Origin of the sequence: Pseudomonas putida (assembly GCA_041071465.1) — a bacterium.
GTDB lineage: Bacteria > Pseudomonadota > Gammaproteobacteria > Pseudomonadales > Pseudomonadaceae > Aquipseudomonas > Aquipseudomonas putida_P.
The window spans coordinates 4,310,147-4,425,489 of sequence record CP163498.1 but is presented as its reverse complement, the minus strand read 5'-3'; the positions used below and the strand labels follow the sequence as shown (position 1 = coordinate 4,425,489).

At 62.9% G+C, this 115,343-nt stretch carries 94 protein-coding genes, 14 pseudogenes and 2 riboswitches (2 of these 110 running past the window's edge); of the genes and pseudogenes, 67 read left to right on the top strand and 41 right to left on the bottom strand.

Annotation, left to right across the window (positions count from 1 at the left end):
• Positions 1–311: the start of an oxygen-insensitive NAD(P)H-dependent nitroreductase NfsB gene (locus AB5975_20430; protein XDR18924.1), read on the bottom strand. The gene continues 343 nt to the left of window position 1, outside the view; 311 of the gene's 654 nt are visible here — the first part of the coding sequence; the start codon lies at positions 309–311; the stop codon falls past the left edge of the window.
• A 103-nt stretch (positions 312–414) separates the two neighbouring features.
• Here AB5975_20430 and AB5975_20425 point away from each other — a divergent pair, with 103 nt between their 5' ends.
• From AB5975_20425 to AB5975_20415, 3 genes are read left to right on the top strand one after another with little or no spacing between them, the layout of a single operon-like run.
• On the top strand, positions 415–1,338 hold the full coding sequence (locus AB5975_20425) for a LysR family transcriptional regulator (GenBank protein XDR18923.1): 924 nt from the start codon (positions 415–417) through the stop codon (positions 1,336–1,338).
• Between the two features lie 48 nt (positions 1,339–1,386).
• Positions 1,387–2,217: an AraC family ligand binding domain-containing protein gene (locus AB5975_20420; GenBank protein ID XDR18922.1), complete on the top strand. Its 831-nt coding sequence runs from the start codon at positions 1,387–1,389 to the stop codon at positions 2,215–2,217.
• 50 nt (positions 2,218–2,267) lie between these two features.
• A complete protein-coding gene (locus AB5975_20415; GenBank protein XDR18921.1) occupies positions 2,268–2,852 on the top strand; it encodes a LysE family translocator in 585 nt (194 codons plus the stop codon).
• A gap of 50 nt (positions 2,853–2,902) precedes the next feature.
• On the opposite strand, the gene AB5975_20410 is transcribed toward AB5975_20415, so the two are convergent.
• A complete protein-coding gene (locus AB5975_20410; GenBank protein ID XDR18920.1) occupies positions 2,903–4,102 on the bottom strand; it encodes a sugar transporter in 1,200 nt (399 codons plus the stop codon).
• 203 nt (positions 4,103–4,305) lie between these two features.
• On the opposite strand from AB5975_20410, the pseudogene AB5975_20405 reads away from it, so the two are divergent.
• Positions 4,306–5,621, top strand: a pseudogene (locus AB5975_20405) (hypothetical protein).
• A 79-nt stretch (positions 5,622–5,700) separates the two neighbouring features.
• Here the strand turns inward: AB5975_20405 and calA are convergent.
• A complete protein-coding gene (calA, locus tag AB5975_20400; protein XDR18919.1) occupies positions 5,701–6,753 on the bottom strand; it encodes a vanillin reductase in 1,053 nt (350 codons plus the stop codon).
• Positions 6,754–6,934: 181 nt separating this feature from the next.
• Here calA and AB5975_20395 point away from each other — a divergent pair, with 181 nt between their 5' ends.
• Positions 6,935–7,840 carry an AraC family transcriptional regulator N-terminal domain-containing protein gene (locus AB5975_20395; GenBank protein XDR18918.1) on the top strand — a complete coding sequence of 302 codons (906 nt, stop codon included), beginning with the start codon at positions 6,935–6,937 and terminating at the stop codon, positions 7,838–7,840.
• Positions 7,841–7,889: 49 nt separating this feature from the next.
• On the opposite strand, the gene AB5975_20390 is transcribed toward AB5975_20395, so the two are convergent.
• Positions 7,890–8,486: a TetR/AcrR family transcriptional regulator gene (locus AB5975_20390; protein ID XDR18917.1), complete on the bottom strand. Its 597-nt coding sequence runs from the start codon at positions 8,484–8,486 to the stop codon at positions 7,890–7,892.
• 92 nt (positions 8,487–8,578) lie between these two features.
• Between AB5975_20390 and AB5975_20385 the strand changes: the two genes are divergently transcribed.
• The 4 genes from AB5975_20385 (at position 8,579) to AB5975_20370 (ending at position 13,264) form a co-directional block, all read left to right on the top strand.
• Positions 8,579–9,175 carry an NAD(P)H-dependent oxidoreductase gene (locus AB5975_20385; protein XDR18916.1) on the top strand — a complete coding sequence of 199 codons (597 nt, stop codon included), beginning with the start codon at positions 8,579–8,581 and terminating at the stop codon, positions 9,173–9,175.
• Between the two features lie 88 nt (positions 9,176–9,263).
• Positions 9,264–9,770 carry a sigma-70 family RNA polymerase sigma factor gene (locus tag AB5975_20380; GenBank protein XDR18915.1) on the top strand — a complete coding sequence of 169 codons (507 nt, stop codon included), beginning with the start codon at positions 9,264–9,266 and terminating at the stop codon, positions 9,768–9,770.
• Positions 9,767–10,741: a FecR domain-containing protein gene (locus tag AB5975_20375; GenBank protein XDR18914.1), complete on the top strand. Its 975-nt coding sequence runs from the start codon at positions 9,767–9,769 to the stop codon at positions 10,739–10,741. The genes AB5975_20380 and AB5975_20375 overlap by 4 nt, the downstream gene beginning before the upstream one ends.
• 93 nt (positions 10,742–10,834) lie before the next feature.
• On the top strand, positions 10,835–13,264 hold the full coding sequence (locus AB5975_20370; protein ID XDR18913.1) for a TonB-dependent siderophore receptor: 2,430 nt from the start codon (positions 10,835–10,837) through the stop codon (positions 13,262–13,264).
• A 7-nt stretch (positions 13,265–13,271) separates the two neighbouring features.
• Here the strand turns inward: AB5975_20370 and thpR are convergent, their stop codons facing one another.
• Positions 13,272–13,817 (bottom strand): RNA 2',3'-cyclic phosphodiesterase, encoded by a 546-nt coding sequence (thpR, locus tag AB5975_20365; protein XDR18912.1) that lies wholly within the window; start codon positions 13,815–13,817, stop codon positions 13,272–13,274.
• 158 nt (positions 13,818–13,975) lie between these two features.
• Here thpR and lpxO point away from each other — a divergent pair, with 158 nt between their 5' ends.
• From lpxO to AB5975_20315, 10 genes and pseudogenes are all read left to right on the top strand, one after another.
• Positions 13,976–14,875 carry a lipid A hydroxylase LpxO gene (lpxO, locus tag AB5975_20360; GenBank protein ID XDR18911.1) on the top strand — a complete coding sequence of 300 codons (900 nt, stop codon included), beginning with the start codon at positions 13,976–13,978 and terminating at the stop codon, positions 14,873–14,875.
• 133 nt (positions 14,876–15,008) lie between these two features.
• Positions 15,009–15,353 (top strand): carboxymuconolactone decarboxylase family protein, encoded by a 345-nt coding sequence (locus AB5975_20355; GenBank protein ID XDR18910.1) that lies wholly within the window; start codon positions 15,009–15,011, stop codon positions 15,351–15,353.
• Positions 15,354–15,431: 78 nt separating this feature from the next.
• Positions 15,432–16,000 (top strand): annotated as a pseudogene (locus AB5975_20350) (N-acetyltransferase family protein).
• Positions 16,001–16,064: 64 nt separating this feature from the next.
• Positions 16,065–16,273, top strand: a riboswitch (cobalamin riboswitch).
• A 108-nt stretch (positions 16,274–16,381) separates the two neighbouring features.
• Complete coding sequence (locus tag AB5975_20345) at positions 16,382–18,508, top strand: TonB-dependent receptor (GenBank protein XDR18909.1); 2,127 nt, start codon at positions 16,382–16,384, stop codon at positions 18,506–18,508.
• Between the two features lie 141 nt (positions 18,509–18,649).
• Positions 18,650–19,815 (top strand): annotated as a pseudogene (locus AB5975_20340) (DUF1624 domain-containing protein).
• Positions 19,816–19,843: 28 nt separating this feature from the next.
• Positions 19,844–20,044: riboswitch (cobalamin riboswitch) on the top strand.
• 110 nt (positions 20,045–20,154) lie between these two features.
• Positions 20,155–21,165 (top strand): ABC transporter substrate-binding protein, encoded by a 1,011-nt coding sequence (locus AB5975_20335; GenBank protein ID XDR18908.1) that lies wholly within the window; start codon positions 20,155–20,157, stop codon positions 21,163–21,165.
• Positions 21,165–22,181, top strand: coding sequence for a FecCD family ABC transporter permease (locus AB5975_20330; GenBank protein XDR18907.1), 1,017 nt, complete (start codon positions 21,165–21,167; stop codon positions 22,179–22,181). The genes AB5975_20335 and AB5975_20330 overlap by 1 nt, the downstream gene beginning before the upstream one ends.
• Positions 22,178–22,966 (top strand): ABC transporter ATP-binding protein, encoded by a 789-nt coding sequence (locus AB5975_20325; protein ID XDR18906.1) that lies wholly within the window; start codon positions 22,178–22,180, stop codon positions 22,964–22,966. Before AB5975_20330 ends, AB5975_20325 begins: the two co-directional genes overlap by 4 nt.
• A 17-nt stretch (positions 22,967–22,983) precedes the next feature.
• A complete protein-coding gene (locus AB5975_20320; GenBank protein XDR18905.1) occupies positions 22,984–23,418 on the top strand; it encodes a pseudoazurin in 435 nt (144 codons plus the stop codon).
• A pseudogene (locus tag AB5975_20315) lies at positions 23,415–24,750 on the top strand (OprD family porin). Before AB5975_20320 ends, AB5975_20315 begins: the two are co-directional and overlap by 4 nt.
• 46 nt (positions 24,751–24,796) lie before the next feature.
• Here the strand turns inward: AB5975_20315 and AB5975_20310 are convergent.
• The gene (locus AB5975_20310; GenBank protein ID XDR18904.1) at positions 24,797–25,120 is read right to left on the bottom strand and encodes a hypothetical protein; all 324 of its coding nucleotides are present in this window, start codon (positions 25,118–25,120) and stop codon (positions 24,797–24,799) included.
• 122 nt (positions 25,121–25,242) lie between these two features.
• A complete protein-coding gene (locus AB5975_20305; GenBank protein XDR18903.1) occupies positions 25,243–25,740 on the bottom strand; it encodes a GNAT family N-acetyltransferase in 498 nt (165 codons plus the stop codon).
• Between the two features lie 131 nt (positions 25,741–25,871).
• Here AB5975_20305 and AB5975_20300 point away from each other — a divergent pair, with 131 nt between their 5' ends.
• From AB5975_20300 to AB5975_20270, 7 genes and pseudogenes are all read left to right on the top strand, one after another.
• Positions 25,872–26,351, top strand: coding sequence for a hypothetical protein (locus AB5975_20300; protein ID XDR18902.1), 480 nt, complete (start codon positions 25,872–25,874; stop codon positions 26,349–26,351).
• A 58-nt stretch (positions 26,352–26,409) separates the two neighbouring features.
• Positions 26,410–27,980, top strand: a pseudogene (locus AB5975_20295) (diguanylate cyclase).
• A 104-nt stretch (positions 27,981–28,084) separates the two neighbouring features.
• Complete coding sequence (locus tag AB5975_20290) at positions 28,085–28,861, top strand: ParA family protein (GenBank protein ID XDR18901.1); 777 nt, start codon at positions 28,085–28,087, stop codon at positions 28,859–28,861.
• Positions 28,862–28,976: 115 nt separating this feature from the next.
• Positions 28,977–29,387 (top strand): DUF2946 family protein, encoded by a 411-nt coding sequence (locus AB5975_20285; protein ID XDR18900.1) that lies wholly within the window; start codon positions 28,977–28,979, stop codon positions 29,385–29,387.
• A gap of 66 nt (positions 29,388–29,453) precedes the next feature.
• Positions 29,454–31,604 carry a TonB-dependent receptor gene (locus AB5975_20280; GenBank protein ID XDR18899.1) on the top strand — a complete coding sequence of 717 codons (2,151 nt, stop codon included), beginning with the start codon at positions 29,454–29,456 and terminating at the stop codon, positions 31,602–31,604.
• Between the two features lie 153 nt (positions 31,605–31,757).
• Positions 31,758–32,516 (top strand): hypothetical protein, encoded by a 759-nt coding sequence (locus AB5975_20275; protein XDR18898.1) that lies wholly within the window; start codon positions 31,758–31,760, stop codon positions 32,514–32,516.
• A 151-nt stretch (positions 32,517–32,667) separates the two neighbouring features.
• Complete coding sequence (locus tag AB5975_20270; GenBank protein XDR18897.1) at positions 32,668–34,005, top strand: MFS transporter; 1,338 nt, start codon at positions 32,668–32,670, stop codon at positions 34,003–34,005.
• 116 nt (positions 34,006–34,121) lie between these two features.
• Here AB5975_20270 and AB5975_20265 read toward each other — a convergent pair whose 3' ends face one another.
• From AB5975_20265 to AB5975_20255, 3 genes are read right to left on the bottom strand one after another with little or no spacing between them, the layout of a single operon-like run.
• Complete coding sequence (locus AB5975_20265) at positions 34,122–37,268, bottom strand: efflux RND transporter permease subunit (GenBank protein ID XDR18896.1); 3,147 nt, start codon at positions 37,266–37,268, stop codon at positions 34,122–34,124.
• Positions 37,269–37,284: 16 nt separating this feature from the next.
• A complete protein-coding gene (locus tag AB5975_20260; protein ID XDR18895.1) occupies positions 37,285–38,499 on the bottom strand; it encodes an efflux RND transporter periplasmic adaptor subunit in 1,215 nt (404 codons plus the stop codon).
• Positions 38,492–39,745: a TolC family protein gene (locus AB5975_20255; GenBank protein ID XDR18894.1), complete on the bottom strand. Its 1,254-nt coding sequence runs from the start codon at positions 39,743–39,745 to the stop codon at positions 38,492–38,494. Before AB5975_20255 ends, AB5975_20260 begins: the two co-directional genes overlap by 8 nt.
• 206 nt (positions 39,746–39,951) lie before the next feature.
• On the opposite strand from AB5975_20255, the gene aroQ reads away from it, so the two are divergent.
• From aroQ to AB5975_20240, 3 genes are all read left to right on the top strand, one after another.
• Complete coding sequence (aroQ, locus tag AB5975_20250) at positions 39,952–40,401, top strand: type II 3-dehydroquinate dehydratase (GenBank protein ID XDR18893.1); 450 nt, start codon at positions 39,952–39,954, stop codon at positions 40,399–40,401.
• Positions 40,398–41,246 carry a shikimate dehydrogenase gene (locus AB5975_20245; GenBank protein ID XDR18892.1) on the top strand — a complete coding sequence of 283 codons (849 nt, stop codon included), beginning with the start codon at positions 40,398–40,400 and terminating at the stop codon, positions 41,244–41,246. The genes aroQ and AB5975_20245 overlap by 4 nt, the downstream gene beginning before the upstream one ends.
• Before the next feature lie 86 nt (positions 41,247–41,332).
• Positions 41,333–41,512, top strand: coding sequence for a hypothetical protein (locus AB5975_20240; GenBank protein ID XDR23004.1), 180 nt, complete (start codon positions 41,333–41,335; stop codon positions 41,510–41,512).
• 3 nt (positions 41,513–41,515) lie between these two features.
• Here the strand turns inward: AB5975_20240 and AB5975_20235 are convergent, their stop codons facing one another.
• Positions 41,516–42,928 (bottom strand): amino acid permease, encoded by a 1,413-nt coding sequence (locus AB5975_20235; GenBank protein XDR18891.1) that lies wholly within the window; start codon positions 42,926–42,928, stop codon positions 41,516–41,518.
• Positions 42,929–43,253: 325 nt separating this feature from the next.
• On the opposite strand from AB5975_20235, the gene AB5975_20230 reads away from it, so the two are divergent.
• The 4 genes and pseudogenes from AB5975_20230 to AB5975_20215 all read left to right on the top strand — a co-directional run bounded on the left by AB5975_20230 (position 43,254) and on the right by AB5975_20215 (position 46,812).
• Positions 43,254–44,678 (top strand): PLP-dependent aminotransferase family protein, encoded by a 1,425-nt coding sequence (locus tag AB5975_20230; protein XDR18890.1) that lies wholly within the window; start codon positions 43,254–43,256, stop codon positions 44,676–44,678.
• A gap of 521 nt (positions 44,679–45,199) precedes the next feature.
• Positions 45,200–45,898, top strand: a complete 699-nt coding sequence (locus AB5975_20225) for a hypothetical protein (GenBank protein ID XDR18889.1) — start codon at positions 45,200–45,202, stop codon at positions 45,896–45,898.
• Positions 45,853–46,329: pseudogene (locus AB5975_20220) on the top strand (S-type pyocin domain-containing protein). The gene AB5975_20225 and the pseudogene AB5975_20220 overlap by 46 nt, the downstream one beginning before the upstream one ends.
• A gap of 216 nt (positions 46,330–46,545) precedes the next feature.
• Positions 46,546–46,812, top strand: coding sequence for a hypothetical protein (locus AB5975_20215; protein ID XDR18888.1), 267 nt, complete (start codon positions 46,546–46,548; stop codon positions 46,810–46,812).
• Between the two features lie 86 nt (positions 46,813–46,898).
• Here the strand turns inward: AB5975_20215 and AB5975_20210 are convergent, their stop codons facing one another.
• From AB5975_20210 to AB5975_20200, 3 genes are read right to left on the bottom strand one after another with little or no spacing between them, the layout of a single operon-like run.
• Positions 46,899–47,921, bottom strand: coding sequence for a histone deacetylase family protein (locus AB5975_20210; protein ID XDR18887.1), 1,023 nt, complete (start codon positions 47,919–47,921; stop codon positions 46,899–46,901).
• Between the two features lie 11 nt (positions 47,922–47,932).
• A complete protein-coding gene (locus AB5975_20205) occupies positions 47,933–49,162 on the bottom strand; it encodes a Zn-dependent hydrolase (protein ID XDR18886.1) in 1,230 nt (409 codons plus the stop codon).
• Positions 49,163–49,192: 30 nt separating this feature from the next.
• A complete protein-coding gene (locus tag AB5975_20200) occupies positions 49,193–50,497 on the bottom strand; it encodes an MFS transporter (GenBank protein ID XDR18885.1) in 1,305 nt (434 codons plus the stop codon).
• Between the two features lie 154 nt (positions 50,498–50,651).
• Between AB5975_20200 and AB5975_20195 the strand changes: the two genes are divergently transcribed.
• On the top strand, positions 50,652–51,560 hold the full coding sequence (locus AB5975_20195) for a LysR family transcriptional regulator (protein XDR18884.1): 909 nt from the start codon (positions 50,652–50,654) through the stop codon (positions 51,558–51,560).
• A gap of 46 nt (positions 51,561–51,606) precedes the next feature.
• Here the strand turns inward: AB5975_20195 and AB5975_20190 are convergent, their stop codons facing one another.
• A complete protein-coding gene (locus AB5975_20190; protein XDR18883.1) occupies positions 51,607–52,617 on the bottom strand; it encodes an aldo/keto reductase in 1,011 nt (336 codons plus the stop codon).
• Between the two features lie 118 nt (positions 52,618–52,735).
• On the opposite strand from AB5975_20190, the gene AB5975_20185 reads away from it, so the two are divergent.
• From AB5975_20185 to AB5975_20160, 6 genes and pseudogenes are all read left to right on the top strand, one after another.
• The gene (locus tag AB5975_20185; GenBank protein XDR18882.1) at positions 52,736–53,647 is read left to right on the top strand and encodes a LysR family transcriptional regulator; all 912 of its coding nucleotides are present in this window, start codon (positions 52,736–52,738) and stop codon (positions 53,645–53,647) included.
• Positions 53,648–53,733: 86 nt separating this feature from the next.
• Positions 53,734–54,531, top strand: coding sequence for an SDR family NAD(P)-dependent oxidoreductase (locus AB5975_20180; protein ID XDR18881.1), 798 nt, complete (start codon positions 53,734–53,736; stop codon positions 54,529–54,531).
• 21 nt (positions 54,532–54,552) lie between these two features.
• A pseudogene (locus AB5975_20175) lies at positions 54,553–54,959 on the top strand (SRPBCC family protein).
• 157 nt (positions 54,960–55,116) lie between these two features.
• Complete coding sequence (locus AB5975_20170) at positions 55,117–56,103, top strand: zinc-binding dehydrogenase (GenBank protein XDR18880.1); 987 nt, start codon at positions 55,117–55,119, stop codon at positions 56,101–56,103.
• A 106-nt stretch (positions 56,104–56,209) separates the two neighbouring features.
• Entirely contained in the window at positions 56,210–56,752 is a 543-nt protein-coding gene (locus AB5975_20165; protein ID XDR18879.1) for a WYL domain-containing protein, read from the top strand.
• Between the two features lie 98 nt (positions 56,753–56,850).
• Positions 56,851–57,786, top strand: coding sequence for a cyclase family protein (locus AB5975_20160; GenBank protein XDR18878.1), 936 nt, complete (start codon positions 56,851–56,853; stop codon positions 57,784–57,786).
• A 51-nt stretch (positions 57,787–57,837) separates the two neighbouring features.
• Here AB5975_20160 and AB5975_20155 read toward each other — a convergent pair.
• The 3 genes and pseudogenes from AB5975_20155 to AB5975_20145 all read right to left on the bottom strand — a co-directional run bounded on the left by AB5975_20155 (position 57,838) and on the right by AB5975_20145 (position 60,556).
• A pseudogene (locus AB5975_20155) lies at positions 57,838–58,613 on the bottom strand (SDR family oxidoreductase).
• A gap of 173 nt (positions 58,614–58,786) precedes the next feature.
• On the bottom strand, positions 58,787–59,707 hold the full coding sequence (locus AB5975_20150) for a LysR family transcriptional regulator (protein XDR18877.1): 921 nt from the start codon (positions 59,705–59,707) through the stop codon (positions 58,787–58,789).
• 126 nt (positions 59,708–59,833) lie between these two features.
• The gene (locus tag AB5975_20145; GenBank protein XDR18876.1) at positions 59,834–60,556 is read right to left on the bottom strand and encodes a hypothetical protein; all 723 of its coding nucleotides are present in this window, start codon (positions 60,554–60,556) and stop codon (positions 59,834–59,836) included.
• Positions 60,557–60,831: 275 nt separating this feature from the next.
• Here AB5975_20145 and AB5975_20140 point away from each other — a divergent pair, with 275 nt between their 5' ends.
• Positions 60,832–61,455 carry a glutathione S-transferase family protein gene (locus AB5975_20140; protein XDR18875.1) on the top strand — a complete coding sequence of 208 codons (624 nt, stop codon included), beginning with the start codon at positions 60,832–60,834 and terminating at the stop codon, positions 61,453–61,455.
• A 171-nt stretch (positions 61,456–61,626) separates the two neighbouring features.
• On the opposite strand, the pseudogene AB5975_20135 reads toward AB5975_20140, so the two are convergent.
• Positions 61,627–62,801: pseudogene (locus AB5975_20135) on the bottom strand (MFS transporter).
• Between the two features lie 94 nt (positions 62,802–62,895).
• Between AB5975_20135 and AB5975_20130 the strand changes: the two are divergent.
• Positions 62,896–63,786, top strand: coding sequence for a LysR family transcriptional regulator (locus AB5975_20130; GenBank protein XDR18874.1), 891 nt, complete (start codon positions 62,896–62,898; stop codon positions 63,784–63,786).
• A gap of 37 nt (positions 63,787–63,823) precedes the next feature.
• On the top strand, positions 63,824–64,315 hold the full coding sequence (locus AB5975_20125) for a DUF1543 domain-containing protein (GenBank protein ID XDR18873.1): 492 nt from the start codon (positions 63,824–63,826) through the stop codon (positions 64,313–64,315).
• Between the two features lie 49 nt (positions 64,316–64,364).
• On the opposite strand, the gene AB5975_20120 is transcribed toward AB5975_20125, so the two are convergent.
• Complete coding sequence (locus AB5975_20120; protein XDR18872.1) at positions 64,365–64,850, bottom strand: hypothetical protein; 486 nt, start codon at positions 64,848–64,850, stop codon at positions 64,365–64,367.
• Positions 64,851–65,233: 383 nt separating this feature from the next.
• Here AB5975_20120 and AB5975_20115 point away from each other — a divergent pair, with 383 nt between their 5' ends.
• The 3 genes from AB5975_20115 (at position 65,234) to AB5975_20105 (ending at position 67,709) form a co-directional block, all read left to right on the top strand.
• Entirely contained in the window at positions 65,234–65,479 is a 246-nt protein-coding gene (locus AB5975_20115; GenBank protein ID XDR18871.1) for a hypothetical protein, read from the top strand.
• A gap of 58 nt (positions 65,480–65,537) precedes the next feature.
• Positions 65,538–66,545, top strand: coding sequence for a 5'-nucleotidase (locus tag AB5975_20110; protein XDR18870.1), 1,008 nt, complete (start codon positions 65,538–65,540; stop codon positions 66,543–66,545).
• A gap of 75 nt (positions 66,546–66,620) precedes the next feature.
• Positions 66,621–67,709, top strand: a complete 1,089-nt coding sequence (locus AB5975_20105; GenBank protein XDR18869.1) for a hypothetical protein — start codon at positions 66,621–66,623, stop codon at positions 67,707–67,709.
• Positions 67,710–67,731: 22 nt separating this feature from the next.
• Here the strand turns inward: AB5975_20105 and AB5975_20100 are convergent, their stop codons facing one another.
• Positions 67,732–67,893, bottom strand: a complete 162-nt coding sequence (locus AB5975_20100) for a hypothetical protein (protein ID XDR18868.1) — start codon at positions 67,891–67,893, stop codon at positions 67,732–67,734.
• 208 nt (positions 67,894–68,101) lie between these two features.
• Between AB5975_20100 and AB5975_20095 the strand changes: the two genes are divergently transcribed.
• Positions 68,102–69,379 (top strand): bifunctional O-acetylhomoserine aminocarboxypropyltransferase/cysteine synthase, encoded by a 1,278-nt coding sequence (locus AB5975_20095; protein XDR18867.1) that lies wholly within the window; start codon positions 68,102–68,104, stop codon positions 69,377–69,379.
• Positions 69,380–69,443: 64 nt separating this feature from the next.
• On the top strand, positions 69,444–70,208 hold the full coding sequence (locus tag AB5975_20090) for a hypothetical protein (GenBank protein ID XDR18866.1): 765 nt from the start codon (positions 69,444–69,446) through the stop codon (positions 70,206–70,208).
• 17 nt (positions 70,209–70,225) lie between these two features.
• Here the strand turns inward: AB5975_20090 and AB5975_20085 are convergent, their stop codons facing one another.
• Both AB5975_20085 and AB5975_20080 read right to left on the bottom strand, forming a co-directional pair.
• Positions 70,226–70,741 carry a thioredoxin family protein gene (locus tag AB5975_20085; protein ID XDR23003.1) on the bottom strand — a complete coding sequence of 172 codons (516 nt, stop codon included), beginning with the start codon at positions 70,739–70,741 and terminating at the stop codon, positions 70,226–70,228.
• A 10-nt stretch (positions 70,742–70,751) separates the two neighbouring features.
• Positions 70,752–71,027, bottom strand: coding sequence for a DUF2790 domain-containing protein (locus AB5975_20080; protein XDR18865.1), 276 nt, complete (start codon positions 71,025–71,027; stop codon positions 70,752–70,754).
• Between the two features lie 221 nt (positions 71,028–71,248).
• Here AB5975_20080 and AB5975_20075 point away from each other — a divergent pair, with 221 nt between their 5' ends.
• The 3 genes from AB5975_20075 (at position 71,249) to AB5975_20065 (ending at position 73,863) form a co-directional block, all read left to right on the top strand.
• Positions 71,249–71,989, top strand: a complete 741-nt coding sequence (locus AB5975_20075; protein ID XDR18864.1) for a response regulator — start codon at positions 71,249–71,251, stop codon at positions 71,987–71,989.
• Positions 71,986–73,272 (top strand): sensor histidine kinase, encoded by a 1,287-nt coding sequence (locus AB5975_20070; GenBank protein XDR18863.1) that lies wholly within the window; start codon positions 71,986–71,988, stop codon positions 73,270–73,272. Before AB5975_20075 ends, AB5975_20070 begins: the two co-directional genes overlap by 4 nt.
• Positions 73,273–73,380: 108 nt before the next feature.
• Positions 73,381–73,863: a DoxX family protein gene (locus tag AB5975_20065; GenBank protein ID XDR18862.1), complete on the top strand. Its 483-nt coding sequence runs from the start codon at positions 73,381–73,383 to the stop codon at positions 73,861–73,863.
• A gap of 33 nt (positions 73,864–73,896) precedes the next feature.
• Here the strand turns inward: AB5975_20065 and AB5975_20060 are convergent, their stop codons facing one another.
• The 7 genes and pseudogenes from AB5975_20060 to AB5975_20030 all read right to left on the bottom strand — a co-directional run bounded on the left by AB5975_20060 (position 73,897) and on the right by AB5975_20030 (position 85,079).
• Positions 73,897–74,592, bottom strand: coding sequence for a DUF2063 domain-containing protein (locus tag AB5975_20060; protein XDR18861.1), 696 nt, complete (start codon positions 74,590–74,592; stop codon positions 73,897–73,899).
• Positions 74,585–75,418, bottom strand: a complete 834-nt coding sequence (locus tag AB5975_20055) for a DUF692 domain-containing protein (protein XDR18860.1) — start codon at positions 75,416–75,418, stop codon at positions 74,585–74,587. Before AB5975_20055 ends, AB5975_20060 begins: the two co-directional genes overlap by 8 nt.
• Positions 75,419–75,491: 73 nt before the next feature.
• A complete protein-coding gene (locus tag AB5975_20050; GenBank protein XDR18859.1) occupies positions 75,492–75,932 on the bottom strand; it encodes an EF-hand domain-containing protein in 441 nt (146 codons plus the stop codon).
• Positions 75,933–76,106: 174 nt separating this feature from the next.
• Entirely contained in the window at positions 76,107–76,658 is a 552-nt protein-coding gene (locus AB5975_20045; protein ID XDR18858.1) for a DUF4174 domain-containing protein, read from the bottom strand.
• Positions 76,659–76,887: 229 nt separating this feature from the next.
• Positions 76,888–81,384 carry an NEL-type E3 ubiquitin ligase domain-containing protein gene (locus tag AB5975_20040; protein ID XDR18857.1) on the bottom strand — a complete coding sequence of 1,499 codons (4,497 nt, stop codon included), beginning with the start codon at positions 81,382–81,384 and terminating at the stop codon, positions 76,888–76,890.
• Positions 81,385–81,463: 79 nt separating this feature from the next.
• Positions 81,464–83,822: pseudogene (locus AB5975_20035) on the bottom strand (DNA polymerase II).
• 66 nt (positions 83,823–83,888) lie between these two features.
• Positions 83,889–85,079, bottom strand: a complete 1,191-nt coding sequence (locus tag AB5975_20030) for an MFS transporter (GenBank protein ID XDR18856.1) — start codon at positions 85,077–85,079, stop codon at positions 83,889–83,891.
• 119 nt (positions 85,080–85,198) lie between these two features.
• Here AB5975_20030 and AB5975_20025 point away from each other — a divergent pair, with 119 nt between their 5' ends.
• On the top strand, positions 85,199–86,095 hold the full coding sequence (locus tag AB5975_20025) for a LysR family transcriptional regulator (protein ID XDR18855.1): 897 nt from the start codon (positions 85,199–85,201) through the stop codon (positions 86,093–86,095).
• On the opposite strand, the gene AB5975_20020 is transcribed toward AB5975_20025, so the two are convergent.
• Complete coding sequence (locus AB5975_20020; GenBank protein ID XDR18854.1) at positions 86,076–86,996, bottom strand: LysR substrate-binding domain-containing protein; 921 nt, start codon at positions 86,994–86,996, stop codon at positions 86,076–86,078. The genes AB5975_20025 and AB5975_20020 overlap by 20 nt on opposite strands.
• A gap of 160 nt (positions 86,997–87,156) precedes the next feature.
• Between AB5975_20020 and AB5975_20015 the strand changes: the two genes are divergently transcribed.
• The 8 genes and pseudogenes from AB5975_20015 (at position 87,157) to AB5975_19980 (ending at position 92,775) form a co-directional block, all read left to right on the top strand.
• A complete protein-coding gene (locus AB5975_20015; protein ID XDR18853.1) occupies positions 87,157–87,945 on the top strand; it encodes a YqcI/YcgG family protein in 789 nt (262 codons plus the stop codon).
• Positions 87,946–87,947: 2 nt separating this feature from the next.
• Entirely contained in the window at positions 87,948–88,574 is a 627-nt protein-coding gene (locus tag AB5975_20010; GenBank protein XDR18852.1) for a LysE family translocator, read from the top strand.
• A gap of 38 nt (positions 88,575–88,612) precedes the next feature.
• Positions 88,613–89,695, top strand: coding sequence for a hypothetical protein (locus AB5975_20005; protein ID XDR18851.1), 1,083 nt, complete (start codon positions 88,613–88,615; stop codon positions 89,693–89,695).
• A gap of 138 nt (positions 89,696–89,833) precedes the next feature.
• Entirely contained in the window at positions 89,834–90,529 is a 696-nt protein-coding gene (locus AB5975_20000; GenBank protein XDR18850.1) for a sel1 repeat family protein, read from the top strand.
• A gap of 113 nt (positions 90,530–90,642) precedes the next feature.
• Positions 90,643–91,334, top strand: a pseudogene (locus tag AB5975_19995) (AzlC family ABC transporter permease).
• Positions 91,331–91,645 carry an AzlD domain-containing protein gene (locus AB5975_19990; GenBank protein ID XDR18849.1) on the top strand — a complete coding sequence of 105 codons (315 nt, stop codon included), beginning with the start codon at positions 91,331–91,333 and terminating at the stop codon, positions 91,643–91,645. The pseudogene AB5975_19995 and the gene AB5975_19990 overlap by 4 nt, the downstream one beginning before the upstream one ends.
• Positions 91,642–92,475, top strand: coding sequence for an AraC family ligand binding domain-containing protein (locus AB5975_19985; protein XDR18848.1), 834 nt, complete (start codon positions 91,642–91,644; stop codon positions 92,473–92,475). Before AB5975_19990 ends, AB5975_19985 begins: the two co-directional genes overlap by 4 nt.
• A gap of 72 nt (positions 92,476–92,547) precedes the next feature.
• Positions 92,548–92,775: a hypothetical protein gene (locus AB5975_19980; GenBank protein ID XDR18847.1), complete on the top strand. Its 228-nt coding sequence runs from the start codon at positions 92,548–92,550 to the stop codon at positions 92,773–92,775.
• Between the two features lie 46 nt (positions 92,776–92,821).
• Here the strand turns inward: AB5975_19980 and AB5975_19975 are convergent, their stop codons facing one another.
• The 5 genes from AB5975_19975 to AB5975_19955 all read right to left on the bottom strand — a co-directional run bounded on the left by AB5975_19975 (position 92,822) and on the right by AB5975_19955 (position 98,206).
• On the bottom strand, positions 92,822–93,304 hold the full coding sequence (locus tag AB5975_19975) for a copper chaperone PCu(A)C (protein ID XDR18846.1): 483 nt from the start codon (positions 93,302–93,304) through the stop codon (positions 92,822–92,824).
• The gene (locus tag AB5975_19970; GenBank protein ID XDR18845.1) at positions 93,305–93,913 is read right to left on the bottom strand and encodes an SCO family protein; all 609 of its coding nucleotides are present in this window, start codon (positions 93,911–93,913) and stop codon (positions 93,305–93,307) included.
• A 207-nt stretch (positions 93,914–94,120) separates the two neighbouring features.
• On the bottom strand, positions 94,121–94,705 hold the full coding sequence (gene nfuA / locus AB5975_19965; GenBank protein XDR18844.1) for a Fe-S biogenesis protein NfuA: 585 nt from the start codon (positions 94,703–94,705) through the stop codon (positions 94,121–94,123).
• Positions 94,706–94,763: 58 nt separating this feature from the next.
• Positions 94,764–95,798 (bottom strand): acyltransferase family protein, encoded by a 1,035-nt coding sequence (locus AB5975_19960; GenBank protein ID XDR18843.1) that lies wholly within the window; start codon positions 95,796–95,798, stop codon positions 94,764–94,766.
• Between the two features lie 107 nt (positions 95,799–95,905).
• Positions 95,906–98,206 carry a fatty acid cis/trans isomerase gene (locus AB5975_19955; protein ID XDR18842.1) on the bottom strand — a complete coding sequence of 767 codons (2,301 nt, stop codon included), beginning with the start codon at positions 98,204–98,206 and terminating at the stop codon, positions 95,906–95,908.
• 183 nt (positions 98,207–98,389) lie between these two features.
• Between AB5975_19955 and metH the strand changes: the two are divergent.
• A pseudogene (gene metH / locus AB5975_19950) lies at positions 98,390–102,096 on the top strand (methionine synthase).
• Between the two features lie 170 nt (positions 102,097–102,266).
• Entirely contained in the window at positions 102,267–102,485 is a 219-nt protein-coding gene (locus AB5975_19945) for a DUF2970 domain-containing protein (GenBank protein XDR18841.1), read from the top strand.
• 268 nt (positions 102,486–102,753) lie between these two features.
• Here the strand turns inward: AB5975_19945 and AB5975_19940 are convergent.
• Positions 102,754–103,829: pseudogene (locus AB5975_19940) on the bottom strand (ABC transporter substrate-binding protein).
• A 213-nt stretch (positions 103,830–104,042) separates the two neighbouring features.
• Here AB5975_19940 and AB5975_19935 point away from each other — a divergent pair.
• Entirely contained in the window at positions 104,043–105,695 is a 1,653-nt protein-coding gene (locus tag AB5975_19935) for a nitrite/sulfite reductase (GenBank protein ID XDR18840.1), read from the top strand.
• Complete coding sequence (locus tag AB5975_19930) at positions 105,679–106,173, top strand: DUF934 domain-containing protein (GenBank protein ID XDR18839.1); 495 nt, start codon at positions 105,679–105,681, stop codon at positions 106,171–106,173. Before AB5975_19935 ends, AB5975_19930 begins: the two co-directional genes overlap by 17 nt.
• A gap of 46 nt (positions 106,174–106,219) precedes the next feature.
• On the opposite strand, the gene AB5975_19925 is transcribed toward AB5975_19930, so the two are convergent.
• Entirely contained in the window at positions 106,220–110,401 is a 4,182-nt protein-coding gene (locus AB5975_19925; GenBank protein ID XDR23002.1) for an NEL-type E3 ubiquitin ligase domain-containing protein, read from the bottom strand.
• 204 nt (positions 110,402–110,605) lie between these two features.
• Here AB5975_19925 and dkgB point away from each other — a divergent pair, with 204 nt between their 5' ends.
• A complete protein-coding gene (gene dkgB, locus AB5975_19920) occupies positions 110,606–111,409 on the top strand; it encodes a 2,5-didehydrogluconate reductase DkgB (protein XDR18838.1) in 804 nt (267 codons plus the stop codon).
• Positions 111,410–111,489: 80 nt separating this feature from the next.
• Here dkgB and AB5975_19915 read toward each other — a convergent pair whose 3' ends face one another.
• Complete coding sequence (locus AB5975_19915; protein ID XDR18837.1) at positions 111,490–111,963, bottom strand: sn-glycerol-3-phosphate transporter; 474 nt, start codon at positions 111,961–111,963, stop codon at positions 111,490–111,492.
• A gap of 241 nt (positions 111,964–112,204) precedes the next feature.
• Here AB5975_19915 and AB5975_19910 point away from each other — a divergent pair.
• Positions 112,205–112,625: pseudogene (locus AB5975_19910) on the top strand (DUF1348 family protein).
• On the opposite strand, the gene AB5975_19905 reads toward AB5975_19910, so the two are convergent.
• Together AB5975_19905 and AB5975_19900 are read right to left on the bottom strand one after the other, a co-directional pair.
• Entirely contained in the window at positions 112,626–113,981 is a 1,356-nt protein-coding gene (locus AB5975_19905) for an ATP-binding protein (GenBank protein ID XDR18836.1), read from the bottom strand.
• The gene (locus tag AB5975_19900; GenBank protein ID XDR18835.1) at positions 113,978–114,685 is read right to left on the bottom strand and encodes a response regulator; all 708 of its coding nucleotides are present in this window, start codon (positions 114,683–114,685) and stop codon (positions 113,978–113,980) included. The genes AB5975_19905 and AB5975_19900 overlap by 4 nt, the downstream gene beginning before the upstream one ends.
• Positions 114,686–114,852: 167 nt before the next feature.
• Between AB5975_19900 and AB5975_19895 the strand changes: the two genes are divergently transcribed.
• Positions 114,853–115,343: the 5' portion of a VacJ family lipoprotein gene (locus AB5975_19895; GenBank protein XDR18834.1), read on the top strand. Its footprint extends 292 nt past the window's final position; 491 of the gene's 783 nt are visible here — the first part of the coding sequence; it begins with the start codon at positions 114,853–114,855; its stop codon lies beyond the right edge, outside the window.

The window sequence follows — 115,343 nt, the reverse complement described above, 5'->3', positions numbered from 1 at the left end:
GCAGCCTCTTGGTCGAGCACCGTGTTCAGGTGCGCTTCGGTCATTTCGGTGCGGGTGCAGAACACGATCACATGCGACGCATCAAGGAGCTTCGGCGAGTTGTAGGCATAACCGTCCGTGGTGCTCTTTGCCAGGCGAGCCTTGCCTTCGGCAGTGTCGGCGACGATGAAATGCCAGGGCTGGGAATTGACCGACGACGGGCTGTGGCGCAGTTGCTCGAGCAGGGCATCGACAGTGGCCTGGGGAATACGGCGCGAGGCATCGTAAGCTTTGGTGGTGTAGCGGCGCTTGGCCAGCGAGACGGTATCCATGCAAGAACTCCGGTATGAACAGTGGATGTGCCGTGCATCTTATCTTTCCGGTAGAAAAGAAAAACCGGCACAATGCAGCAACACTTTCATCCCTGGAATGAAAATGCTGCGCATCACTGATCTCGAATTGTTCGCCCGCAGCAGTGTGCTGGGTAGCTTCACTGCAGCGGCCCATGAAGCAGGCCTGCTACCGGGCCAGGTGGCTGCCGCGATCAAGCGCCTGGAGCGCGACCTGGATGTACGCCTGTTCGCCCGCACCACCCGCAGCCTGCGCCTGACCGCCGAGGGCGAGCGCTACCTGCCAACCGCGCTGAATGTGCTGGAGAGCCTGCGCCAGGGCCATGAGGACCTGCATGGCAACCCCAATACCCTGCGCGGCACCCTGCAGGTATCGGCGCCTTCCGACCTGGGCCGCAACATGCTGCTGCCTTGGCTCAGTGCCTTCCGCCGCGAGCACCCGGCATTGCAGCTTCGCTTCTTCCTGTCAGACCAGATTGCCGACCTTAACCGCGACCCGGTGGATGTGGCCATCCGCTATGGCCTCAACCAGGATGCCAACTACATCGCCCTGCCATTGGCCGACTGGAATCGCAGAGTGCTGGTCGCCTCGCCCGACTACCTGGCCCGCCACGGCCGCCCGCTCACCCCCGACGCGCTGCAGCAGCACGCCTGCCTGTTGTACATGCAACACAACCGGGTGTACGACAAATGGCGGTTGGGCAACCGCACCGTGCAGGTGCGTGGGCCGCTGGTCAGCGACGATGCCGATGTCATCCGACGCCTGGCCATTCAAGGCGAAGGCATCGTCTATAAGTCGTGGCTGGATGTCAGCGCCAACATCGCGGCCGGTGAACTGGAAATCGTGCTGCCCGAAATGCTCGGCGAGCCCACCCCGGTCACCTTGGTCTGCCCGCATCGCAAGCAGCTCACACCTGCGGTTTCGCAACTGCACCTGTGGCTGCGCGAGCGCTTCGAGGCCCTGCGCAACCGTGCCCTGACCAACGGCTGCACAATCGTTCCAGACTGAGCCGGGGCGTTGCGCTAAGGTAGCCATTTACCCCGACGGCACATGTTCATGAGCAACTGGATCGACCTCAAGCAAGACGCCGACACCGGCATCGAGTCGGTCCGTGCGCATTTCGTCGGCCATGCCTACGACCCGCACTGGCACGACAGCTTCCTGGTCGGCGTCACCGAACAGGGTGTGCAGCAGTTCAACTGCCGCCGGGTGCGCCACCGCAGCACGCCGGGGCAGGTATTTCTGCTCGAGCCTGGCGACATCCACGATGGGCTGGCGCCTACCGATGAAGGCTTCACCTATTCAACGCTGTACCTGGAGCCCGCTTGGCTCGACCAACAGCTGCGGGCGCTGTTCGAGCACGCACCGGACGACAGCCTGCCCAGTTTTGCCGATACCCTGTGCCATGACGAACGCCTGGCCCAGGCCACCGCCCTCGCCTTCCAGGCCGTGCACACGCAGGACTTGCGCATCGTCCGGCAAACGGCCATGGACGACCTGCTGGCCTGCCTGACCCGCCACCTGCACTGGCGCCGGCGCATCAACCCCGACCCGCGCCTGCCGCTGACGGCACAGCGCGCACGGGACTACCTGCACGCCAACCTGGAGCGTGACATCGGCCTGGAAGACTTGGCCCACGCCTGCGGCATCGACCGCTTTCGCCTGACCCGTGCGTTCAAGGCCGCATTCGGCATTGCACCGCATGCCTACCTGATCCAGCTGCGCCTGGCACGGGCGCGGCGCCTGCTCGCCCAAGGCCAGACCCCTGCCGAAGTGGCCGTGGCGTTGGGCTTTGCCGACCAGAGCCACTTGGGCCGCTGGTTCCGCCGCGCCTATCGGCTAACCCCCGCCGACTACCGCAGGCGCTGCTCAAACCTTCCAGACTGAATGCCGGCGGGCGGCGAGCATGGTGCTTCGATTTCACGGAGCCTTGAACCATGTCGCAGTCGTTGCTGCCCTTCTTCCTCTTTGCCCTGGTGTCCAGCATCAGCCCGGGGCCGACCAACTTGTTGATCCTGGCTCATGGCGCGCGCGTGGGCCTGCGCGCAAGCCTAGCGCCGATCGTGGCAGCCTGCGGTGCGGCGGCCGCGATCGTGCTGCTGGTTGGTCTGGGGCTGGGCGAGCTGTTGCTGCGTCACCCATTGGCCCAACAGCTGATGAGCTGGGCCGGAGTGCTGTGGCTGAGCTGGCTGGCGTGGAAGATGCTGCGCAGTGCCGCCGCCCCGCTGCAGACGGCCACAGCACAAGGCTTCAGTGCGCTCAGCGCTGCCTCGTTGCAGGTGGTGAACCCCAAGGTTTGGTTGATGGCCGTGGCGGTGGTCGGGGTCTTTGCCGCACCGTCGTTGCCGGTGTGGCTGCTGGCGCTGGTGTTTTTGCTGATCGCCCTGCCGTGCATGGCGGCGTGGGCGATGCTGGGGGTGGGTAGCGCCCGGTGGTTGCAGGCGCCACGGCGGCTACAGGTGTTCAACCAGGTGTTGGCGGGGGCGCTATTGATCTCTGCATGGGCTGCCGTCCTGGCTTGAGCGCTCTCCCACAGGCCTGGGCGGGACATGTGGGAGCGCTGGCCTGGGGGTCAGCGTGTCAGCGCCTCGCGGAAGCGCCGAGTGCTGGCAACGGCCAGCACCAGCCCGACCACCGCCACGCTACCGCCCACCAGGCCAATATTCGCCACGTCCATCTGGCTGCTGACAATACTGCCCAGCAGCGCACCACCACCAATGCCGATGTTGTAGATACCCGAGAACAGCGCCATGGCCACATCGGTGGCATCCGACGCCAGCTTCAGCGTCTTGGACTGCAGCGACAGGCTGAAGCTGAGGATCGCCACACCCCAGAACATGCTCAGCACCGCGAACGCGTAGAAGTTGCCCGAGAGCGGCAGCAACAGCAACAGGCACGCGGCGAGCAAGCCGATCGAGCCTACCAGGAAGCCATGGGGGAAACGGTCGCTGTAGCGGCTGAACAGCAACGAGCCGAATACCCCCGCACCGCCGAACAGCAACAACACCAGCGTGGTGCGCTCACCGCCAATCTGCGCCACGTGCAGTGCAAACGGTTCAATGTAGCTGTAGGCAGTGAACTGCGCGGTAATCACCAGCGTCACCAGCAGGTAGGTGATCACCAGCGCCGGGCGCTTGAACAGGATCGGCAGGCTGCGCAACGAGCCGGAGTTCTGGCTGGGCAGCAGCGGCAGCGATTTCATCAGGCACAGCATGGTGGCCAGCGCCACCCCGGCGATGCTCAGGAACGTGATGCGCCAGCCCAACGCCTCGCCTACCACGCGGCCCAGCGGAATACCCAGGACCATGGCCAGGGTAGTACCGGTGGCCAACAGGCCCAGCGCCTTGGCCTGCTGCCCTGGTGGCGCCACACGCACCGCCAGCGAAGCGGTGATGGCCCAGAACACCGCATGCGCCAGGGCAATGCCGATACGGCTGACCAGCAGCATGGCAAAGCTTTGCGACAACCAAGACAGCAAATGGCTGACGATGAACACCAGGAACACGAACAGCAGCAGACGCCGCCGTTCGATGTTGCGGGTCAGCAGCATCATCGGCAGCGAGGCCAGCGCCACCACCCAGGCGTAGATGGTCAGCATCAGGCCCACCTGGGCGGTGCTCATGTCGAAGCTGCGGCCAATGTCGCTGAGCAACGCCACTGGAACGAACTCGGTGGTGTTGAAGATGAAGGCCGCCAAGGCCAGGGCGATCACGCTAAGCCAGCTGCCGCTGCCCGTTGCGGGCGGTATGTGGGTAGGTGTGGGTCCGTTCATGGGTGGAAAGTGCTTCTCCGCAGACAGGCAACAGGTCGCACGCCAGCCACCCGCTTGCCGGGTGCCAACGTGCGCATTGTTATTGACAGGAATGCCCGGCATGGTACGCGTCAAGCCGGGGCCTCACAACCGCGAGGCAGGTAGAAGGAGTACCATGCGCGCTTTGTGTGAAACGCGTGTGCGACAAGGAGCCCGATCCGCTCATGGACAAGCAGCACCCCCAGCAGCAATGGCAGCAGGCGGTTACCGCCTACGCCCAGGCCGTCAACGACTACGTCGCGCAAGGCCGTGCGCAAGGCTGGGACAACCTCGAAGAACCGCAGGCGCCAGCCACCAGACACCTGCTCGACGCCTGGTTGGCAGCCCTGCAGGCAGCCAACTGCCCAGGTGTCGACGAACAGCAGCGCCGGGCCTTCCGTGAGGCCTGGCCCCCGCGCACCATCCCCTGGTACCGTTGCTCGAAGACCACGCCCAAGGCATCAGCAATGTTTTGCTGCTGGAGGATGGCAGCCTGCTGGCACGCATCGGCATGCCGTACGACAAAGGCCAGGTGGTGCGTATCGACCACCATGGGGTAACCCCGGTCATCGGTATCGAACACTTTGGCCGCTGCCCGGCCCGGCGCTACTTCGCCCTGGCCAATGCCGAGGGCATACGTGTGACCGATGGCTGGGGTGGCCCGCAGGTGCGCCGTCTGGCCTGGCCAACCGGGCTGGAGGGGTTGCCGCCGGGCTACCCGTTCGAGCCGTTCGACCTGCCGCCCACACCCACCGCGCTGATCCCCTTCCCGGATGGCCAACGCGTGCTGCTGGTGAGTGCCGAAGGTATCTTCGTGCTGGCCGGTCAGGGTGCAACGCGTCTGCTGCCGCAGCAGACGCGCGTGCTCGATGAGCTGGCCGAAGGCACCGAACCGGACGACATCAACCTGGGGCTGAGCATGGAGCATGGCGCGGTGTCGGCAGATGGCCGCTTGATCGTGGTGGGTGAGCAAGGCAGCCGGCACCGGGTCCTCGACGATCAGCTCAGGCCGCTGGCACACATCGGCCCAGGCAGCGAATACCCGCACTTTGCTTTGTTCAACCGCACCGGTGACCAGTTGATCGTCAATGCCTGCCATTTCTACAGCGGCGCCACACTGGCGGTCAGGGTGGCGGACTTGCCCGGCCTGGATACCGACTACTACAGCCAGGACCCACGCACCCCGCTGGTGCAGGATGGCGCACGGGTGTACGCCGGGGTGGCGCGCGATGGCGAGTACATCGTGGGTGATGCCTACGGGTACCTGCGGGCATTTGGCGAAGATGGCGAGGAGCATTGGCAGCACTACCTGGGGTCGACCATCAGTGCGATGGACATCAGTGCCGACGGGCGAACACTGGTGGCGGCAAGCCATGCGGGGGTTGTGTCGGTAATTGCGCTGGAGAGCGGGCGGCCCGAGTGGCAGATCGGTACCGGAGCACACGGCGAAGTGCGGCGGTGGTTGTTCTGGAAGGGTTGGGACAAGGCGATGGTCTGGTAAAAGACCGATCATTCATGTTGCCTGTACTGGCCTCCTCGCGGGTGCCCCCGCGAATAGGCCAGTACAGGCAACCGATCGATCAGCCCTGCAACGTGGCCATGTCGATCACGAACCGGTACTTCACGTCACCGGCGATCATCCGCTCATACGCCTGGTTGATATTGCGGATATCCAGCATCTCGATATCGCAACGGATACCGTGCTCAGCGCAAAAGTCCAGCACTTCCTGGGTCTCGGCGATGCCACCGATCAACGACCCCGCCAGTACTCGGCGCTTCATCACCAGGTTGGCTGCATGCACCGCCGGGTCGATCGGTTCGATCAGCCCGACCAGGATGTGCACGCCATCGAACTTCAGGGTTTCCAGGTACGGGTTGAGGTCGTGCTGCACCGGAATGGTATCGAGCAGGAAATCGAAGCGGCCAGCAGCGGCGCGCATCTGCTCGACATCGGTGGACACGATCACATGGTCGGCACCCTGGCGGCGGGCTTCCTCGGCCTTGGCCTGGGAGCGAGTGAACAAGGTCACTTGCGCACCCAGGGCCTTGGCAAGCTTGATACCCATGTGGCCCAGGCCGCCCATGCCGAGAATGCCGACCTTGTGGCCCGGGCCGACGCCGTGATGTTTGAGTGGCGAGTAAGTGGTAATGCCGGCGCACAGAATAGGTGCAGCGCTGGGCAGGTCCATGCCGGCCGGGATGCGTACCACGAAATGCTCGCTGACCACGATGCTGCTGGAGTAACCGCCCATGGTGTTGCTGCCATCGACCCGGTCCGGGGTGGCGTAGGTCATGGTCGGGCCTTCCAGGCAATATTGCTCCAGGTCCTTGGCGCAGGCTTCACAGGTGCGGCACGAATCGACCATGCAGCCGACGCCGACCAGGTCACCGACCTTGTGCGCAGTGACGTTGTCGCCCACCGCTGTAACCCGGCCGATGATCTCGTGGCCAGGCATCAGCGGGTACACGGCAATGCCCCATTCGTTGCGCGCCTGATGGATGTCGGAGTGGCACACACCGCAGTACAGGATCTCGATGGCGACGTCGTCCGGGCGCGGGCTGCGGCGCTCGAAGGTCATGGGGGCCAGGGGGCTGGTGGGGGTTTGGGCGGCGTAGCCGATGGCGGTGTACATGCAGGACCTCGCATTTAAGTGAAACGATTCAGGCGGCGCATTCTGCGCGTCGCCTGCCGCCTCGCCCACGGCTGATTCTCCGGCATGCATGCCTGATCCTCCGAAGATGCCACCCAGCATCTAGCGCCACGCCACCAGTCTGCGATGATTAAGCTGTCTGATTCTCTGCCCTTGGTTCACCATGCAACTGACCCGCCACGTCGACGCCAATGCGCCGCTCTGCGCGCTCATCCGCACCCTCGCCACACGCCCGGGCTTCGTACCTACACGCCTGCCCCAGGTGCAGGTGCTGAGCTGGGACCACTATGTCGCCAGCAGCCCACAGATCTACGAACCCAGCCTGATGATCCTGGCCCAGGGCAGCAAGCTGGCGCGGCTGGGGCCACGCACCCTGGAGTACGGCGCCGGGCATTACCTGGTGCAGGCGTTGTCGGTGCCGTTCATGTGCGAAACCTTCGCCACCCCTGACGCGCCATTGCTGGGCGTGGCGGTGGACATCGACCGTGGCGTGCTGGGTGAACTGGTGCAGAGCATGGACATGGTGCCGGACGCTGCAGTACAGGCCCAAACACCGCAATCGATGACCTCGGCAGCACTGGATGCGCCAATGCGCGACAGTGTGGAACGGCTGCTGCATTGCCTGCAGGACCCGCTGGACGCCAAGGTGCTGGGCCCGGGGCGCGTACGCGAGGTGCTGTATACCGCGCTGCGCGGCCCGCAGGCCGGTGTGTTGCGAGCACTGGTGGAGCAACAGGGGCACTTCGCCCGCATCGGCGCAGCCCTCACCCACCTGCGCGAGCACTACGCCGAGCCGCTGAGCGTGGAGGCACTGGCCACGCGGGCCAACATGAGTGTTTCTACCTTCCATGAACACTTCAAGCGCTGCACCGACATGGCGCCGATGCAGTACTTGAAGCGCTTACGCCTGCTGAAAGCGCAGCAGATGCTGATTGGCGAAGGCCTGGGGGTGGCGCAGGCCGCGCACCGGGTGGGCTATCAGAGCACGTCGCAGTTCAGCCGCGAGTACAAGCGCCAGTTCGAGCGCAGCCCAGGGGATGAACTGCCGTACCAGAGCTTGCCAGTTTGACGGGATGGGCCTCGTGGCCGCTTTGCGCCCCCCCCACGAACTCAGGCCTTCACTGCCGCTCTACCATAGCGATAATTGCGGCCTTGAGCTCGGCCTTGGCCTGCCCGGCCTCCAACTCCCCTGCTGCAGCCGCCTGGGACAGCGCATCCGCCGCCCCCACCAGCAGGCGCATGCCGGCAACCCCCACATTGCCGCTGGGCGAAAAACCGGCCAACGCTTCGCGGCACTTGTCCAGAAACGGCTGCTCATACGCCCGTTTCAGCGCTTCCATTTCCGGCGACCCGGCCAGCGCTGCCGACACACCCGGTATTTCCCGGCCCTGGCTCATCACGCAGTCCACGTAGGCCTCGGCAATCACCTGGGCTCGGCTGACCAGGCTGTCTTCGCAGTTGGCCAGGGCCTGCGCCAGCATCTGCGACTGACGCGCATCGTATTCCTGGTACAGCGCCACCAGCAGCCCGGTGCGGGTATCGAAATGGTCATAGACCACCGGCTTGGTTACCCCAGCCTGTTCGGCCAGGCGCCCCAGGCTCAGGGCATCCGTCCCCTCCACACCCACCAGTTGCCAGGCCACATCCAGCAACTGCCTGCGGCGTTCGTCGCGGTTCAGCCGTTTGCGCACCGGGGTGCGATCGTCGCTTGACATTGCTTACCTACCAAAAGTAACTTACAAAACGTAACTTACCTCGAGTATATAGCGCTCAGGGTCATTCCGCATCCCGTCTTGGAGAACCCACCATGCACGCCTTGATCGTCGTCGGTCATCACGACCCGCAATCCCTCACTCACGCCCTTGCCCGCCAAGTCGCCGAAGGCCTTGCCAGTGCTGGGCACACTGGCGAAATCGCCGACCTGGCCAGTGAAGGTTTCGACCCACGCTTTGGCCTGGCCGATCACGCGGTGCACCGCCGCCAGGCAGCGCCACCGGCTGACGTACTGAAGGAGCAGGCGCGCATCGACCGCGCCGATGCCCTGGTACTGGTTTTCCCCATCTATTGGTGGTCGTTGCCGGCTTTGCTCAAAGGCTGGGTAGAGCGGGTATTCAGCAATGGTTGGGCGTTCGACTATGAAGGGGGCGTTACCGTCAAGAAGCTGCGCGGCATGAAGGTGCACCTGGTCGGTGTTGCCGGCGCCGACAGCGGCACCTTCGATCGGCATGGCTATGCCGAGGCCATGCGCGTGCAGATCGAGCATGGCATCTTCGACTACTGCGGCGCCGAAGTACGGGGTTCGACCTTGCTGGACGACAGCGAAGGCCCCAGCCAGGTTCACCATCTGCAACACGCCAACGCACTGGGCCAAAAGCTATTTGTCGAATCCCAGGCCGCTGCCTGATCTCTACGTGCGTGCCTTGCCATTGCAGGAAATCAGACGACCCAGCTACTATTGAGAACGATTTTCACTCACGACCGGATACCAGGCGTTGGACAGCACATCGACCCGTAAACTGGGCTTTTTCTTCAGCGACCACCATCGCTGGTTGCTCCAGCATATCCACAAACGCCTGCGTAACCACGCCGACGCCGAAGATACCGCGGCCGAAACGTTCTGCCAGATGCTCGGCGCGCGTGTCGATCCAGACAGCATTCAGCAGCCTCGCGCCTACCTCACCATCATTGCTCGCCGGCTGATCTTCGACCGCCACCGTCGTCGCCAGCTCGAGCACGCCTATCTGGAACATCTGGCGCGGCTGCCGGAGGCCGTAGCGCCATCGGCCGAGGAGCAGCTGCTGCTGATCGAGGCCCTGGTGACCATCGATCAGGCACTGGACGGCTTGCCAGCGGTCGTCAAAGCCACCTTCCTCTATAGCCAGCTCGACGGCATGCACTACGCCGACATCGCCGCAAAGCTGCAGATCAGCGAGCGCTCGGTCAGCCGCTACATGAAACAGGCGCTTCGCCAATGTTACCTGTGCGAGGTGCAGGCATGAGCAGGCCAGCCCTCGACCGGGTCAGCGAGCAGGCCATCGACTGGATGGTCGAGCTCAGGGCCGCTACGCCTGATGCAGCGCTGCTGCAACGGGTCAGGCTCTGGCTGCAGCAGGACCCCGCTCATCAACAGGCCTGGAACCGACTGGAACAACGCCTTGGCCATCCGCTCGCCGCATTGCACGCCCTCGATCAACGGGCCCCTGGCCAAGCCGCAGAGGCGCGCCGATTGCTGATGCAGCCGACTCGCTCACGGCGTGACGTACTGGGCGCCATGGCAAGCCTGGGGCTGTTGGGCACGGCGCTGTGGGGTGGATGGCGCAGTGACACTGCCCAAGGCTGGCTGGCCGACTTGCACACAGGCCGTGGCGAGCGACGCAGCTTCACTTTGGCGGACGGCAGTCGCCTGAGCCTGAACAGCGCCAGTGCGGTCGACGTGCAGTTCGATGCCGGGCAGCGTCTTGTGGTGCTGCGTCACGGTGAGTTGCTGATCCAGGTCGCGCGCGACCCGCTGCGTCCCCTGCGCGTGCGCACCGCGCAAGGGCAAGTGCAGGCGTTGGGAACGCGCTTTCTGGTCAGCCAGGAGGAAGATGCCACCCGGGTGGTGGTACTGCAGCACAGTGTCCGCGCCAGTTTGGCCGATGGCCAATGGGCCGAGCTGCAGCAAGGGCAGGCCGCGCTGCTGCGCAGTAACACCCTCGAACGGCTGACGGGCGAACAACAGCAACGCGCTGCATGGCTGGAGGGCCGCCTGGAAGTCCTCGACCAGCCCCTGCATGAGGTGGTCGACGCGCTGCGCCCCTACCAGCGTGGCTACATTCGGCTCGCCCCCGCGGCACGCGGTCTGCGGGTACAAGGCGTATTTCCTCTGGACCAGCCACAACAGGCGTTGAAGGCGTTGGCCGAAGCGCTGCCAATCAGCGTGGAACGCTATGGCCCGTGGCTGATGCTGATCGACCTGAAAACCTCTTGATAAAAATATTTATCAAAATCATTCGCAATAGTGGCAAGTTTTTTTTGTTCGTCCCACATACCTCCTGACAGCCACTTCATTCGGGAGTAATCCGTGTACAACCCCTTGCCCCGCGCCCTGCCTCTGGTCGCCGCCTTGGCCAGCTTCAACGTGCTAGCCCAGGCGCAAACCCAGATGTTCGACCTGCCGCCCGCCAGCCTGGCTCAAACGCTCAACCGCATCGCCAGCCAAAGCGGCCACATCATCGCGCTGGAGCCTGCACTGGTGCGCGGCAAGCAAGCACCTGCCGTGGTCGGCCAGATGAGTGCCGAACAGGCCATGCAAGCTGCTCTGGCCGGCAGCGGCCTGCAGCTGCGGGTTTCCAGCGAGGGGCATTTCAGTGTCGCCCCCGCCAGCCTGGGCGGCGACGTCATGGAGCTGGGCAGCACCAGCATCACCGACAACTACGTGGATGCAACCAGCGAAGGCACAGGTTCCTATGCCGCCCGTGCGGTGACCCTCGGCAAAGGCACGCACACTCTCAAGGAGATCCCCCAGTCGGTCACCGTCATCACGCGCAAGCAACTGGATGACCAGGGCATCACCGATTTGCAGGACGCGCTCAACCACACCACGGGCATTGTCGGCGCGCAGGGCATTGGCCCTGGCGTGGTGGTGACCTCGCGTGGTTTCCAGATCGATGACTGGCAGTACGACGGTGTGCCGATTCCGCGAAACAACTATTCGCTGGGCAACTGGGCAACCCAGGACCTGGTGTTCTTCGACCGAGTGGAGATCCTGCGCGGTGCTTCAGGCCTGCTGCAGGGCACAGGTAGCCCCGGCGGCGCGATCAACCTGGTGCGCAAGCGCGGCCAGGCAACCCCGACCGTTACCCTCACCGGCAAAGCTGGCTCCTGGGACCATTACGGCCTGCAGCTTGACGCCGGCGGCCCGTTGACCGCCGATGGCCGTGTACGCGGAAGGCTCGTGGCCGACGAAGACCAAAGCGACAGCTTCATCGACTACCAGTGGAGCAAATCGCATTCGTTGTACGGCGCGCTGGACATCGACCTGAATGACGCCACTACCGTGGGTGCTGGCATCAGCTACAACCGCCAGCAGTCGCGACCGATGCTGCGGGGTATCCCCCGCTACGCCACGGGCAAGCCGGTCGACGTACCGCGCTCGACCTACACCGGCGCTCGCTGGAGCCGTGCCGAGACCGACGTCACCACCTATTACCTGGACCTGGAGCACCGTTTCAACGAGGACTGGGCTTTCAAGGCCGCTGCAGTGCGCATGGACGAGACCAACACGTCGACCCACCAGCGCACCCAGACCGTCGGTGAAGGCCTTGAGCCTGACGGCAGTGGCGTCGAGTATGCAGACTGGATCACCGACTTCCATTCCACCAAGCTGGGCCTGGACATGAACGTGGTCGGCCACTTCGACACAGGCCCCGTAGCACATGAAGTGACCTTTGGCGGCAACTACTCCAAGCTCACCAGCGATGATGGTTACTGGCGCACCTTTGGTGGCAATGACAGCATCTTCGACATCGACCATGACCGCCCCGAGCCTAGCCGTGACAGCCTGCTTGCCGCGCCCTTCGGGCGCCACGAAAGCAGTGGCTATGATATTCGCCAGAAAGGACTGTACGGTGCCTGGCGCGTCAAACCGACCGACAGGTTGACGCTGATTCTTGGGTCACGCGTCAGCTGGTTCGACTACAGCTACGCAAGCACCACGTACCGCGGGCTGAACCCGGGCCAGGTCAACCCCACCAGCCGCATGACCGAAACGGGTGAGGTCACCCCGTATGCAGGTTTTGTCTACGACCTGACCCGCGAATGGGCCTGGTACGCCAGCTACACAGACGTCTTCGTACCGCAAACCGAACGCGCCGTTGGCAATACACCGCTCAAACCGGTGATCGGCAGCAACTACGAAACGGGCTTCAAGGGTGAACTGCTTGACGGCCGGGTCAACGCTTCGATCGCGCTGTTCCGCTACGATCAGGAAAACCGCGCGGTCACCGATACAGCCTCGGGGTTCGCCTGCGATGACTGGTACTGCTCAACAGCGTCGGGCAAGGTACGCAGCCAGGGTGTCGAAGCCGAGATCAGCGGTGAAGTGCTGAGTGGCCTGCAATTGTTCGCAGGCTACACCTACAACACCACCAAATTCCTTGAAGACCCTGTCGACAAAGGCCGCACATTCAGCCAGTGGACACCCAAACACATGCTGCGCGCCTGGGCCGATTACACGCTGCCACTGGACGGCCAGCGCTGGAGTACAGGCCTTGGCTTCACCACCCAAAGCCATACCCTGGGTTACGAGCGCACCTACACCGTGCCGGGCTATACGGTGTGGAGCGCGCGCCTGGCCTATCAGCTGACCCCGGAAGTGAACGTTGCCGTCAACGCCAACAACCTGTTCGACAAGAAGTACTGGGTCGCAGGCTTCAACCAGCTCAATGGCAGCAACAACTATGGCGAGCCGCGTAACTTCCTGTTGACGGTCAAGTACACCCCAGAGCTCTAACCCCAGGTCATTGCGCCAGCGGCCACTGCGCCAATGGCCAGTAGGCGCCCTTGCGCGACTCGTAAAGCGTGAAGTGTCGCGCGGTGAGGTAGAACTCCGGCGCGCTGCTGGCCTCGGGTGGCTGGCCGTGGTAGTCCCTGGACAGCGTCAGGTGCGGCCGATACTCACGGTTGGCCGCCTCCACCCCCAGCGGCAGCAGCGCCTGCTGCAAGCCGTACACCAGGTGCAACAGGGCCGGCGGTGTCTGCTGTGCCTCCAGCACCAGCGCTCCGGCCCGCTGCCACACCTGCAAACGGTCGAGCAACAGCCGCGGCGCCGTGGCCGGCAGCGCCAGTTGATCGACCGCCGCGCAGATCGCTGGCAGCTGGGCGGCGTCCACATCACCGAGGAACAGCAGCGTGACGTGGAAATTGGCTGCCGGCACCGGTTTGCCGCTGCGCAGGCTCAGGCCCCGGCGCCATTGGGCCAGAGCACTGCGCTGGGCATCGTTGACCGGCAAGGCGAAGAACAGCCGTTTGAACGGGCTACCGCTGGGGCGTATATCCTGAACCATACAAACTCCCTGACATGAAACGTTTGCGCAAGACTGTAGGGCATTACACCAATGTCGCCCCACCGTTTCGTAACAATAAGTACAAACTGCCCCCATGATTGTTTATGCTGGCGAGCTTATGCCATGGCGCATGGCCATTTTTCGACAAGTAAACGTCCATGAAAATTGCACTCGTACTTATCTTCGTCTTCTCGATCGCCTATGTTCACCTGCGCGGTCGGGTTCGCCACAAGCTGACGCGTCAGCTGGGCGACCACTCCAGCTTCCTGGCCCCGGTCAACAGCTTTCTGTACCTGTTTTCCAAGCACCCGGCCAAGCCTTACCTGCCGGTCGAGGCTTTTCCCGAACTGAAACCGCTGCAGGACCACTGGCAGGAGATCCGCGAGGAAGGCCGCCAGCTGCTGCACGTAGGCGAAATCAAGAAGTCCGACAATTACGATGACGTCGGTTTCAACTCGTTCTTCAAAACCGGCTGGAAGCGCTTCTACTTGAAGTGGTACGGCGAGAGCCACCCGTCGGCGATGGCGCTGTGCCCACGCACCACCGAGCTGTTGCAAGGTATCGGCACGGTCAAGGCCGCCATGTTCGCCACCCTGCCGCCGGGTGCCAAGCTGGTGCGCCACCGTGACCCCTATGCGGGCTCGTACCGCTACCACCTTGGCCTGGACACGCCGAACGACGACGGCTGCTACATCGACGTGGACGGCGAGAAGTACTCGTGGCGCGATGGCGAGGGGGTGATCTTCGACGAAACCTACATCCACTACGCGGCCAACACCACCGAGCACAACCGCATCATCCTGTTCTGCGACGTCGAACGCCCGCTCAAGTACCGCTGGGCAACCGCGTTCAACCGCTGGTTCAGCCGAAATGTGATGGCCGCCGCCGCTGCGCCCAACGATGCCAGCGACAAGACCGGGGGCATCAACCGCCTGTTCACCCGTATCTACAAGATCCGCGAGCGTGGCAAGGCGCTGAAGAAGCGCAACCGCATGCGTTACTACCTGGAGAAATGGGCAGTGGTCGCAGCGTTGGTGCTGGTGTTCATCTACATCTGAACCGTGTAGGCGCGGGCTTGGGGCAAGCCCGCTGCCAAAGGCCCACTGCATGACCACCAAAGTACAAGCCTCGCACTTGCCACTCTTCGACTAGCCTGAAAGCTCCACTCGCAACCCCCCCAAGGTGAAGACGATGAGCATGATGGACTGGGACGCCTACCGTAAGCAGTTGATGGCCGGCATCGGCGATCTCAAGCAACTCTCACCCGACACCGTGGCCGGTTATGTGACCGCCAGCGGTGCTGGGGCCAAGACCAACCACCTGGACGCCAAGACCCGCGAGCTGATTTCTCTGGCCGTGGCCGTGACCACCCGCTGCGACGGCTGCATCGCCGTGCATTCGCAACAGGCGGTCAAGCATGGCGCCAGCCGCGAGGAAATTGCCGAAGCGCTTGGCGTAGCGGTGGCGATGAATGCTGGGGCCGCACTGGTCTACTCAGCGCGTGCCATGGACGCGGTGGGCAAGGCCAACGGTTGAGCACAAACGGCGTCGCCGCCCTTGCGCGACGGCGCCGCGCCACCCAGACTGGGCGGCTTAGCCCGCGCAGGAACCCGCATGATCCACATTCGCCCCATGACGCCCGAAGACTTCGACCGCTTCTGGCCTACCTTCCAAGCCATTGTCCAGGCCCGTGAAACCTACGCCTTCGAGCCAGCCCTGAGCGTCGAACAGGCTCGCCAGCTGTGGCTGGAGCTGCCCTTGCATACGTTGCTGGCTGAAGAAGATGGCGAGCTGCTGGGTTCCTACTACCTCAAGGCCAATGCTGCCGGGCCTGGCGCACATGTGGGCAATTGCGGCTACATGGTCTGCGAACAGGCGCGCGGCCGGGGCGTGGCGCGCCTGATGTGCGAACACTCGCAGAAGCTGGCGCGCCAGGAAGGTTTTCTGGCCCTGCAGTTCAACTCGGTGGTGGCCAGCAATGAAGTGGCCGTGGCGCTTTGGCACAAGCTGGGCTTCGAGACCGTTGGCCGCTTGCCCAAGGCCTATCGCCATGCCCGCCTGGGGCTGGTGGACTGCCTGGTGATGTACAAATGGCTGGCGGATGAGCCGGTGGTAGAAAGCCCCCGCTGTTGATCGGGCGCAAGAACATCGAGGCACGGGTTTCGCGGCGCCGCGGACGCTAGCCTTTGCAGGCCTAACCCACCTCCATTGCCCAAGCAAATTTGACGCCCCCGCGTTTCAATGGTCAGATGCGCGCCAGTTTCAGGTGTCCTGCGCCGCCGCGCGCAGGGTGAAACGGGAAGCCGGTGCGTCGTGTTGCCCACGACAAGTCCGGCGCTGCCCCCGCAACGGTAAGCGAGCGAACCCTTCGAGATACCACTGTGCTCCGGCATGGGAAGGTGAAGGTTTCATGCCCCTCGCAAGCCCGGAGACCGGCCTGGAGCTTCACTTGGCAACCCGCGGTGGGCGGGCGCAGGCCGGAATCCGTGCGCGCGCCTGCCTGCATGGTTCGCCTTTGCGTGTTTTCCACCGGGATGCATTCATTCCTGCAGCAGTGGAACGACATGTCCCGTATGTTCAAGCTTCACCCCCTGGCGGCCTGCCTGGCCGTCGCCCTGCCGGCCTTGGCCGATGACCGTGCCCCGCCGCCTCTGGCCTTGCCTTCCACGGCCATCACCGACACCCTCGACAGCCACGCCATCGACCTGGCCACGCCTACCCAGGCCGGCTCGCGCCTTGGCCTGAGTGCCCTGGAAACACCCGCCAGTACCAGCAGCATCAGTGCCGAGCAGATTCAGCAGCGCAACAACCTCACCGTGCAGGATGCGGTGACCCGCTCGCCGGGCATCACCTTCGTCGGCTCCCCAGGCGACGGCGGCACCGGCCTGTCCGCCCGCGGCTTTGCCGGGCACAGTTCGGTGATGACCCTGTTCGACGGCGCGCGCCTTTACACCGGCGCCGGCACGCAAACGTTCCCTGTCGACCCGTGGATGGTCGAACGTATCGATGTGATTCGCGGCCCGGCTTCGGTACTGCATGGCGAAGGCGCCACCGGCGCGGTCGTCAACGTGATCCCGAAAAAACCGTTTGCCGGCGAAGTGCGCAACCACCTGCGTCTGGGCTACGGCTCATGGGACCGTCAGCAGCTCGGCCTGGACAGCGGCGGCAGCCTCAGCGAGCGCCTGAGCTATCGCCTTACGCTGAACCAGCAAGATGGCAATGGTTGGGTCGACCGCACCCATTCGCGCAGCCTGGCCGTTAGCGCAGCGCTGCGTTTCGATGCCAGTGACGACCTCAGCTTCACCCTCGCCCACGACCGTGGCGAGGCGCAGCCCGCCAACTACTACGGCACGCCGCTGATCGACGGCCACTATCGCAGTAGCCTGCGCAACAAGAACTACAACGTACAGAATGACGTGCAGCGTTATGACGACGAGTGGACCCGGCTGACCACCGATTGGACGCTGAACGACCACCTCAGCGCCAGCAACCAGCTGTACTACATCAAGAGCCGCCGCCACTGGCGCAACGCCGAAGACTACAGCTGGGACGCCGAGCGTCAGCAGTTGCTGCGCGGCAGCTACCTGGAGATCAAGCACAACCAGGAACAGTTCGGCGACCGCCAGACCTTCACCTTCGACCACACCCTGTTCGGCCTGGCCAGCAAGACCGTGGTCGGGGCCGAGTACAACAAGGTGCGCTTCAACGTCGACAGCAATTCACCCTACAACGATGTCGGCGGCGACTACATCGACCCATGGCAACCGCAGCCCGGCGGGTTCCACAGTGCCTCGCCGCTGCGACCGCAAACCTTGTCCACCACCCATACCTTTGCCCTGTTCGCCGAGAACCGCCTGCAGCTCAGCGACCGGCTGTCGCTGGTAACCGGCGTGCGCCGCGACCAGAACCACATCGACCGCGACAACCTGACCAACGACAGCCGCAGTGACCGCAGCCTGCAAGGTGGCAACTGGCGCGCTGGGCTGGTGTTCGCGGTCACTGACGACCTGTCACTGTATGGCCAGTACTCCACCAGCGAGGAAGGGGTCAACAACCTCATCAGCCTCAGCCCCACCCAGATGCACTATGACTTGACCGAAGCGAAGCAGACTGAGGTAGGCCTGAAGCAGCGCTTCTGGGAAGGCCGTGGCGAATGGACACTGGCCGCCTACCACATCGTCAAGAAGAAGCTGCTGGTAGACGACCCGATCACCCACGAGAAGCAACAGGCTGGCCAGCAGACCTCCGATGGCCTCGAAGCGACCTTGGAACTGGCGCTGGCGCACCAATGGCAGGTGTCTGCCAACGCATCGCTGGTGCGCGCAAGGTATGACGACTTCGACGAGATGGTCGGCGGCGTGGCGCAGGACCGTGCCGGCAACCGGCCGGCAAACGTGCCACGGCGTACCGCCAACCTGTGGTTGAGCAAAGGTTTCGGCCAACAGGTGGAAGCCGGCATTGGCGCGCGCTATGTGGATGAGCGTTATGCCGACACCGCCAATACCCAAAGCGCCCCCGGCTACACCGTGGTCGATGCCAACATCGCCTGGCAGGTGTTGCCTGATGTACGGCTGGGGTTGCAGTTGAACAACCTGTTCGATCGCGAGTATGTGCAGTCGGCGTTCAGCGGGCAGCAGTGGTTGATGGGGATGCCGCGCTCGTATTTTGCGACGGTGGATTACACCTTCTGACCTGAGTTGCCTGAACCGGCCTCTTCGCGGGCGCGCCCGCGAAGAGGCCTGCACAGGCAACACAAAAACCTCTACCAGCCTCCAATAAATTAGTTATAAGATAACGTTTCACATGACATTCATTCCTATCAGCGACCCTCCATGACAAGCGCCAGCGCCACGCCCACCTTGATCACCCAGCGCCTGCAGAGCATCGATGCCCTGCGCGGCCTGGTGATCCTGTTCATGCTTTTGGACCATGTCCGCGAGACCTTTTCCTGCACCGCCAGGTCAGCGACCCCATGGCCATCGACAGCACCGAGCCTGCGCTGTTCGTCAGCCGCACACTGGCCCACCTCTGCGCACCGGTGTTCGTCCTGCTGACCGGCCTGTCGGCCTGGCTGTACGGCGAGAAGCATCAGGGCCGTAGCGATGTCTCGGCATTCCTGTTCAAGCGCGGGCTGTTCCTGGTGGTGCTGGAGTTCACCCTGGTCAACTTCGCCTGGACCTTCCAGTTGCCGCCCAGCGTGATCTATCTGCAGGTTATCTGGGCCATCGGCGTCAGCATGATCGCCTTGTCCCTGCTGGTGTGGCTGCCACGCGCCGCACTGCTCACCCTGGGCGCCATCATCGTCGCCGGCCACAACCTGCTCGACGGCCTGCACGTTGGCGTGGGGTCAGCCCTGCACGTGCCCTGGGCAATCCTGCACGACCGCGGCTGGCTTGAATGGTCGGAAAACCTGCGCCTGCGCACGTCGTATCCGGTGCTGCCGTGGATCGGCGTCATTGCCCTGGGTTATGGCCTGGGCCCCTGGTTCGCGCGCGGCAGCGAGGCCGGACAACGCCAGCAACGCCTGCTGACGGCCGGGTTGCTCGCACTCCTGGGCTTTGTCCTGCTGCGCATGTTCAACGGCTATGGTGAGGCGCCGTGGAGCGGTTACCCCACCTTCACGCAAACGTTGATGAGCTTCTTCAACATCACCAAATACCCACCGTCGCTACTGTTCCTGGCCCTGACCCTGGGCTGCGGCCTTGTGTTGCTGCGCGCCTTCGAGCGGGCCGGCCAGGCGCGCTGGATCAGTGCCCTGGCGGTGTTCGGTGCGGCCCCGATGTTCTTCTACCTGCTGCACCTGTATGTGCTGAAGCTGCTGTACCTGGCCAGCGTGGCGCTGTTGGGCCTCAACCAGGGCGACTACTTCGGCTTCGAGAGCATTGCAGCGGTGTGGCTGAGCGCGGTGCTGTTGGCGGCTTCGCTGTACCTGCCAGTACGCGGGTTCGCCCAACTGAAGCAGCGGCGCCGCGACATCGCCTGGCTGAAGTACTTCTGAAAAGCGTTTTCACCCGGCGGCGCGATGGTCTACCATGCGGGCCGCCGGTTTCCACCACGGAACTGAATAGGGAATCCCTGGCCCGCCAATACGGGCCAAACGGAACTGCCCCCGCAACTGTAGGTGCCGAGCCAGCTCCATCGATGCCACTGGGCCAGACCGCCCGGGAAGGCCGGAGCCGGGCCATGACGCACCAGTCAGGAGACCTGCCGGCCTACATTCACCAACCGGCGGGGTGTCCGGGATTGGCCATCAGTGTTGCCCCTGCCACCGGCAGGGGCTCGGCGATGCCTGTCCGCGCGTTCCTCACCCGAACTGTCCGATAGGAGATCGCCCAGCATGCTGCCCCGTTTCGTCACCCTGCTCGCCGGCCTAGGCCTTACCGGCCTGGCCCAGGCCGCGGCCACCCACTACCCGCTGACGCTCGACAACTGCGGCAAGCCGCAGACGTTCGCCCAGGCGCCACAGCGCGCCGTCACCATCGGCCAGGCCGGTACCGAGATGCTCTATGCACTGGGGCTGGGCGACAAGCTGGCGGGCACCTCGCTGTGGTTCAACAACGTGCTGCCCGAGTACCAGGCAGTGAACGCCAAGGTGCCGCGCCTGGCCGACAACGACCCCAGCTTCGAAGCCGTGGTCGGCAAGCGCCCGCAATTGGTGGCGGTGCAGTTCGAATGGATGGTCGGTGCCCAGGGCGTGGTCGGCACCCGCGAACAGTTCGATGAACTGAAGATCCCCACCTACCTGCTGCCGTCGGACTGCGAAGGCAAGGACAACCTGGTCGGCGCCGACGGCACCCGTCTGCAGGCGTTCCAGGTCAGCAGCATCTACAAGAGCATCAGCCAGCTGGCCGAGATCTTCGATGTGCAGGACCGCGGCAATGCTCTGAATGCCGAGCTCAAAGGCCGCCTGGACAGTGCCAAGGCGCAACTGGCCGGCAAGGACCTGTCGGCCACCTCGGCATTGTTCTGGTTCTCCAGCGCCGACCTCGACATCGACCCTTATGTGGCCGGCCGCCAGGGCGTCGCCGACTTCATGCTGCGCACCCTGGGTGTGCGCAACGTGGTCGAGTCCAGCGAAGAATGGCCGACCGTAGGCTGGGAAACCCTGGCCAAGGCCAACCCCACCTGGCTGATCATCGCCCGCATGGACCGCCGCCGCTTCCCCGCCGACGACTACCAGAAAAAGCTCGAATTCCTGCGCAGCGACCCGGTAACCCGCAACATGGATGCGGTGAAGCACGATCGCATCATCATTCTTGACGCCGACGCCATGCAAGCCGGCATCCGCCTGTTCCGCGGCGTGCAGACGCTAGCCACAGCCTTCGCCAGCGGTAAAGCAGCCCAGTGATGATGCGCCTGTTACCCTGCATCGTGGTTGCCCTGGCAGCCCTGTTGGCCGCCCTGCTGGCCGGTACCGCCATCGGCGAAACCAGCCTGTCGCCCAGCGTGGTCGGCCAGGTGCTGGCCAACCACCTGTGGCAGGCCGGCTACCCGGTCGACCCGATCGACGCCGGCATCGTCTGGAACTACCGCCTGACCCGCACCCTGGTCGCAGCCGCGTGCGGCGCCGGGCTGGCAACCTGCGGCGTGATTCTCCAGGCGCTGTTGCGCAACCCCCTGGCCGAGCCGTACCTGCTCGGGCTATCTGCCGGTGCCTCGACCGGCGCGGTGCTGGTCGGCCTGCTGGGCCTGGGTAGCCTGGCATTGAGCATGTCCGCCGGGGCCTTCATCGGCGCCGGGGCCGCATTCGCCCTGGTGCTGCTGCTGGCCCGCGCGGCCGGCCCCAGCAGCAACAACGCTCAGGTGATCCTTGCCGGTATCGCTGGCTCGCAACTGTTCAATGCCCTGACCGCCTTCCTGATCACCAAGTCGGCCACCGCCGAGCAGGCGCGCGGTATCCTGTTCTGGCTGCTGGGCAACCTCAGCGGCGTGCGCTGGCCTTCGGTGTGGCTGGCTGTGCCGGTGGCGCTGTTCGGCTTGCTGGTGTGCCTGTGGCATCGCCGTGCGCTGGACGCCTTCACGTTTGGTGCCGATTCGGCAGCCTCGCTGGGCATTCCGGTGCGGCGTACCCAGTTGTTGCTGATCAGTTGTGCAGCGCTGGTCACGGCGGTGATGGTGTCCATTGTCGGTGCCATCGGTTTTGTCGGGCTGGTAATACCCCACGCCCTGCGTCTGCTGCTAGGCCCCGGGCACAGCCGCCTGCTGCCTGCCAGCGCGCTGGGTGGCGCACTGTTCCTGATTGCTGCAGACATCCTCTCACGCACGCTGATCACCGGCCAGGTGATCCCGGTAGGTGTGGTTACCGCGCTGATCGGCGCGCCAGTTTTCGCGCTGATTCTGGTCAGCCGCCGGGGGCGCCCATGACCCTCCTGGCTGCTGTACAAGTGCACCCACTGAGTTGCCAGGGGCTGGGGCTGCAACTGGCCGGCAATGCCGTACTCAGCGGTATCGACCTTGGCGTTGTCGCTGGTGAAACCCTGGGTATCGTCGGCCCCAACGGCTCGGGCAAATCCTCGCTACTGAAGTTGCTGGCAGGGCTGCGCAAACCCACCTGCGGCAACGTACAGCTGATGGGCGAACCGCTGGCGCAGATGCCTCGCCGCCATGTAGCCCAGGCCTTGGCGTTGGTCGAACAACAGGCCGACACCCTCGATGCGATCAGCGTGTTCGACGCGGTTGCCTTGGGCCGCACGCCCTGGCTCTCGGCCCTGGCGCCGTTCTCCCGGCAGGACCGCGACATCGTCGAGCAAGCGTTGGCCGACCTTGATGCCTTGCACCTGCGTACGCGCCTGTGGGGCTCGCTGTCCGGTGGCGAGCGCCAGCGTGTGCACATCGCCCGCGCCTTGGCCCAACGCCCGCAGGTACTGCTGCTGGACGAACCGACCAACCACCTGGACATCCAGCATCAGCTAAGCCTGCTGCAGCAAGTGCAGGCCCTGCCGGTAACCACCCTGGTGGCTTTGCACGACCTCAACCAGGCGCTCACCTGTGACCGTGTGGCGGTACTCGACAAGGGCCGCCTGGTCGCCCTTGGCAAACCACTCGACGTACTCACCCCCGAGCGCCTGCTGAGTACCTTCGGCGTCCACGCCCACTACCTTACCGACCCTTACGACGGCGCGCGCATTCTGCGCTTTCGCGCCCCCTGAACCCGGAAGTTCTGCCCATGCTGTTTCGCCCTGTCGCCCTGCTGCTTGCCAGCGCCCTGCTTGCCCCGGCCGTGCTGGCCGAAGTGCATGAAGTAAAAATGCTCAACCGCGGCAGCGACGGCGCCATGGTCTACGAACCGGACCACTTGCACATTGCCCCCGGCGACAGCGTGCGCTTTCTGCCCACCCAAAGCGGGCACAATGCCGCCAGCGTGGCGGGCCTGCTGCCCGCCGGTGCCGAGCCGTTCAAGAGCAAACTGAACCAGGTGTTCGAGCAAACCTTCAGCGTGCCTGGTGTGTACGGTATTCAGTGCATTCCCCACCTGGCCATGGGCATGGTGATGGTGATCCAGGTAGGTGATGCGCCCGCAGCGGCGTTGCCGGCGAACTTGCCGGCACGGGCCAAAGCCCGCTTCGCCGCACAACTGCAAAAGCTCGAGGCCGGGCAATGAACCGGTTATTGCTGGCACTGCCGCTACTGGGCCTGGCCCCGCTCGCCCTGGCCGACACTGCCCAGTCGCAGAGTAATGGTTTTCTCGCGGACAGCAGCTGGAACCTGCTCAACCGCAGCGTTTTCGACCAGCGCGACTACAAGCACGGTGGGCGCAACAGCGCAGCGCGCAATGCCTACAAACCGCGCAACGAGCGTAATGGCAAGGCCGAGGAATGGGCCTATGGTTTGATGGGTACCTTCCAGTCCGGGTTCACCCAAGGCCTGATCGGTGTCGGGTCGATGCCCATGCCTACCTGGGCGTGCAACTCGACAGCGGTGGCGGGCGGGCGGGCAAGGCGCGCTTGCTCGGGGTCGATAACGACGGGCATCCTAAAAACGAGTACAGCCGCGCAGGTGCGGCACTGAAACTGCGCGTGTCCGATACGGTGCTATCTTACGGTGAGCAACGGGTCAAGACGCCGGTGTTCAGTTCCTCCGACAGTCGCCTGCTGCCCGAGACTGCCACGGGCTTCTTTCTCACCAGCAATGAAGTCGACAACCTCAAGCTGGTAGCCGGGCACTTCAACGAAAGCACCGACCGCAACGCTTCCAGCCACGATCAGGGCTTTGTGGTGAACTACTCCAACGGCCGCCAGGGCAACAGCTTCGACCTGGCCGGTGCCGTGTGGAACCCCGGCGCCGCCTTCAGCGGCAGCCTGTACACCTCACGTTACGAGGACAGCTGGAACCAGCACTACCTGGGCAGTACCCTCAGCCACGCCCTGGATGAACAGCGCAGCATCAGCCTGGACCTCAACCTGTATCGCACCACCGACACCGGCAAAGCGCTGTCCGGGCGCATCGACAACACCACCTGGAGCCTGCTCTCGCGCTACAACCAGGGCCCACACAGCTTCAGCCTGGGCTGGCAGCAAGTGGACGGCAACACGCCCTTCGACTACGTGACGCGCGGCGCGATATTCATCGCCAACGCTGTGCAGATGTCGGACTTCAACGCACCGAACGAGAAGTCATGGCAGGCGCGCTACGACCTGAACATGGGCGCCTACGGCGTGCCGGGGTTGAACCTGGTGGCGTTGTATGTGCGTGGCTTCGATATCGATGGCACACACGTCGACCCCAATGGCGGGTATGCGTACTTGGGGTATGGCAAGGGTGGCAAGCATTGGGAGCGCGACCTGGAAGCGCGTTACGTGGTGCAGAGTGGCAAGGCCAAAGGCACGACGTTCTCGGTCAGGCATAACGTGCACCGGGGAACACGGCGCAGGCGGAGCTGGATGGCGACCAGATACGGCTGGCGGTGGAATGGCCGTTGTCAGGCGGGTTCTGATGCAATGCGTCGCCTGAGTGGGGCTGCTGCGCAGCCCCTGGGTTTTTCAGGCAACTGAATTACCAGCAGGCAGCAACCCCCACTGGGCCCTCTCCTGTGCGCTCATCGCCGCCAGCACCTCGTCAAACGTGCGCTCCACCTCCGAACTGACATTGCCAAACGCCCGATAATTCGTCAGCAAATAGCGCTTCACCGCCCTGGGCCAACGCCGTTCCTTGTGTGCAGCATTGATGATGCCTTTGGCATCATGCCGCGTCGCTCCGCGCCACAGGTCCATCAACCTGCTCTCGAAATCACCGAAGGTCCACAGGTCTGTGCGGTCTTCGAACTCGTCCAGCAGTTTGAGTTTGTACAGGGCCATGTGCGCCATTGTGAATCTCCCTTGGGTGCTGTTAAAAAGCCATACACGAGGGAAGGTTAGCAAGCCAGGTAGATTTTGAAATGAACGCGTCGATCACACCCAAAGCACCGTCGTAGGGGCTTTCCTACAGGTCAGCGTAATCGCAATTGCATGTGTGTGGTTTGCCAGACCGGGTCCTTCTCCACATCAACCACCGCAAACCCTTGTCGCTCCCAGAATGCAATCGCACCCGGCAGAAACGGATGAGTATGCAGGTACAGGAGGTCGATACCCGCCAGCATCGCCCGCTCGCGCAATGCGCAGAACAGGGCCGCAGCCAGACCATGCCTGCGGTACCCCGGCAACACGAACAGGCGCACCACCTCGACGACCCGTACTGCGTGGTAATCAAACTGGGTAAAGCGATGATCATAGGGCAGGTAACCGATCACCGCGACCAGCCGCCCAGCATCACGGGCTTCCAGGAAACAGCCCGCGCCGTCCAGGTACGTTTCAGCAAAATGCGCCAGGTCACGCGGCAATGGCGCGTTGGCGAGCATCGGAAACAGCTCGCGGCGGGCGCTGTCGACAAACGCCAGCACTTCGGCAATGGCGTCTCGCGCCACGGGTTGCAGGGTCCAGTTCGGCATCGGGTTACTGCCCATGATCGGGAGGGCAAGGTTCTACCCCAGCGCGCCGCACAAGGCAAATCACAGGGCTCGTCGTGGCCAGGCGGACATCGGTATAATCAGCGGTCTTCACTGCCCAACCAGGCCATGCCATGTCGCGCTTCCAGAAGTTGCTGTTGCCCCTGTTGCTGACTGCCGCACTCACCGCCTGCGACCAGAAACCCTCCCGTGAAGAACAGATCCTTGCCCAGCTACCGCTGCAGGACGCCTACACACACAACATCGAGCGCATGGCCGCACTGCTGGGCCGCACTCACCCACAGCTGTCGCAGGCGAGCATTCAGGACGTACTGCGCAAGCACCTCACCGTCGAGGACCAGCGCCAGGACCTGTTCCGCCTGTACAGCGAAAAGAACTTCAGCGACGCCGAGTTCGCCACCATCGTCGCCGCCACCCAGGACCCGGCCAAGGCCCGTGCCCTGGAAGACACCGAAGCCGGCAAACGCCTAAGCGAAAAACTCACCACCCTGATGCGTGAAACCGCCCAAGATGCAAACGTTCAGGCCTTGGTCGAACAGCGCATGCAGCAGGTGGAGGACGAACTCGACGCACTGGACAAGGCAGGTTCTTGACCGCGGCGCACCAGGCCACTCCCGTTCAGTAGCCCTTTTCGATCACCCGAGGTCAGGATTGCCACACGCCAAGCATGGATTGCGCCTGGATTTACGTACACTCATTCTGGTGCTCTGCGCCCTTACCGCAGTGGTCATGCTGTGCGCCAGCTACTTCGCCAGCTACCGAGTGCAGCGCCAACTGCTGATCGACAACGCGCTGGAAGCCAACCGGGTGTATGCGACGAAGCTGGCCAGCATCACCGAAACCTTCATCGGCAACGCCCTGCAGCAACTGGCGTTCAGCGCCAGCCTGCAGGGCCGTCAGCTGAGCGATGGTGCTGCGCTGCAGGTGGAAACCGAGCGTGTGCTGGGCCAGAGCATGGCCTTCAACTCCACCTTCGTGATCGACGCCAACGGCGTGCTGTTGGCAGTATCCCCAGCCCCGCTGCGCCACCTGGTCGGCACCCACGTGCAGTCGCCCGGTGCCCAGGAAGCCTTGCACGAACGCCGTCCACTGGTTTCCACGCCCTACCTGTCGGCGGCCGACAACCTGGTGGTGGCGCTCTCGCAACCCATTTTCGACAGCAACGGCCGCTACCTGGGCTATGTGGGCGGCAGCCTGTACCTGCGTGAGCGCAATATCCTCAACAGCCTGCTGGGCGAGCACTTCTACAAGGACGGTTCTTACCTGTACGTAGTCGATCGCAACCGCCGCCTGCTGTACCACCCCAACAGCGAACGGGTAGGCACCGTGGTGGAGGGCAACGCGCTGGTAGACCAGCTGGCGACACTGGACAGCGGTACTCGGCAACTGACCAACAGCCTGGGCGTGGAAATGCTCGCCGGCTTCGCCACCGTACCCAGCGCCGGCTGGGCGTGGTCGCGCAGCAGCCCTTGGCGCAGACGGTGACGCCACTGAGCCACCTGGTGCTGAACGTCGTCGGCACTTCGGCACCCTTGGCGCTGGTTGGCAGCCTGCTGCTGTGGTGGTTGGCCATGACCATCGCCCGGCCGCTGTGGCAACTGGCCGCGGGTGCCCGCTCGATGGACCGCGCCGGCACCGCCGAACATTTGCATCAGGTGCGGGCCTGGTACTTCGAGGCAGCAGAACTCAAGCGCGCGTTGCTGTTCGGCTTGAACTTGCTGCAAGAGCGGATTGGCCGGCTCAATCGTGACGCCCAGACCGACCCGCTGACGGGCCTGGGCAACCGCCGCAGCCTGGAGTTCAGCCTGTCGCTGCTGGAAGCCGAAGGAAGAGCATTTGCGGCCATCGAGCTGGATATCGATCACTTCAAGCGGGTCAACGACAACCATGGGCATGAGGTGGGTGATCAGGTGCTGCGCCGGCTGGCGGAATTGATGCGCCGTTGTTGCCGCGAAGGTGACCTGCTTTGCCGCACCGGGGGCGAAGAATTCCTGATGCTGCTGCCAGGGGCCAGCCTGGAAGTGGCGGCGGCGGTGGCCGAACGGCTGCGGGTGACAGTGCAGGACACGCCTGTGGAGCCCGTGGGGGCAGTGACGATTTCGCTGGGGGTGGCGCGCTGGGATGGTGATGCGGGCAGCAAGCCTATGGAAGCTTTGGGCCTGGCTGACCGGGCGCTGTACCAGGCCAAGCAGCAAGGTCGCAACCGGGTGGCCATCGCCTGAGCCCCCTGATTGTGAGCTTGTAACAATCTTTGTCATAAAACTGCAGTGTTTCAGTCATAGGATTGACCCCAACCTGACATTTACACTTCATGGATGAGCGTCTCATGCGTCGTGTGGTTTTCAATCAGAAAGGTGGCGTGGGCAAATCCAGCATTGCCTGCAACCTCGCCGCAGCCAGTGCCGCCGAGGGCTATCGGACCCTGCTGGTCGACCTCGACCCGCAGGCCAATGCCACTTACTACCTGACCGGCTTGGTCAATGACGCCATACCTGCCGGCATCGCCGATTTCTTCCGCCAAACCTTGTCGCCGGTTACCGCCGCTGGCAAGAAGCACCGCGTGGCGATCACCGAAACCCGCTACAGCAACCTGCACCTGGTCACCGCCAGCCCTGACCTCAGCGATCTGCAGAGCAAGCTGGAGAGCAAGTTCAAGATCAACAAGCTGCGCAAACTGCTGGTGGAACTGGGCGAGGACTACGAGCGGATCTACATCGACACCCCGCCGGCGCTGAATTTCTACACCTTCAGCGCGCTGGTGGCGGCCGAGCGCTTGTTGATCCCGTTCGACTGCGACAGCTTTTCGCGCCAGGCCCTGCACTGCGTCATGGCCGAGGTCGAGGAGCTGCGCCAAGACCACAACCCGGCACTGCAGGTGGAAGGTGTAGTGGTGAACCAGTTCGCCGGGCGCACCGCGCTGCACCAGACCCTGGTCGAGCAGTTGCGCAACGAAGGCCTGCCGGTGCTGCCGGTGTACTTGAGCAGCTCGATCAAGATGCGGGAGTCGCACCAGGCGTCGGTGCCGTTGGTACATCTGGCGCCACGGCACAAGCTGGCGATGGAGTTTGTCGACTTACTGGATGCGCTGGAGCGAGCGGCCTGACAGGTCTTGGGGGGGCGCTTTGCGCCCCTGTCGCGACAAAAGGCCGCTCCTACAAGCGATCGTGCTGCAGCAAAAGCACTACCCGACCGTTCATCCGAATGGTAGATTCGCCGCCATGAAAACCACCCGGCACACTCGCACGCTGACTGCCTGGGCGCTCTATGCCAGCGTCCTGTTCAGCCTGTTGCTGTGCGGTTTGCACCATGGGCAGATGGGCGGCCTGCGCCTGGCCGGCCTGGAAGGTGGTTTCTGCTCCGTCAACAGCGAGCATGGCGTGGCCATCGACCTGGACGGCGCCGGCGGCGACCAGCACATGGCTCAGCTCGACTGCCCGGTGTGCTCATCGTTCGGCCTGGCGGTACCGCTCAGCAGTGGTGGCTGGTCATTCACCCCGGCGCAAGCCGTGGCCACCTCGCCCATCGTGGTGCGCAGCTGGGCACAACCGCCACCGCGCTATCAACGCCCCGCCCTCAACCCCCGCGCCTCCCCTGCCGTCTTCCCCGCAGCCTCACTTCATTTCGCCTGACTTCAGCCGGGCGCGCCTGTGCGCGCTCGCCGTCAGCCATGAACCTTGCGTGGAAGACACACAAACATGCTTCGCAATACCTCCCTGCTGCTCATCATGGGCACCTGCAGCGTTGCCTGGGCCGACAGCGCCCCTGTCGAACTTGGCGCCACCACCATCGACGGCGAACGCGACGCCGCCAGCGGCGTGCAACTGGACGAGCCGATCCGCACCGGCTCGCGCCTGGGCCTCACCGCGCGAGAAACGCCCGCCTCGGTCAGCGTCTCGGACCGCCGCCTGATCGAAGAACGCGGCGCCAAGGACAGCCAGGACGTGATCAACGCCATGACCGGTGTAAACGCTTCGGCCAACCCTGGCTTTGGCGGCTTCGTCGCCTACCGCGGCTTCACCCAGAACCAGGTCACCCAGTTGTACAACGGCATCAACCTGGGCTACAGCAGCGCCACTCGCCCGGTGGATGCCTGGGTGCTCGACCGCGTCGAGCTGATTGGCGGGCCGTCTTCGTTCCTGCATGGCGCGGGGGCGGTGGGCGGCTCGATCAACTACATCACCAAGCTCGCCAGCCGCGACCAGCAGATCATTGACGGGCGTATTCGCTACGGTAGCTTCGACGACAGCGAAGTGGCCTTCGGCATCAACCAGGCGCTGGCCAGCAACCCCGCCGATGCCCGGCATTTCATGCGCCTGGACTTCAGCCGCGGGCATGGCAACGGTTATGTCGACCGCAACGAACGGCACACCGACAGCCTGGCCTTTTCGCTGCTCAGCGACCTGACGCCCAACCTCACCCACACCTTGGCGCTGGAATACCAGGAAGACCGCGAAGACAGCCCGTACTGGGGCTCGCCGATTTTGCCGGGGCGCAGCACGATGAAAATCGACAACAGCCGCCGCTTCGAAAACTACAACGTTGGCGATGGCCGCTATGAGCAGCGGGTGCGCTGGCTGCGTTCGATCCTCGACTACCAGATCAGCGACAGCACCAGCGTGCAGAACACGCTGTACCACTACAACGCCCAGCGCGATTACCGCAACCTCGAACGTTACACCTACACCCGCGATGGCAAGGTGCAGCGCAGCAGCCCCTACTTGCAGCGCCACGACCAGAACCTGTTGGGCGACCGCATCGAGCTGCGCCATGACAACCAGCTGTTCGGCCTGGCCAGCCAGTGGTCGCTGGGGCTGGAGTACTCGCGCATGCGCCAGACCCTCTACCCCACCTCCAGCAGCTGGAGTGACGTGGTCGATGCCGAGCACTTCGACCCCGGCAGCTTCGATGACATCCCTGGTGTGAATGCCGGCCTGACCAAGCAACGCCGCCACGAGGTCATCAACCGCGCGGTTTTCGCCGAAAACCGCTTGCAGCTGACTGAGCGCCTGGCCCTGCTGACCGCCCTGCGTTACGACTACCTGGACATGGACGTCACCAACTACGGCGCAGTGACGCCAACTTCGCCGGCCTACTTCGAGCGGCGCTGGGAGCCGCTGTCCGGGCGCATCGGCCTGACCTATGCGCTGACGCCTTCGGCCAGCGTGTACGTACAGTACAGCTCTTCCGCCGACTTGCCGGCCGGCTCGCTGGCAGCGGCGACCTACTCCAATGTCGGCCTTTTCGACTTGTCCAAGGGCGAGCAATGGGAAGTGGGCAGCAAGTTCGACTTCCTCGATGGGCGCGGTGCCGCGACGCTGGCGCTGTACCAGATCGTGCGCAAGGACTTTGCCGTCCGCGACTCCAACGACGCCAACCTCACGGTCCAGGCCGGGCAGCAGACCTCACGCGGTATCGAGCTGTCCGGGCGGTTGCAGGTGACACCGAAACTGCTGGCCGAGGCCAACTATGCCTATGTCGATGCACAGTACGATGAGTTCAACGAGGCGGTGAACGGCGTATCGGTGTCGCGCAAAGGCAATGCACCGACCAACGTGCCGGCCAATGTCGCCAACCTGTGGCTGACCTACAGCCTGTCGTCGGCGTGGTCGGTGGGCGCGGACGGGCGCTATGTGGGCTCGGTGTATGCCGACAATGCCAACAGCCTCAAGGCGCCGGCCTACACCCTGTTTGGCGCGTTCGCCCGCTACCGGCTGGATGAGCACACTACGCTGACCGGGCGGGTGCGCAACCTGACCGACGAGGTGTATGCCAAGCAGGCCTACAACAGCCAGTACTACATGGGGCCGCCGCGCACCTTCGAACTGGCACTGGACATGCGCTTCTGATGCACAGGGCGGTATCGGCCATCGCGCCGATACCGCAAAACCATACATTTCCTACACACAAACCACACAAAGCCCTCAAGCATTTCGAGTGATAATATTGGTTCTCATTACCGCCGGCATGAACGCCGGCTCTATCACATCAAGGAAGTTTCTGTGCTCAGACCGTTGTCTCCGGCAATCGTGGCAGCTGCACTCATCGCCTTGGCGGGTTGCCAGAACCGCCCTGCCTCCGAGCAGGACAAGCAGGCGCGCAAGGCATTCGTCAGCGACATGCAACACGTACTGAAGCTGGGCATCGCCACAGCAGATACAGGCAAGCAGGTTGGCGTGGTGATGCTGAATGTCAAACTCGACCAGCACTCCGCCCCCATCAGTTGCAAAACCAGTAAAGCACCGATGAAGTACGAAAGAGCATTACCGGCCGACCTGGTCCGCTCAGACTTCAACGCATTGGCCAACATGGTCGAGGCGCAATGCTGGAAGACCATCTACCCCGTGGTGCCCAAGTCGATGCGCGACGAGGACGGCACGACGGAAATACGAGCGCCGCTGTTCGTGGATCTGCCCGCTGCCGCCCAGGCACTGGATACCCCACGGCGCCAGGCCAATGCACAACGTGAGTTCTTCTGGCAGCACCTGTTGCGCGACCAGCCGGTAAACAGCATCGGCCGGGCCTCGCTCTATTACGAGGCGAATGCGCAGGGCAAGGTCCAAGGCTGCCTGGTACAAATCTATCCCCACCCGAACCGGCCGGATGACTTTCGTCTCGATGGCAGGCTGCAAGCCGAACTCACCAGCCGCTGCATGGTGCTTGACCTGAGCAGCCTGCCGGGCTTCAAGGCCGACATGCACGGCAAAGCCGAAGGCTACAGCGAACTGGAGTACGCCCCCTGGAAGGTCGGCCGGCTGTAAACCGTTATACCGGTTGAATCAGGTATCCCGAGGTCGCCCTCGACAAAGCACCTTTTTGCACCCGGTTATCTACTGGCAAGCACAACAATGATGGCGCGGCCCGACCGCGCCACGTTCATCATGGCTGCCAATGGAACCGGAGAGCACCCGCATGTCCGCACCTCACGAGGTATCCCCCGCCACCCTGCGCAGGGTGATCGCCGCCTCGGCCATCGGCAATTTCGTCGAATGGTTCGACTTCGCCGTGTATGGCTTTCTTGCCACGCTGATCGCCAGCCAGTTCTTTGCCAGCGAAGACCCCAGCGTGGCGTTGCTCAAAACGTTCGCGGTGTTTGCCGTGGCCTTTGCCCTTCGCCCGCTGGGCGGGATCGTGTTCGGCGCGCTGGGCGACCGCCTGGGGCGCAAGCGCATCCTGTCGCTGACAATCCTCTTGATGGCCGGCTCCACCACCCTGATCGGCCTGCTGCCGACCTACGCCAGCATTGGCCTGGCAGCCCCCGTGCTGCTCACCCTGGCGCGCTGCCTGCAGGGCTTTTCTGCCGGTGGCGAGTACGCGGGGGCCTGTGCCTACTTGATGGAGCACGCACCTAACGACAGGCGTGCGTTTTACGGCAGTTTCGTGCCGGTCTCGACCTTTTCCGCCTTCGCCTGCGCCGCAGTGATCGCCTATGGGCTGGAAGCCAGCCTGTCGGCCGAGGCAATGAATGCCTGGGGCTGGCGCGTTCCATTCCTGATTGCCGCGCCGCTGGGGCTGGTCGGTCTGTACCTGCGCTGGCGCATGGAAGAAACCCCGGCATTCCGCGAAGCCGTCGCCCAAGGCAAGGAACATGAGCATTCGCCGCTCAAATACACCCTGCGTCACCATGGCCGGGTCATTCGCAACCTGGGGGCGTTCATCTCGCTGACCGCCCTGTCGTTCTACATGTTCACCACCTACTTCGCCACGTACCTGCAACTGGTAGGCAACCTGACCCGCGCACAGTCGCTACTGGTGACCACCGTGGCCCTGCTGTTCGCCGCCGTCGGCTGCCCGCTGGCCGGCGCGTTCTCGGACCGAGTGGGGCGGCGCAAGACCATCGGCTTTACTTGCCTGTGGGTGATGCTGTGCGTGTTCCCGGCATACTGGCTGGCCAGCTCTGGCTCGATGTCGGGTGCACTGCTGGGGGTGATTCTGTTGGCGGTGGGCGCGTTGTGCAGTGGCGTGGTCACTGCGGCGTTGCTGTCCGAAAGCTTCCCAACCCGCACCCGCTACACCGCTTCGGCGATTACCTACAACGTGGCCTATACGCTGTTTGGCGGCACCGCGCCGTTGGTGGCGACCTGGCTGATCGGGCAGACCGGCAGCAGCCTGGCACCGGCGTTTTACCTGGTGGTGATTGCGCTGGTGGCGCTGGTGGGCGGGTTGGCGTTGCCGGAGACTTCGCGGATTTCGTTGCATGATGAGGGGGGGGTAGACGGCGTGCAGTCTGGAGTTCGTAGTACTGTCTGAGATCGTCGGGGCTGCTTTTGCAGCCCATCGCGACACAAGGCCGCTCCTACAGGGAAATACGCAATCCTGTAGGAGCGGCCTTGTGTCGCGATGGGCCGCAAAGCGGCCCCTGGCTCTCAGCCCTCTTGCGCCTCTTCCCGCCGATACGCCCACTGATACAACGCAGGCAGAACCAGCAACGTCAACGCAGTAGAAGACAGGATCCCACCAATCACTACCGTCGCCAGCGGCCGCTGCACCTCAGCCCCGGTCCCCGTGGCCAAGGCCATCGGAATGAACCCCAGCGAAGCCACCAGCGCGGTCATCAGCACCGGCCGCAAGCGCGTCAAGGCGCCCTCTTCTACCGCCACCCGCAACGGGCGCCCTTCTTCGCGCAGGCCACGGATAAAGGCGATCATCACCAGCCCGTTGAGCACTGCCACCCCCGACAGGGCAATGAAACCCACACCCGCCGAGATGGACAACGGGATGTCCCGCAACCACAGCGCCAGCACCCCACCGGTCAGGGCAAACGGAATACCGGTGAACACCAGCAAGCCATCCCTGAGGTTATTGAACATCATCAGCAACAGTGCCATGACCAGCAGCAAGGCTACCGGCACCACCACCTGCAGGCGCTCGGTTGCCGATTGCAACTGTTCGAACTGCCCACCCCAGCGTGTCCAGTAACCCGGTGGAATCTGCACCTGCTGGATCAGGGTCTGTTCGGCATCCTCCACGAACGAGCCCAGGTCACGCCCGCGAACGTTGGCGCTGACCACCACCACCCGCTTGCCATCCTCGCGGCTGACCTGGTTAGGCCCCAGTTGCAGGTTCAACGTGGCCACCTGAGACAGCGGGATAAAGCCGATTTGCGCAGCGCCCGCAGTGGCACTGGCCGGTACCGGAATCAGCAGGCTGGAAAGCCCGTCCACATCCGTGCGCAAGGTTTCGGGCAGGCGCACCACCATGTCGAAGCGCCGGTCGCCTTCATACAGTGTGCCTGCCGTGCGGCCACCCACGGCAATGGCGATGGCGTCCTGCACGTCGCCCACGTTCAGGCCATGGCGCGCCGCCTTGTCGCGGTCGATGTCGATGGTCAGCACCGGCAGGCCGGTGGTTTGCTCCACCTTCACCTCGGACGCACCCGCGACACCTTGCAGGCTGCTGGCGATTTGCGCGGCGGTGCGGTTGAGCACATCCATGTCATCACCGAACAACTTCACCGCCACATCGCTGCGCACCCCGGAAATCAGCTCGTTGAAACGCAACTGGATCGGCTGCGACAGCTCGTAGTTGCTGCCCGGTACGCTGGCGGCAGCACGTTGCACCTCGGCGATCAGTTCGTCACGCGGCTTGCCCGGATCTACCCACTGCTCGCGCGGGCGCAACATCACATAGGCGTCGGAGATGTTCGGTGGCATCGGGTCAGAGGCGATTTCGGCAGTACCGGTACGGGCGAACACCCGCTCCACCTCCGGCACCTGGGCGATGATCGCCTGCTCCAGGCGCTGCTGCATGTCCACCGACTGCGACAGGCTGGTACCCGGCACACGCAGGGCCTGCAAGGCAAAGTCGCCCTCGCTTAGGCTGGGGATGAACTCGCTGCCCATGCGGCTGGCCATGACCCCGGACAACAGCACCAGGGCGGCAGCGGCGGCAAACGCCACCTTGCGCCGGCCCAGCACCCAGGCCAGCACCGGCGCATAACGCTGGCGCGCCGTGCGCATCACCAGGCCTTCTTCTTCCTTGACCTTGCCGGTGACGAACAGGGCAATGGCCGCCGGCACGAACGTGACCGAAAGAATCATGGCGCCGAGCAAGGCCATGACCACGGTAAAGGCCATGGGGTGGAACATCTTGCCCTCGACACCGGTCAGGGCAAAGATCGGCAGGTACACCACCATGATGATCAACTGCCCGTAGATCAGCGGCCGGCGCGCCTCGCGGGCGGCGGCGAACACTTCATGGAAGCGCTCGCTGCGGGTCAGCATGCGGCCATGGCGTTGCTGGGCATGGGCCAGGCGGCGGATGGCGTTTTCCACGATCACCACCGCACCGTCGACGATGATGCCGAAGTCCAGCGCGCCTAGGCTCATCAAGTTGGCGCTGACCTTGTTGCTGAACATGCCAGTGAAAGTGAACAGCATCGACAGCGGGATGACCATTGCGGTGATCAGTGCGGCGCGGATGTTGCCCAGGAACAGGAACAGCACGGCAATGACCAGGATGGCCCCTTCGATCAGGTTCTTCTTCACCGTGGCGATGGCTTTTTCCACCAGGTTGGTGCGGTCGTACACGGTCACCGCCACCACCCCCTTGGGCAGGTTGCGGTTGATCTCGACCAATTTGGCGGCGACCGCCTGGGACACCGTGCGGCTGTTCTCGCCAATCAGCATGAACACCGTGCCCAGCACCACCTCCCGGCCATTTTCGGTGGCCGCACCCGAGCGAAGCTCTTCGCCCAGGCCAACCTCGGCAACATGGCTGACACGGATTGGCGTGCCATCGACGCTGGAGATGACAATGTTGGCGATGTCTTCGGCCGACGCCACCTGGCCCGGTGCGCGAATCAGCAACTGTTCGCCATTGCGCTCGATGTAACCGGCGCCGACGTTGGCGTTGTTGCGTTCCAACGCCGCGATCAGGTCATTGAGGGTGAGCTTGTAGGCCGCCAGGCGTTTGGGCTCCGGCGCAATCAGGTATTGCTTGGCATGGCCACCAATGCTGTTGACCTCGGCCACCCCCGGCACATTGCGCAGCTGTGGCTTGATGATCCAGTCCTGGATCACCCGCAGGTCGGTTGGGGTGTAGGGTGTGCCGTCTTCCTTGAGCGCCCCCTCCTCGGCTTCCACCGTCCACAGGAAGATTTCCCCCAGCCCGGTGGAGATCGGCCCCATGCCCGCTTCTATCCCCTCGGGCAATTGCTCGCGAGCCACTTGCAGGCGCTCGTTGACCAACTGGCGGGCGAAGAACACGTCGGTGCCATCATCGAAAATCACCGTAACCTGCGACAAGCCCGAACGCGACAGCGAGCGGGTCTGCTTCAGCCCAGGCAGGCCAGCCATGGCGGTTTCGATGGCAAAGGTGATGCGCTGCTCGGTCTCCAGCGGCGAATAACCGGGGGCGGCGGTGTTGATCTGCACCTGGACGTTGGTAATGTCCGGCACAGCGTCGATCGGCAGTTTCTGGTAGCTGTGGATACCCACCGCGGCCATCAGGACCACGGCCAGCATCACCACCAGGCGCTGCTCGATGGCGAATTGAATCAGGCGTTCGAACATGCAGGTGTCCCCGTGATCAATGGCTGTGCTCGGCCGAGCCTTTGCCCAGCTCCGACTTGAGGACAAAGCTGCCGGCGGCCGCTACCTGAGTACCGGCGGCCAGGCCGCTGAGAATCTCTACCTGGCCAGCATCGCGGCGGCCAGTCGTTACCGGGCGGGCCTCGAAGCCTTCCTCGGTGCGGGCAAACACCACGGTCTGTTCTTCCCAGGTTTGCAGGGCGTTTTCCGGCACCGTCACGGCGGCCTTGAAGCGCTCGACGCTGACAGCAATGTTGACGAACAGCCCTGGGCGCCAGGCCCCGTTGGGGTTGGCCAGGGTGGCGCGCACGGTAGCGGCGCGGTTCTGCTCACCGAGCAGGCTGCCGACGTAGTTGACCTTGCCCTCGACCTGGGCGCCCAGGTCCGGCGCACTGACCGTGACATCGCGGCCAGTCACGACCTTGCCAAGGTCACGCGGGGCCACGGCGAAGGTGGCCCACACACGGCTCAAGTCAGACAGGGTGAAAGCGTTGCTGGTCTCGTCAACCACTTCGCCTGCAGTCAGGTGCTTTTCCACGACCACCGCATCGAATGGCGCACGTAGCTCATAGCGGTTACCGGCACCGGCCGGGCCCACGGCGGCGACCTTCTGCCGGGCGTTGGCCAAGGCGATCTCGGCCTCCTGCAATGCCTGGCGCGCCTGCAGGTAATCCTGCTCGGCGCTGATGCGCTCCTGCCACAGTTGCTGTTCACGCTGGAAGGTCAGCCGCGCCAGCTCCAGACGACGCTGGGCGGCCTGCTGCTCGCTGCGCAGGTCGGAGATCTGCTGGCTGGCGATCACCGCCAGCACCTGGCCGCGCTTGACCGCCTGGCCCAGCTCGGCGTGCACCGCCTCGACGACGCCCGGCACACGGGGGACGACGTGGGCGGTACGGTCCTCGTCAAAGCGGATTTCACCTGGGAAGCTGATGGCGATGCCCAACTCACGGGGGCCTGCGGCAGCCAGTTGCACGCCGGCGGCTTCGATCTGGGCGATGGACAGGTGCAGCTGGCCTTCTTCTTCAGCGTGCCCCTCCTCGGCATGGCCCTCAGTGGCCTGCTCTGCGGCGTGGCCGTGGCTGTCTTGGCCATGATCGTCGTGCCGGGCTTCGGCTTTCGACGCCTGGCCGAGGTTGCCGGTCCAGGCCAGGCCGCCAAGGCCGAGTGCGGCGACGGCGGCGGCCAGAAGGGCTAGCTTGCGTGGGTTAGTCATTGTTGCTCCTGCTATTCGGTGTGTTGCTCAGGCCATCGAGGTCGCCGTAGATCCGCTCGACTTGCGCGCGCGCATCGGTCGCCGAGGCCAGCGCCTCGAGGTACAGCCCGCGGGCCTCGATCAGCGTGCGCTGGGCGTCGAGTACATCGAGAAAGGCGAACTTGCCCATTTCAAAACCGCGAGTGGCGGTATCCACGGCCTGCTGCGCAGCGGGCAGGATGGTGCGGTCATAGGCCTGCACGTCCTGCATCGCCGTGGCCCACTGGCTCACGGCACTGCGGGTTTCACTGCGCAGGCGCAGTTCCACGGCGTTGCGCAGGTCACGCGCCTGGTCGGCACGGCGCGCAGCGGCCAGTACATTGCCCTGGTTGCGGTCGAACAACGGCAACGGCATGGACAGGCCAACCACGTTCACCCGCTCACGGTCCTCACGGCTGTACTGGCTGCCAAGGCTGACGGTGAGGTTGGGAATACGCTGGGCCTTTTCCGAACCCAGGGAAGCATCGCCGCGCTCGACCTGCGCAGCGGCCAGGCGCCATTCGACGGTCTGTTCGACCTGCTCAAGCAAAGCGTCGGCGTTGGGCGCAACGCCCGGCGAAAGGTTGGCGGCCTGCAGCTGGTCGAAACCTGCCAGCGGGCTGCCGGTCAGGCGGGCCAGCGCCTGGTAGGCCACGCTGCGCTGGGTGCGTGCGCGGCGCACTTCGGCCTGGGCCTGGGCCAGCTGCACCTGGGCACGGGTGGCCTCTACCGGCGATGACTGGCCCGCAGTGACCCGCCCTTGCACAACCCGCAGCCCGCGTTCAGTCAGTGCCTGCGACTGCTGCGCCAGCTCCAGCGCGGTCTGCGCGCGCAAGGCTGCATGAAAGGCCTGCACCACATCGGCCCGCAGGCCGTTGCGCTGGCGCTCCAGGTCGAGCTGGGCAATGGCCTGGCCAGCACCGGCCACGGCGATACGTGCCCCGCGCTTGCCGCCCAGCTCCAGCGGTTGGCTGAGGGTGACGGTGGTGGTGCTGGTGTCACGGCGGGTGTCCTCGACTTCCCAGGCCAGCTCGGGGTTGGGGAGCAACCCGGCCTGGCGCCGTTCACCTTCGGCAATGCCGATTTCGCGGCCGGCCGCAGCCAGCTCCGGGTTCTGGGCAAAGGCGGCGGCAAGCGCCTGGGGCAGGCTCAGGCTCTGGCTGGCCTGGGCGCTGGTGGCACCGGCCAGCAACAGGCAGAGCAAGGCGATCTTGCGGGGGATGGGCACGAATCAAGTCCTCTCGGCGAAGCGTTGGCGAGGGACTGTAGAAAGGGTTGGTTATCGGGGCGGTGGCGGCAACATTACAATTTTGTAATCACCAACGCAGTTCGATAATCGCCCACTTTCCCGGTGCGAAGTGGCTGTCCAATTGACGGAACTAACCAGTCAGTACAAAACTAAGCGCATCCAACAACAACAAAGTGATGCCCGTCATGAAGCCCCTTATTCTCGTGCTCAACGGCCCCAACCTGAACATGCTGGGCACCCGCGAGCCTGCCCAATACGGCCATGAAACCCTTGCCGACCTGGCTCAAGGGTGTGCCGATACTGCCCATGCCCACGGCCTGGAAATCGAATTCCGCCAAACCAACCACGAAGGCGAACTGATCGACTGGGTCCACGCCGCCCGTGGCCGTTGCGCCGGTATCGTGATCAACCCTGGCGCCTGGACCCACACATCGGTCGCCATCCGCGATGCCCTGGTGGCCAGCGAGCTGCCGGTCATCGAAGTGCACTTGTCCAACGTGCACAAGCGCGAGCCGTTCCGTCACCTGTCGTTCGTCTCTTCCATCGCCGTCGGTGTCATCTGCGGCCTGGGCAGCCATGGCTACCGCATGGCCCTGAGCCACTTCGCCGAAATGTTCCAGGAGCGCACGGCATGAGCCAACAAGCCATCCTCGCCGGCCTGATCGGCCGCGGCATCCAGCTGTCGCGCACCCCCGCCCTGCACGAACACGAAGGCGACGCGCAGGCCTTGCGTTACCTGTACCGCCTGATCGATGCCGACCAGTTGCAACTGGACGACAGCGCCCTGCCCGGCCTGCTTGACGCCGCGCAGCACACCGGTTTTACCGGGCTCAACATCACCTACCCATTCAAGCAGGCGATTCTGCCGTTGCTCGACGAGCTGTCCGACGAAGCCCGTGGCATCGGTGCGGTGAACACCGTGGTGCTCAAGGACGGCAAGCGGGTCGGCCACAACACCGATTGCCTGGGTTTTGCCGAGGGCTTGCGCCGTGGCCTGCCCGACGTCGCGCGGCGCCAGGTGGTGCAGATGGGCGCTGGCGGTGCAGGCTCGGCCGTGGCCCATGCCCTGCTGGGTGAAGGGGTCGAGCGGCTGGTGCTGTTCGAAGTGGACGCTGCCCGTGCACAGGCATTGGTAGACAACCTGAACGCTCATTTCGGCGCCGGTCGTGCCGTGGTCGGCACGGACCTGGCCACAGCATTGGCCGAAGCGGACGGGCTGGTCAACACCACCCCGGTGGGCATGGCCAAGCTACCGGGCACCCCACTGCCGGTAGCGTTGCTGCATGCACGCCTGTGGGTGGCGGAAATCATCTACTTCCCCCTGGAGACCGAACTGCTGCGCGCGGCCCGGGCACTGGGTTGCCGCACCCTGGATGGCAGCAACATGGCCGTGTTCCAGGCGGTGAAGGCGTTCGAGCTGTTCAGCGGGCAACAGGCGGATGCGGCACGGATGCAGGCGCATTTCGCCAGCTTCACCTGACGGTTATCAGCGGCAAGCCCGCGAACGCTGAACTGTAGCGGCGATGAGGCCGGAACTGACCGCCTATGCTTGAAGTCAGTCCCTTTATGCGCACGTCCATGAAGACCTCCATCGCCCTCGCCATCCTGGCCCTGATCGCCGCCGCCGCCCTGCTCGGCTCACCGTGGATGAACCAGCGCTTCCACATGCCTGCAGAAAAAACCCAGGCTCAACAACGCGAAACGGCCGGGTCCCCAAGGGAGCCGGCCGTTTCCAAACGCGAGTGACGCTTAGTGCTGCTTGCTGCCAGAGCGGATCTGGTGCACCACACCCATTGCCACCACGATCGCCGCAGCGATACCGGTAGAGATCACCAGGATCTGGTAGTCAGGCATGAAGGCCATGGTTACCAGGGCGGCCACGATGAACGCGATCACCAGGTAGGTCAGCCACGGGAACAGCCACATCTTCAGGCGTACTTCCTTGCCCTCGGCAATCAGCTTGCGGCGCATGCGCAGTTGCGAGAAGGCGATGACCAGGTACACCAGCAGGGCAATCATGCCGGTGGTGTTCATCAGGGTGTCCAGTACGTCTTTCGGGCGCAGGGTCTCGCTGAAGTTGATCAGCGCACACACCACGGCCACGGCGCACGAGCCCATGATCGCGTACACCGGTACACCGGTGCCGGCGCGGGTGATCTTGAAGAACGAAGGCGCGTCGCCACGCTGGGCCAGGGAGAACAGCATGCGCGAGGCGGTGTAGTGGCCGGAGATCAGGCAGCTGCTCACCGAGGTCAGCACCACGAAGTTCATCAGCAGTTCGGCATACGGCACGCCCAGCAGTTCCAGGGTACGGCGGTAGGCACCGTAGCCGGAGACGCCCAGGTGCGGGTCGTTCCACGGTACCAGGCAGACGATCAGGAAGATCGAGCCGACGTAGAACAGGCACACACGCCAAACCACCGAGTTGGTCGCCTTGACGATCTGCGCCGCAGGGTCCTTGGCTTCGGAGGCCGCGATCGTGACGATTTCGGCGCCGAGGAAGGCGAACATCACCCCGAGCAGGGCACCGATCACGGTGGTGATGCCATTGGGCATGAAGCCTTCGGCGGTGAGATGGCTGATGCCACGCACCTCACCGAACTGCCAGACGCTCATCACGGCAGCGGTACACACGATCAGGAAGCAGACAATCGCAATCACCTTGATCAAGGCGAACCAGAACTCGAACTCACCGTAGTGCTTGACGTTGAAGAAGTTGACGGTGATCAGCAGCAGGGTCGTGGCCAGCACGAACACGTTGACGCTGACGTCAGGGAAGAAGCCATGCAGGATCTTGCCCGCCACATAGGCTTCCCAGGCCATGAGGATGACCCAGTACCACCAGTACAGCCAGCCGATGGTGAAACCGGCCCAACGGCCAATGGCGCGGTCGGCGTAGGTGGAGAACGAGCCGGTGTCTGGCGAGGAAGTCGCCATTTCACCCAGCATGCGCATGATCAGCACCACCAGGATGCCGCCTGCCAGATAGGCCAGGACAGCGGCTGGGCCGGCGCTGTGGATCACGCTGCCGGAACCGACGAACAAGGCGCCGCCAATAACCCCGGCGATCGACATCATCGTCAGGTGGCGCGACTTCAGCGAGGCACTGAGCTTGCTCTCGTGCCCGCTTTTCGCGGTGGTGGTTGTGGATGTTGCGTCCATCAGTTGTGTACCCCGTGCTTCTTTTTATCCAAGGAAAACTGTGAAACCCCGATGGCTGGCGATTTCACCTGTACATCAGTGCTAATGCGGGCAGGATGGTGTGAACAAACACACGCAGGCCCTCCATGGCGGCCTGCTGACGCGCCCCAGGGCGACTGCCTGGCGCGAACTGAACATGCTTTATGTGGCGATATCCGACACCTAATGTAAAAATGTCCGACGCAGAGAGCCATGCACAGTGGCATGAATCTCGCACTGCACTGTACAGGTCGCCCTTGCAGTACACCCTGCAAACGCCAGGCGATACGCACCCTGAAGGCCACGAATGTTCGAATTACATCCAGACTCCTCAACCCCGCTGGTCAACCAGATCATCGACGGGCTGCGCGAGCTGATCGACAACCAGACCCTCAAGCCAGGCGCCAAGGTCCCGTCGATCCGCGCCTTTGCCGCGAGCTATTCGGTGAGCACCTTCACCGTGGTCGAGGCCTACGACCGGCTGGTCGCCCAAGGGCTGTTGGTGAGCCGTGGCAATGCGGGGTTCTTCGTCAACCGTGCGGCGGGCGAACTGCTGGAACAGCACAACGCCGAGGCCGACACCAGTCGACCAACGTTCAACTCCGAGTGGTACCTGCAGCAGATCTTCGAAATCCGCCAATTGCCGTACAAGCCGGGGTGCGGCTGGCTGCCCAACGACTGGATGTACGAGGACGGCCTGCGCCGTGGCCTGCGCCAGGTAGCCGGCAGCCCACTGGAACTGTCGGGCTACGGCGACCCCATGGGCCTGATGGAGCTGCGGGCACTGACTGCGCAGAACCTGCAACAGGAGTTGTCGATCGTCGCCAACCCGGCGCAGCTGATGCTCACCCACGGCGCCAGCCAGGCCCTGGACCTGGCCGCACGCACGCTGGTGCGCCCTGGCGACGTGGTGCTGGTGGACGACCCCGGTTACCCCAACCTGATGAGCATCCTGCGCACCCAGGGCGCCACCCTGGTCGGCGTGCCGCGCACCCCCGCCGGCTACGACCTGAACCAGCTGGAGCAGCTGCTTACCCACCACCGCCCAACCGCGTTCTTCACCCAGCCGCACCTGCACAGCCCGACCTGCTCGCGCACCCCACTGCCGCAGTTGCACCGGCTGTTGCAACTGGCCAGCCAGCACGGTTTCCGCCTTGTGGAGAACAACCTGTACGCCGACATGGTCACCGAGCCGCAACCGTGCCTGGCCAGCCTCGACCACTTGCAACAGGTGGTGTACGTGGGTAGTTACTCCAAGAGCATTTCACCCAACGTGCGGGTCGGCTACATGCTGGCCAACCCCGAACTGATGCAGAAATTGCTGCACCTGAAAATGCGCTCGGGCCTGACCACCTCGCAGGTGATGGAGCGGGTGGTGTACGCGGCGATCATCGACGGGCGCTGGCGCAAGCACCTCAAACGCCTGCGCCAGCGCCTGGCCGAGGCGCATCAGGAAGTTGGCCGGCATCTACATCGATTGGGCTTTGAACTGTTCACCGAATCGGATGAAGGCATGTATATCTGGACCCGCCATCCAGCGATTCCGGACAGCGCGGCGTTGCTGGATGACGCGCTGGAGAAAGGCATCATGCTCGGGCCTGGGCAGTTGTTCATGGTCGATGCCAAGGCCACCGGGTGGATGCGGTTCAATGTAGCGTTCAGTACCGATCCGGCGATGTGGGAGTTGTTGGAGAAGGTCTTCGTCAAGCATGTGCGGCGGGGTGGGATGTAGGGGCGTCGGTGTTGCCGGGATGTTCGCCTTGAAATTTTCGGCGCCTGTCATATCGATTGCCTATAAGTGGGGGTATGGCTAAAACAAACTTTTGATGCTGCATGCCCCTACCCGAGGTCTCAATGTAACAATTCCATCTTAGCAAACACAGTTTTCCTCTAGAGTATTTCTCTCTCCCGAACCTAGTGATCAGGAGAGAGCAATGACCTCCCGCACGACCATGACAGCTTCAGAAATTAGTAAAATTTGTTCACCAGCTCCATTCCGGTATGACTTTTCAGTATCGGTGCTGGTAGCTGGGATGCCGAAGCTAAAGCACAAAACATCATAAACAGTATCGAAGCGACTCGTCCCCTGCCCCACCTGGACTGAAGCATTATCTGGACAGCCACTATTCAGCAATTGATGCTCGTTACTCTGACAATCTAAGCATACTGCAGGCCAAGCGGCAATTCCTGCTAAAACCTCAAGAAAAAATCATCCACAAGGGCCTACCCACTGACGACTTATCAGGCATACATGTGTATGCCCCCGGATTTTCACCAGCTTATCTCTTCTATACCTTAATTGACCCTCACACCTACTTTGAAGAAGAGCTCTATGTCATACAGGGCTTCCTCTTCGCCCTTATGCGAAGCATCACTGCCGCTCAGATTGAAATTCTGTTAGGTCAGAGTCTAAAAATAATCCATCGTGAAATAACCACTCTCAACTCAAAACTTGCACTCACCGAAAGCAAAACCTCGGAAAGCAATACCATAACCTTTAGCACAATACCATCAATACAAATATCAACAACCTTGGGCGCAATAGGCAGCACCTATTACCACAACCGCCAACTAGAATCAACTTTGCGATCAGGCCGAAAAATGCTGGAAAGGGCAGCCGGAGCTGTTGCAGCCCGGCTATTCAACGTTGGTATCGGTGCTCTGCTTTATTCTTCCGAACTCGGCAACAGTGATCTCTACCATGAAACAACACTGAGCCTCCCAGCCGATTTATTAATACCGGACCTACCCGATCAGCTGTACGAGAAAGCCCTTGGCCATGGAGTAGCGGCGTCAACCTATCGAATTTATTCGAAGAATGACATCTATACACTCATCAAAACCAGCAGACAGCAAGTCTCGAAAGCAGAGTACCTCTACGCCCACTCTACTTCGACAAGGCGACGAACAGCTACATTTCCGTACCTTCGCAAAAGTTTCCAATCAAGCTGACGTTACCCGCGCACATACCCGGCGACGCCTCGACCACTAAACCTAGCACGCAGATACCTTCCTACCCCTATCGTGGCGTGACACTCAATCCACTGCACATCGAAGCCTCCCCTCTACCCGCGCTGGAACCGGAGGACTTCAAAGACTGCATTTACTGCTTCCCGCCAGAATCTGGCCTACCGCCACTGTACGTTGTCTTCAACTCTCCCTACCCCGGCGCGACAACCAAAGGGACTTACAGTGGACGACCCTACAACCCGGATAAAGCTGGGGGACCTATCGAACGACTGGATTGGAGGAAGACTAAGATCACAGCTGATGGCATTGAGCTAGTCAAGCTACACACAAGTCGTTTCGAACCCTCCGATGCGAACAAGATCATGATCGATAGGCTGAAAAAAAATACCACAAGGTCAATTAGAAGCAACTGACACTGACAAGCGATTCTACACACATGAAATAAGAGAACTTGAGCGCTTCCGGGCGCTTGAAATCCCAGATAGAATTAGGCCTGAAGATCGTGGCGAAGCATGGAATAACACACATGCCGCAACACTGGAGGACTACCAACTCACTTCAGAACTTGAGCTATTATACACACCAGAAGCCATTGAGGCAGACGACCGGCAGCCTGCGCGAGAAAATCAATGAATACCGTCAGCGAAATAGTAATTAACGAAAGCCCTACAGACGTCATTTTATGGCTTGTGAGGCGAGATGGCATTTCTCATCCCCGGCTCGACAACTTGTACAATAGAAATAGCTGGGCAAATATTGGTGACTGCCTACAACTCATGAACTTAGTAAGCAAAATGCTTGAAGAAGGCTTAATACAATATGGCGGTAATGGCTACATCAAGGGCCAGAATTGGCGAGAGCCAGAATTCCTGGCTCAAAAAAAATATGAATTGTGAGGCGCTCTGAACTTAGGGCCTTGCAGGCTAAGATGAGTTTCATCAGAGGCGCCGGCAGTGACAATGGGTCTGCCGGCGCTCACCACCTAACGCCAGTCCGCCTTACCAGCAAAGAACGCCTGCGCATTCACCTCCAGGCTGTCCAGGTGATACCCGCCTTCCTGCACGATCAGACACGGCAACCGCAACGCACGAATCCGCTCCCCCAACGCAGCAAACCCTTCAGTCGTCACTGCCACCTTGCTCTGCGGGTCGAGTTCATAGATATCGAACCCGAGCGACAGCACCAGCGCCTCAGCACCAAAGTCCTTCACTGCAGCTAGCGCAACGTCCAACTGCCCCATGAAATCAGCCTCACTGGCCCCATGCGCCATCGGCAAGTTCAGGTTGTACCCCTCCCCTTCACCACTACCCCGCTCGTCCGCGAACCCAGCCACGCCAGGATAGAAGTTGGTCGGGTCGCCATGCACCGACACATACAGCACATCACGGCGATCGTAGAAAATCTCCTGAATCCCCTGCCCATGGTGCATGTCGGTATCGAGAACTGCCACGCGGCTATAACGGCTGCGCAGGGCCTGGGCAGCTACAGCCGCGTTGTTGATGTAGCAGAACCCACCCGCCGAATCGAAGCGCGCATGGTGCCCCGGTGGCCTGCACAGCGCATAGGCAGCCGGTTCGCCGTCGAGGATGGCCTTGGCCCCGGCCACCGCGCTTTGCGCAGACCAATAGGCCGAACGCCAGGTGTTTTCGCCAACAGGGCAGCTGCCATCCGCCAGGTAGCGCCCGGCCTGGGCGAGAATGCCACGCAAGGCGTTGGGCTCACGCACGAAGATGTTGGACATGACCTCGTCGCCCCAGTCCTCGGGCACTTCCTTCCAGCGTGCATGGGCCTCTTCGAGGAAGGCCAGATAGGCCTCACCGTGCACAGCCCTGAACGGTTCAAGGCCGGCATCGTCGGGCTGGCGGATGTCGAAGCCCAGGTCCTTGGCGGCCTGCAACAGCCGCTGGGCGCGCTCGGGGACTTCCTGCGGGGTGCGCATGGCGCCGCGCGAGTAGTAGCTGCGCGGGTGGTGCAGCAGTTGTTCGGGGTGGAAGTAGCAACGCATCAGGCTTCTCCTTATTCGACAAGGCCCGCACGGGCCAGCACGGCGTTCAGCAGTACATCGGCACCCTGACGGGCATCGTTGGGCAACACGTCTTCGGCTTCGTTGTGGCTCAGGCCGCCGACACAGGGGATGAACACCATGGCCGTCGGGCAGTAGCGGGCCAGCAGGATGGCATCGTGGCCGGCACCGCTGACGATCGATTGCTGGGCATAGCCCAGGCCATCCACGGCCTGCTGCACAGCAGCCACGCAGTCGGTGTCGAACGGGGTGGCCGGGCTGACCCAGTGCCGCTCGATACGCACCTGCAGACCACGCTGGCTGGCAATGGCTTGCAGCTTCAAGGTCAAGTCGCGCTCCATCGCCTCGATGGCTTCGTCGCGGTGGTGGCGCAAGTCGACCGTGAACTGCAGCAGGCCAGGAATGGTATTGCGTGAAGACTTGGCAATGGACAGTTCGCCAACAGTGGTCAAACCTTCGGGCGCGAAGTCCGCTGCCAGTTGCTCAACCGCCTGGATCATCCGCGCCGCGCCATACAAGGCATCCTTGCGCAGCGGCATCGGCGTGGTGCCGGCGTGTGCCGCCATACCTTCGACAGTGACGTCCAGCCAGCGGATAGCCTGACCACCGCTGACCACGCCGATGGCCTTGGCGTTGTCTTCAAGGATCGGGCCTTGCTCGATATGCGCCTCGAAATACGCATCCACCTGGCCACCCAGCGGGCGCTGGCCGGCGTAACCAGTGCGCTGCAGCTCGTCAGCCACGCTGATGCCATCAGCATCGCGGATAGCCAGCGCCTCGGTCAGCGCAAGGCTGCCGGTAAACACCGCCGAGCCGAACATGGCCGGGGTGAAGCGCGCGCCCTCTTCGTTGGTCCATACAGCGATTTCCAGCGGCTTGCGGGTCTGGATGTTCAGATCGTTGAGGCGACGCACCACTTCAAGCCCGGCCAGCACGCCATAGACGCCATCGAAACGACCGCCTTCGGGCTGGGTGTCGAGGTGGCTACCAATCATCACTGGCGCCGCATCCGGGTCACTGCCAGGGCGGCGGGCGAACAGGTTGCCGATGGCATCCACCGTCAGCGTCAGGCCGGCTTCACGGCACCAGTGGCTGAACAGTTCACGGCCAGCCTTGTCTTCGTCGCTGAGCGCCAGGCGGCAGCTGCCGCCACGGGCGGTGGCGCCGATTTCGGCCATGGCCATCAGGCTCGCCCACAGGCGTTCGCCATTGCTTTTCAACATGTGCGGGTACTCCAGAGTAAAACAGTTCGATCAGGCCAGTTCCAGGCGCTGGCTACGGGCATACTGGCGCGCCAGGGCAAGCACGCAGACCAGCGAGACGGTGGCGATCAGGGTGTAGAACACGGCCATCGGCCACCACTGGCCGCTGAAGGTGTGAGCCAACCAGGTGCCGATCAGCGGGGTAAGGCCGCCAGCGATGGCGCCGCAGACCTGGTAGGCCAAGGAAATGGCGGTATAGCGCACGCGGGTTTCGAACATACCGCTGACATAGCCAGCTATCACCGCGTAGAAAGAGGCCATGCAGGCTGCAGCCAGGGCGATGCCCAGTACGATCAACGGCCCCTGGCCCGAGCTGACCAGCACGAACATCGGGTACGGCGAGGCCATCGCCAGCAACGCGACCAGGGCCAGGAAGCGCGTGGCACCGATCTTCTCCGACAGCCAGGCAGCCAGCGGTTGCACGCAGAACTGGATGATCGCCACGAAGAACAGGCACTCAAGTATCAGCGAGCGCTCCAGGTGCAATTGTTGAGTGGTGTAGCTGATCATGAAGGTGTTGGTGAAATAGACCCCGGCAATGCCCAAGGTGTTGGCACCGATGCACAACAACAGCGGGCGCCAGGCGGTGCGCAGCACTTCGAAAACCGGCGCCTGCTCTTTGCGCCGGGCCTTCTCTGCCTGCTCGCGGCTGGCGATGAACTCGGGCGACTCGTTCACCCCCAGGCGAATCGCCAGGCCCACCAGCAGCAGCAACGCGCTGGCCAGGAACGGCACGCGCCAGCCCCAGCTCATCAGCTCGTCTTCAGGCAGGCGGGTCACCGCGCCGAAGGCCAGCAGCGACAGAATCAGGCCCGCCGGGCTGCCCAGTTGGGCGAACGAAGCGAAGAAGTTGCGCCGGCCTTTGGGCGCATGCTCGCCGGCCATCAGCACCGCCCCACCCCACTCGCCGCCCACGGCGATGCCCTGGACGATGCGCAGCAGGATCAACAGCACCGGTGCGGTGGCACCGATCTGCGCGTAAGTCGGCAGCAGGCCGATACACACGGTGACGATGCCCATCATCAGCAGGGTGATGACCAGCGACTTCTTGCGGCCGATACGGTCGCCCACGTGGCCGAAGACAATGCCACCCAGCGGCCGGGCGAAAAAGCCCACGGCGAAGGTGCCGAACGCGGCCATGGTGCTGAACAGGCTGTCGTCGGAGGGGAAGAACAAGGCACCGAACACCAGGGCGGCGGCGGTGGCGTAAATGTAGAAGTCGTACCATTCGATCATGGTGCCGATGAACGCGGCAGCAGCTGCACGACGTGGCTGGGCGGAAGCGGTGGGCTTCATGGGGGCTCCTTTGCTTGTTGTTCTGGCAGGAGTTGCTGGGTCATTGTCGCGCTCTCGTGGCGCTTGGCCTGCGATTTATCGGCTCAGGGCTATGATTAGTCAATTTTCTATTTATTATTCGTACTATTAGCCACGCTTATCATCGAGCCTCGCCATGTCCGACCGTCTGCTCAACGACCGCCTCGACTGGAACCTGCTGCGCACCTTCCGGGTCATCGGCCAGGAACTGTCCATCAGCCGCGCCGCCGCCCGCCTGCACCTCACCCAGCCGGCCGTGAGCCAGGCGCTCAAGCGCCTTGAAGAGCAGCTTGGCCGCCAGCTTATCGCCCGACGTGGGCCGCGTTTCGTGCTGACGGAAATGGGCGAGCAGCTGTTCCAGCTGGCTGGCGAGGTGTATGGGCAGATGTCGCAGATCGGCGGTTTGCTGGAGCAACCGGCGGACGAACTGGTAGGCAAGGTGCGTCTGTTGATGATCAGCCGCATCGTCAGCGAACGCTTCGACGACTTCCTCGCCGACTTCCATCGCCAGCACCCACGGGTGGAGCTGGAAATCGACGTGATGCGCAGTTCCGACATCGTCGCCGCCCTGCAGGAGAAAACCGCCACAGCGGGCCTTAGCCTCAACCGGCGTGCGCAGCCACGGCTGGAGCAACGGCTGTTTCTGCGCCAGCGCTATGCGTTTTTCTGCGGCAAGCACCATGCCTTGTTCGGCCAGGCCGAAGGCGACTTGCAACGGGAGAATTTCGTCAGTTTTACCAGCGACCAGATTGGCGGCATGTTGTCGCCGCTGACCATTTTCCGCGACCAGCAGGGCTTTGCCGGGCGCATCGTGGCGTCATCGCCAAGCCTGGAGGAAGTACGCCGGCTGGTGATCGCCGGCTTTGGCATCGGCTGCCTGCCCGAGCATGTGGTGGCGCCGGATGTAGAGGCGGGGTTGCTGTGGAAGTTGCCGCCGCAGGAAGGGATTGCCGATGTGGATATTCACCTGTTGTGGAACAGGGAGCAGCGCTTCAGTCGGGCAGAAGAGGTGTTTATCGAGGCCTTGCAGCAAAGTCTCGGTTAACAGGCTTCGCTGGCGATAGGAGGGCAAAGCCCTCCCCCTTTCGCGATTAGGCTTCAGGTACCGGTGCCTGCTGGGCGATCAGCCCCAGCTCACGCAGCTCGGCCCAGAACGCGGCCGGAATCACCGCATTGAACGCCGCCAGGTCTTGGTCGGCATGTTGTGGCCGGGTCGCCCCTGGGATCACCGCCGCTACCGCGGGGTGCGCCAGCGAGAACTGCAACGCCGCAGCCTTGATGTCCACCCCATGGCGCGCCGCCACTTCGTTCAGGCGCTGGACACGGGCACGGATTTGCGGGCTGGCCTTCTGGTACTCGTAGTGCTCTCCCCCGGCAATCACGCCGGAGTTGTACGGGCCGCCGACGACAATGCCGAGGCCTTGCGCCAATGCACCTGGCATTACCCGTTGCAACGCACGGTCGTGGTCCAGAAGGCTGTAGCGACCCGCCAGCAGGAAGCCGTCCGGGCGTGCTGCTTCGAGGTCCAATGTCAGCTCGATCGGCTCGACGCGGTTCACGCCCAAGCCCCATGCCTTGATCACGCCTTCTTCACGCAGGCGGGTCAGCACGCGGAAGGCACCGGTACGAGCGATTTCGAACTGGCTCAGCCATTCGTCACCGTAGAAGTCCTGGGCGATGTCGTGAATCCAGACGATATCCAGGTAGTCGGTACCCATACGCTTGAGGGTGTCTTCGATCGAGCGCAGGGTGGCATCGGCGCTGTAGTCATTGACGATGCGGTTACGGTTGCCGTGCTCGAACAGGCCGCTCTTCTCGCCCAGCTCACGAGCAGCCGGGTCTTCCAGTGCGTCGAGGATGACGCGGCCAACCTTGCTGCTCAGCACGTATTCATGGCGCGGGCGCTGGGCCAGGGCCTTGCCGAGGCGGATTTCCGACAGCCCGGCACCGTAGAAAGGCGCAGTGTCGAAGTAGCGCACACCGTTGTTCCAGGCCGCGTCCACCGAGGCTTGCACTTCGGTATCTGGCACGTTGCGGAACATGTTGCCCAGTGGCGCGGTACCAAAGCCCAGGGGGTTGGCGATCAGGTCTTTCAAGCTCATGGCATGTCTCCAGAAAGGGTGTGTAAGGTCATCAACCGACGACGTGAGCACATCCTAGGCTGGCCAAACCCAGACCGTCCAAGTCATAATTCGTCACAGTTAAGTCCCTGGAGGTCTCATGCAGGATTTGCGTCAGTTGCGCTACTTCGTGGCCGTCGCCGAATGCGAGAATGTCGGCCGAGCCGCCGAGCAGCTGCATATTTCCCAATCGCCCCTCAGCCGGCAGATCGCCCAGCTGGAGGACAACCTTGGCCTGGCCCTGTTCGAACGGCGCAACCAGCGGCTGTACCTGACTAACGACGGGCGCACCTTCCTGGCCGAGGCGCGCGGCCTGCTCAAGCATGCCGAGCGCTTGGAGTCGCTGGGCAAGCGCCTGGGCCGTGGCGAGGAAGGCGGCTTGTGCATCGGCTACGTCAACCACGCCATCCACGCTGGTGTGCTGCCTGGCGCAGTGCGGGCCATTCGTGGCGAACGCCCGAACATTCACATTGCGCTGTACAACATGATCCCCAGCGAGCAGTTCGAAGGCCTGCGCCAGCGCAGCCTGGACATTGCCCTGGTGTGCGAGCCGCCGCCGAAGCACGACCCCGACTTGCGTGCGCAGCCAGTACTGGATGACCCAATGCTGCTGGCCATCCCAGCCTCGCACCCTCTGGCCAGCAAGGCGGAACTGACCCCGGCCGACCTGCACGAGCAGGAATGGATCATCACCGGGGGCCAGCCCGACCAGGTGAACAAGCGCGACGACTTCATCGCCCGCTGCGGTGATGCCGGTTTTACCCCGCGCTTGTCCCTTGAAGCGACCGACCCATTGAGCGTGCTCGGCCTGGTGTCCGCGGGCCTGGGCCTGGCCATGGTGCAGGGCAGCCTGACGGCCAGTGCCGGGCCAACCGTGGTTTTGCGTCAGCTGGATTGGTTCCAACCCAGCGTGCAATTGTGGGCCGCCTGGCACCAGGTCGACCTGCGGCCGATCGTGGGCATTTTCCGTGAACGCGTGCTGGCGCAGGCGAATAAGTCCATAGAGGTCTGAACTCAGTCGAATTACGTCTTTTACAGTCTGAGTAGGCTTTACTAGGATGGCTCTCATCGATACAACTCACCCACAGGAGCCATTCCATGAACATCGACCTCGGCGGGCGCACCGCCATCATCAGCGGCTCTACCGGCGGTATTGGTCTGGCCATCGCCCGCGGCCTGGCCCGCGCCAACGCCGACGTGGTCATTGCCGGCCGCAGCCAGAAATCGCTGGATGCAGCCTTGGCCGAACTGCGCCAACAAGGCGGCCGTGGGCAGATTCACGGCGTGGTCGCCGACCTGGGCACCGCCACCGGTGCCGACACCCTGTTCGCCGCCCACCCACGGGCCGACATCCTGGTCAACAACCTGGGCATCTACGACGACGTCGACTTCTTCGACGTGGCCGACAGTGAGTGGGCGCGCTTCTACGATACCAACGTGTTGAGCGGCGTGCGCCTGGCCCGCCACTATGCACCGGGGATGGTCGAGAAAGGCTGGGGGCGGATCCTGTTCATTTCCTCGGAATCGGGCATCGCCATCCCTGCGGACATGATCAACTACGGTGTTACCAAGGCCGCCAACTTGGCCGTTTCCCATGGCCTGGCCAAGCGCCTGGCCGGCACCGGGGTTACCGTGAACGCGATACTGCCCGGCCCGACCCTGACCGATGGCGTGGCCGCGCTGGTAGCCGATGCGGCACAGGCGTCCGGGCGCAGCATTCGTGAAGAGGCCGACAACTTCGTACGTACCGCACGGCCAAGTTCGATCATTCAGCGCGCCGCCGATGTCGACGAAGTCGCCCACCTCGCGGTGTACCTCGCCTCGCCTTACTCCTCCGCCACCACCGGCGCGGCCCTGCGGGTCGACGGCGGTGTGGTCGACAGCCTTGCTATCTGAACTCAACTGGAGCATTACCCTATGGCAACTGCCTACGCTTCCCTGCAAGCCCAACACAGCCCTGAACACGTCTGGGCATTGATCGGCGGTTTCGACAGCCTGCCGGACTGGCTGCCGTTCATCCCCGAGAGCATCTCCAGCGAAGGCGGCCGTGTGCGCTCGCTGAAAGACCCGGACGGCAACAGCATCGTCGAGCGCCTTACAGCTTTTGACGACAACGCGCGCAGCTACAGCTACACGATCCTGAGCAGCCCGTTTCCGGTGACCGACTACCGATCGACCCTGCGAGTCAAGGCCGACGGCCAAGGCAGCCTGGTGGAGTGGTTCGGCGAATTCACCCGGCCGGTGTCAGTGAGGCCGAGGCTGAGGCACTGTTCAAAGGCATCTACGAAGGTGGCCTGCAAGCCTTGGCGAAAACCCTGGGCTAAGCGAGTCCCCCAGGTACCTCATCCCCTTGCAAGATTCGAGGGTGGGGGCAAAGCGCTTTTGCCCCCCCGTCAAAACACCTTGTCCCACCCCCGCCTGTATCCCCCGCCTCATCTGCGCTAGCCTGCCGCCCATACTCGTCTCACAAGGACCCGCACCATGCCAACTGATTATCAAGCCTGGGGCTGGACCCCGAACGCCGGCCTCGAAGGCCTGCAGCTGCTGCGCAAACCCCTGCCGCAACCCGGCCCCGGCGAAGTGCTGGTGGCCAACCGAGCTATAGCCCTCAACCCGGTGGACTGGAAAATCTGCGAATGGGGCCATCCGGCCTGGCAGCAAGGCACAGTACCGGGTGTGGATGGCGCCGGAGTGGTCGTCTCCGCTGGCGCAGGCGTCGAACTGCCCTTGGGCAGCCGCGTGGCTTACCATCAGTCGCTGGCTCGCGACGGCAGTTTCGCCGAGCATTGCCTGCTCGATGCCAGCCTGGTGATGCACATCCCCAGCGCACTCAGCGACAGCGCCGCCGCCGCCGTACCCTGCCCCGCGCTGACCGCCTGGCAGGCCCTGGCCAAGATACCGGCAGGCACCAGCCGCGATGTGCTGGTGATTGGTGCCGGTGGTGCGGTGGGCTTCTACCTGGCGCAGTTGGCCGCACAACGTGGCCTGCGCGTATGGGCGACAGCCAGCCAGCGCCACCACGCGGCGCTCAAGGCGCTGGGCACAAGCGGCGTGTTCGACTACCACGACGCCGACTGGCAACAGCAGTTGCAGGTCGCCCTGGGTGAGCGCCCGCTGCATGCCCTGTTCGACACCGTCAGTGGCGCCCACGCAGGCAGCCTCGCCCACCTGCTGGGCTACAACGGGCACCTGGTGTGCATCCAGGACCGCCAGGAAAGCGCGCCAACAGCCGCCTTCAGCACAGCCATTTCGCTGCATGAAGTGGCGCTGAACAGCGTGCATGCCCATGGCCGCCTGGCAGATCGCCAGGCCCTGCGCATGGCTGGTGAACAGCTGTTGCAGGCTGTCGCCAATGGCAGCCTGATCGCGCCTCAACGCCGTGAGTTCGACTTCGCCACGCTGCCCGATGCACTGCGGCAATTGAAAGAAGGCCAAGGCGCAGGCAAATGGGTGACGCGCCTCGGCTGAAGGGCATCCGCGCAACTTGGATCCCATTCTGTGACAAGGTATGCTGGGCAATAGCTAAACGCCATTACTCAGGCAGGCTTGGTGCCTGCCCTCAAGGACGAGCCCTTTGCCCAGCCACCCAACCCGCCACACTATTGCCCGCCAGTGGCAGTTGCTCAAGTTGCTGCCCGGCCGCCATCCGGGCATGAGCTCTACCCAGTTGCAGGCCGCCCTGACAACCGTGGGTCATACCACCAGCAAACGTACCGTCGAGCGCGACCTGGTCGAGCTCGCTGCGCTGTTCCCGCTGCAGTGCAACAGCAAAGGCATGCCCTACGGTTGGTACTGGCAACCGAGCATGAGCCTGGTCGATGCGCAGCCACTGCAACCGGACATACTGACACCCCCGGCACAGGTTGAACTGCACGCCTGGGTGGACGACACACTGGCGCGCCTGCTGAAAGAATCCCCGCTGTCCGCAGACATGCAGCTGACCCCGCAAGCGAGCGGCGGCGCGGCATTGGTGGCCACCGTCGACGACAACCGGGCACTGATGGGCTGGCTGCTGTCGCAAGCGGGTTCGATCCGCGTGCAGGCCCCGAAGACGCTGCGCGTGGCCATGCTGGAACAGCTGCGCCAGAGCCTGGCGCTGCACGATGGCGGTTGTTGACCGGCAGGCAAATATCATTGTCCTGCCGAGCGCTTTTTCCCGGTGCCGGCCCTGCGCAGAATTCGCTCCTGACAACGCATCACTTTCAGGAGTACACGATGAAACGCTTCAAGCCCCTGCTGCTGGCCGTCGCCTTGGCGACCACTGCCCAGGCTACCCTTGCCACCGACTGGCAGCACTCGCCGTACGGCAAGCAGGATGAAATCGGCGCTGCCAACCTGCTCACCCCAGACGTGGTCAAGCAGGCCGTCGGCCTGGTCAAGACCGGCAAGACCTACCCCTTGGCCGTACCCGTGAGCAAGGACTTGCCGGCGTTCCGCCACCGCAGCTTTCACCTGTACAACATCCAGCCCGGCGAGCAGGCCGGCCAGACCCTCGGCCGCAACAAGTTCAGCTTCAACGATGAACTGGTCAACGGCTGGACCGGCGTTGGCACCCAGCTCAACGGCATCGGTCATATCGGCATCGACAACGTCTACTACAACGGCAACAAGGCTGCGGATTTCGTCACCGTCGAAGGCGTGACCAAGCTCGGCGTGGAGAAAGTACCGCCCATGGTCACGCGTGGTGTGGTGCTGGACATGACGGCCTACTTCGGCAAGGCCATCGTACCGGGTGGCACCGCGTTTACCGTCGCAGACATCAAGGCGGTGCTGAAGAAAGAAGGCATTACCCTGCGCAAGGGTGATGTGGTGCTGTTCAACACCGGCTGGCTGGAGTTGGTCGGCAAGGATAACCAGCAGTTCCTCGCCACCGAGCCAGGCATCGACCTACCGGCTGCCGAATGGCTGGCGGATCAGGGCATCGTCGCCTTCGGTGGCGATACCTGGGCCTCCGAGGTATACCCCAACCCGACCGGTGAAGAGTTCCCGGTCAACCAATTCATGCTGGCCAAGCGTGGCATTTACAACCTGGAATTGATCGACACGCGCGCGCTGGTGAAAGACAAGGCGTTCGAGTTCCTGTTCGTGCTGGGCCAGCCGCTGTACAAGGGCTCGACTCAAGTCAATATCAACCCGGTGGCGATTCACTGATCACCGGGCTGATTCAATCTGAATATTGGGGCTGCTTTACAGCCCCAGCTTTCAGAACGTACCCGGATACGCCCCGCCATCAATCAGCAGGTTCTGCCCGGTGATGTATCCGGCCTGCGCGCTGCACAGAAACGCGCAATAAGCACCGAACTCCCCGGCATCACCAAAGCGTGCCGCCGGAATGGCCTTGCGCCGCGCCTGGGCAGTGGCTTGCACATCACCGCCTGCCGCCTTCAACGTCTTTTGCAGACGCGCCGTGTCGAACGCCCCGGGCAGCAGGTTGTTCAGCGTCACGTTGCTGCCCGCCAGGCGCTGCTGCCGGGCCAGTCCGGCGATGAAGCCGGTCAGGCCACTGCGGGCGCCATTGGACAGGCCCAGTATGTCGATCGGTGCCTTCACTGCGCCTGAAGTGATATTCACCACCCGGCCGAACCCCCGCTCGGCCATGCCATCGACCACCGCTTTGATCAGCTCGATGGGGGTGAGCATGTTGGCGTCCAACGCCTTCAGCCAGTCTTCACGCCCCCAGTCACGGAAGTCCCCGGTGGCGGGCCACCGGCGTTGTTGACCAGAATATCGACCTGCGGGCAGGCCGCCAGCAGCGCCTGACGTACCTCGGCATCGGCTACATCACCGGCTACGGTACGCACCTCGATGCCCGGATTAGCCGCGCGCAACTCATTGGCGGTCTGCTGCAAGGTGGCGTCGGTACGGGCATTGATGACCAGGTTGACGCCCTCTTTGCCAAGCGCCTCGGCGCAGCCTTTGCCCAGGCCCTGGCTGGCCGCGCAGACGATGGCCCAGCGGCCGGTAATACCTAGATCCATTGGGTTGCTCCTAGATGTAATGCAGTTACAGGGTTGCAGGCAGGCCGTGCCGGTACAATCTAGAACGCCGGTCACGGCCACCGATAATGAAAAGAGCTGATCTACCAATAACCATTGCTTATCCCCACCAGCGCTGCAACAACGGGTCGGGGGTGGATAGGCACTGTGGCGCGTCAACCAGCTACCAACTCCTCTACCAGCAACCGCGCCGCTGGCGACAATGGCGCCGCTACCCGGTGCACGATGCCGAACGGCTCGCTCAACGCCCGCAGCTGCACCGCCAGCGACACCAGCAACCCACGCTGTTCGGCGAAGGCCGCCACTGCACTCGGGATGACCGCCACCAGGCTCGGATCATCTTCCAGCAGCATGAAGGTGGCGAAGGTGGAGAAGGTTTCCAGCGGATAGCGTGGCACTTGCACTCCGGCCTCGCTCAACTCGCGCTCCAGCGCCTGGCGCATGGGCATGTTGGCCGGGTAGACAACCCAACGGTACTGGCTCAGCTCGCCGATCTCCAGAGCCATCGCCCCAGCCAGTGGGTGCTGTGGGTGCGCGACCACCGCCAGTGGCTCATGAGCCAGTTCGACAAAGGCATATTCCGCAGCGTTACGGCCCAGGCCCGGTCGACAGATGGCCAGGTCGAGCCGCCCCTCATCCAGCTGAGCGAGCAGATTGGCGCTGGTGTTCTCGGCGATCTCCACGGCCAACTGTGGCTGTTTGCGGCGCAAGCGCCCCAAGGCGCTGACCAGCGCCGGCATAGCGCCCATGATGCAGCCCACCGCCAGCCGCCCACCCTGGCCTTGTACGATGCCCAGCACTTCTTCGCGCAAATGCCCCAGGTCGCTGTGAATCAGCCGCGCATAGCGCACCACGCAACGGCCCACATCGTTGGCCACCAAACCACTAGGCAAGCGCTGGAACAACGGTACGCCCAGCACTTCTTCCACCTCGCGCAAGGCCTTTGTGGCACCGGGCTGGGAGATGGCCATGGCTTCGGCCGCCTTGTGCAGCGAACCGCAACGGTCCAGCTCGATCAACAGACGCAACTGGCGTAGGCGCAGGCGAGAAAAAATGGAGTCCAGGGAAGGGATCATCAGGCAGGCTCGGCATGGCTCTTGTAATGCCGAGCACTATAAAGGGTGGTCAATGGGGCAGCGTTGCGTTTGCAGCAAATAACCTTTGATTGCAGCACACGCATGCCCGCATTTTTCTGCAGGCGCTTACCGCGTAGTACGTCGTGCCAGGCAGGCGTAGCCCAACCCCAGCACGGTGGCCGCCAGCGCTCCCAGCAACACCATCAGCTCGCGGCTGTAGCGGGCCACCAAGGCCGGGAAGCCGATGACCTCGTGGTACACCTGCACATTGGCGGCACCGTTGGCGTGGCTGATGCTGACCCCGCCCTGGCGGATCTGTGAATAGTCTGCGTCGAAATACACCCACACCTTGCACGTACCGCCTGGCTCTATGGCCGGGATCTCCACCTGGGCGGTTGCGGTTTCCAGCAGCGTGTCGTTGCCGGCAGCATCGCGCACCTGCACCAGGCCCTTGGCTGGCAGGCGGATTTTCACCTGGCGTACCTGCGCGTCACCACTGTTGCGCAGCTCGATGAGCAAGCCGGTGCGGTGGTCGACCAGCCCGGCTTCGAACGGCTTGGCGAACAGTTGGGCATACGGTGCCTGAGCCATTTCGATCAGCCGCTCGACCTGGTCATGGCTCAGTTCGCCCTGTTCGATGTTGTTGATGCGCCCCTGCAATTGTTCGTACTTGAGCTGTTCGCTGGCCTTGCTGATACGCTCGCTGAACTGGCTGGGGTAAGTGAGGTAGGCATAGGTCAGTGACGCCTCCAAGCGCGGGTTGCCCCTGAGCAACGCGTAGGCGGCCAACAGGACCATCAGGCCAATCAGCACGGCGACGAGAAGCTTCCCCACCTTGTCCCAGCTCAATGCATACTTCCTTCTGTCGTGTTACAGACGTTCAAAACCGCCCAAGGGTGCCAACTTCACGCCCCCCAGGCAAGCCTGACCGGGCTTGGTGGGTTGCGGGCGTGCGGAGACTAGGGTGCTCCGGCTACCTCCACAATAGCCAAGGGGGTGAAAAGGGTTACTTTCGGAAATGGACTACAAGAACATTACGAAGGGCGGTTCCGTCGCTGTTCGGCCCCTTGACCACTGCACGGCAGTGGCGGACGATCAACCTCCCCTACACAAGGACGAACACCATGCTACGGATACTGGGCAGAGCCTCTTCCATCAACGTGCGGAAAGTTTTGTGGGCCTGTGCCGAGTTCGAGGTCGCGTTCGAGCGTGAGGATTGGGGGTCAGGCTTTCAGCCCACCGACAACGCCGAGTTCCTGGCACTGAACCCCAATGCCATGGTCCCGGTGATCCAGGATGGCGACTTTACGCTGTGGGAGTCCAACAGCATCATCCGCTACCTGGCCAACCGCTACGGCGCCACCGCGTTCTATCCAAGCGAAGCGCAGGCGCGGGCCCGGATCGACCAGTGGATCGACTGGCAGGCCTCGGACCTGAACCGTTCGTGGAGCTACGCGTTCATGTCGCTGGTCAGGCATTCACCCGCCCACCAAGACCCACAGGCGCTTGCGGCCGGTTGCGCGGAGTGGTCGCGTTACATGCACATCCTCGACCGTCAGCTGGCCGGCACCGGTGCCTATGTGGCCGGCAACCAGTTCACTCTGGCCGACATCCCTATCGGCCTGTCGGTCAATCGCTGGTTCGAAACGCCATTCGAGCACCCGCACTTGCCGGCAGTGCGCGACTACTACGAACGCCTGAGCGAGCGCCCGGCCTATCACCTGCATGGCCGCAATGGTACGCCGTAACGCCAACAACGACTTTTATCGGCGGGCGGGGTGGGTGTGTACAGGGGCGGTAGCTGCTTTGCAGCCCATCGCGACACAAGGCCGCTCCCACAGAGACCGCGCAGCACCTGGAGCTTGCGCTGCACTTGTGGAAGCGACCTTGTGTCGCGGTAGGGGCGCGAACTCAGCGTGCTACAGCGCCACCTGCCCCGCTGCAGCCACTACTCGCCCACGCCAGGCAAACAGCAGCACCATCACCAACCCCAACGCCGCCATCGCCGCGCCCGCCAGGGAAATCGCCGGGTAACCCAGCCCCGCATTGATCACCGCGCCACCCAGTGCCGCGCCAATCGCGTTACCCAGGTTGAACGCGCCAATGTTGACTGCCGATGCCAGGTTGGGCGCATCTTCGGCCGCTTCCATCACCCGCATCTGCAGGGGTGGAACCAAAGCAAAGCTCGCTGCTCCCCAGACCAGGATCGCCAGAGCCGTCGGCAGCGGCCAGTCCAGCACCAGCGGGAACACCAGCAACACGGCAATCAAAACGGCCAACGACAGGATCAACGTGCGATCGATCGAGCGATCCGCCGCCTTGCCGCCCCACACGTTGCCCAGGGTCAGGCCGACACCGAACAACACCAGCATGGCCGTCACGAAGGTGGTGGACGCCGCCGCTTCGCTTTGCAGGATCGGCGCAATGTAGGTGAACACCGTGAACATCGCACTGGAACCCACCACGGTCAGCAACAACGCCGCCAGCACCGGCCCACGGCCTAGCACGCGGATTTCGGCCAGGGCCCCATCCCCCTTGGGCGCGGCCACATTGGGCAGCGCGTACCAGAGCGTGGTCATCGCCACCAGGCCAAGCCCGGCTATACCCAGAACGCCGTGCGCCAGCCCAGCATTTCACCAAACCAGGTCGCCAACGGCACTCCGCCGATGGTGGCCAGGGTCAAGCCCATGAACATGGCTGCCACGGCCCCAGCGCGCTTCTCGGGCGGCACCACGCTGGCCGCGACGATCGAGCCGATGCCGAAGAAAGCACCGTGGTTGAGCGAGGTGACCACGCGGGCCACCAGCAAGCTGGCGTAGTCACTGGCCAGGGCCGACATCAAATTACCCAGGGTGAAAATGGCCATCAGCCCGATCAACAGGTAACGCCGTGGGATCTTCACCGTGGCCAGGGTCATCAAAGGCGCGCCGATCAGCACGCCAATGGCATAGGCACTGACCAGCAGCCCGGCAGCAGGAATGGAAACACCAAGGTCGGTGGCGATACTGGGCAACATGCCCATGGGGGCGAACTCCGTGACACCGATGCCAAAGGCACCGATGGCGAGTGCGACGAGAGGTGGATTGATACGCATGGCAAGCTCCTTATCTATGCCGCGAATGCTACGATCTGTTTCAAAGTCGCACTAGACTGCTTTTTTGCGAACCACCTTTGCTTGTGAGGCACAAATGGACTTCAGTGGCAGATCTGGAGAGATGGAGGTTTTTGCCAGGGTGGCGCACGAGGGCAGCCTATCGGCTGCCGCGCGGGCACTGAACCTGACGCCTTCCGCGGTCAGCCGCATCCTCGCCCGCACCGAACAGCGCCTGGGCACTCGCCTGCTGCTGCGCACCACCCGGGCGATCACCCTCACCCCCGAGGGTGAGGCGTACTTGCGCGGCGCGCGGCGGGTGCTGGCAGACATGCTCGAAGTCGAAGAGGCCATCACAGACCAGGGCGTGCCACGCGGGCGCTTGCGGGTCAGCGCTGCGCTGGGCCATGCCCGGCTGACCGTCGTGCCGCTACTGGCAGCCTTCAGCGCGCGCTACCCGCAGGTGCTGGTCGACCTGACCCTCAGCGACGAGGTAGCCGACATTCTCGGCGGCCAGGCCGACGTGGCGCTGCGTTTCGGGCACCTTCCGGACAGCTCGTTGAGCGCCCGTACCATTGGCGAAACCGGCCAGGTGGTAGTTGCCTCACCTGACTACCTGCAACGCTGCGGCACCCCGCTTGAGCCTGAAGACCTGGCCCGGCACAACTGCCTGCGCTTCAACTTCCGCCGCGCCGCCCCCGACTGGCCGTTTCGTCGCGACGGGCAAACGTTCTCGTTGAGGGTGGCGGGAAATATCGAATGCAGCAGCGGTGAAGCCTTGGCGCAACTGGCCAGGCTGGGTGCCGGCATCGCGCGAATCGGCACCTTCACCGTGGTCGATGACCTGGCCAGTGGGCGGCTGGTGCCGTTGCTCGAGGCATACAACCCTGACGACCGCGAGCCGATCCATGCAGTGTTCGTCGGTGGCCCGGCGATGCCCGCGCGAGTGCGGGTTTTTGTGGACTTTCTGATACAGCACCTGTCCTAATGCCGCACGCTTACATCAACCCTGCAAAGGATCGCCCATGCTTTACGTCGTCATGCTCGGAGGCCGCCACCCCGGCGCCAAGATTGAAGTCCACGACGTGGTATTCGCCCAGGCCGATACCTTCGAACAGGCCTACCCGCAGCTGCGCAAGGCGTGGTTCGGTAGCCCGCAAGGCTTGCACATCGATTCGTGGTTGGAAGTGCACGGCGTAGACGGCCAGCGCATTGAACTGCGCCCGGGCTCACCCGCACGCGGCGCTCTGCGCCTGTATTTCATCAACCTCGGCGGGTATGAACGCGATGTGTTCGGCGAGGCGCACCGCTTCCTGCTGGTTGCCGCCCACAACAAGGCTGCAGCCAAGGCCCTGGGCAAGCAGCGGATGCAAGCGCATTGGCTGAAGCCGCACACCGATGCCCTGCTCGATGTCGATGACTGCCTGGCGATCGATCAGGTGGACGGGCAGTTTGTGCACCTGGTCGAAGGGCCGCATGAGCCGCTGGTGGTACGCAGCGACTACATCCTGATCTGACGGCAATAGAACGCCAGGGCCAAGCCACCCTGCGCGATGCCGGTCCGCGTTAACCGAGCAGGTGCAGCCCCAGCGTAAAGACCGCCACGGCCAAGGCCAGCAACGACACGGCGTGCCGTTCCAGATACGCTGGCCAACCGGGTGCTGACTGCTGTTCGCATTCACATTGACGCTCAGCCAGGCTTGCTAGCCGTGACTCCACGCTGTCCACACGGTCTGCCTGAGCGCTGGTTGCCAGTGCGAGCTTCTTCAACGCCGTGGTCATTGTGGTGGACAGGCCTTCCCGGGCCAGGTTGCTGGCTGCCAGTTGCTGCTGATGCTGCTCAAGGCTCTTGCGAATCGCCCCTTCCTTCTGCACCCGGGCCAGGGTACTTGCCACCAGCTTCTTGTTCAGCACCTCGATACTGGCCAGCAACGCGCCTTGCTCGGTGGCCTGCCGGGTCAAAGCGTCTGCCTCAATAGTGTTCTCGATCACCCTGTCCACATCCGCCTCGCTGGAAGGCGTCAGAGTGCTGTGTTCGTGTGGCTGGTTCATCAATCTATCCGGATACTGCGATAAAGCGGGGGAAGCTATCAAAATGGCATCACCGGATCCACTGATGAGTTATGGAATTGAGAAATTGGCCAGGTATCTGACAAGGCTGACCAAGCCAGATATGTAAAGTAGCCAGTCACATCTTGGTGAAGGCGTGCACCGTCTGCTCACGGCACCCTCAATGCTGGCAAAGCCTTGTCCACCGTGGCATCGCTTGCACTGAGTGATATCAAATTGCCTGCCGCTGCGTCATGACGCGCCAGGGCGAGTCCCGCTGAACCTGCACCATTCTCTTACCTGTATAAGTCATCACTATCGACATGTAATTATTGGCGACATATCTTTTTGCTTACCAGCTGATGACCACTCCCGAGGAACGTTACATGGAAGCAATCGAAATCGCCCTGCTGGGTGTCTGCGGCATTACTCTGCTGCTGGTGTGTCTCCAACTTGTCCGCCAAGGCGAGATATGGAGCCTGCTGCAAAGCGACCGTGAACTGGAACACACCGCACGTATCCACAGGCAGGAGAACAGCACGCTGCACGCGGCTCTGCGCACGGAGCGCGAACATGTGAGCCAGCTGCAACACCAGATTCAAGTACTGCTCGGGCTGGCGCCGGAGGCCTGAGGGCTTTCGACGCAGCGTGCGCGTACACTCGCTTTCAGGCCACTTGCAGGAGCAACTCATGCCCTACCCTATTGAAGAAAAACTGGTCATCGGCGTTGCCTCGAGTGCGCTGTTCGACCTCACTGTCTCGGACGACATCTACAAGTCCGAAGGTGTCGAGGCCTATCGCCAACACCAGGAGCAAAACCTGGACGAGCCGTTTCCCCGAGGTGTGGCGTTCCCTTTCATTCGCCGCTTCCTGAGCATCAATCAAGCCTTCCCCGAGCAATTGCCAGTGGAGGTGGTACTGCTCTCGCGCAACTCGCCCGAAACCGGCCTGCGGGTGTTTCGCTCGATCAACCATTATCAGCTGGACATCACCCGCGCGGCGTTCATGTCGGGCCGCTCGCCTTACGAATACATCCCGGCATTCAATGCCTCGCTGTTCCTCAGTGCCAATGAGGAAGACGTGCAAAAAGCCATCGACGCCAACTACCCGGCCGGGCGCGTGCTGCCTACACGCATCTACGACGATGAAATCGACACAGAGCTGCGAGTGGCCTTCGACTTCGATGGCGTGATCGCCGACGACGAGGCCGAGAGCGTGTACAAGCGCAACGACAACCTGGACGACTTTCAGGAACATGAGCGCGTGCACAAGGGCACCCCGCATTCGCCTGGGCCGTTGGCGGACCTGTACCGCAAGCTTTCGCTGATACGCATGCTTGAAGATCGCAAGCTGGCCGAGGACCCGACGTACAAGCGAATTTTGCGCATTGCCATCGTCACGGCGCGCAATGCACCTTCCCATGAGCGGGTGGTGACCACCTTGAAGGATTGGGGCGTGTCGCCAGATGAGTGCTTCTTTCTGGGTGGGATGGAGAAACCCAGGGTGCTGTCGATCCTCAAACCGCATGTGTTCTTCGACGACCAGCGCACGCATTTGCAATCGCCAGCGGGGAATCTGCCGATGGTGCATGTGCCGTTCGGCGTGGCGAACAAGAACGCTACGCTGCAGCGTTCCCAGGCCGCCGTGCCACCCGCCGAAACGGTGCAAGCTGAACACCTACAGCACGATAGCCAGTAGCCATCAATTTACCGGCAACGTAAACTGCCCGTGCTGTGCTGCGCAGCCCTCTCTACCGCCACGGAGCCCCTAGGCATGGATCGCGACGCCCTCGTTCAACAGGTTCAGTTGAACATCCTGAAACGCTACGACGTCTTGCTTGATTGCAGCGAATTCGACGACAGCACACTGAACAAGTTAAGCAAACGCTTGCCCAAGGCGAATGGCGAGCACGCGACCTTCGCACGCTGGTGCGAACATGTGTTGGGGGACCACCGCCCTGCAGTGGCACGCTTCAAATACCCAGTCTCCGGACAGACGCGTATCGACACACTGCGCCTGGGCATGCGTGAAGGCCTGTCGACCCAGGAAAGGGCACTGACAGCACAGGTTGAAGAACTGAAGAAACAGATCAACGCGCTGCAGGCCAAACAATCGGCGCTACCCACTCACGTTCAACCTGCCGTGGACTTCGAACAGGTGCGTTGGGAGCACGCCTGGCAGTATTTCTATGCAGGCCGGCGTGACGTATTGCGCAACTTGCTGGCTGATGTGCGGGATGTCGAAGGGCACATTTTCAACGCTCAAGGTGAGCGCAACCGCAATTATCGCGAAGTGCTCGACGAAGGCATCCGTTACATGCTTGAGGGTCTGCAACGCCTGGGTTTCATCATCGACGTCACATTGACCACCGCCAGGGAACATGGCTTCATGCCTCAGTACTTCGATTACTACCGTACGCCTGAGCGCGACGATCGATTCGACCATTTGCTCAGCTTCGAAATACCGGAGATGCCGACCGATATCCTGGTTCCGCTACCCGAGGAGGTCAGCGACAAGTCGATCTGCCACGTCTCGCTGTACCGTGGCAGTGCAGCACGGGCTACACCTGAAGAAGTAGAGCACTTGGGGGCATTTCTGCACAGGATGTTCGCTGCGCTCGCCAAGTCGGCCGACCACGTACCACGCGCAGGGCTGCGAGAGCATCTGCTGCTCGCCCTGATGCTGTCCTGGAGCGCCCCCGGGGTAAGCCTGGACGATATGCACTACAGCTCGGTGTACTCACACTCTGACGAGGCGTGGGTAACGCCGAATGCGCAGCCGGCCGACCAGCCCATCGAAATGAGCCCACTGAAGGTTTTCAAGCTGCTGGCCAACGCGGTGGCAGCGCACAGCAATAATTGACCGCTCTGTGCAGGGGGGCAGCTTAGCGTGGGCCGCCGCCTTGGTGGCCGCCAAAGCCACCGCCACCGCCGTGGCCACCACCATGCCCCCCACCACCACCCGGCGGCATGAACATCCAGCAACCCGACAAGGCGGATACCAGCGCCGCCACCAGGGCTGCGCGGAAAAGGTGTTTCAACTTCATAGCAACGCTCCACTAGGCTAGATCCGCTGCCCGCCGTTGGCCGGCTTGGCAGCGGGCGGATTCTAGAGCTGCGGCATGATGGCCCGGGGAAACTTTGCCTATCTTTACAGTCGGCGCAGGCGCACGGGCACAACCACGACGTCCTTGACCCACGCCCGCCCGCCGACGCATGCTCGAACGCTTCCACCCACGCTCAAGGAACGATTGCATGAAGCTGGAAACGCTTGCCATCCATGCGGGCTTCAGCCCCGACCCGACCACCCGGGCGGTGGCCGTACCGATCTACCAGACCACCTCCTTCGCCTTCGACGACACCCAGCACGGCGCCGACCTGTTCGACCTGAAGGTGGCCGGCAATATCTACTCGCGCATCATGAACCCGACCAACGATGTGCTGGAGCAGCGCATGGCTGCCCTCGAAGGCGGGGTGGGCGCGCTGGCGGTGGCGTCGGGTATGGCGGCCATCACCTACGCCATCCAGACCGTCGCCGAAGCCGGTGACAATATCGTCTCGGTGGCCAAGCTGTACGGCGGTACCTACAACCTGCTGGCCCACACCCTGCCACGCATGGGCATCCACACCCGTTTCGCCGCCCATGACGACATCGCCGCCCTCGAAGCGTTGATCGACGCACGCACCAAGGCGGTGTTCTGCGAGTCCATTGGCAACCCCGCTGGCAACATTGTCGATATTGCCGCGCTGGCCGAGGCCGCCCACCGTCACGGTGTGCCGCTGATCGTCGACAACACCGTGGCCACCCCAGTCCTGTGCCGACCGTTCGAGCACGGCGCGGACATCGTCGTGCACTCGCTGACCAAGTACATTGGCGGCCACGGCACCAGTATCGGCGGCATCGTCATCGACGCTGGCAAGTTCCCCTGGGCCGACAACAAAGAACGGTTCGCCTTGCTCAACACCCCCGATCCGTCCTACCACGGCGTCACCTACACCGAAGCCTTCGGCCCTGCCGCTTTCATCGGCCGCTGCCGCGTGGTGCCGTTGCGCAACACGGGCGCCGCGCTGTCACCGTTCAACGCCTTCCTGATCCTGCAAGGCCTGGAAACCCTGGCCCTGCGCATGGAACGCCACACCGAAAATGCGCTGAAGGTCGCCCAGTACCTTCAGGCCCACGAACAGGTGGCCTGGGTGAAATACGCCGGGCTACCCGACCACCCCGAGCATGAACTGGCCCGGCGCTATACCGGCGGCAAACCGGCATCAATCCTGTCGTTCGGCATCAAGGGCGGGCAGGCGGCCGGCGCACGCTTCATCGATGCGCTGCAGTTGGTGGTGCGCCTGGTGAACATCGGCGACGCCAAGTCTCTGGCCTGCCACCCCGCCTCCACCACCCACCGCCAGCTCAACGACGAGGAGCTGGAGAAGGCCGGCGTGCCACGGGACATGGTGCGCCTGTCGATCGGCATCGAGCACAGCGACGACATCATCGCCGACCTGGCCCAGGCCCTGGAGGCCAGCCGCGCCTGACGCATCCGCGCCCCACCCAATGCCGACGGCGGGCGCGCCTTCAATTAGCCTGGATACACCCGCAATGACCCTGTTTTACCTGAAACTGACGGTCACTCCTTTGTTGATGTGGGCCATCTCGCTTGCTTCCCGGCGCTGGGGCGGCCTGCTGGGTGGGCTGCTGTCCGGCCTGCCGATCACCTCGGCGTTGGTGATCACCTTTCTCTGCCTGGAACAGGGCCCGGCCTTTGCCTTGGGGGCGATACCCGGTGCACTGGGTGGCCTGGCAGCGGTGCAGACCACCTACACCTTCTATTTGTTGGCCACCCGCCGCCTCGGCATCGCTGCGTCCGTCCTGCTGGCGTTGCTGTGCTATGGCCTGGCCGCCTATGCGTTTACCCACTGGGGCAGCCTGTACCTGTCGATTGCCGTGGCGCTGGCGCTGATCTGCGTGTTGATCGACGCCAGCGGCCGCGAGCCCACGCCGGATACCCTGGCCCGCCCCCGGCACCGCTACTGGGAGATCCCCCTGCGCATGGTGTCTGCCACTTGCCTGCTGATGGTCATCACCCGCCTGGCCAGTTGGCTGGGCCCGGCGACCAGCGGCATGCTGGCGCCGATCCCGGTGATTGCCTGGCCGCTGGTGGTGTTCGCCCATGTGCAGGGCGGGCGGGCCGCAATGGCGGCGATGGTGCGGGGCAATGCGATCGGCGCAGTGGGGGTCATTGCGTTTTATCTGGTGTTGGCGGGGCTGCTCGAAACCTTGGGCATGGCCATCACGATCAGCCTGGCCATGCTCTGCGCCGTGGTGCTGACTGTCGGGTTGGCCACTGTGCTGCGGCGGCGCTGACTGGCCATGCAGGCCGATCACCCTTTTTCATCCAGCAAAGCCTGTATCACCTGTTCCTGCCCGCCATAATCCCCTTCGCCAAAGTGCACATGGCGCACCTGCCCCTTGCGGTCGACAAAGTAATGGGCCGGCCAGAACTGGTTGCCCCAGGCATTCCACACGTTGTAGTCGTTATCCACCGCCACCGGGTAGGCAATCCCCAGGCTGGCCACCTTGCCCCGCAAGGTGGCGACATCATGCTCGTAGTCGTACTCTGGCGTGTGCACCCCAACCACCACCAGCCCCTGGTCGGCATAGCGCCGCGCCCATTCGTTGACATGCGGCAGGCTGCGCTGGCAGTTGATGCAGTCCCAGGTCCAGAAATCCACCAGCACTACCTTACCCTTGAGCGCCGGGCCATCCAGTGGCACCGAGTTGATCCACTGGCTGGCGCCCGACAGCGACGGCATGGCGCCGTAGCTGTCGCGTGCCATCAGGTGCCCGGCCAGGCCCAGCCCCGTCAACGCCAGGGCAACACCACCCACCTTCAACATCAGGCGGCGATCAATTGTCATGGCAACCGCCGGTGGCGTAGGTACGGTACTGCACGCTCTGTGGCTGACCATGGGAGTCAAGGTAGTCCATGCGGGTGTTCACCAGCCCACAGGCATTGCTCTGATCATCCTGCACCGACAGCACTTTCTTCACATCCAGGTGCTCGCCGTAGCGGTACTGCATGGCCCCGCCATCGTGCATCGGGGTAGCGGCGGCCTGGGCAGCGATGGCACCGAAGCTGAGCACGGCGAACAGGCTGGCGCTGGCGAAAGTCTTGACGTTCATGGCATCTCTCCTGAGTAACACTTGGGTGTGGGGAGTGTTGTTCCCCGGTCGAGAGCCATTTCACGCCTGCCAGGTATCCCGTATGTGTCGCCCAACACGGTGATGTGCTTTCTGCTGTATCTGTACCCATGGCAGATACACTGCAATACAAACCCCCGCAGGCAAGCGCGAACGCGCTCGGTACACTGCGCCCATCCCCTCTTTGCACAGGAACGCAGCGCATGGAACACGTCGATCACATCCTGATCGTCGACGACGACCGCGAAATCCGCGAACTGGTCGGCAACTACCTGAAGAAGAACGGCCTGCGTACCAGCATCGTCGCCGACGGCCGGCAGATGCGCGCCTTTCTCGAAGCCAACAGCGTCGACCTGATCGTGCTCGACATCATGATGCCCGGCGACGATGGCCTGCTGCTGTGCCGTGAACTGCGTGCCGGCAAGCACCGCAACACCCCGGTATTGATGCTGACCGCCCGCAACGACGAAACCGACCGGATCATCGGCCTGGAAATGGGCGCCGACGATTACCTGACCAAGCCGTTCTCGGCCCGCGAACTGCTCGCCCGTATCAACGCCGTGCTACGCCGCACGCGCATGCTGCCGCCCAACCTGACCATCAGCGAAAGCAGCCGCCTGCTTGCTTTCGGCCAGTGGCGCCTGGACACCACCGCCCGCCACCTGCTCGACAGCGAAGGTACCCTGGTGGCCCTGAGCGGCGCCGAATACCGCCTGTTGCGGGTGTTCCTCGACCACCCGCAGCGGGTGCTCAGCCGTGAACAACTGCTTAACCTGACCCAAGGCCGCGAGGCCGACATCTTTGACCGCTCCATCGACTTGCTGGTCAGCCGCCTGCGCCAACGACTGGGCGACGATGCCCGCGAGCCCAGCTGTATCAAGACCGTGCGCAGCGAGGGCTATGTGTTCTCGCTGCCGGTGCAATTGCTCGAGTCGCTGTCATGAAATGGCCTCGTACCCTGGCCTCGCGCCTGGCACTGATCTTCTTCACCGGCCTGGTGCTGGCCTACGGCCTGTCGTTCGGCCTGCAGGCCTACGAGCGCTATATCAGTAGCCGCTCGATGATGCTCAACAACCTGGAGCAGGACGTGGCCACTTCGGTCGCCATCCTCGACCGCCTTCCCGCAGCCGAACGTGCTGCCTGGCTGCCACGCCTGGAACGGCGCACCTATCGCTACCGCCTCGACCAGGGCCAGACAGGCGAAGCAATGACCAGCAGCGACCCGCCGATGGCCGCCGAGTCGATCGTCAAGGCCATTGGCAGCGACTATCGCCTGACCTTCCAGGAAATCCCCGGACCGAATGCGCACTTCCAGGCACACCTGAACCTGGCCGACGGTGCGCCACTGACCATCGACGTGACCCCGTCGCCGGTGCCGGTGGCACGCTGGCTACCCGTGGTACTGCTGATTCAGCTGGCTGTGCTGTTGCTGTGTACCTGGCTGGCAGTGCACCTGGCCATCGGCCCGCTCACCCGACTGGCCCGGGCGGTGGACAACCTCGACCCGGACCGCCCCGGTGTGCAACTGGATGAAAGCGGCCCCCGCGAGGTGCGCTACGCGGCGGTGGCCTTCAACGCCCTGCAGGCGCGCATCGCTGCCCACCTCAAGGAACGCATGCAGTTGCTGGCGGCCATTTCCCACGACCTGCAAACGCCGATCACCCGCATGAAGCTGCGCGTCGAGGTGATGGACGAGGGGGTGGAAAAGGACAAGTTGTGGAGCGACCTAGGCGAAATGGAGCACCTGGTGCGCGAAGGCGTGGCGTATGCCCGCAGCATGGATACCAGCACCGAAGCCCCTTGCAGGGTCAACCTTGATGCCTTCCTCGACAGCCTGGTATTCGACTATCAGGACAGCGGCGCCCAGGTGGCGCGCCACGGCAGCACCGGCAGCCTGCTGGAAACCCGCCCGCATGCCCTGCGCCGAGTGCTGGTGAACCTGGTGGATAACGCGCTCAAGTTTGCCGGTGCTGCCGAACTGGAAGTGTGCCGCGAGGGCGGCATGACCGTGATCCGTGTGCTCGACAACGGGCCTGGGATACCCAGTGGCGAACTGGATGAAGTGCTAAAGCCGTTCTACCGGGTGGAGGGTTCGCGTAATCGCAGCACGGGTGGCACCGGTTTGGGGCTGGCCATTGCCCACCAGCTGATCCAGGCCATGGGGGGGCGACTGACCCTAAGCAACCGCGAAAGTGGCGGGCTGTGCGCACGGATCGAGCTCAACTGAAAAGCGCGCACCTACAATCCGATACACAACCCCCGCACCGCCGACACACTGCAGACACCCCACAACCACACACTCCCGGTCACACAACTAGCCCCGGGAGCCACCTTGATGAAAGCCATTACCCTGACCACCTTCGACCACATCGGCAGCTGGAGCGCCGACCTGCCGTTACGGCTGTTCCTGGCTTGGGAGTTTTTTGAATCCGGCTGGGAGAAGTTCAATGGCAGCAACTGGTTCGCCGACCTGCAAACCCGCTTCCCATTCCCCTTCAACCTGCTACCAGTCGAGCTGAACTGGCAGCTGTCGATGTGGGCGGAGCTGGTGCTGCCGTTGCTGCTGTTGTTGGGCCTGGGTACCCGGCTGGCTTCCTTTGGCTTGATGGTCGTGACCGTAGTAGCGATTGCGGCGGTGCATTGGCCGGCGCACTGGTCAGGTTTGGCTGAGCTGGCGCAGGGGTATGCGATTACCGACCAGGGCTTTGGCAATTACAAATTGCCGCTGATCTACTTGGTTGCATTGCTGCCTCTGCTGCTCAAGGGCGCCGGGCGCTTGAGCCTGGATCATTGGCTCAGGATGCGGTTCAGCAAGTAGTATCGCGGGGGCGTTTTTGCGCCCCCAATGCTCTCAAACCGTGCCGACAATGATGCCCGCTTCGCGCATCCCCTGGAGCAACCCCAGCCCCTGCTCCAGATCCCCACCCAACGCCTGCAACCGCTCCCGTCCACGCCCCTGCTCCACCAGCAACCGATACGCCATCGGTGCCAACCGCGCAAAGCGCACCTGCAACCCCGCATCGCGATAAACCAGCAGCAAGGTCGGCGCCTCTGGCGCAACCGTTGGCTGGTAATCGGCGCTGATGCGCTCAACCGGCCACCGGTAGGCCAGCACCCGCGCCACGCAAGACAACAGCGGCTCGCCAGCCAGCAGGTCACCCGCAGGATCATGCAGCGGATCCTCGGCATCGCTCAGGTACAGCTGCGTCTCGATCCACTCGTAATGCGCCAGTTCCAACTGCCAGGGCGCATCCGGCTGCACGCCTTGCAAGTAATCGACGAACGTCTCTGCAATCTCGGTGAACAACGGTGTCTGGCTACGGTAGTTGGCATAGAAATCACGCACCCGCACATGCCAACGTTGCTCGCCCAGGGCCTGGCGCATGACAGGAAAGCTGCCGGCCAGCAAGCCTTCGATGGCGCCATAGAATAACTCCCGGTAAATCTTCAGGCGCCGTGCTTGCGCGCCAGGTGGCGGAGCATTGCGCAGCGGGTCGCGCAGGTGGCGAGCCAAGGCGTATTGCTGTTCGCGCAAGGTCTCATTCATGCCTCTGCCCTCCCCAGCTACGCTGCATGTCACGGATACGTGCTGTCTCCTCCAGCAGCTGTGCCAGTGGGGGGAGGTTGAAGTCACGTTCGAGCACGGTCGGCTGCACCCCAAAGCGTTCACAGGCGAACGCGTACAGTGCCCAGACATCTTCCTTGACCGGCGCCCCATGGGTGTCGACCTTGAGGTCCGGGGCCTCATCGTAATGACCGGCAATGTGCATGCAGGTCACCCGCGCCCGGGGCAAGCCTTCAAGGAATTCCCGGGCGTCATAGCCGTGATTGCAGGCATTGACGAATACATTGTTGACGTCCAGCAGCAGGTCACAGTCGGCTTCATCGAGTACTGCACGAATAAATTCAAGTTCACTCATCGCAGCGTAAGGGGCGGCGTAGTAGCTGATGTTCTCGACAGCGATACGCCGTTCCAGGTGCGTCTGCGCCCGGCGTATGCGCGCCGCCACATGGTGCACCGCTTCATCGGTGAACGGGATGGGCATCAAGTCGTACAGGTGCCCGTCATCACTGCAGTAGCTCAGGTGTTCGCTATACAAGCGCACTTGGTGGCGATCGAGAAACTGCCGGATCTGGTCGAGGAACTGCCAGTCCAGCGGCGCACTCCCCCCCAACGACAACGACAACCCATGGCAGGTGATGGGAAAACGCTCCGCCAACTCGGCCAACCCCTTACCGTAGGCACCGCCCACGGCAATCCAGTTTTCCGGCGCGCATTCGAGAAAGTCCACTGCACCCGGCGCCATGGCGAGCAGTTCCGGCAACAGGCCACGGCGCAAGCCCAACCCAGTATTCAACAGTGCGGGAAGCATAAACAGGTCTCCAACAGGCACAACGCCCCGCCTGACCAGCAGGAGGGGCGTTGCATCACATCAAGGGATAAGGTCAGGACTTATTGTTCAAGTGGCTGAACAGCCCTTCAGGCATGGCCTTGCCGTTGGCCTGGTAAATCGCCTTCAGGTGATCCGCTGCTTCCTGTTCGGAGATGAAGCCATCATGGTTACTGTCGATCTTGTCGAAGTCGCCCGCACGGTCCTTGGCCACCGCCACGAACTCTTCGCGCGAAACCTTGCCATCGTGGTCCCTGTCGGTCTTGGCGAACGAGGCGTCACCGCACTTGCCTTCGCCGCATTTGCCTTCGCTCTGGGTGACCTTGCCGCTGGCGCCGCATTTGCCTTCACCACACTTGCCCTCGCCGGCCACCTTGGCCGATGCCAGCTGGTAACCCTGGGCCAATGGTTCGACGGCAAACGCGCTGCTGCTCAGTGCCATGCTGCCGATCAGGGCGGCGCCGAGCAGGCCGAGGGTAGTTTTTGCTTGAGTCATGATGTAGCTCCACAGTGGTTGGAAAGTGGAGCCATTAGGCCGTTGCGGTTTGTCGTGGATGTATCGTGTGGGGCGCGCTTTTGTATGGCAGTAGGTCTGCCGTGCGCGCAGATACAGTGGGATACACAACACCTGGCAGCTGGCCCCAACGTGCCTTGGGGCCATGATGCGTGTTCAGTCTTCCAGCGGTTTGGGCGGGGCCGCCGGTTTGGCTGGCTTGGCCGGCTTGGTGTCCTTGGCCTTGGCTTCCGGTGCCGCTGCTACGGGCTCGGGCGCCGCCACCGCCTTTTCGCTGGCAGGCAGTTCATCGACTGCCTTGAAGATCACCTGCGGGTCGATGGCCTCGCCAGTGTCGTCGTCCTTGAGCATGTGCCGCTCGCCATCCTTGCCGACCAGGATCACCTTGGTGCCCTTGCTCGCCCCCAGCTTCAGTTCACGAATCAGGGCCATGGTGGTCTGCTGTTCGAGGTTCTTGTCCTCGCGCTTGCCCATCATGTTGGCGACGCTGTACAGCACAAGGTTGCGCTCCTTGAAGGCTGCCTGGGTGGCCGGATCCTCGAGCGCCTTGTTCAACCCGCGCAAGGTCGGGTCGGCACTGCTCGGGGCGATAACCACCAACGGCCTGGCCTTACCCAGTTCCTTGGCTAAAGGCGCATCACTGTCTGCGGCAAACAGGGGGCCGGCAACAGCAAGCAAGGTTGCGAGGGTCAGTGACCGGACGAGCATGCGTATCTCCTTATCGTCTCGATATACCAATGACTACAGATCACGGAGAAAAATCCGACAAGGAGCCTAAACCACTTCACACAAGAACGGGGGGTGCAAAAGTAACTGTCGATTTCCGAGCTACCTGAAGCCAGGGCAACGGCGTTGGCACAATCCACCGTCACCCAGACTGAGCATAGCCCAAAGCCGCCTTGGTCAGGGCCAGGTAAACCCTTACCCTGAGTTGTGGTCAACGCACCGGTATGCCTAGCTCCTCGGGCCCCGCTTCCATCGCACGAATCGTCATGTCCAGCATCAGCCCCCTGCGTGCAGCACGCTGCGCATCTCGAATGGCATCCGCCTGCTCGATCTTTGCGCCCTCCAGGAGCGCTTCATCGTCAAGTACCGTTTCAAGCTGTCGCCTGAAGGGCAAGTCGACCGCAGCGAATTGGTCAGGATGGGTACGCTCCAGGTGCGCCTGCCAAAATTCACGATCAACCATCGAACGTGCGATCTCATCCGGGGTTTCCGCGTTCCGCACAGCGGCTTCTGCCTCTGCCAGGTCCGCGTCCAAAACGCCTGAAACAGCCTGGAAGCTCATTTCCCCCACCTGCAGGGGCAAGTCAAGCCGCTCCCTTAGCCCGATCCTGAAGGCCAACCCCACTTCGCTGCCTTCCAGCGCCCTGGCGTGTTGGATTGCCCATCGGCTGGCGAACCTGTCGACTGCATCCTGGCGCCATAAGCGTCTTCCCAGGCCAAGCAAGGCGCCTTCGCTATGTTCTCCAGCGGCATGTTCTACCTGCCAGACAAGCATGTTCAGTTCGAGGTTGCTCAAGCACCAGGTTGCACCGTCCTGGCACCCCCACTCATCATTGGCCACGGACAGCAAGTTCTGGCGCAATTCCGGCGTCATGGCCATCGCCTGCACTAACGCCATTACCCGATTGCCCAATGCCCGCGCGTTGACACGAAAGTCCTCGGACAGCAAAAGCTGCCCAAGGACACGGAAAAAGCGCCCGGCATCTTGCCGTTCATCCAGCGAGTCCCAGGCCGCAAGCATCAAGCCGCGATGCTCCGGGGCCACCGCATCGCCCCAGACTTCACGCGCGTGCTGCAGGCGCAGAAACACTTGCTCCTCGTCGACCACAGGAACGTCGCTCCTCAGCGAGGCTCGCAAACGCCCCATCTGGGCCTCGCCCAACGGGTTCGCGCTCAGGCGGATCCGCCGCCGACGCCATACGGGCATCTGGAAAAACTGCTCCGGAATATGCCTGATGCGGTTCTCCCGCAAGTCAACGGATACCAGCTGAGCACGCTCGAACACGCCTGCGGGGAATTGCGTGATGTGTGTGTCGCGCAAGTTCAGCCATCGCAGTTCGGTCAAACCGGCCAGCGGAAACGGGCGCCCCAGTGGATTGTGGGACAGGTCGAGAGACTCCAGGCTCGTACAACTGGCCAACGTGGCGGTTTGCTCCATGTTCAGACGAATCCGGTTATGGGTCAGACTCAGATGCCGTAGTTGCGGTATTTGCAGCAGCGGTTGTGGTAGGCGCGTCAACAGGTTGCCGCCCAGGTCAAGGGTTTGCAGGTTGGGGAAAGCCAGCAGGAAACTGTTGGGTACTTCCAGGAGATTCAGGTGCAACATCGATAGGCTGGTAACGCCTCTGAAGCTGACTTGCGCAGGCATGCTGGGCAAGCCGTCCAATCTGAAATTGCAGAAGATGGCATGCAGGTTTTGTTGCGCATCGATTTGCAACGCCCCAACACCGACCGACCGTCTCCAGCAATTGAACAAGGTCTGGCGCAAGGCATCTCGATCCTCCCTGGCTTCGCCCTGTCCCTGTGCCACCCAGGTATCCAGCGTGTTGCGCAGTACCGTGAGCTCATTGCTCAGGTCGCTCAGTACCCGTTCAAGTTGATGCCCTGAACGCCTGGCCTCATCGACGAGGGTCTCGATCTGCACATCACTCAACCAAGGAAAGAGATCCCGCAGCGTTGCTCTCAGGGCTCTGCCTCTCGATGCGAAACCACTCACGCCAGCGCCACCCAGCGGGTAGCCCAAACGCCCATCTGCCAAGCGCAGGGGCATTCGAACAGCGCCCGGGCGTACCGCGCCGAGCAGACGAGCGATCTCATCACGGCGGCTGACTGCTTCGCGCCCCAGCAGCACCCTGAGGTTGTGCGAGAACGGCTCGCCGACCCTCATCGCCTCACGTTGCTCATCGGTATAGGCTAGCGCCATGACGTCGAACAACTCTCCCGGCGCCCCGAGCGCCGTGCCTTGGTCATCAAGCAACTGGAAACTGCCATTCAAGTGCACCAGATCGAACGCCCGCTGCCCCTGTTCGGTTTGCGCCAGCTTCGGCCCATCCAGGTAACCTTCGTACAAGCGCCAGCGCACACCTTGTTCGCTTCCAGGCAGGTACCGCAAGAGGCCCAGGGCCACCCGAGCCAGGTCTGCATTCTGTGGCGTATCCAGGTACAGCGCTTCAAGTACCCGGACCTGACGCATAGCCGACAGGCTGCCCCTGGCCGCTTCGGCCAGCCCCAGCGCAACCCTGCCGCTAGAGAGCAGACGCTTGCGCTCGACACCATTGGCGGCTTTTACCAACGCTTGTGCAGCGCGCACGTGCAACCCTGGAAAAACCCGGCGTAGGGCTGCGCTGCCAGGGCTGTCGGTAGGCTGCAGCGCTTCGTACAGGTGATGCAATAGTGTTCGGCGCTGCGTCCATGCCAACTCAGCCAGTGCCTGATCTGGCAGGCCATCCGCACCTGGCAACCGCCGCGCATGTTCAAGCACGGTTACATCCTCTACCGGCATGCCACTGCGCAGACAACCAATCATGCTGCGAATGCGCTGATCGAGCTTGACCCGCAGCACACTGTCAAGCATGCCTGGGCTTGGCGCCTGGGCATGTACATGCAAGCTACGCACATCGTCACCATCAAGGTCATGAAGCAGCAGGACCTGGTCGATCTCTTCGTCACCCAGCCTGCTGAATGCCCCGCCAAAGCGCCGGAACATGCGGTATCTATCGGCCCACTGACTCGGTTGCTCGCTCCACAATCGCCAAGCGCCAGCACCATTGTGACGTAGCATCGGCCCGTGGCCGTCGACGGGGCACAGTTGCCACTGACCGTCGCCAGCCGGCGCCGTCACGCGGTAGTCATACCCGTCCATTTCGATCCAGGCCTGCCCATCCAGGCGCCGAATGCCCAATGCGTCCTGGCCGGTGGCCGCAACGGGGGGCTGGCTTTGAAACGGCGTCAAATCGAGTTGCCAGAGTTTGACAGTGCCGTCCTCCAGCCGAGCCGGCAACATGGCATCAACGCACGCGGAGCGCGCCCAAATCCGTCGTGCCACGGCAACCCCCGCAACCGTGGTCGCAAGCACGACAAGGTCAGTGGCGACATGGGTCAAATGATCGAGTGCCGCTTGGCGATCCCCTTCCTGCCATGCCTCGAAGCCATGGTAGACCTCGCCCAGCAGCTCCCAAGCCGTCACGGCAAGCAGCGCCACGCCAAGGCCCGGCACAAAGAAGCTGGCCAGGTTGAGCAGTGCCCACCCCTCGGCCTCCAGGCGCTCGTCATGCTGGCGCTGAACCTCACGATCAAGCCGTGCCACAGGTACCGCGATCATCGCTGCATCTTCCTTGATCTGGCGTATACGTGCCTGTGCCAGGCTGTTGAACAACGGTTGCGGGTAAGGGTGCAAACGCGGCTCGAGATCACGGAATGCCCAAACCGCCAGATCATCGAATAGCGCCATGACCTGAGCGAAAAACGCCTGGCTGTCACGGCGCAGCACGAAGCGGCTGAAGAAACGCTGATAGGCCTTGTCTCGAAAGCGGCGACCCAGTTCCCGGTTCAATTTGTCGATGCTGTCGAATACGCTCCAAGGTGACACCGGATCCCCAGGCACATAGAGCAATACCCGGCGCGTGGTATTGAAAAGAACGCCCTGGTCAATTACCTCGAACACGATCACCTGCTCGATAAGGCAACCCAGCAGCTTCAGTTGCCTGGCTTCAACACGGTCCCCCGCCAGACGCAGCAGCTTGCCATCCGCGCACACAGTCACCATCAGTTTGAGCTCGCTGTCATCCAGCTTTCCCTCCTGCCTGGCTTTATAGGCGTCCACCAGCATGGCGTGGCGGCTGGTATCCCCAAGCTGAGACTCCACGCGCCTGGCATCACCCGCGGGCTTCAGAATGGAATCCAGGTGACGTTGATAACACGCCCCCAAATCCAGCTCACGGCACAGCGTGGCAAGTTCGATGCTGGTGGGCGGTGCACCCCTGCCCTGACGCGAAACCAGTAGGCGATTACCACGCGGCTGGCCACCCGCCTGGGCCTGCTCGGCAGTGAAGTTGCGCAGGACCACCTCGAGCAGCGGCTTTTCTTCGTAGACCACTTCGGTAAGGTGCGCGCCAACCGGCTGACTGTTGATCACAGGTTCCCGACGGCCCTCCAGAAACCTGAGCGCGCGCGCGTTACGAACAATCCCGTAACGCTCGCCAAGGGCCTTTTCCAGGCCCGCTGCAACGAAACTGTCGATGCTTTCGATGCCCCGCAGCAGCGCATTCACTTGCTCACGACAGCGCAGGCTATTTGCCAATGCCATGCTGATCTCTGGCAGTTGCTCGGCGGGTGCCTGACGCAACCAGAGTGGCAGGCGCTTGCCGATGATGCCGTCCTGGAAAGCATCGATGGCTGCCTGTGCGCTTGATAGCGGAGTAGTGTCCATTGCCTGAGGCCTCTTCATGAAAAGAGGCAAGGCTAAGCAGCATGCTTTACGTCGGGCGCTAGATAACTAACGCCTGCGGTCAGAACAGTTGTAACTGGCGACCGGTCAAGGTGGCGAAGTCATCGCCAACGAACGGCAGGATGGCATCGGCCACCGGCTGCAACTGCCGGCTGAGGTAGTGTTCGTAGTCGATCGGCGATTGCAGGTTCTCCATCGGCTCGGGGCCGGCGGTGGTAATGACGTAACTGATCCAGCCACCGCGCTGGTACTGACGGGGGCGGCCGAGGCGGCTGTTGTACTCATCGGCCTGGCGTGCGGCACGCACATGGGGTGGCACGTTGCGCTGGTAGTCAGCCAGCGGCCGGCGCAGGCGCTTGCGATACACCAGCAGGTCGTCCAGTTCGCCCGCCAGGGTCTGCTGCACGTAAAGGCGCACATAGTCGCGGTACGGCTGGCCGCGAAAGATTCGCCCATACAGCGCCTGCTGAAACTGCTGCGCCAGTGGCGACCAGTCGGTGCGCACCGACTCCAGGCCCTTGTAGACCACATCCTCGCTGCCGTCGGCACGCTGCACCAAGCCGGCATAACGCTTCTTGCTACCCTCATCGGCGCCACGAATGGTAGGCATCAGAAACCGCCGATAATGCACCTCGAACTGCAGCTCCAGCGCGCTTTGCAGGTTCATCTGCTGGCGCAGGTGCTCACGCCACCACTGGTTGACCTGAGCCACCAGTTCGCGGCCGATCTGCGCCGCGGCTGCTTCGTCATGGGCACCTTTGAGCCAGACGAAGGTGGAGTCGGTGTCACCATAGATGACCTCATAACCCCTGGCCTCGATCAGCGTGCGAGTCTGGCGCATGATCTGGTGACCGCGCATGGTGATCGACGAGGCCAGGCGCGGGTCGAAGAAACGGCAACCGCTCGACCCCAACACCCCATAAAAGGCATTCATGATGATCTTCAGTGCCTGCGACAGCGGCGCATTGCCCTCACGCTTGGCCGCTTCCCGGCCCTGCCAGACACGCTCGACAATGGCCGGCAGGCAATGCTGGCTGCGCGAGAAACGCCCACCGCGAAAGCCCTCCACCGAATGCTCATCGTCGGGCAAGCGCAGGCCCTCGACCAGCCCAACCGGGTCGATCAGAAAAGTACGGATGATCGACGGGTAGAGGCTCTTGTAGTCCAGCACCAGCACCGAGTCGTACAGGCCTGGACGCGAATCCATGACAAAGCCACCGGGGCTGGCTTCATCGGGGCGGCTGCCGAGGTTGGGGGCGACAAAGCCCAAACGGTGCATCTGCGGGATGTACAGGTGACAGAAAGCGGCCACCGAACCACCGCTGCGGTCTACCGCCAGCCCGGTGACCGAAGCACGCTCCAGCAGGAACTCGAGCAGGCGGGTATGGGCGAAGATGCGGGTGACCAGCTCGCAGTCCTTGAGGTTGTAGCGTGCCAGTGCCGGTTTGTCTTCGGCGAAACGGCGGTTGATTTCATCCATGCGCTGGTACGGCGTGTCGATGGCCTTGCCTTCTCCGAGCAGGGTCTGCGCAACACTTTCCAGGCTGAACGACGGAAAGCTCCAGGTCGCCGAGCGCAGTGCTTCGATGCCATCGATCAACAGCCGCCCCGGTGCGTCGGCGAATACATGGCCGCCCCCGGCGTGGCTGCGCAAGGTCATGGGGGCACCGTTGCGGCCTAATGCCAGCGGTACCTGCAACAGTTTGGCGTGTTCATGCAAAAGGCGCAGGTCGAACTGGATCAGGTTCCAGCCGATGATCGCATCCGGATCGTGCGTGGCCATCCATTGGTTGAGGCAGTCGAGCAACGCGGCACGGTCATCGCAATAGTGCAGAGCGAAGTCGACGCCATCAGCGTCGCCGTTGGCCGGGCCAAGCATGTACACCTGACGCTGGCCACACCCTTCCAGGGCAATGCTGTACAACTCTCCCCGTTCGCTGGTCTCGATATCCAGCGACACCAGACGCAGCGGTGGGCGATAGCCGGGCAAAGGCTTGAGCTGGGCGTCGCAATAAACACCCTGGGCATTCGGCTGACCGGTGAACTGCACAGGGGCGGTGATGAAGCGCTCCATCAGATAGCGCTCGGGCGGGCGGATATCGGCCTCGTACACCTCGATACCCGCGCTGCGCAGGCGTTGCTCCAGCTGCATCAGTTGCCGGTGTTGGCGGCAATACAGGCCAAGCACCGGGCGCTGGTCGAAGCCCTTCAGCCGCAGCGGCTTGAGCTGAACGCCAGGCTCCTTGGACAGCAGAACACGGGCATGCTCAGCCTGCGCCTGGGGATGAACGCCACCGACTCCTGGGCGCCAGGCGCAGCTGCCGCGGCCCCTGATCGGTGGCCAGCCAGAACTCCACGCAAGTGCCTTCGGGCGTGTCATGCCAATGCCGGGTCAGGACAAAGCCCTGCTGCAACTCCACTGCGTCGACCTCTGAATCATCTGTAGATGAGATGATTCTACCTTTGTCGTGCCTGGGGTGAGTGTTTTAGCGCCTTCCTGGCACAAACCCGCTGCGCCGCCCGGCCCAGCTCAACAGCCAGGCCAGCGCGATCAGGCCCAGTACCACCGCGCCAAACCCTTCCACTCCTGGGCCGCTCAACAGCAAGCCGCCAATGATCCCGCCCAGGGCAATGGCGCTGTTCCACACCGTCACCAGCATCGACTGCGCCACATCCCCGCCTTCGCCCGCCGCATCGGCGCAAGCGGTCTGCAACAGAGTCGGCGCACCGCCGTAGGTCACGCCCCACAAAGCGATGCTCAGGTACATCAGCCACGACGACGCCTGCCCCAAAGCCAACGTAGCCAGGGCAAAACCCGCCAGGCTCAATAGCACCAGCGTGCGCAGATGCCGGTCGACCAGCAACCCCACCAGGCCAATCCCGGCCAGGGCCGACAGGCCAAACACCATCAACACTGGGCCAATTTCCGTCACCATGCCAGCCGCCGCCAGTAGTGGCACGATATAGGTGTAGAGAATGTTATGGCCAAGGATCCAGCTGAGGATCACCAGCAGCACGAGCATCACCCCCGGTGTGCGCAGCACCTGCATGGCCGCTGGACGCTTGCCGGCGGTGTGCCCAGGGTAGTCCGGCACCGACCGCAATACCCACACCACCAACAGCAACGCCACCAGCGTGACCACCACGAACGTCGCGCGCCAGCCCAGCCCCGCACCTAGCCAGGTGGCAATCGGCAAGCCAAGCGACAGGGCAATCGGCTGGCCGAGCATGGCCAAAGCCATGGCTCGCCCCTGCTGTGCCACCGGCACCATGCGCCGCGCGTGACCGGCGATCAAACCCCAAGCCAGCCCGGCTGCAGCGCCGGTAAAAAAGCGCAGCACCAAGGTCAGGCTGTTGGAATTCGACACGGCCGTCAGCCCGTTGAACAGTACGAAACCGACGATCGCCAGCAACAACGCCCGGCGCCGATACCAGCCTTGGGTCAAGGTCACCAGTGGAATGGCGGTCAGCAACGAGCCCAGGGCATAGGCCGTCACCCATTGCCCGGCCATGGCCTGGCTGATGTGCATACCCTCGGCGATCTGGTCGAGCAGGCCAGCCGGCAGGGTTTCGCTGAGGATGGCGATGAAGCCGGTCATGGCCAGCGCCAGCAGCCCGCTGAGCGGCAAGCGTTCGTTACTGGTTGCCAGCAACGATGCGGAAGGTGTTTGGGACATGTGCTTTTGCCTTGCGTAGGAAAACGAGAGGAACAGTCTGCAAGACCCACGCATTACGGAAAAAGACGGTTACAATGCCACTCACCCAGGACACCAATGTCCGCAATCAGGTATGCAGCATGGACAGCCTCAGCGGCTTCGTGGTCTTCAATCGAGTGGCCGAAACCCGCAGCTTTGTCGCCGCGGGCCAGTCACTGGGGATCAGTGCCTCGGCAGTCGGCAAGCGCGTGGCGCGCCTGGAGAACCGCTTGGGCGTACGCCTGTTCCACCGCAGCACACGCAGCATCACCCTCACCGCCGAGGGCACGTTGTTCCTTGACCGCAGCCGGCGCATCCTCGCCGAAATCGAGGCGACCGAGCAGGAACTGTCGCAAGCCAGCGAAACCCCGCGCGGGCGCCTGCGGGTGAGCATGCCGCAGGTGACCGGGCTGGTGATGCCGGCACTGGCCGAGTTCATGGCGCTGTACCCGCAAGTGGAACTGGACCTGGACTTCTCCGACCGTATGGTGGATATCGTCGGCGAAGGCTTCGATGTGGTCATGCGCGGCGGGCAGCCGGTGGATTCACGGCTCAATGCCAAGTTCCTGGGGCACTTCCAGCACCGCCTGGTGGCCTCGCCCGACTACCTGCGCGAACGCGGCACACCCCTGCACCCACGCGAGCTGGCCACGCACACCTGCCTGCACTACCGCTTCCCCAGCAACGGCAAACTGGAAACCTGGCCGCTGCGCCAGGAGCACCCCGAGCACGCCTACGACATTCCCATTTCGATGGTTTGCAACCATGTCGAGACACGCGTCTGCTTTGCCGTGAACCACCGCGGCATCACCTGCCTGCCGGACTTCACCGTAGGCCGTGAACTGGGCAACGGTTCGCTGGTCAGCGTACTCGACGATTTCATGGAACAGCGCGGCAGCTTCTACCTGCTGTGGCCGTCCGGGCGGCATATGCCGCCGAAGCTGCGGGTGTTCATCGATTTCATGCTCGAGCGGGTGTTCAACCGTACAGGTAGTTGATGTCCTTGTAGGCCAGCGGCGCTACCTGGCCGAGCAGGAAGTCGCGCAGCTTGTGCATCTGCCGCGCTTTTGGGCTGGCCTTGAGCCAGGTCATGTAATAACCGTCGCCCGTGGCCACCGCATGCTTGAATGGTGTGACCAAGCGCCCGGCCGCCAGGTCGGCACTGGCCAGCACCAGGTCGACCACTGAAATGCCCAGGCCCTGCTGAGCGGCCGAAATGCCCTGGTCGAGGGTATCGAACACCTGCCCCTGGTCAATGCTGATGTCCAGCGCATCCATGCGCGCCAACCAACGCCGCCAGTCACGGCGGTCGGGGGATGGGTGCAGGAACTCGCATCGGGTCAGGTCGGACAGTTGCGGTTGTGCCTGCGCCATGTAATTGGGGTGGCATACCGGAATCAGCCATTCATCGAACAGCTTGAAGCTCTCGATATCGGCGGGAAAGCGCCCATTGGCCAGAAGAATGGCGCAGTCGTAGGGCTCGGAATAGAAGTCCACGCTGTCGATGTCCATCCACACGCTGGACAGCTGCACACTGCAGTTGTCCTCGATTTTCTTGAACGCATCCAGCGCCCGCAGCAGCCAGCGCACGGTGAGCGTGGACGGGGCCTTGAGGCGCAAGCCATAGCGGTCCTGGCGCAGCAACGCGCAGGCATTTTCGATGATCTTGAAACCCACTTTCAGCTCTTGTGCCAGCAGGCGGCCGTGCTCGGTCAGGCTCAGTTCAGGGCCGCGACGTTCGAACAGGTCACAGCCGAACATGGCTTCGAGCGTCTTGATGTGGTGGCTGACCGCACCCTGGGTCAGGGCCAGCTCTTCAGCTGCACGGGTGAAGGAGCCATAGCGAGAGGCCACCTCGAAGGCACGCAGCGCGTGCAAGGCCTGAATCCGTTCCGACATGGCGACGTCCCGAGCATGAGTGAGACTAATAGTAGGTCATAGTTCCACGCGTTTTACAACGTCAGAAGCGTCTCGGAAAATGCAGGTAAATAACAAACATAACCAAGATCCTGCCTGCATGTGACTGGAACGTTCACTTAAATCAACGCCTGGGGAAATCATGTTTACGGGATATGGAAATTGCTATCGCCTGGATGCGCTAGAGCTAGCCGCGGAACATGGTCCTAACATGCAACACTGGACGTACAAAACCATAGAACACTTTCGCAGTGTTCTCGCCAACCCCGAATTCCCCTGCTTGTTCGGCCGCAAGGCGGTAAACGGCGAAACCTGTCACATTCTGTTCGCCCGCGCCGAGCAACTCGCCGATGACATCGCGCAGGGCTTGGCCGACTATGTGCGCACCGTCGCACAAATCACCGCCAAGCAGCGCATCGGCAGCCCTTTGGTGGTGTTTCTCGAAACGCCAGCCGGCAGCAACCTCGCCGAGCAGCAAGCGTTGGCCTGGAAGGTGCTGCGCGGGGTGCATGCACGCGACCCACACCCTTGGCCACAGGGCATTCCGACCGACCCTGACGATTCGGGCTGGTCGTTCTGCTATGCCGGCATGCCGCTGTTCATCAACATGAACTTCCCCGGCCATCAGCAAATGAAAAGCCGCAACCTCGGCCAGCACGTCACGTTCGTCATCAACCCACGGGCGAACTTCGACGAAGTGGCCAACGCCAATACCGAGAGTGGCAAGCGAATCCGCGAGCGCATTCGTGAGCGCGTGCACCATTACAACGACGGCGTCGTCCCCGACACCCTTGGCGCTTTCGGCGACGCCGACAACTACGAGTGGAAGCAGTATCAACTGCAGGAGGCAGGCTCGCTCAATCCAGCGCGCTGCCCGTTCCACGCCCATGCCGCACACCTGGCGACACCCGACATACTGATCGAGAACTGACCGTGAATACCGCACTCACCGCCACTTATGCCCTCACCGTCCTGCTCCTTATCGCCACCCCCGGGCCGGTGGTGGCACTGATCGTCAACACGGCCGCTGCCTCCGGCTCACGCAAGGCCATGTTCACCGCTGTCGGCACCAACTGGGCGTCACTGGTGCTGATCGGCGCCGCCGCCTGGATCATCCTCACCAGCGCCGCCATCGACAAGGCATGGCTCAGTACCATGAGCCTGCTGGGCTGCCTGTTCATTGGCTACATCGCCGTGGGCACGCTGAGGGACGCCCTGCAGTCACCAACCCAGGAAGCGGCGAGCGAGGCCCCAAAGGCCGGGCGTGGCGGGCTGCTACAAGGTTTCATGGTGGGTATTTCCAACCCCAAGGACATCATTTTCTTCATCGCTTTCTTCCCCCAGTTCATCCAGATCACCGAGTCGTTCGGCAAGAGCATGGTGGTGCTGTCATTGCTGTGGGTGGCCATCGATTTCGCCGTGCTCAGCCTGTACATCTTCGCCATCGGCAAGATCGCCTCGCAGCGCAGCAACCGCGTCATCAGCCTGGCCTCGGGCGTCGCCCTGCTGCTGATCGCCGCCGGTGGCCTGCTGTACAACCTCAAGGAGCTGGCGGCCTGAACGTGAAACGCAGCACCCGAACAACCGGAGGAGAGAGCATGACCGCGACTGACACGAGCCCGTCTCCTTCGCCGTTGCAGCAGGACTACCAGCGTTTTCTGCTGCTGGGCAGTCGGCGTGCCCCACACACCGTGCATGTGCACGAAACCGGCTACCGCTCCGGCACCATCAACACCGACGCACTCGGCCTGCGCTACAGCCATTGCGCCGGCAAGCGCTTTTCGCCGGCCGAGCGCGGCGGTGCTTCGCGCATCAACCTGCTGGTCGGTGGCTCCACGGCGCTGGGCATTGGCGCCAGTTCCGACGAACACACGGTGGCTTCGCACCTGTCGATGCTCACCGGCGAAGTCTGGCTGAGCCTGGCCGGCTGCGGGCTCAATGCCAGCCAGGAGCTGCTGATGTTCCTGACCCACCAGCACCGCCTTGGCCAGCTCGGCCACGTGGTGGTGCTCAGCGGCCTCAACAGCCTGGCCCACGAAGCCCTGTGCGAAGTTCTCGCCAGCCCCAACGATCCACAACACGCCAAGGCCTACCAGGCCTTTCTCAACAGTTTCAGCGAAGGCATGCAGGCCACCGCACCGTTGCGTCGGCAGTCGCTGTGGCGGCGCATTGGCCAGGCCTTGGCCACGCCTGCGGTCGCAGCCCCGGTCAGCTGGCCGCTGTCGCCCCCGGAAAAGCGCCTGGCTCGTGCCGCCGACAACATTGGCCGTACCTTGCGCCAATGGGACCGGCTGCTGGCAGACAGCCACGCCACCCTCACTTTCATCCTGCAACCGTTACTACCCTGGTGCCGGGATACCCTGCCCGCTGGCGAGCAGGCCATGCTGGCCGCGCTGCAGCAACAACCGGCAAACTTCGACCGGCTGCTGGAAGGCGCCTTCGACAGCCAACTGCACTCGGCGTTTTTCCGCCGCATCAAGAGCCAGGCCGACCCGGTGCCCTGCTACGACATGAACTGCATGCTCAACAGCTCGCCCGTGTTCGGCGCAGACCTGTTCATCGATCGCCTGCACCTGAACGATCTGGGCAACAACGCACTGGCCAAGGTAATCACCGCCAAGCTTGGCTTGGCCCAGGAAAAACACGCCCAGCGCAAGGTTACGCCAATCAAGCTCGTCTGACAGATGCCGAGTGGTCTTCCGGCCAGCCCCCTTGGGTGGCTAGAATATGCCGTCGTTCCGATTTGCCTGAGGCGTACGCTTGACCGCCATGAACATCGAAGCCGTCCATCCTTGTCTGGCCGCCCCTGGGGTTCGCCTGTGAGCCGCATGCGTCGCTTGCCCCCGCTGTTGATCGCGCTGTTACCGCTGGCTGGGCACGCGCTGGAAGTGCACATCGACCCTCATGCCGACCTGCTCTACCGCCAGGCCTTACCCCTGCTGGAGCAAGCCGACAACCAGGATGACGGTGCCAGCACGCTGCGGACCGCCGTGGGCGACGACCCCGAGCTTAGCCGCCAGGGCCAGGCCATGGCCCACACCTTGCCGACAGCGGTCGCCCTGCTGAAAAAGTCGGTGGAGCTGGGCCACCCGGTCGCGCAGTACCGCCTGGCGCTGTACTACATGACCTACCTGCCCGCCGCGCAAATTGCAGATGCCGCCTGCCCGTTGCTCGAGGCCAGCCTCCAGCAGGGTTTTGCCGCACCCGCGCCAGCCATCGCCACCTGGTGCCGGCCCTACAACGCCAGTAACGAATACCGCGCAGCACTGGAGGCCATCCCCAACATGGCCACCGTGTACGCCCCCTACTACCCGCAACCGGCCACCCGCCTGGCTTGCAACCGCAGCCGGCCACAAGGCCTGGAAATGCTGTGGGGGCGCCAGCGCGACTACCAGGCCGAGGTGTACCGCCTGCTTGGCGACCTCGACCCACAGCACCGCCTGAGCCTGTTGCAGAAGGCCGTGGACATCAACGGCTGCGTGACGGCGCAACAGCACCTGACCAGCCACCCATAGCCCTCGGCCGGCCGCGATCCTTGTAGAAGCCGCGTCGACCAGCAAGATCGTTCAAGCCATCCCCGCTGCTCCGTCTGGCATGCTGGCCTGCCAAGTACAGCATTGCAGCCATCATGCCCCACATCGCTCGCCAAGCTTTTCTCCACGGCGCCATCGCCATTCTCCCGTTGTCCCTGGCCGTCGCCCCCGGGGCCTGCTGGCCGGTTCCATGGCCATCGAGGCCAACCTCAGCGCCTGGCAGGGGCAAGGGCTGTCGGCCATCGTCTTCGCTGGTGCCGCGCAACTGGTGGCTATCGGCATGCTCAAGGGCGGCGCAAACCTGGCGTCGATCCTGCTCACCACCCTGCTGTTGACCTCTCAGCACCTGCTGTATGGCCTGTCGATGCGCCCGGTACTGTCCAGCCAGCCGCTGCGCTGGCGCTTGGGCCTGGGCTTTCTGCTGACCGACGAGTTCTTCGCCCTGACCAGCCAGTACGACCAGCAGCAGTTCAACCGCTGGTATGCCCTTGGGGTGGGCCTGACCTTCTACATCGCCTGGAACCTGTTCACCCTGGCCGGCATCCTTCTGGGCCAGAGCATTCCCCACCTGGACCAGTTCGGCCTGGATTTCTCCATCGTCGCCACCTTCGTCGCCCTGATCGCACCGCTGGTGCGCAACCTGGCCACGGTGGTGTGCGTCGCCGTGTCGCTGTTCTGCTCGGTGCTGTTCAGCTACTGGCATTGGGAAACCGCCCTGGTCGCCGCAGGCCTGCTGGGCATGAGCGCCGGGTTCATCTGTCAGAAATTCACCGGAGCCCGCGCATGACCTGGATCCTGATTTTCGCCATGGGCGCCATCGTGTTCCTCAACCGCTATGCATTCCTGGAGCCGCGCCTGCCCTTGCGCCTGAGCTCCAATGCCCGGCAGTTCCTCGGTTTTGCCGTGCCGGGTATGCTCACCGCCATTTGCGGCCCGATCATTTTCATGCCCGAGCACCAGCTCAACCTGAGCCTGACCAACCCCTACCTGCTGGGCTCACTGGTGGCCATCGCCCTGGTGTTATTGACCCGCAGCGTATTGCTCAGCATGCTGGTGAGCATGTTGATCTTCTTCCTCCTGCGCAGCTGGCTGGCATGAACACGCCCCTGCGCGAGCAGACACACCTCTGGCAGGCGCCGGCCCTGGGCGACGTCGAGATGCTGCACGCGCGCTATTTCCAGCAGCGCTTTGCCCCGCATGTGCACGAAGGCTATGTGTTCACCGTGATCGAGTCCGGCGCCCAGCGTTTCTGGCACCGTGGCAGCGAGCACTTGGCGCCGGTCGGCAGCATGGTGCTGATCAACCCCGACGAGCTGCATACCGGCGCCACAGCCCACGAAGCGGGGTGGCGCTACCGCGGCTTCTACCCCGAGCACGCGCGGGTCACGGGCGTGCTCGACGAATTGGAGCTGGGCCGCCATGGCATGCCGAGCTTCAAGGACAGCGTGATCCATGACGCGGCCCTGGCGATCGCCTTCAGCCAGCTGCATCAGCTGTCCGAAACTGGCGCCAGTGCCCTGCAACAGCAGACCGCCTGGCGTCAGGCGGTGCTGGCCTTGGTGCAACGACACGGGCAATGCGCTGAACCCTCTGCCCCCGGCCACGAGCCACTGGCCGTGGCCCGCGCCCGCGAACTGCTGGAAAGCCAACTGGCCGACCCACCCTCGCTCGAAGCGCTGGCGGCGGCGGTCAACCTGTCGCCGTTCCATTTCGCCCGGGTGTTTCGCCAGGCCACCGGCCTGCCGCCGCACGCCTGGCTGAAGCAGCGGCGCCTGGCCCGCGCGCGGGAAATGTTGAAGTGCGGCTTTGCTGCTTCGCAGGTGGCGTTCGACCTGGGGTTTGCCGACCAGAGCCATTTGAGCCGGCAATTCAAGCAGGCATACGGGGTGACACCCGGGGCCTATCGCAGCGCTTGCCTGCCAGGCTGAGCTGCGACATCCAGCCTCAGGCAAGCCGGCCAGCCGCTGCTACACTGACAAGGCTGAATGGAGGATCCTGCCATGTCTGAAAGAGATCTCACCACCCTGCTGTCACTGATGAACCAGCGCCAAGCCTGCCTGAGCAGTGCCTGCAAGGAGATTGCCGACTGGATCGACCGGCAGGGCGATGTGCCCGCTGCCGGCAAGATCCGCGCCAGTCTCAAGGCCCTGGAGGCCGACGAAGCCCAGGTCCGCAAGACCTTGACCTCGCTGACCCTCGACAGGCCGCTGCCACGCTTTCGTAGCTGAAAGGCGCAGCTAAAAAAAGGGCCGCTGAACGCGGCCCTTTGATCTGTCAGTGCTTCATGTGCATGTGATCATGCCCACCGCCCGCCTCGGCGTTGAGCGCACGCACCTCAGCCTGTACGTCCAGGGTTTCCTTGCCACCCTTGGCATCTTCGATGGTCAGGGTCAGCGGTACTTTTTCGCCTTCCTTCACCTGATTGTTCAGGCCCATCAGCATCACATGCAGGCCATTCGGGTCCAGGGTCACTGCCTTGCCGGCCGGCAGTTCGACGGCCTTGACCTCACGCATGCCCATCACGTCGCCGTTCATGGTCATCTCGTGCACCTGCACGGTCTTGGCCACGGGCGATGCCACGCTCACCAGCTTGCTGTCGCTGCTGGCGGTCAGGGTCATGAAAGCACCGGTGGACTGCTGGTGCGGCACGCTGGCGCGGACCCAGGCATCGCTCACGGTGGTCTGGGCCAGTGCCGGCAAGGCCAGGCCCATCAGTGCCAGGGCAGCCAGGCCGCGTTTGATCGGTTGCATCGACATTCAGCAGATCTCCATCAGGGTGACCAGGTCTTCGGCGCATTCCTTGGCGTTCAGGGAATGGCCCAGGCTCAGGCGCAGGGTGCCACGTGTATCGTAGACGTAGCTGGTGGACGAATGAGAGATGGTGTAGGTGTCCCCGGCCGGGACCTTTTCGTAAAACACCTTGAATTCCTTGGCCACCGCGGCGATTTCTTCGGGGGTGCCGGTCAGCGCGGTGAACGTAGGGTCGAAGGCCTTGACATAGGCATCGAGCACCTCGGGGGTGTCGCGCTCAGGGTCCAGGGTGATGAACACCACCTGGAACAGGTCGCGATCACGGCCGCGCAGCAACTTGCGGATTTGTGCCGCACGCGCCAGCGTGGTCGGGCAGACAGCCGGGCACTGGGTGAAGCCGAAGAACACCATCGGCATGCTGCCGTAGAAGCTCGACAGGGTGCGCACGTTACCTTGCGGGTCTTTGAGGCTGAACTTGCGCCCAAGGATTTCGTTGCTCATGTTCTTGCCGTACTTGAACTCGAGCCCCCGGGCCGGGCTGCAGCCTGCGAGCAGACCAAGCCCGAGAACGCCCATGCCGGCGACAACCGCACGCCGGGTCAAAAGATCATTCATGAAACCATCCTTTACAGGGAAGGTGCCGGCCCTCGGGACGGGCCGGTCGAAAAACCGGGGCATTCTGGCATGACACCCAGAGGGGTTCTACCCGACCAAGGCGCTGATGGCCCGCAGCCCTTTGAATACGGGCTGCGGCCTGTTGTCGCAGGGGTTGAAACCGTAACACTTTGTTGCTAAGAGAGCCGCCCCGCAGGCGCGTAAGCCTTAGTAGTAGGCGTTCTCTTTCTGCGTGTGGTCAGTCACGTCACGTACGCCTTTGAGCTCCGGAATACGCTCGAGCAAGGTGCGTTCGATGCCTTCTTTCAGGGTGACGTCGGCCTGGCCACAGCCCTGGCAGCCACCACCGAATTGCAGCACGGCAATGCCGTCGTCAACCACGTCCACCAGGCTCACCTGGCCGCCATGGCTGGCCAGGCCGGGGTTGATCTCGGTCTGCAGGTAATAGTTGATGCGCTCGTTGATCGGGCTGTCTTCGTTGACCATCGGCACCTTGGCGTTCGGCGCCTTGATGGTCAGCTGACCACCCATGCGATCGGTGGCGTAGTCGACCAGCGCGTCTTCCAGGAATGGCACGCTGACTGCGTCCAGGTAAGCAGTGAAGCTCTTCAGACCCACGGCGGTGTCGTCAGGCTTCTCTTCGCCCGGCTTGCAGTAGGCAATGCACGTCTCTGCGTACTGGGTGCCCGGCTGGGTGATGAAAATGCGAATGCCGATGCCAGGCGTATTCTGCTTGGAAAGCAGATCGGCCAGGTAGTCATGGGCGGCGTCGGTAATGGTTATAGCGCTCATGTAGGTTCCTCACAGACTTGCCGCCAAGTGTACGCCAACCCAGCCTTCGAACAAAGTCCTAGTATTTGACTCGGGAAAGCGCATATTCAGGCGCCGGCTCCCGTGGCGCCGCCAGCCAGGCTTGCATGCGCCGGTACAGGCCGCGCTCCAGCCACTGGTAGCTGAACCACGACATTAGTCCAATGGACGGCACGCACAGGGCGAACACCAGGTACGGGTTCAAATGCAGGCGCTGGCTGGCGAACCAGCCGGCGTACAGCACCAGTACATGGACCAGGTACACCGAGTACGAACAGTCGCCCAGCGCCTTGAGCAACCGGTTGCCCTGGAACACGGGCTCCAAGGCAATGAAAGCCAGCACGATCATCGCGCTTGGCAGGCCCCAGTGCAGCAACCGCTGTGACGCATCCAAGTGATAGATGGCCAGGCCTGCCACCCCCAGCACCACCAGCGGCAGCCACCGCCCTTGGCGAATCAGGCCACGGCGATGAAGCACACCCAGGCCAATGCCGAGCAGGAACTCGTAGATGATGTCGTTGTTGTAGAAATGGCTGAGCACACCCACACGGCCCAGCACCTCGCTGACCAGCAACAGTGCAGCGCTCACCAGCAGCAGGTGGTGCCGTTGCCGCACCAGGAACGCCAGGCCGAACAGCAGGTAGAAGAACATCTCGAAGTTCAGCGTCCAGCCCACGTTCAGGGTCGGGTACAGGCCATAACCCCCGGGGTTTTCCGCCGGGATGAACAGCAGCGACAGGAACAGGTGACGCCAGGCGAATTCCTGATGTGGCATCCATTGGCTGAAGGCCAGCAGCAACATGGCCATCAGTGCTGTGTAGAACCAGTAGGCAGGGACGATACGCATAACCCGATTGAGCAGGAACTGGCGCGGCTCGATGGATTTGTCGCGGGTCGACAGGTAGATGACCAGCCCGCTGATGACGAAGAAGATGTCGACGCCTATGGCGCCACGGTCGGTGAGCAGTTGGCCGATGGGGCCTGTGGCATGGAAGTCGAAGAAGATCTGCATGAAATGGTGGCAGACCACCACCCAGGCGGCGAACGCCCGCAGTGCCTGAAGCGAATACAGCATGAAATACCCTGAGATTGCCGGTGCATTGAGGCCTTCGGGCTGCATAGCAGCCCCGGACCACCCACCGATTCCGACCGCAGGGTATTCGGAAAGATCAGCTGACCCGATCAGAGGTTCTCATAGCGGTTCATGTCCAGTACCCCGGCTTCGACCGGTTCGGTCTCCTTGATGAAGCTGTTCAAGTCATGGAAATAGCGCCAGAACTCGGGGTGACTGCGGCGCACGCCCCAGCGCATGACAATGCGCTCGAACTTCGCCGCATCATCTTTTGCATATTCCATATCCTCGACGAACTCCGGCACATCCTTGGTCGGGATATTGAAGATGAAGTTCGGGTAGCTGCTGAGCACCCCAGGGTACAGGGTCAGCGTGTCCAGCCCTGGCTGGTAGCGGTACGCCTCGCCCAACAGGAACGCCACATTGCTATGCGCGCGGTTGCGCAGCAGGCTGTAAACCTGGCGCTGCCCGCCCTGCCCTTCGATGCGCAACATGGTCGCCTCGGGCAACTGGTTGATCACCTTCAGCCCGGCAGCCGGGCGCGACACCAGGCGGCTGAGCGACTGCTCGGCATTGCGGAACTCCTCGCTCACCTGCGCCCGCGAGCAGAACGCACCCTGGCAGCGGTTGATCGGGTCCGGCGCGGCATTCAGGCTGCCGGTGCGCTGCAGCAGCTTCAGGCCAAAGTCACGCTTGGGGTTGTGCGCGTCAAGCTTGATACCGCTCGGGGTATCGGTGTCGATGTCCTCGTAATCCATCCACATCTTCACCTTGCCGCTGTTCTGGTACCAGTCGCCGAGGATCGCCTTGCGCTGGTCGGCAGGCATCAGGCGCAGGAAGTTGACCTCGGCGCCGTTGCGGATCAGGTCGAAGTACAGGCGTGTCTGCAACTGGTGAGAAACGTTGCCGTACACATCGAAGTTGACCGCCAACTGATAATAAGTGCGCTCGAACAACGGGTAGTCGAACAGCCACACGGTCAGCGGCACATCACCGATCAGGCCCTTGGTCACCGAGGCGCTGTCGAAGTGGCGGAAGATGCTCAGCAACGCGTTGTCGTTACCGGCCCACAAGGTCGACCAACCGGGTGCTGGCATGTCGGCATAGGCTTCACGGCGCAGTTTCTCGTACTCGTTGCGCTTGTCGCGGTAGGCGTGCCACAGGCTCAGCACACTGCCCACATCATCGATCTGCCCCGGCATGGCCAGCAATGGCGTAGCCTCGCCCCGGTACTTGGCATCGGTGATGTAGCGATCGAAGGCCGGCTCTTGGAACAACGCCCAGAAATTGTCGCGGATCACGTCGGTGGCAATCTGCCCGCGGCACACCGGGCCACGGATGAAGGTGCGCACGAAGTATTCGGCGTTATCCAGCATGAACTGGTAGCGCGCCACCGCCGGGATCGCCTCGAAGGTTTCGAACGGGTTGGCCCGGTGGCGCGGGCCGTAGCCTGGCAGCGCGGCGGCATGCCAGTCACCGGCGTAGAACAACTGCTTCACCCGCTTGAGCTTCTGCGGCCCCATCGGGTAGGTGATGTGCGTTTTGTGCACGATCACGCCCTGTACCGGGATCAGCCGGTAGTAGAAGTCGGTGCCCGGCGGGTCGTTGGGGCGACGGGTCGCAATGATGTCGACGGGCTTGCCACTTGGCGTGCGCGAGCGCACCCACTGGAAGAAGTGGCCCTGCTCGCCGCCAACGAAATAGATGTGCGCCAGGAACAGGTGCTCGTATAGCCAGCGGCCAACCAGCGCCTCGGTGGAACCGGGGCGGTTGAGCAGTTCTTCCCAATCGCTGATCTGCCTGGCTTCGGCAGCGCTCGGCTGGATCGGCTGGTACTCCACCGGCGCACCGGCCGCCAGCCATCGGCGCATGGTGTCGTATTCCTTGTCGGTCAGCCCGGTCACCGCCAGCGGCATGCCCTCATTGGGGTGGGCGCCGGCATAGGCGTCGAACTCATGGGGCAACGGGCACATGTTGTTGCGGCTCAGGCCCAGGACGATCTCCTCGGGCAGCTTGGCGTTGGGCGTGAGCGGGGTCTTGTGGCCCAGCTCCAGCATGCGCGCCATCAACGCGGCCTGGCTGCCCTGGTTGTCGAGCACCGAGTAGAAGCCCTTCTTGCGCCATTGCTCTTCGCTGTGGGCGTCATAGAACAGCCGGGTGGGGGGCACCGCCTTGCTGCGCTCGCCTTGGTACACCGGCACCTTGCTGGCCCCGCGCACCGCGCCTTCGGGGCTTTCCAGCTTCAGCTGGCAAGCGGCGTCGTTGCAGGCGTGGCAGGCCACGCACTTCTCGGTGAAGATCGGTTGAATGTCCCGGGTGTAGGAAATAGCCGGGCTCGACTGGGGGGCTTGCCCGAACACCGCGCCGCTGATGAGCAGGGCGAAGGCGCCGGCAAGGATACGATGCACCATGTGCGGAAAGTCCTGGTTCTTGAAAGCCATCACGATTTGTTGCCTGGTCGTCCTTGGGTGCTCTGCGTTACCGACACCCGCCCAACATGAGCACTTTTCATGCAAATGGGCGATGCGCCTAAAAACCGCGCAGGTTTGTTATGATTCCGCACCTTCTGATATTTGCCCGACCAGGTAGTTCCTATGTCCGACCGCAGCGCTCGTCTCCAAGCACTCCAGAACGCCCTCAAAGAGCGCATCCTGATCCTCGACGGCGGCATGGGTACTATGATCCAAAGCTACCGTCTCGAGGAACACGACTATCGTGGCACGCGTTTCGCCGATTGGCCAAGCGATGTCAAAGGTAACAACGACCTGCTGCTGCTCAGCCGCCCGGACGTGATCGCCGCCATCGAGAAAGCCTACCTGGATGCCGGCGCCGATATTCTCGAAACCAACACCTTCAACGCCACGCAGATTTCCCAGGCCGACTACGGCATGGAGTCGCTGGTTTACGAGCTGAACGTAGAAGGTGCGCGCATCGCGCGCCAGGTGGCCGATGCCAAGACCCTGGAGACGCCAAACAAGCCGCGCTTCGTCGCCGGCGTGCTTGGCCCCACCAGCCGCACCTGCTCGATTTCCCCGGACGTCAACGACCCCGGCTACCGCAACGTCACCTTCGACGAACTGGTAGAAAACTACATCGAGGCCACCCGTGGCCTGATCGAGGGCGGCGCCGACCTGATCCTGATCGAAACCATCTTCGACACCCTCAACGCCAAGGCGGCGATCTTCGCCGTGCAGCAAGTGTTCGAAGACGACAACGTCGAACTGCCGATCATGATCTCCGGCACCATCACCGACGCCTCCGGCCGTACCCTTTCGGGCCAGACCACCGAAGCGTTCTGGAACTCGGTGCGCCACGCCAAGCCGATTTCCGTGGGCCTGAACTGCGCCCTCGGCGCCAAGGACCTGCGCCCGTACCTGGAAGAACTGTCGACCAAAGCCGATACCCATGTATCCGCCCACCCCAACGCCGGCCTGCCCAACGCCTTTGGTGAATACGACGAAACCCCGGCCGAGATGGCCGAAGTCGTCGAAGAATTCGCCGCCAGCGGCTTCCTCAACATCATCGGCGGTTGCTGCGGCACCACCCCGGGCACATCCAGGCCATCGCCGAAGCCGTGGCCAAGTACAAGCCGCGCGAGATCCCGGAAATCGCCAAGGCCTGCCGCCTGTCGGGCCTGGAACCGTTCACCATCGACCGCCAGTCGTTGTTCGTCAACGTGGGCGAGCGCACCAACATCACTGGCTCCGCCAAGTTCGCCCGGCTGATCCGAGAAGAGAACTACACCGAAGCCCTGGAAGTCGCCCTGCAGCAGGTCGAAGCCGGCGCCCAGGTGATCGACATCAACATGGACGAAGGGATGCTCGATTCCCAGGCCGCCATGGTCCGCTTCCTCAACATGATCGCTGGCGAGCCGGATATCTCGCGCGTACCGATCATGATCGACTCCTCCAAGTGGGACGTGATCGAAGCGGGCCTCAAGTGCATCCAGGGCAAGGGCATCGTCAACTCCATTTCCATGAAGGAAGGTGTCGAGCAGTTCAAGCATCACGCCCGCTTGTGCAAGCGCTACGGCGCTGCCGTGGTGGTGATGGCATTCGACGAGGTCGGCCAGGCCGACACCGCTGCGCGCAAGAAGGAAATCTGCAAGCGCAGCTACGACATCCTGGTCAACGAAGTGGGCTTCCCGCCGGAAGACATCATCTTCGACCCGAACATCTTCGCCGTCGCCACCGGTATCGAAGAGCACAACAACTATGCCGTCGACTTCATCGAGGCCTGTGCCTACATCCGTGACCACCTGCCTCATGCGCTGAGCTCGGGCGGGGTGTCCAACGTGTCGTTCTCGTTCCGCGGCAACAACCCGGTGCGCGAGGCGATTCACTCGGTGTTCTTGTTCCACGCCATCCGCAACGGCCTGACCATGGGTATCGTCAACGCCGGCCAATTGGAGATCTACGACGAGATCCCGGCCGAGCTGCGCGAAAAAGTCGAGGACGTGGTGCTTAACCGCACGCCGGAAGGCACCGATGCACTGCTGGCCATCGCCGACGACTACAAAGGCGGCGGCGCCACCAAGGAAGTCGAGAACGAAGCCTGGCGTTCGCTGCCGGTCGACAAACGCCTGGAGCATGCCTTGGTCAAGGGCATCACCGCGCACATCGTCGAGGACACCGAGGAGTGCCGCCAGCAATGCGCACGCCCGATCGAGGTCATCGAAGGCCCGCTGATGAGCGGCATGAACGTGGTCGGCGACCTGTTCGGCGCAGGCAAGATGTTCCTGCCCCAAGTGGTCAAGTCAGCTCGCGTGATGAAGCAGGCGGTGGCGCACCTGATCCCGTTCATCGAGGCCGAAAAAGGCGACAAGCCCGAAGCCAAGGGCAAGATTCTGATGGCCACGGTCAAAGGCGACGTGCACGACATCGGCAAGAACATCGTCGGCGTGGTGCTGGGCTGCAACGGCTACGACATCGTCGACCTTGGCGTGATGGTGCCGGCCGAGAAGATTCTGCAAACCGCTCGCGACGAGAAGTGCGACATCATCGGTTTGTCTGGCCTGATCACCCCGTCGCTGGACGAAATGGTCCATGTCGCCCGCGAAATGCAGCGCCAGGGCTTCGAGCTACCGCTGATGATTGGCGGCGCCACCACCTCCAAGGCGCACACTGCGGTGAAGATCGAGCCCAAGTACAGCAACGACGCGGTCATCTACGTCACCGACGCCTCGCGCGCGGTCGGCGTGGCGACCCAACTGCTGTCCAAAGAGCTCAAGCCGGGCTTCGTCGAAAAAACCCGCCTGGAATACGTGGACGTGCGCGAGCGCACCGCCAACCGCAGCGCCCGCACCGAACGCCTCAGCTACACCCAGGCCATCGCCGCCAAACCGCAGTACGACTGGGCCGGCTACCAGCCGGTAGAGCCCACCTTCACCGGCGTCAAGGTGCTGGAAAACATCGACTTGCGCACCCTGGCTGAATACATCGACTGGACCCCGTTCTTCATTTCCTGGGACCTGGCCGGCAAGTTCCCGCGTATCCTCACCGACGAAGTGGTCGGCGAGGCGGCCACCGCGCTTTACCAGGATGCCCGCGAGATGCTCGACAAGCTGATCGACGAGAAGCTGATCAGCGCCCGCGCGGTGTTCGGCTTCTGGCCGGCCAACCAGGTGGCCGATGACGACATCGAAGTGTACGGCGAGGACGGCCAGACGCTGGCCACCCTGCACCACCTGCGCCAGCAGACCATCAAGCCGGACGGCAAGCCCAACTGGTCGCTGGCCGACTTCGTCGCGCCAAAAGCCAGCGGCGTCACCGACTATGTGGGTGGCTTCATCACCACCGCCGGCATCGGTGCCGAGGAAGTGGCCAAGGCCTACCAGGACAAGGGCGACGACTACAGCTCGATCATGGTCAAGGCCCTGGCCGACCGCCTGGCCGAAGCCTGTGCCGAGTGGCTGCACGAGCAGGTACGTAAAGAGCACTGGGGTTATGCCCGCGACGAGCACCTGGACAACGAGGCGCTGATCAAGGAACAGTACAGCGGTATCCGGCCTGCCCCGGGCTACCCGGCCTGCCCGGACCACACCGAGAAGGAGACCTTGTTCCGTTTGCTCGATGGCACTGCCATTGGTGAAACCGGGCCAAGCGGCGTGTTCCTCACCGAACACTTCGCGATGTTCCCCGCGGCGGCGGTCAGCGGCTGGTACTTCGCCCACCCACAGGCGCAGTACTTTGCCGTGGGCAAGGTCGACAAGGACCAGATCGAGCGCTACAGCGCGCGCAAAGGCCAGGATGTGAGCGTCAGCGAGCGCTGGTTGGCGCCAAACCTCGGGTACGACAGCTAAGGCCGCGCTGGCCTCTTCGCGGGCAAGCCCGCTCCCACAGGGGCCGCACCGTTTTTGAAACGTGTGCAGTACTTGTAGGAGCGGGCTTGCCCGCGAAGAGGCCAGTCCAGGCAGTTCCTTTTTCATTGCCTACACTGTCCCTGATTGCCTCTGATTTCCCAGGAGCCAACATGGACGATTCCAGCCAGGGCAAACCCCCGACCTTCTGGCAGATGCTGCACAGCATCCTCGCCGCTGCCTTTGGCGTGCAAAGCGGCAAGAACCGCGCCCGCGACTTCACCCACGGCAAGGCCAGCCATTTCATTGCGCTGGGGACGTTGTTCACCCTGGTGTTCATCGCGGTATTGATCGGCCTGGTGCAACTGGCCCTGCACCTTACCGCCCGTTAGAAGTGAAAACGCCTGCGGGGATTCCGTCCCCGCAGGCGCGCTTGCTGCATCACGGTCTAGAAGACAAGTCTACTGGTGGCTGACCCAATACACGGCAGTGACCACCACCAAAACGATCAGGCAGAGGATCGCCCAGGCATCGACGCTGCTGTCAGCTTTGCGGACCTTGGTTGAGTTTCCCATTGCATTGCCTCTTGTAGTGGTTATGGGAATGCACTTCACCACCAGCAGTTAAGACGAGCAATGCCCTTCACTCAAGCAGGGTCTTTCAATATTCGACCGGTGACGTAAGAAATGGGTAGCGGTAGCCCGGCGGCCGCCCTTCAGCGCTGTACCGCTGGAAATCGACGCCGTAATCGTCCCGTTCCAGCAGTTTCAGCCAGCGCTTGGCTTTGGCCTGATCGATCGCCTGCAATACCGGGGCACTGTGCTCGCGCAGCCCGTCGCGGTTCAACGCCAGCCCTTGAGCGTCATCGTGCAGCATAACCATCGCCCAACCGCCCAGGGTGAAATGCCCACCCATCAGCACGCTCAGGCGCCCATCGATACGCGCCCGCAAGGCCTCGGGCGAACTGTTGACGGCGCCGAACAGCACGTCGCGCCCCGGTGTGTGCCCAGCTTCCTCGAACGCCTGCATGGCACCAAAGGCCATCTCGTCATTGGCCGACCACACCAGCCGGGTGGCCGGGTAGCGCTCCAGCAACTGCTGGGCCTGTTCATAGGCGCGCTGGCGGTTCCAACCGCCGTACACCACCTGACGCAGGCGCACCTGGGGGAAGTCGGCCAGCGCACGGCGCATGCCCTCCTCACGCAACTGCGAGGCCGGGGTGGTCTTGACCCGGCAAAGGCCACCAGGTCCACCGGAAAGCTGTCGCGAGGCAACTGTGCGACCATCTGGTGCAGCATTTGGAAGCCCGCCTGCTCGTCGTTACTCATCAAGGTCCCCAGAGGCTCGGCGTACTTGTCGGGCTGGGCCTCGATGCTGCGGACCTGGCTGGCGGTCAGGCCATTGTTGACCAGCAGCAGCTTCACACCCGTGCCACGTGACAGGCGCAGGATTTCCGGTGCCACGTACTGCTCGTTGACCAGCACCAGGTAGTCCGGCCGCTGCGCCCCACCCAGAATTGCCCGGGCCTGGCTCAGCGCCAGGTCGGCGCGGCGCTCGCTGTACTCCACCCGCAGGGTCATGCCCAGCTCATCCGCGGCGGCCTGCATGAAGCGGGTATAGCTGGTCCAGAACGTCTCGGTGGACAGCCCAGGGTTGAGGAACACCACCGAAGCCGGCTGCGCACTTGCCGTCAGTGGCAGGGCAAGACACAAGCTTTGGCACAGGGCCTTGAGCATGGGGTCACATCTCTGCGAAGCAAACGCCGGATTATAAACGCCTGGCTACGCTCAGCGCACAAATGGCAGTCAGTCTCACATAGTCCATTTGGTTCTTTTCATATGCAAAAACATCACTTTAGCGCATAACTGCAACCTGATATCGTTCCCCGGCTCCGTACCGGAGTGCGCGGCCGTGCGCGCGAATAGCTGCATGCCTGAGACAGGACTTTTATGTACGTATACGACGAGTACGATCAGCGGATCATCGAGGACCGCGTCAAGCAGTTCCGTGATCAGACCCGCCGCTACCTGGCCGGTGAGCTGAGCGAAGAAGAATTCCGCCCTCTGCGCCTGCAGAACGGCCTTTATATCCAACGTTTCGCGCCGATGCTGCGTGTCGCCGTGCCGTACGGCCAGCTGAACGCCACCCAGGTCCGCACCCTGGCCAAGATCGCTCGCGACTACGACAAGGGCTATGCCCACATTTCCACCCGCCAGAACGTGCAGTACAACTGGCCGGCGCTGGAAGACATCCCGGACATCCTCGCCGAGCTGGCCACCGTGCAGATGCACGCGATCCAGACCAGCGGCAACTGCCTGCGTAACACCACCACCGACCAGTTCGCCGGTGTGGCCGCAGACGAAATCATCGACCCGCGCCCATGGTGCGAAATCGTCCGCCAGTGGACCACCTTCCACCCGGAATTCGCCTACCTGCCGCGCAAGTTCAAGATCGCCATCAACGGCTCGCAGGAAGACCGCGCCGCCATCGAAGTGCACGACATCGGCCTGGAGCCTGTGCGCAACGCTGCCGGCGAGCTGGGCTTCCGTGTGCTGGTCGGCGGTGGCCTGGGCCGTACCCCAGTGGTGGGCTCGTTCATCAACGAGTTCCTGCCGTGGCAGGACCTGATCAGCTACCTGGACGCCATCCTGCGCGTGTACAACCGTTACGGGCGCCGTGACAACAAGTACAAGGCGCGGATCAAGATCCTGGTCAAGGCCCTTACGCCGGAAGTGTTCGCCGAAAAGGTCGAGGCCGAAATGGTCCACCTGCGTGGCGGCAGCACCACCTTGACCGAAGATGAAGTGCAGCGTGTGTCGCGCCATTTCGTCGACCCGCAGTACCTGGCCCTCGACAATGTCGACTACGCCGCCCAGGACGCCGAGTACCCAGGTTTCGCCCGCTGGCGCTCGCGCAACACCCGCGCCCACAAGCGCCCTGGCTATGTGGCCGTGACCCTGTCGCTCAAGCCCACCGGCGTTGCCCCTGGCGACCTGACCGACAAGCAGCTGGACGCCGTGGCCGACCTGGCCGAGCGCTACAGCTTCGGCTTCCTGCGTACCTCGCACGAGCAGAACATCATCCTCGCCGACGTCGAGCAGCGCCAGTTGCACGCGCTGTGGCTGGAGCTGCGCGAGGGCGGCTTCGCTACCCCGAACATCGGCCTGCTGACCGACATCATCTGCTGCCCAGGCGGTGACTACTGCTCGCTGGCCAACGCCAAGTCGATCCCGATCGCCGAATCCATCCAGCGCCGCTTCGACGACCTGGACTACTTGTTCGACATCGGCGAAATCGACCTGAACATCTCCGGCTGCATGAACGCCTGCGGCCACCACCACGTGGGCCACATCGGCATCCTCGGTGTGGACAAGAAGGGTGAGGAGTTCTACCAGGTGTCGCTGGGCGGCAATGCCGCGCGTGGCGCGAGCCTGGGCAAGATCCTCGGCCCGTCCTTCGCCCAGGATGCCATGGCCGATGTGATCGAGAAGCTGATCGCCGTGTACGTCGAACAACGTACCGAGGAAGAGCGTTTCATCGACACCTACCAGCGTATTGGCATCGACCCCTTCAAGGAACGCGTCTATGCAGCGAATCATTAAGAACAACCAGATCGTCGACGAAACCTGGCACCTGCTGCCCAAGGAAACGTCCTTTGACGAGCTGACCAACTGCGACGACTACATCGTCCCGCTGCAGATGTGGCGCGACCATGCCCACGTGCTCAAGGCCCGCGATGGCGGGCTGGGTGTGTGGCTGGACAGCGACCAGGAAGCGGAAGAGATCGGCGAAGACGTGCAGCACTTCCAGGTCATCGCCCTGAACTTCCCGGCATTCACCGACGGGCGCAGCTACTCCAATGCGCGCCTGCTGCGCGACCGCTACAAGTTCAAGGGCGAGCTGCGCGCCATCGGCGATGTGCTGCGTGACCAGCTGTTCTTCATGGCCCGTTGCGGCTTCGATGCGTTCGCCATCCGTGCCGACAAGGACCCGGAAGACGCGCTGCAAAGCCTGAAAGACTTCTCGGTGACCTACCAGGCCGCCACTGACGAGCCGCTGCCGCTGTTCCGCCGCCGCTGATCGTCCAGCCCCAGCGAACAGCCCGCCTTTCAGCGGGCTGTTTCGTTCATAGGCCCTGGCGCTCAATGGCCTCGCGGCTCAACTCAAGAAAAAGCTGGCGTTGCGCGGCCTCACGCTCTGCACTGATCTGCTCGATTTGCATGAGGTAGTCATGATCGCTTAGCGCTTCCGATTGCTCGAGCAATGTATCCAGGCGCTGCTGGAACGGCTCGTTCATGCGGCTGAAACGCGCCGATTGGTGACTGCTTAAGTAATCTTGCCAAAAGGATCGATCGGCAAGCGCTTGAGCCAAGGATTGTGGCGTCTCCTCCCGCAGTACCTCGCTGCGGGCCGACTCCAGGTCTTTATGGCTAACCCCGCTTACACTCTCGTACGCCATATGTTCAGGCTGCGCCGGGAGGTCGAGGCTTTCAGCCAGTTTGACACGATAGGCCAGGTAAACTTCGACGGGATCGTCCGAGTAATAGTGGGCGATATGCCGTGCCGCTATCGCGTTTACCTTGTCCAGACGAGACAACGAACGCCCCAGCATCACCAGCGCCCGCTCCCTTTGCAAACCACTACTGGCCGATGCAGCCCTGGAGGCCATCGCGCCAACCTCCAGCTCGCTCAGCGTCAGCAGCAACTCGTCACTGCAACTGCGCGGCCGGCTAGCTTGCTCGAAAAGGCTGGCACGCACTTCGGCGTGCTGCTCGCACGCTTCGAGGATATGCCACACGCGCGCTTGAAGGTCACGGGGGCGTGCGTGGTATTCACGCAAATCCTGCAAATCAGCGATAAATTGGAACAGATCACTCGCCCCGTCCTCTTGGCGCAACAGGTTCCAACGCGCCAATCGAACTTCGCGTTGTGCCGCAGTAAACCCTGACAACCATGGGGTTGCGTCGCTGGCGTCAATCGATAGGTGAGTCGCTTGCGTACGCTCAGATGCCCCCGCTGCGGCCCTGGCCAATTGCAAGCGTTGGAGGGTTTCATCCGAGAGTGGATTGTCGTGCAGCTCCAGCCCCCCTAGCAAACGTAGCGGCAACATGGACAGCGCTTCAGGCAACGTCTGGATCTGGTTGCCACGCATGTCCAGCAACTCCAGATTTCCGTGCCTGGCCAATTCAGCTGGCAAGTTGCCCAGCCCTGTGTTGCGCAAGGACAAACGGCGCAGCAAGGGGAATGATGTCAAGGGTGGCAGCAGGCCCACAGGGTTGCCGTTGAGCTCCAGACGGCGCAGCCCCACAAGTTGGCTCAAGCGAAGATTATCGTCGCTGGAAAGAACGATCCGATTGCCACCAAGGCGTAGGTTCCTCAATTCGGCCAGTTGCTCGATACCTGCAGGAAGGCGTGTAAGCTGGTTGCCACGCAAATCCAGGTTACGCACCTTGCTAAAGCGAGCAAGGAAACCCGCGTCAAGGGCCGCCATCCGCATATCACGTAGGGTCAGGTGCGTGATATGGTCAAAAGCCACGTTCTCGGGCAAGGACGGCAAGTCACCCACTCTGTCACCCGCGATCGTCAGGTGATAATCACCCGTCAACTCCCCAGGGTTCATGCGCTGCCAACTCGCCATAATGCGCCTGGCAACCTTGATGCGACGCAACCGGCGAATAATGTTCAGCCCCGTTTCATTCCGCCAGCTTTGCAATGCCTGCTTGAGACTAAACTTGGCCCGTAACAGCTGGCTGACATGGTTCCACGGGTCAATCCCCCGTTGAGCCAGGTCTTGCAGATACGCCTCCAATTGTTCGTTGCTCATTAGCGGGTACACGTGATTCAACGTGCGCTTTAGTGCCTGGCGCGTCCCCGACAGGTGGCCGCTGAGCGGATAGCCCAAACGCCCATCGTATAAACGCACAGGAGGGCGTATACCCTGCCCCACCTGGGCCAGCCCAATCAAACGGGCCGCCGCTTCACGGTCAGCAAGCGCTTCACGCCCAAGCCGCTCGCCCAGCGCGCTTTCCGTCATTTGGCTACCGCCGAGCAGTTGTAGCTGGCGGCTGTCCAGCTGCCGCATTAACGCTTGCAATAACCCACCCTGGTCAGCGGTAGGCAGTTCAACCTCGACCCCAGCCGGCCAGGGTGCGATGGCATCGATCAGCCCCCGCGCGAGCCTTGCGCTGTCGTCATTTGCGGCAGAGGCCTGGCGCAAACCTGCGCAGGCACGGTCTATCCGGCTGTCGCGCACCGCCCAGCGCGCCCGCTCCGCCAAAGCCAACGGTACCCGCCCTGCGCTGGTCAGGCTTTCCAGTTCGTCGCTATTTGCCCCTTCAACGATTTCCCATGCGCAGCGGTGGGAAAGGCTCGGGAAGTTCCGCATCAATAGGTGGTCCGCTGCCTGCGGATTGACCTGCCGCTCATTGAACAATTCCTCGAAAGCACCACCCCGTAATGCCGGGTAATCATGGTGCAATTGCTGACGCTCAAGGGCGTCGAGCAAGCGTGCCGGGGGTGGCGCATTTTCCAGTAACAAACGGCGCAGGCAATCTGCATCGAAACCGGTGAACTGTAGCGCAACAGACGCCGCCTCGTCGGACACTTGGGCCGTGCGGCTGGCAAGGCGGCGCACCATGTAAGCGGCGTCCTGCCAGCACTGCGGCTGCTCAAACTCATGCACCCATCCTCCGGCACCATTGTGTTCAAGAGCTGGTACATAGGCCCCCGGCCGCGTGGGGTGATGAATACGCAATGTGCCATCGCTGTGTTCGCTTACCTCATAGGTAGCATCGTGCAGGCGCCTCAGCGTTCGGCCATTTTCAGTGGCCGCCTGCCCAACGATCAAATTGACGCCATCATGCTGATACGCCGACAGCGCTGGATCGCACAAGCGTAACTGGCCATCCTCCAAACTCACCGGCACCATGGCATCTACGCGTGCCACTCGCTGGGCCAGCTTGCCGAGTGCCGCCGTGCCGGCGGCCGTCACCGCCCCCAGCGCCACCGTCTCGGCCACGTTGAACAGGTGCCCCAATGCGGCGTTGCGGTCGCCCAGTTGCCAATCCTGGTAGCCTTCGTACACCTCGTCCGCCAATTGCACTGCCGTCAGCCCAAGCAAGGCCTGACCCAACACCGGCACGAACAGCGCGGCCAGGCCTGCAATGCTAAGCCCCAAGTTCAGATAACCTTGTAAGCGTGCGTGGCGGTCGGCGATATCCTCATCCTCTGTCGACACCGCCAAAACCCGAGCGTCATCCAGTATTTTGTGGAGACGGGCTTTGCGCAGTGCGACGAACACGCCCCCCTCGACCACAAAGCAGCGGCCATCCAGCTCAAGCGGTGAACCTGTATCGTCTTGCGTGAGCTGCAAGTTCAGGGCCGTATGGAAGGCGACCCGATCACGCTCTGCGATAAAACGCTGGAAGTACTTGCGATACGCTTCGCTGCGCAAACGTACGCCAAGCGCCGTGTACAGCAGCTCCCAGGTTGCATACCCGCTCACCGGGGCATAGGGGTCCTCGGGAAACCACGCGATAACTCCTAGTAGTTCAGCGTGCTGACGCACTTCGATCACAAGTGCACCAACGACCTGCTTGCCCAGCAGCCTCAAGGTATGGCACTTCAACACAGTATTGTCGGCGGGCGACAAAGGTGCTGCGTTCACAATGCGAGCAATACGTTGATACGTCTGCTCGTCGATCTCACCCTTGGTCCTGGCGAGGATGGCCGCAGCGTCCAGGTTGGCGCTTGACGCCTCCTCCATGACTTCGGTGATCACCTCGCCTTCAAGGTGCAATTTCAAGTGGTTTTGATACTGCCGCCCGATATCGAGCCGTCGGCAGAGCTCGACGAATGCCTTCACGCTCAGCGGTAGCACCTGCCCACTCGCATCGACCAACTGTGACCCTGTAGCGAACCAGCCAGGCTGCGTTTCATTTTCGTGAAAGTTATGCAGCGCCGCTGAAAGAAGCACCTGGGTGCTGACAATTTGCGACCAATACAGTGGCAAGGAGGGCGCGATCGGCGGGTTCAGTCGCCGGGTCACCAGGGTGACCTGGGCCAAGCGCAGGTCTAGCTGCGTGATCGAGTGCTCCGCGAGCGCGCTTGCAAGCAACGACTCGGCAAAGGTTTCCAGGGGGCTGATGGCTTGCAGCCGGGCGTTGAGGGCGTCCTGGGCTTTTTGTTGACGCAGCAACGCCACACGCAATAAAGCCAGGTGTTCGGCTGAAGCACCTTTGAGCCAACCTGGCAGTCGGCTGGCAATCAGCGCATCGATGGAGTCAGCAGGTATTACAGAAGTAGCCATCGGCAGTGTGTCCGCTTGATAAAAGCGGTAGCTGACCAAGTTATCGACCTGTTCAGGCCATACTTATGTAATGGAGACACAGCTTGACGGGCGATTCGTGCCTCCCGATCAAATGACTTTGACGCAGCGGCCGCTTATTCACTGCCTGCCAAACCTGCACACTGGCCATCACACGAACTTCCCCAACTTTCCAGGAGTAACCCCATGAGCGTTCCTTCATTCGGCCTCGGTACCTTCCGCCTGACCGGCCAAGCCGTCATCGATTCGGTCAAATCGGCACTGGCGCTGGGCTACCACGTCATCGACACCGCACAGATCTACAAGAACGAAGCCGATGTTGGCCAGGCTATCGCCGAAAGCGGTGTACCGCGCAGCGAGCTGTTCATCACCACCAAGATCTGGGTCGACAATTATGCCGCCGACAAGCTGATACCCAGCCTGCGCGAAAGCCTGGAAAAACTGCGCACCGACTACGTCGACCTGCTGCTGATCCACTGGCCAGCGCCGGGCAACGGCGTTGAACTTACCGAATACATGACGGCCTTGGCCGACGCCAAGAAACTAGGCCTGACCCGCCAGATCGGTGTCTCCAACTTCAACATCGAACTCACCCGCCAGGCGATTGAAGTAGTCGGCAAAGGCGAAATCGCCACCAACCAGATCGAACTCAGCCCATACCTGCAGAACAGAAAGCTGACCGCGTTCCTGAAGGAACAGGGCATCACCGTGACCTCTTACATGACCCTGGCCTACGGCAAAGTGCTGAAAGACCCGGCCCTGGCCGAGATCGCCGCCAAGCACAAAGCCACCGTCGCCCAAGTAGCCCTCGCCTGGGCACTGCAACTGGGCTACGCCGTGATCCCATCGTCGACCAAGCGTGAGAACCTGGCCAGCAACCTGCTAGCCCGCGACCTGAAGCTGGACGCCGACGACATGGCACGAATCGCCACCCTCGAGCGTAATGGACGCGAAGTCAGCCCTGACGGACTGGCGCCGATCTGGGACTGACGACAGCACGGGGGGGAGCACCACGCGGGTGCTCGCCCTGTGGGTTTTGCGCTGACCAGTTGCTGGCAGTGGCTGGCCAGTCAAAAGCGCACCCCCACATTGACCATCCCCGCCGCTGCCCCCAGCACCACGAATTCCGCCCCCAGCGGCCCCCAGTGCACGCCAAACGACGGAATGATCACCGGCGCAATACCAAAATGGTTCAACGGGATCTTGTCGTCGTACTCACCCTTGTAGCCTTCTATCAGCCCCCCGCTCAACTTCACGTACACGGGATAACGGTCGTTTTCCCAGACCTTGCCCAGGTAGGCATAGTACGAACGCTGGTAGAACGAGTTCTTGAACGTTGCCGCGCCCCACAGCAAACCATCCGTATAGACTCGTTCGATGCCGACCAGCTCCTGGTGGTTGTTGTGATCCGGGTCATGGCTCCAGTGCTTGGTGTAGGCGCTGGTCTGCACGTACCAGTAATCTCCTTCACGCTCGCCATCCTCGGCGTTTGCAGCCAGACTCATGATCAGCAGCCCTACCGCTGCAAATGACGTCCTGTTCATGTTCAACGCCTCATGGGTCAATCCAAAGACCCTAGCCAAGCCCAAACCATCACGCCAATGCAATGGCTTCGGGAAAGAGCTGTGCACCTAAATCACCGTTGCACCTGGCGAAATTATGAAGTCCCCAGCCCAGGCATTCTCGCCACGGCGTTGAACCACTACGCTCCTACGTGCCCCTTCAACCCTTGGGAGTTACCCTGATGCCCCGCCCCCCGTTCCCCCCTTCACCCAGGAAAGTGCCATCGAAAAGGTTCGCCTTGCCGAAGATGGCTGGAATGGCCGCGACCCAGCCAAGGTCGCGCTCGCCTACACCCCCGACACGGTCTGGCGTAATCGCGTCGAGTTCCCCCGTGGCCGTGCCGAGGTCGAGGCGTTTCTGACCCGCAAGTGGAACCATGAACTGGAATACCGCCTGATCAAGGAACTGTGGGCATTCACCGGCAACCGCATTGCCGTGCGCTATGCCTACGAGTACCACGACGATAGCGGCCAGTGGTTCCGCGCGTATGGCAACGAAAACTGGGAGTTTGCCGACGACGGCCTGATGTGCAACCGCCATTCGAGCATCAACGAGCACCCCATCAGCGAAGCCGAGCGCAAGTTCCACTGGCCTTTGGGGCGGCGCCGGATGACCACCCGGGCTGAGCGAACTGGGCCTCTGATCACCCCAGCGGCAGTGTGACCTTGGCTTGCAGACCGCCATCGGGGCGGTTGCTCAATGTCAGGCTGCCGCCTTGCTCCAGCACGATGGCCCGTGCGGCGGGCAGGCCCAGCCCCACACCGCCAGTGTCGCGGTTGCGTGAGCCTTCGATCCGGTAAAACGGCGCGAATACCTGCTCATGCAGTTCAGGCGCGATGCCCGGTCCGCGATCCTGCACGGTTATTTCTATCTGCCTGGCGGTTACCATCAACATCACCGTTGGCTCGCACCCGTACTTCGCGGCATTGTCGATCAGGTTGACCAGCACCCGTTTGATACCCACCGGCCTGCCGGTGTACACGCAGCGGCGTGGCCCGCTGAGGCCAACTTCTACGCCCGCATCCTTGAAATCATCCACCACGGTCAACAGCAGTTCGCCTAGGTCGAATGCCGTGGTGGGCTCCAGCCGAGCATCATCACGGAAGAACGCCAATGCGGCGTCGACCATTGCCTGCATTTCATCGACGTCCTTGAACAACTTGGCCTGCAGTTGGGCATCCTCGATGAACTCGGCACGCAAACGCATGCGCGTCAGCGGTGCACGCAGGTCGTGAGAGATGGCCGCCAGCATCTGGGTACGGTCGTTGAGGTAATGCCTGAGCTGCGCCTGGGTGGCATTGAACGCCAGAATGGCCTGGCGCAGGTCGTGCGGGCCGACCACCGGGATGGGTGGGGCGTTGAAGTCCTTGCCAAACCTGCGCGCCCCTTCGGTAAAGCGCTCCAGGGGTTTGGCCAGAAAGCGCGTTGCCAAGAACGCGACGGCAAAACTGGACGCCAGCATCAAGCCGAGGATGATCAGGTTGCGCGGCAGTTCATCCAGGCCCCAACTTCGGCTAGTAGCGCGAAACAGCACCCAGGACTTGTCGCTCAACTCGACCATCAGGGCATAGCCACGCTCAGGGGCGTATTCCGGCATGTCGGAAGGCTCGAATGCCTCAACCCTGGCATCCGGCCGCTTGAGCAAGGCGCGCAGAATAGGCGTGCCCTCGCGGAACTCGGCATCGACCAACACCGGGACGCCCGCTTCGTCATGGCGTTGCAGCCAGCGCACGGAGTAAGAACCGTCGCCCGCCGCGCCGGCAATATTGCTGCGCTGCGCTGCGGGCGCGGCATCGAGGATGCGAGTCACCGCTGCTACTTTCTCGATCACGCCACTCTCCAGCAGTGGCGGTTGCGCCCACACGCTCAGCAGCAGGCTGAACAGCATCTTGAGTAGCAGCAGGAACAACATCGCCGTCAAGGTGGTCAGGGCAATCCAGCGGGCAATGGTGATTCTTGGCTGCGGCACAGCCTGGCGCAGCCGGGCGAACAGGCTCATCGCCTGGCGACCACGGGTGTGAACAGGTAGCCGACGTTGCGCAGGGTGCGGATCAACGGCTCATTGCCGCTGTCGGTTTCAAGCTTGCGGCGCAACCGGCTCACTTGCACGTCAACGCTGCGGTCATAGGCGTCGTAGGCTTCGCCACGGGCCAGGTCCAGCAACTGCTGGCGGCTGAGCACCCGGCGCGGATGTTCGGCAAACACCAGCAACAGCTCGAATTCACCGTTGGACAAGGGAATCATGACGTTTTCCGGCGAGCGCAGTTCGCGCCGCACCACATCCAGTTGCCAGCCGGCAAATTCGAGGGCCGAGGCATGGCTGGTTGCACCTCCCGCCCCCTCGCCGGCCCTGCGCAGCACTGCCCTCACCCGTGCCAGCAGTTCACGGGCGGCAAACGGTTTGGTCAGGTAGTCGTCCGCCCCCAGCTCCAGGCCCACCACCCGGTCACTCAGCTCACCCATGGCGGTCAGCATGATCACCGCCACCTTGTAATCGGCCAGCAGCCGCTGGCACAGCACCAGGCCACTGTCACCAGGCAACATCACATCGAGGATGACCAGGTCCGGCACGCGCCGCTCAAGCGCCTGCCAGAGCGCATTGCCATCACAGGCCACATCTACCTCGTAGCCATGCTGGCGAAGAAACTTCTGTAACAGGTCGAGCACCTCGACATCATCGTCGACTATCAGCAAATGGCTCACAAAAAAGCACCGCAAACAAAGTAACCAAGCGGTACTTTACGGCCATCGCCACGCGGCCGTCATATATTTCAACCCTGTAACAATGTGTCCGAGCAGAGACAATCCAGACATTCCCAGGCAAGAAAAACCGGGCAGCATCGCCGCCAGTTCTTGCCAGGAATGCACCTATGTCCCGTTCATCCTCCACCTCCCGCTCCGCGCGCTCTGGCGCGCTGGCATTGTCGCTGCTCATGGCCGCAGGCTGCAGCCAGCGCGCCCCGGCCAGCATGGCCTGCGGCCCTGTTGCCTATCAGGTCAGTGACCCGGCGGAGCCCGCAAACCGCGTGGTGTTTGCCTTCAATCGCACGGTCGATGACTACCTGCTGACCCCTGTCGCCCGGGGCTACTCTGCGCTGCCAGATTTTGCCCAGCAGGGCGTGCACAACTTCGCCAGTAACTTCGGGGAGCCCAAGGTGTTCGCCAACGACCTGCTGCAAGGCAATGGCGAACGGGCAATGACCAGCCTTACCCGCTTCATCTTCAACACCACGCTCGGTGTGGCGGGGTTGGTCGATGTGTCCGGCAAGATGGGGCTGAGCCAACACCGCTCGGACTTCGGCCAGACCTTCGGCGTTTGGGGCATCGGCAATGGCCCCATCGTCGAGCTGCCGCTGCTGGG

Excerpts from the sequence above, each read along its gene's own strand:
- AB5975_20070 (XDR18863.1), top strand. The coding sequence starts at position 71,986 with ATGAAATGGCCTCGTACCCTGGCCTCGCGCCTGGCACTGATCTTCTTC.
- AB5975_20215 (XDR18888.1), top strand. The coding sequence starts at position 46,546 with ATGAATACCGTCAGCGAAATAGTAATTAACGAAAGCCCTACAGACGTC.
- AB5975_20425 (XDR18923.1), top strand. The coding sequence starts at position 415 with ATGCTGCGCATCACTGATCTCGAATTGTTCGCCCGCAGCAGTGTGCTG.
- AB5975_20240 (XDR23004.1), top strand. The coding sequence starts at position 41,333 with ATGCGCACGTCCATGAAGACCTCCATCGCCCTCGCCATCCTGGCCCTG.
- AB5975_20310 (XDR18904.1), bottom strand. The coding sequence starts at position 25,120 with ATGGCGCACATGGCCCTGTACAAACTCAAACTGCTGGACGAGTTCGAA.
- AB5975_20415 (XDR18921.1), top strand. The coding sequence starts at position 2,268 with ATGTCGCAGTCGTTGCTGCCCTTCTTCCTCTTTGCCCTGGTGTCCAGC.
- AB5975_19945 (XDR18841.1), top strand. The coding sequence starts at position 102,267 with ATGGACGATTCCAGCCAGGGCAAACCCCCGACCTTCTGGCAGATGCTG.
- AB5975_19905 (XDR18836.1), bottom strand. The coding sequence starts at position 113,981 with ATGAGCCTGTTCGCCCGGCTGCGCCAGGCTGTGCCGCAGCCAAGAATC.
- AB5975_19925 (XDR23002.1), bottom strand. The coding sequence starts at position 110,401 with ATGGCTACTTCTGTAATACCTGCTGACTCCATCGATGCGCTGATTGCC.
- AB5975_20025 (XDR18855.1), top strand. The coding sequence starts at position 85,199 with ATGGACAGCCTCAGCGGCTTCGTGGTCTTCAATCGAGTGGCCGAAACC.
- AB5975_20105 (XDR18869.1), top strand. The coding sequence starts at position 66,621 with ATGGATCGCGACGCCCTCGTTCAACAGGTTCAGTTGAACATCCTGAAA.
- AB5975_20395 (XDR18918.1), top strand. The coding sequence starts at position 6,935 with ATGCAACTGACCCGCCACGTCGACGCCAATGCGCCGCTCTGCGCGCTC.
- AB5975_20080 (XDR18865.1), bottom strand. The coding sequence starts at position 71,027 with ATGAACGTCAAGACTTTCGCCAGCGCCAGCCTGTTCGCCGTGCTCAGC.
- AB5975_20120 (XDR18872.1), bottom strand. The coding sequence starts at position 64,850 with ATGAACCAGCCACACGAACACAGCACTCTGACGCCTTCCAGCGAGGCG.
- AB5975_20005 (XDR18851.1), top strand. The coding sequence starts at position 88,613 with ATGACCGCGACTGACACGAGCCCGTCTCCTTCGCCGTTGCAGCAGGAC.
- AB5975_20170 (XDR18880.1), top strand. The coding sequence starts at position 55,117 with ATGCCAACTGATTATCAAGCCTGGGGCTGGACCCCGAACGCCGGCCTC.
- AB5975_20040 (XDR18857.1), bottom strand. The coding sequence starts at position 81,384 with ATGGACACTACTCCGCTATCAAGCGCACAGGCAGCCATCGATGCTTTC.
- AB5975_20015 (XDR18853.1), top strand. The coding sequence starts at position 87,157 with ATGTTTACGGGATATGGAAATTGCTATCGCCTGGATGCGCTAGAGCTA.
- AB5975_19990 (XDR18849.1), top strand. The coding sequence starts at position 91,331 with ATGACCTGGATCCTGATTTTCGCCATGGGCGCCATCGTGTTCCTCAAC.
- thpR (XDR18912.1), bottom strand. The coding sequence starts at position 13,817 with ATGGTTCAGGATATACGCCCCAGCGGTAGCCCGTTCAAACGGCTGTTC.
- AB5975_20330 (XDR18907.1), top strand. The coding sequence starts at position 21,165 with ATGATGCGCCTGTTACCCTGCATCGTGGTTGCCCTGGCAGCCCTGTTG.
- AB5975_20110 (XDR18870.1), top strand. The coding sequence starts at position 65,538 with ATGCCCTACCCTATTGAAGAAAAACTGGTCATCGGCGTTGCCTCGAGT.
- AB5975_20020 (XDR18854.1), bottom strand. The coding sequence starts at position 86,996 with ATGTCGGAACGGATTCAGGCCTTGCACGCGCTGCGTGCCTTCGAGGTG.
- lpxO (XDR18911.1), top strand. The coding sequence starts at position 13,976 with ATGAAAATTGCACTCGTACTTATCTTCGTCTTCTCGATCGCCTATGTT.
- AB5975_19915 (XDR18837.1), bottom strand. The coding sequence starts at position 111,963 with ATGAACAGGACGTCATTTGCAGCGGTAGGGCTGCTGATCATGAGTCTG.
- AB5975_20385 (XDR18916.1), top strand. The coding sequence starts at position 8,579 with ATGCACGCCTTGATCGTCGTCGGTCATCACGACCCGCAATCCCTCACT.
- AB5975_19970 (XDR18845.1), bottom strand. The coding sequence starts at position 93,913 with ATGAATGATCTTTTGACCCGGCGTGCGGTTGTCGCCGGCATGGGCGTT.
- AB5975_20065 (XDR18862.1), top strand. The coding sequence starts at position 73,381 with ATGAAAGCCATTACCCTGACCACCTTCGACCACATCGGCAGCTGGAGC.
- nfuA (XDR18844.1), bottom strand. The coding sequence starts at position 94,705 with ATGAGCGCTATAACCATTACCGACGCCGCCCATGACTACCTGGCCGAT.
- AB5975_20355 (XDR18910.1), top strand. The coding sequence starts at position 15,009 with ATGAGCATGATGGACTGGGACGCCTACCGTAAGCAGTTGATGGCCGGC.
- AB5975_20270 (XDR18897.1), top strand. The coding sequence starts at position 32,668 with ATGTCCGCACCTCACGAGGTATCCCCCGCCACCCTGCGCAGGGTGATC.
- AB5975_20100 (XDR18868.1), bottom strand. The coding sequence starts at position 67,893 with ATGAAGTTGAAACACCTTTTCCGCGCAGCCCTGGTGGCGGCGCTGGTA.
- AB5975_20045 (XDR18858.1), bottom strand. The coding sequence starts at position 76,658 with ATGCTCGTCCGGTCACTGACCCTCGCAACCTTGCTTGCTGTTGCCGGC.
- AB5975_20285 (XDR18900.1), top strand. The coding sequence starts at position 28,977 with ATGAAAACCACCCGGCACACTCGCACGCTGACTGCCTGGGCGCTCTAT.
- AB5975_20335 (XDR18908.1), top strand. The coding sequence starts at position 20,155 with ATGCTGCCCCGTTTCGTCACCCTGCTCGCCGGCCTAGGCCTTACCGGC.
- AB5975_19930 (XDR18839.1), top strand. The coding sequence starts at position 105,679 with ATGCAGCGAATCATTAAGAACAACCAGATCGTCGACGAAACCTGGCAC.
- AB5975_20420 (XDR18922.1), top strand. The coding sequence starts at position 1,387 with ATGAGCAACTGGATCGACCTCAAGCAAGACGCCGACACCGGCATCGAG.
- AB5975_20375 (XDR18914.1), top strand. The coding sequence starts at position 9,767 with ATGAGCAGGCCAGCCCTCGACCGGGTCAGCGAGCAGGCCATCGACTGG.
- AB5975_19980 (XDR18847.1), top strand. The coding sequence starts at position 92,548 with ATGTCTGAAAGAGATCTCACCACCCTGCTGTCACTGATGAACCAGCGC.
- AB5975_20410 (XDR18920.1), bottom strand. The coding sequence starts at position 4,102 with ATGAACGGACCCACACCTACCCACATACCGCCCGCAACGGGCAGCGGC.
- AB5975_20150 (XDR18877.1), bottom strand. The coding sequence starts at position 59,707 with ATGATCCCTTCCCTGGACTCCATTTTTTCTCGCCTGCGCCTACGCCAG.
- AB5975_19975 (XDR18846.1), bottom strand. The coding sequence starts at position 93,304 with ATGTCGATGCAACCGATCAAACGCGGCCTGGCTGCCCTGGCACTGATG.
- AB5975_20055 (XDR18860.1), bottom strand. The coding sequence starts at position 75,418 with ATGCTTCCCGCACTGTTGAATACTGGGTTGGGCTTGCGCCGTGGCCTG.
- AB5975_20280 (XDR18899.1), top strand. The coding sequence starts at position 29,454 with ATGCTTCGCAATACCTCCCTGCTGCTCATCATGGGCACCTGCAGCGTT.
- AB5975_19985 (XDR18848.1), top strand. The coding sequence starts at position 91,642 with ATGAACACGCCCCTGCGCGAGCAGACACACCTCTGGCAGGCGCCGGCC.
- AB5975_20030 (XDR18856.1), bottom strand. The coding sequence starts at position 85,079 with ATGTCCCAAACACCTTCCGCATCGTTGCTGGCAACCAGTAACGAACGC.
- AB5975_20050 (XDR18859.1), bottom strand. The coding sequence starts at position 75,932 with ATGACTCAAGCAAAAACTACCCTCGGCCTGCTCGGCGCCGCCCTGATC.
- AB5975_19955 (XDR18842.1), bottom strand. The coding sequence starts at position 98,206 with ATGGTGCATCGTATCCTTGCCGGCGCCTTCGCCCTGCTCATCAGCGGC.
- AB5975_20140 (XDR18875.1), top strand. The coding sequence starts at position 60,832 with ATGCTACGGATACTGGGCAGAGCCTCTTCCATCAACGTGCGGAAAGTT.
- AB5975_20125 (XDR18873.1), top strand. The coding sequence starts at position 63,824 with ATGCTTTACGTCGTCATGCTCGGAGGCCGCCACCCCGGCGCCAAGATT.
- AB5975_20210 (XDR18887.1), bottom strand. The coding sequence starts at position 47,921 with ATGCGTTGCTACTTCCACCCCGAACAACTGCTGCACCACCCGCGCAGC.
- AB5975_20190 (XDR18883.1), bottom strand. The coding sequence starts at position 52,617 with ATGAGCTTGAAAGACCTGATCGCCAACCCCCTGGGCTTTGGTACCGCG.
- AB5975_20095 (XDR18867.1), top strand. The coding sequence starts at position 68,102 with ATGAAGCTGGAAACGCTTGCCATCCATGCGGGCTTCAGCCCCGACCCG.
- AB5975_20060 (XDR18861.1), bottom strand. The coding sequence starts at position 74,592 with ATGAATGAGACCTTGCGCGAACAGCAATACGCCTTGGCTCGCCACCTG.
- AB5975_20300 (XDR18902.1), top strand. The coding sequence starts at position 25,872 with ATGTCGCGCTTCCAGAAGTTGCTGTTGCCCCTGTTGCTGACTGCCGCA.
- AB5975_20320 (XDR18905.1), top strand. The coding sequence starts at position 22,984 with ATGCTGTTTCGCCCTGTCGCCCTGCTGCTTGCCAGCGCCCTGCTTGCC.
- AB5975_20390 (XDR18917.1), bottom strand. The coding sequence starts at position 8,486 with ATGTCAAGCGACGATCGCACCCCGGTGCGCAAACGGCTGAACCGCGAC.
- dkgB (XDR18838.1), top strand. The coding sequence starts at position 110,606 with ATGAGCGTTCCTTCATTCGGCCTCGGTACCTTCCGCCTGACCGGCCAA.
- AB5975_20305 (XDR18903.1), bottom strand. The coding sequence starts at position 25,740 with ATGCCGAACTGGACCCTGCAACCCGTGGCGCGAGACGCCATTGCCGAA.
- AB5975_20160 (XDR18878.1), top strand. The coding sequence starts at position 56,851 with ATGAAACGCTTCAAGCCCCTGCTGCTGGCCGTCGCCTTGGCGACCACT.
- AB5975_19935 (XDR18840.1), top strand. The coding sequence starts at position 104,043 with ATGTACGTATACGACGAGTACGATCAGCGGATCATCGAGGACCGCGTC.
- AB5975_20205 (XDR18886.1), bottom strand. The coding sequence starts at position 49,162 with ATGTTGAAAAGCAATGGCGAACGCCTGTGGGCGAGCCTGATGGCCATG.
- AB5975_20195 (XDR18884.1), top strand. The coding sequence starts at position 50,652 with ATGTCCGACCGTCTGCTCAACGACCGCCTCGACTGGAACCTGCTGCGC.
- AB5975_20130 (XDR18874.1), top strand. The coding sequence starts at position 62,896 with ATGGACTTCAGTGGCAGATCTGGAGAGATGGAGGTTTTTGCCAGGGTG.
- AB5975_20180 (XDR18881.1), top strand. The coding sequence starts at position 53,734 with ATGAACATCGACCTCGGCGGGCGCACCGCCATCATCAGCGGCTCTACC.
- AB5975_20235 (XDR18891.1), bottom strand. The coding sequence starts at position 42,928 with ATGGACGCAACATCCACAACCACCACCGCGAAAAGCGGGCACGAGAGC.
- AB5975_20200 (XDR18885.1), bottom strand. The coding sequence starts at position 50,497 with ATGAAGCCCACCGCTTCCGCCCAGCCACGTCGTGCAGCTGCTGCCGCG.
- AB5975_20290 (XDR18901.1), top strand. The coding sequence starts at position 28,085 with ATGCGTCGTGTGGTTTTCAATCAGAAAGGTGGCGTGGGCAAATCCAGC.
- AB5975_20245 (XDR18892.1), top strand. The coding sequence starts at position 40,398 with ATGAGCCAACAAGCCATCCTCGCCGGCCTGATCGGCCGCGGCATCCAG.
- AB5975_20325 (XDR18906.1), top strand. The coding sequence starts at position 22,178 with ATGACCCTCCTGGCTGCTGTACAAGTGCACCCACTGAGTTGCCAGGGG.
- calA (XDR18919.1), bottom strand. The coding sequence starts at position 6,753 with ATGTACACCGCCATCGGCTACGCCGCCCAAACCCCCACCAGCCCCCTG.
- aroQ (XDR18893.1), top strand. The coding sequence starts at position 39,952 with ATGAAGCCCCTTATTCTCGTGCTCAACGGCCCCAACCTGAACATGCTG.
- AB5975_20230 (XDR18890.1), top strand. The coding sequence starts at position 43,254 with ATGTTCGAATTACATCCAGACTCCTCAACCCCGCTGGTCAACCAGATC.
- AB5975_20115 (XDR18871.1), top strand. The coding sequence starts at position 65,234 with ATGGAAGCAATCGAAATCGCCCTGCTGGGTGTCTGCGGCATTACTCTG.
- AB5975_20260 (XDR18895.1), bottom strand. The coding sequence starts at position 38,499 with ATGACTAACCCACGCAAGCTAGCCCTTCTGGCCGCCGCCGTCGCCGCA.
- AB5975_20090 (XDR18866.1), top strand. The coding sequence starts at position 69,444 with ATGACCCTGTTTTACCTGAAACTGACGGTCACTCCTTTGTTGATGTGG.
- AB5975_20185 (XDR18882.1), top strand. The coding sequence starts at position 52,736 with ATGCAGGATTTGCGTCAGTTGCGCTACTTCGTGGCCGTCGCCGAATGC.
- AB5975_20075 (XDR18864.1), top strand. The coding sequence starts at position 71,249 with ATGGAACACGTCGATCACATCCTGATCGTCGACGACGACCGCGAAATC.
- AB5975_19960 (XDR18843.1), bottom strand. The coding sequence starts at position 95,798 with ATGCTGTATTCGCTTCAGGCACTGCGGGCGTTCGCCGCCTGGGTGGTG.
- AB5975_20085 (XDR23003.1), bottom strand. The coding sequence starts at position 70,741 with ATGTTGAAGGTGGGTGGTGTTGCCCTGGCGTTGACGGGGCTGGGCCTG.
- AB5975_20265 (XDR18896.1), bottom strand. The coding sequence starts at position 37,268 with ATGTTCGAACGCCTGATTCAATTCGCCATCGAGCAGCGCCTGGTGGTG.
- AB5975_20345 (XDR18909.1), top strand. The coding sequence starts at position 16,382 with ATGTCCCGTATGTTCAAGCTTCACCCCCTGGCGGCCTGCCTGGCCGTC.